This window comes from Actinoplanes sp. CA-142083 (assembly GCF_050942195.1).
Taxonomy (GTDB): domain Bacteria; phylum Actinomycetota; class Actinomycetes; order Mycobacteriales; family Micromonosporaceae; genus Actinoplanes.
In genome coordinates this window covers 2,291,308-2,406,650 of record NZ_CP192076.1, presented here as the reverse complement: position 1 = coordinate 2,406,650, position 115,343 = coordinate 2,291,308, and the positions used below count along the sequence as shown (strand labels likewise).

General features: G+C 71.1%; 94 protein-coding genes, 1 pseudogene and 1 riboswitch (2 of these 96 only partly in view). Of the genes and pseudogenes, 44 read left to right on the top strand and 51 right to left on the bottom strand.

What is annotated here, in order from left to right; all coding sequences use genetic code 11:
* Positions 1-4,620, bottom strand: partial view of a polymorphic toxin-type HINT domain-containing protein gene (locus ACQPZX_RS11380; protein ID WP_433378271.1) — the 5' portion only. The gene continues 1,554 nt to the left of window position 1, outside the view; 4,620 of the gene's 6,174 nt are visible here — the first part of the coding sequence; its start codon is at positions 4,618-4,620; its stop codon lies off the left edge, out of view.
* 232 nt (positions 4,621-4,852) lie between these two features.
* On the opposite strand from ACQPZX_RS11380, the gene ACQPZX_RS11375 reads away from it, so the two are divergent.
* From ACQPZX_RS11375 to ACQPZX_RS11360, 4 genes are all read left to right on the top strand, one after another.
* A complete protein-coding gene (locus ACQPZX_RS11375) occupies positions 4,853-5,038 on the top strand; it encodes a type II toxin-antitoxin system HicB family antitoxin (RefSeq protein WP_433378268.1) in 186 nt (61 codons plus the stop codon).
* 118 nt (positions 5,039-5,156) lie between these two features.
* Positions 5,157-5,843, top strand: a complete 687-nt coding sequence (locus ACQPZX_RS11370) for a hypothetical protein (protein WP_433378265.1) — start codon at positions 5,157-5,159, stop codon at positions 5,841-5,843.
* 57 nt (positions 5,844-5,900) lie between these two features.
* On the top strand, positions 5,901-7,886 hold the full coding sequence (locus ACQPZX_RS11365) for a histidine kinase (protein WP_433378263.1): 1,986 nt from the start codon (positions 5,901-5,903) through the stop codon (positions 7,884-7,886).
* Positions 7,883-8,527 carry a response regulator gene (locus ACQPZX_RS11360; protein WP_433378260.1) on the top strand — a complete coding sequence of 215 codons (645 nt, stop codon included), beginning with the start codon at positions 7,883-7,885 and terminating at the stop codon, positions 8,525-8,527. Before ACQPZX_RS11365 ends, ACQPZX_RS11360 begins: the two co-directional genes overlap by 4 nt.
* A gap of 3 nt (positions 8,528-8,530) precedes the next feature.
* On the opposite strand, the gene ACQPZX_RS11355 is transcribed toward ACQPZX_RS11360, so the two are convergent.
* Positions 8,531-9,289 (bottom strand): SDR family NAD(P)-dependent oxidoreductase, encoded by a 759-nt coding sequence (locus ACQPZX_RS11355; RefSeq protein ID WP_433378257.1) that lies wholly within the window; start codon positions 9,287-9,289, stop codon positions 8,531-8,533.
* 25 nt (positions 9,290-9,314) lie between these two features.
* Positions 9,315-10,283, bottom strand: a complete 969-nt coding sequence (locus ACQPZX_RS11350; RefSeq protein WP_433378254.1) for a helix-turn-helix domain-containing protein — start codon at positions 10,281-10,283, stop codon at positions 9,315-9,317.
* 121 nt (positions 10,284-10,404) lie between these two features.
* On the opposite strand from ACQPZX_RS11350, the gene ACQPZX_RS11345 reads away from it, so the two are divergent.
* From ACQPZX_RS11345 to ACQPZX_RS11325, 5 genes are read left to right on the top strand one after another with little or no spacing between them, the layout of a single operon-like run.
* The gene (locus tag ACQPZX_RS11345; RefSeq protein WP_433378251.1) at positions 10,405-11,664 is read left to right on the top strand and encodes an ABC transporter substrate-binding protein; all 1,260 of its coding nucleotides are present in this window, start codon (positions 10,405-10,407) and stop codon (positions 11,662-11,664) included.
* A complete protein-coding gene (locus ACQPZX_RS11340; protein WP_433378248.1) occupies positions 11,661-12,386 on the top strand; it encodes an ABC transporter ATP-binding protein in 726 nt (241 codons plus the stop codon). The genes ACQPZX_RS11345 and ACQPZX_RS11340 overlap by 4 nt, the downstream gene beginning before the upstream one ends.
* Positions 12,383-13,087: an ABC transporter ATP-binding protein gene (locus ACQPZX_RS11335; RefSeq protein ID WP_433378245.1), complete on the top strand. Its 705-nt coding sequence runs from the start codon at positions 12,383-12,385 to the stop codon at positions 13,085-13,087. Before ACQPZX_RS11340 ends, ACQPZX_RS11335 begins: the two co-directional genes overlap by 4 nt.
* Positions 13,084-13,929, top strand: coding sequence for a branched-chain amino acid ABC transporter permease (locus ACQPZX_RS11330; RefSeq protein WP_433378242.1), 846 nt, complete (start codon positions 13,084-13,086; stop codon positions 13,927-13,929). The genes ACQPZX_RS11335 and ACQPZX_RS11330 overlap by 4 nt, the downstream gene beginning before the upstream one ends.
* Positions 13,926-14,906 carry a branched-chain amino acid ABC transporter permease gene (locus tag ACQPZX_RS11325; RefSeq protein ID WP_433378239.1) on the top strand — a complete coding sequence of 327 codons (981 nt, stop codon included), beginning with the start codon at positions 13,926-13,928 and terminating at the stop codon, positions 14,904-14,906. The genes ACQPZX_RS11330 and ACQPZX_RS11325 overlap by 4 nt, the downstream gene beginning before the upstream one ends.
* Here the strand turns inward: ACQPZX_RS11325 and ACQPZX_RS11320 are convergent.
* Both ACQPZX_RS11320 and ACQPZX_RS11315 read right to left on the bottom strand, forming a co-directional pair.
* Positions 14,891-15,274, bottom strand: a complete 384-nt coding sequence (locus tag ACQPZX_RS11320; protein WP_433378236.1) for a VOC family protein — start codon at positions 15,272-15,274, stop codon at positions 14,891-14,893. The genes ACQPZX_RS11325 and ACQPZX_RS11320 overlap by 16 nt on opposite strands.
* 115 nt (positions 15,275-15,389) lie before the next feature.
* On the bottom strand, positions 15,390-17,504 hold the full coding sequence (locus ACQPZX_RS11315; protein ID WP_433378233.1) for an MMPL family transporter: 2,115 nt from the start codon (positions 17,502-17,504) through the stop codon (positions 15,390-15,392).
* A 134-nt stretch (positions 17,505-17,638) separates the two neighbouring features.
* Between ACQPZX_RS11315 and ACQPZX_RS11310 the strand changes: the two genes are divergently transcribed.
* The 3 genes from ACQPZX_RS11310 (at position 17,639) to ACQPZX_RS11300 (ending at position 20,742) form a co-directional block, all read left to right on the top strand.
* Positions 17,639-19,402 (top strand): histidine kinase, encoded by a 1,764-nt coding sequence (locus ACQPZX_RS11310; RefSeq protein ID WP_433378230.1) that lies wholly within the window; start codon positions 17,639-17,641, stop codon positions 19,400-19,402.
* Between the two features lie 232 nt (positions 19,403-19,634).
* Positions 19,635-20,315 (top strand): response regulator, encoded by a 681-nt coding sequence (locus ACQPZX_RS11305; RefSeq protein ID WP_433378227.1) that lies wholly within the window; start codon positions 19,635-19,637, stop codon positions 20,313-20,315.
* Between the two features lie 4 nt (positions 20,316-20,319).
* Positions 20,320-20,742: a hypothetical protein gene (locus ACQPZX_RS11300; protein WP_433378224.1), complete on the top strand. Its 423-nt coding sequence runs from the start codon at positions 20,320-20,322 to the stop codon at positions 20,740-20,742.
* Positions 20,743-20,752: 10 nt separating this feature from the next.
* Here the strand turns inward: ACQPZX_RS11300 and ACQPZX_RS11295 are convergent, their stop codons facing one another.
* Positions 20,753-23,371 (bottom strand): MGH1-like glycoside hydrolase domain-containing protein, encoded by a 2,619-nt coding sequence (locus ACQPZX_RS11295; protein WP_433378221.1) that lies wholly within the window; start codon positions 23,369-23,371, stop codon positions 20,753-20,755.
* A 70-nt stretch (positions 23,372-23,441) separates the two neighbouring features.
* On the opposite strand from ACQPZX_RS11295, the gene ACQPZX_RS11290 reads away from it, so the two are divergent.
* A complete protein-coding gene (locus tag ACQPZX_RS11290; RefSeq protein ID WP_433378218.1) occupies positions 23,442-25,349 on the top strand; it encodes an amylo-alpha-1,6-glucosidase in 1,908 nt (635 codons plus the stop codon).
* On the opposite strand, the gene ACQPZX_RS11285 is transcribed toward ACQPZX_RS11290, so the two are convergent.
* The 5 genes from ACQPZX_RS11285 to ACQPZX_RS11265 form a co-directional block, all read right to left on the bottom strand.
* On the bottom strand, positions 25,346-28,483 hold the full coding sequence (locus ACQPZX_RS11285) for an Hsp70 family protein (protein WP_433378216.1): 3,138 nt from the start codon (positions 28,481-28,483) through the stop codon (positions 25,346-25,348). The genes ACQPZX_RS11290 and ACQPZX_RS11285 overlap by 4 nt on opposite strands.
* Before the next feature lie 40 nt (positions 28,484-28,523).
* Positions 28,524-29,723: an RNA polymerase sigma factor gene (locus ACQPZX_RS11280; protein ID WP_433378210.1), complete on the bottom strand. Its 1,200-nt coding sequence runs from the start codon at positions 29,721-29,723 to the stop codon at positions 28,524-28,526.
* Between the two features lie 2 nt (positions 29,724-29,725).
* Positions 29,726-30,076 (bottom strand): YciI family protein, encoded by a 351-nt coding sequence (locus ACQPZX_RS11275; RefSeq protein ID WP_433378207.1) that lies wholly within the window; start codon positions 30,074-30,076, stop codon positions 29,726-29,728.
* Positions 30,077-30,169: 93 nt separating this feature from the next.
* Positions 30,170-30,844 carry a response regulator gene (locus ACQPZX_RS11270; RefSeq protein ID WP_433378205.1) on the bottom strand — a complete coding sequence of 225 codons (675 nt, stop codon included), beginning with the start codon at positions 30,842-30,844 and terminating at the stop codon, positions 30,170-30,172.
* Positions 30,841-32,106, bottom strand: a complete 1,266-nt coding sequence (locus ACQPZX_RS11265) for a sensor histidine kinase (RefSeq protein ID WP_433378202.1) — start codon at positions 32,104-32,106, stop codon at positions 30,841-30,843. The genes ACQPZX_RS11270 and ACQPZX_RS11265 overlap by 4 nt, the downstream gene beginning before the upstream one ends.
* A 201-nt stretch (positions 32,107-32,307) precedes the next feature.
* On the opposite strand from ACQPZX_RS11265, the gene ACQPZX_RS11260 reads away from it, so the two are divergent.
* Positions 32,308-32,757 (top strand): DUF1707 domain-containing protein, encoded by a 450-nt coding sequence (locus tag ACQPZX_RS11260; protein WP_433378199.1) that lies wholly within the window; start codon positions 32,308-32,310, stop codon positions 32,755-32,757.
* 95 nt (positions 32,758-32,852) lie between these two features.
* Positions 32,853-33,677: a metal-dependent hydrolase gene (locus ACQPZX_RS11255; RefSeq protein ID WP_433378196.1), complete on the top strand. Its 825-nt coding sequence runs from the start codon at positions 32,853-32,855 to the stop codon at positions 33,675-33,677.
* Positions 33,678-34,196: 519 nt separating this feature from the next.
* Here ACQPZX_RS11255 and ACQPZX_RS11250 read toward each other — a convergent pair.
* From ACQPZX_RS11250 to ACQPZX_RS11220, 7 genes are all read right to left on the bottom strand, one after another.
* Positions 34,197-34,952 carry an ABC transporter permease gene (locus tag ACQPZX_RS11250; RefSeq protein ID WP_433378194.1) on the bottom strand — a complete coding sequence of 252 codons (756 nt, stop codon included), beginning with the start codon at positions 34,950-34,952 and terminating at the stop codon, positions 34,197-34,199.
* On the bottom strand, positions 34,949-35,851 hold the full coding sequence (locus tag ACQPZX_RS11245; RefSeq protein WP_433378191.1) for an ABC transporter ATP-binding protein: 903 nt from the start codon (positions 35,849-35,851) through the stop codon (positions 34,949-34,951). The genes ACQPZX_RS11250 and ACQPZX_RS11245 overlap by 4 nt, the downstream gene beginning before the upstream one ends.
* Positions 35,848-37,260 carry a HAMP domain-containing sensor histidine kinase gene (locus tag ACQPZX_RS11240; protein WP_433378188.1) on the bottom strand — a complete coding sequence of 471 codons (1,413 nt, stop codon included), beginning with the start codon at positions 37,258-37,260 and terminating at the stop codon, positions 35,848-35,850. The genes ACQPZX_RS11245 and ACQPZX_RS11240 overlap by 4 nt, the downstream gene beginning before the upstream one ends.
* Positions 37,257-37,919, bottom strand: a complete 663-nt coding sequence (locus ACQPZX_RS11235; protein ID WP_433378185.1) for a response regulator transcription factor — start codon at positions 37,917-37,919, stop codon at positions 37,257-37,259. The genes ACQPZX_RS11240 and ACQPZX_RS11235 overlap by 4 nt, the downstream gene beginning before the upstream one ends.
* Before the next feature lie 67 nt (positions 37,920-37,986).
* Positions 37,987-41,757, bottom strand: coding sequence for an FxSxx-COOH system tetratricopeptide repeat protein (fxsT, locus tag ACQPZX_RS11230; RefSeq protein WP_433378182.1), 3,771 nt, complete (start codon positions 41,755-41,757; stop codon positions 37,987-37,989).
* Entirely contained in the window at positions 41,754-43,940 is a 2,187-nt protein-coding gene (locus tag ACQPZX_RS11225) for a hypothetical protein (protein ID WP_433385196.1), read from the bottom strand. Before ACQPZX_RS11225 ends, fxsT begins: the two co-directional genes overlap by 4 nt.
* 319 nt (positions 43,941-44,259) lie before the next feature.
* Positions 44,260-46,077, bottom strand: a complete 1,818-nt coding sequence (locus tag ACQPZX_RS11220; RefSeq protein WP_433378179.1) for an HEXXH motif domain-containing protein — start codon at positions 46,075-46,077, stop codon at positions 44,260-44,262.
* A gap of 472 nt (positions 46,078-46,549) precedes the next feature.
* Between ACQPZX_RS11220 and ACQPZX_RS11215 the strand changes: the two genes are divergently transcribed.
* Entirely contained in the window at positions 46,550-48,223 is a 1,674-nt protein-coding gene (locus tag ACQPZX_RS11215; RefSeq protein ID WP_433378176.1) for a bifunctional 3'-5' exonuclease/DNA polymerase, read from the top strand.
* Between the two features lie 157 nt (positions 48,224-48,380).
* Positions 48,381-51,974 carry a methionine synthase gene (gene metH, locus ACQPZX_RS11210; RefSeq protein WP_433385193.1) on the top strand — a complete coding sequence of 1,198 codons (3,594 nt, stop codon included), beginning with the start codon at positions 48,381-48,383 and terminating at the stop codon, positions 51,972-51,974.
* 21 nt (positions 51,975-51,995) lie between these two features.
* Here metH and ACQPZX_RS11205 read toward each other — a convergent pair whose 3' ends face one another.
* The 3 genes from ACQPZX_RS11205 to ACQPZX_RS11195 are packed head-to-tail and all read right to left on the bottom strand — an operon-like array spanning position 51,996 to position 54,421.
* Positions 51,996-52,520, bottom strand: a complete 525-nt coding sequence (locus ACQPZX_RS11205) for an alpha/beta hydrolase (protein WP_433378173.1) — start codon at positions 52,518-52,520, stop codon at positions 51,996-51,998.
* A 9-nt stretch (positions 52,521-52,529) separates the two neighbouring features.
* A complete protein-coding gene (gene mgrA / locus ACQPZX_RS11200; RefSeq protein ID WP_433385190.1) occupies positions 52,530-53,525 on the bottom strand; it encodes an L-glyceraldehyde 3-phosphate reductase in 996 nt (331 codons plus the stop codon).
* A 50-nt stretch (positions 53,526-53,575) separates the two neighbouring features.
* Entirely contained in the window at positions 53,576-54,421 is an 846-nt protein-coding gene (locus tag ACQPZX_RS11195) for an aldo/keto reductase (RefSeq protein WP_433378170.1), read from the bottom strand.
* Between the two features lie 78 nt (positions 54,422-54,499).
* On the opposite strand from ACQPZX_RS11195, the gene ACQPZX_RS11190 reads away from it, so the two are divergent.
* Together ACQPZX_RS11190 and ACQPZX_RS11185 are read left to right on the top strand one after the other, a co-directional pair.
* Positions 54,500-55,357, top strand: a complete 858-nt coding sequence (locus ACQPZX_RS11190) for a LysR family transcriptional regulator (RefSeq protein WP_433378167.1) — start codon at positions 54,500-54,502, stop codon at positions 55,355-55,357.
* A gap of 10 nt (positions 55,358-55,367) precedes the next feature.
* A complete protein-coding gene (locus ACQPZX_RS11185; RefSeq protein ID WP_433378164.1) occupies positions 55,368-56,234 on the top strand; it encodes an NAD(P)-dependent oxidoreductase in 867 nt (288 codons plus the stop codon).
* 1,126 nt (positions 56,235-57,360) lie between these two features.
* On the opposite strand, the gene ACQPZX_RS11180 is transcribed toward ACQPZX_RS11185, so the two are convergent.
* From ACQPZX_RS11180 to murD, 8 genes are all read right to left on the bottom strand, one after another.
* On the bottom strand, positions 57,361-58,278 hold the full coding sequence (locus ACQPZX_RS11180) for a carbohydrate ABC transporter permease (protein ID WP_433378161.1): 918 nt from the start codon (positions 58,276-58,278) through the stop codon (positions 57,361-57,363).
* A 9-nt stretch (positions 58,279-58,287) separates the two neighbouring features.
* Positions 58,288-59,193, bottom strand: coding sequence for a carbohydrate ABC transporter permease (locus tag ACQPZX_RS11175; protein WP_433378158.1), 906 nt, complete (start codon positions 59,191-59,193; stop codon positions 58,288-58,290).
* A gap of 19 nt (positions 59,194-59,212) precedes the next feature.
* Positions 59,213-60,652, bottom strand: a complete 1,440-nt coding sequence (ngcE, locus tag ACQPZX_RS11170; protein WP_433378155.1) for an N-acetylglucosamine/diacetylchitobiose ABC transporter substrate-binding protein — start codon at positions 60,650-60,652, stop codon at positions 59,213-59,215.
* A gap of 42 nt (positions 60,653-60,694) precedes the next feature.
* On the bottom strand, positions 60,695-61,591 hold the full coding sequence (locus tag ACQPZX_RS11165) for a carbohydrate ABC transporter permease (protein ID WP_433378152.1): 897 nt from the start codon (positions 61,589-61,591) through the stop codon (positions 60,695-60,697).
* Positions 61,591-62,568, bottom strand: a complete 978-nt coding sequence (locus tag ACQPZX_RS11160) for a carbohydrate ABC transporter permease (protein WP_433378149.1) — start codon at positions 62,566-62,568, stop codon at positions 61,591-61,593. Before ACQPZX_RS11160 ends, ACQPZX_RS11165 begins: the two co-directional genes overlap by 1 nt.
* Before the next feature lie 63 nt (positions 62,569-62,631).
* Positions 62,632-63,945 (bottom strand): extracellular solute-binding protein, encoded by a 1,314-nt coding sequence (locus tag ACQPZX_RS11155; RefSeq protein ID WP_433378146.1) that lies wholly within the window; start codon positions 63,943-63,945, stop codon positions 62,632-62,634.
* A 73-nt stretch (positions 63,946-64,018) separates the two neighbouring features.
* Entirely contained in the window at positions 64,019-64,972 is a 954-nt protein-coding gene (locus ACQPZX_RS11150) for a MurR/RpiR family transcriptional regulator (RefSeq protein WP_433378143.1), read from the bottom strand.
* A gap of 517 nt (positions 64,973-65,489) precedes the next feature.
* Complete coding sequence (gene murD / locus ACQPZX_RS11145; RefSeq protein ID WP_433378140.1) at positions 65,490-66,839, bottom strand: UDP-N-acetylmuramoyl-L-alanine--D-glutamate ligase; 1,350 nt, start codon at positions 66,837-66,839, stop codon at positions 65,490-65,492.
* 78 nt (positions 66,840-66,917) lie between these two features.
* Between murD and ACQPZX_RS11140 the strand changes: the two genes are divergently transcribed.
* Positions 66,918-68,201, top strand: coding sequence for a hypothetical protein (locus ACQPZX_RS11140; protein WP_433385187.1), 1,284 nt, complete (start codon positions 66,918-66,920; stop codon positions 68,199-68,201).
* Positions 68,202-68,297: 96 nt separating this feature from the next.
* Here ACQPZX_RS11140 and ACQPZX_RS11135 read toward each other — a convergent pair whose 3' ends face one another.
* Positions 68,298-70,154, bottom strand: coding sequence for a flavohemoprotein (locus ACQPZX_RS11135; protein ID WP_433378137.1), 1,857 nt, complete (start codon positions 70,152-70,154; stop codon positions 68,298-68,300).
* Between the two features lie 70 nt (positions 70,155-70,224).
* On the bottom strand, positions 70,225-71,109 hold the full coding sequence (locus ACQPZX_RS11130; protein WP_433378134.1) for an LLM class flavin-dependent oxidoreductase: 885 nt from the start codon (positions 71,107-71,109) through the stop codon (positions 70,225-70,227).
* A 32-nt stretch (positions 71,110-71,141) separates the two neighbouring features.
* On the opposite strand from ACQPZX_RS11130, the gene ACQPZX_RS11125 reads away from it, so the two are divergent.
* From ACQPZX_RS11125 to ACQPZX_RS11095, 7 genes are all read left to right on the top strand, one after another.
* Entirely contained in the window at positions 71,142-71,708 is a 567-nt protein-coding gene (locus tag ACQPZX_RS11125) for a hypothetical protein (RefSeq protein ID WP_433378131.1), read from the top strand.
* Between the two features lie 39 nt (positions 71,709-71,747).
* Positions 71,748-71,975 carry a DUF3072 domain-containing protein gene (locus tag ACQPZX_RS11120; RefSeq protein WP_433378129.1) on the top strand — a complete coding sequence of 76 codons (228 nt, stop codon included), beginning with the start codon at positions 71,748-71,750 and terminating at the stop codon, positions 71,973-71,975.
* A 200-nt stretch (positions 71,976-72,175) separates the two neighbouring features.
* The gene (locus ACQPZX_RS11115) at positions 72,176-72,931 is read left to right on the top strand and encodes a GNAT family N-acetyltransferase (protein WP_433385184.1); all 756 of its coding nucleotides are present in this window, start codon (positions 72,176-72,178) and stop codon (positions 72,929-72,931) included.
* 53 nt (positions 72,932-72,984) lie between these two features.
* A complete protein-coding gene (locus ACQPZX_RS11110) occupies positions 72,985-73,479 on the top strand; it encodes a DUF4279 domain-containing protein (RefSeq protein WP_433378126.1) in 495 nt (164 codons plus the stop codon).
* Between the two features lie 78 nt (positions 73,480-73,557).
* Positions 73,558-73,752, top strand: coding sequence for a hypothetical protein (locus tag ACQPZX_RS11105; protein ID WP_433378123.1), 195 nt, complete (start codon positions 73,558-73,560; stop codon positions 73,750-73,752).
* Between the two features lie 23 nt (positions 73,753-73,775).
* Complete coding sequence (locus tag ACQPZX_RS11100) at positions 73,776-74,570, top strand: TrmH family RNA methyltransferase (RefSeq protein WP_433378120.1); 795 nt, start codon at positions 73,776-73,778, stop codon at positions 74,568-74,570.
* A gap of 114 nt (positions 74,571-74,684) precedes the next feature.
* Positions 74,685-75,287, top strand: a complete 603-nt coding sequence (locus ACQPZX_RS11095) for a cellulose binding domain-containing protein (RefSeq protein WP_433378117.1) — start codon at positions 74,685-74,687, stop codon at positions 75,285-75,287.
* On the opposite strand, the gene ACQPZX_RS11090 is transcribed toward ACQPZX_RS11095, so the two are convergent.
* The 5 genes from ACQPZX_RS11090 to ACQPZX_RS11070 are packed head-to-tail and all read right to left on the bottom strand — an operon-like array spanning position 75,212 to position 82,277.
* Positions 75,212-77,248 (bottom strand): alpha-galactosidase, encoded by a 2,037-nt coding sequence (locus tag ACQPZX_RS11090; RefSeq protein ID WP_433378114.1) that lies wholly within the window; start codon positions 77,246-77,248, stop codon positions 75,212-75,214. The genes ACQPZX_RS11095 and ACQPZX_RS11090 overlap by 76 nt on opposite strands.
* A gap of 11 nt (positions 77,249-77,259) precedes the next feature.
* Complete coding sequence (locus ACQPZX_RS11085) at positions 77,260-78,576, bottom strand: ABC transporter substrate-binding protein (protein ID WP_433378111.1); 1,317 nt, start codon at positions 78,574-78,576, stop codon at positions 77,260-77,262.
* Positions 78,577-78,586: 10 nt separating this feature from the next.
* The gene (locus ACQPZX_RS11080) at positions 78,587-79,405 is read right to left on the bottom strand and encodes a carbohydrate ABC transporter permease (RefSeq protein WP_433378108.1); all 819 of its coding nucleotides are present in this window, start codon (positions 79,403-79,405) and stop codon (positions 78,587-78,589) included.
* Positions 79,402-80,262: a carbohydrate ABC transporter permease gene (locus ACQPZX_RS11075; RefSeq protein ID WP_433378105.1), complete on the bottom strand. Its 861-nt coding sequence runs from the start codon at positions 80,260-80,262 to the stop codon at positions 79,402-79,404. The genes ACQPZX_RS11080 and ACQPZX_RS11075 overlap by 4 nt, the downstream gene beginning before the upstream one ends.
* A complete protein-coding gene (locus ACQPZX_RS11070; RefSeq protein WP_433378102.1) occupies positions 80,259-82,277 on the bottom strand; it encodes a beta-galactosidase in 2,019 nt (672 codons plus the stop codon). Before ACQPZX_RS11070 ends, ACQPZX_RS11075 begins: the two co-directional genes overlap by 4 nt.
* Positions 82,278-82,362: 85 nt before the next feature.
* On the opposite strand from ACQPZX_RS11070, the gene ACQPZX_RS11065 reads away from it, so the two are divergent.
* The gene (locus tag ACQPZX_RS11065; RefSeq protein WP_433378099.1) at positions 82,363-83,379 is read left to right on the top strand and encodes a LacI family DNA-binding transcriptional regulator; all 1,017 of its coding nucleotides are present in this window, start codon (positions 82,363-82,365) and stop codon (positions 83,377-83,379) included.
* Here ACQPZX_RS11065 and ACQPZX_RS11060 read toward each other — a convergent pair.
* Positions 83,367-84,308 (bottom strand): EamA family transporter, encoded by a 942-nt coding sequence (locus tag ACQPZX_RS11060; protein ID WP_433378096.1) that lies wholly within the window; start codon positions 84,306-84,308, stop codon positions 83,367-83,369. The genes ACQPZX_RS11065 and ACQPZX_RS11060 overlap by 13 nt on opposite strands.
* A 78-nt stretch (positions 84,309-84,386) precedes the next feature.
* Here ACQPZX_RS11060 and ACQPZX_RS11055 point away from each other — a divergent pair, with 78 nt between their 5' ends.
* Positions 84,387-85,274, top strand: coding sequence for a LysR family transcriptional regulator (locus tag ACQPZX_RS11055; protein WP_433378093.1), 888 nt, complete (start codon positions 84,387-84,389; stop codon positions 85,272-85,274).
* A gap of 6 nt (positions 85,275-85,280) precedes the next feature.
* Here ACQPZX_RS11055 and ACQPZX_RS11050 read toward each other — a convergent pair whose 3' ends face one another.
* Complete coding sequence (locus ACQPZX_RS11050; protein ID WP_433378090.1) at positions 85,281-85,868, bottom strand: dihydrofolate reductase family protein; 588 nt, start codon at positions 85,866-85,868, stop codon at positions 85,281-85,283.
* 192 nt (positions 85,869-86,060) lie between these two features.
* Positions 86,061-86,738 (bottom strand): hypothetical protein, encoded by a 678-nt coding sequence (locus ACQPZX_RS11045; protein WP_433378088.1) that lies wholly within the window; start codon positions 86,736-86,738, stop codon positions 86,061-86,063.
* A gap of 440 nt (positions 86,739-87,178) precedes the next feature.
* Here ACQPZX_RS11045 and ACQPZX_RS11040 point away from each other — a divergent pair, with 440 nt between their 5' ends.
* Positions 87,179-87,931, top strand: coding sequence for a hypothetical protein (locus ACQPZX_RS11040; protein ID WP_433378085.1), 753 nt, complete (start codon positions 87,179-87,181; stop codon positions 87,929-87,931).
* Between the two features lie 62 nt (positions 87,932-87,993).
* On the opposite strand, the gene ACQPZX_RS11035 is transcribed toward ACQPZX_RS11040, so the two are convergent.
* Both ACQPZX_RS11035 and ACQPZX_RS11030 read right to left on the bottom strand, forming a co-directional pair.
* Positions 87,994-89,112, bottom strand: coding sequence for an SPFH domain-containing protein (locus ACQPZX_RS11035; RefSeq protein ID WP_433378083.1), 1,119 nt, complete (start codon positions 89,110-89,112; stop codon positions 87,994-87,996).
* A 9-nt stretch (positions 89,113-89,121) separates the two neighbouring features.
* Positions 89,122-89,571, bottom strand: coding sequence for an NfeD family protein (locus ACQPZX_RS11030; protein WP_433378081.1), 450 nt, complete (start codon positions 89,569-89,571; stop codon positions 89,122-89,124).
* Positions 89,572-89,670: 99 nt separating this feature from the next.
* On the opposite strand from ACQPZX_RS11030, the gene ACQPZX_RS11025 reads away from it, so the two are divergent.
* Entirely contained in the window at positions 89,671-90,975 is a 1,305-nt protein-coding gene (locus ACQPZX_RS11025) for a serine hydrolase domain-containing protein (RefSeq protein ID WP_433378078.1), read from the top strand.
* On the opposite strand, the gene ACQPZX_RS11020 is transcribed toward ACQPZX_RS11025, so the two are convergent.
* Positions 90,960-91,988: an FAD-dependent monooxygenase gene (locus tag ACQPZX_RS11020; protein ID WP_433378075.1), complete on the bottom strand. Its 1,029-nt coding sequence runs from the start codon at positions 91,986-91,988 to the stop codon at positions 90,960-90,962. The two genes, ACQPZX_RS11025 and ACQPZX_RS11020, sit on opposite strands and share 16 nt — an antisense overlap.
* 63 nt (positions 91,989-92,051) lie before the next feature.
* Here ACQPZX_RS11020 and ACQPZX_RS11015 point away from each other — a divergent pair, with 63 nt between their 5' ends.
* The 3 genes from ACQPZX_RS11015 to ACQPZX_RS11005 are packed head-to-tail and all read left to right on the top strand — an operon-like array spanning position 92,052 to position 94,694.
* Positions 92,052-93,476 (top strand): glycosyltransferase family 39 protein, encoded by a 1,425-nt coding sequence (locus ACQPZX_RS11015; protein WP_433378072.1) that lies wholly within the window; start codon positions 92,052-92,054, stop codon positions 93,474-93,476.
* A gap of 1 nt (position 93,477) precedes the next feature.
* Positions 93,478-93,828 (top strand): VOC family protein, encoded by a 351-nt coding sequence (locus tag ACQPZX_RS11010; protein ID WP_433378069.1) that lies wholly within the window; start codon positions 93,478-93,480, stop codon positions 93,826-93,828.
* The gene (locus ACQPZX_RS11005; RefSeq protein WP_433378066.1) at positions 93,825-94,694 is read left to right on the top strand and encodes a thioredoxin; all 870 of its coding nucleotides are present in this window, start codon (positions 93,825-93,827) and stop codon (positions 94,692-94,694) included. The genes ACQPZX_RS11010 and ACQPZX_RS11005 overlap by 4 nt, the downstream gene beginning before the upstream one ends.
* Before the next feature lie 63 nt (positions 94,695-94,757).
* Here ACQPZX_RS11005 and ACQPZX_RS11000 read toward each other — a convergent pair.
* Positions 94,758-95,486: pseudogene (locus tag ACQPZX_RS11000) on the bottom strand (EamA family transporter); the annotation flags it as partial.
* A 58-nt stretch (positions 95,487-95,544) separates the two neighbouring features.
* Between ACQPZX_RS11000 and ACQPZX_RS10995 the strand changes: the two are divergent.
* A complete protein-coding gene (locus ACQPZX_RS10995; RefSeq protein WP_433378063.1) occupies positions 95,545-96,990 on the top strand; it encodes a PLP-dependent aminotransferase family protein in 1,446 nt (481 codons plus the stop codon).
* On the opposite strand, the gene ACQPZX_RS10990 is transcribed toward ACQPZX_RS10995, so the two are convergent.
* Complete coding sequence (locus tag ACQPZX_RS10990) at positions 96,974-97,774, bottom strand: DUF3097 domain-containing protein (protein WP_433378060.1); 801 nt, start codon at positions 97,772-97,774, stop codon at positions 96,974-96,976. The two genes, ACQPZX_RS10995 and ACQPZX_RS10990, sit on opposite strands and share 17 nt — an antisense overlap.
* Before the next feature lie 89 nt (positions 97,775-97,863).
* Here ACQPZX_RS10990 and ACQPZX_RS10985 point away from each other — a divergent pair, with 89 nt between their 5' ends.
* Together ACQPZX_RS10985 and ACQPZX_RS10980 are read left to right on the top strand one after the other, a co-directional pair.
* Positions 97,864-98,646, top strand: a complete 783-nt coding sequence (locus ACQPZX_RS10985) for a hypothetical protein (protein WP_433378057.1) — start codon at positions 97,864-97,866, stop codon at positions 98,644-98,646.
* Complete coding sequence (locus tag ACQPZX_RS10980) at positions 98,639-99,133, top strand: NUDIX domain-containing protein (protein WP_433378054.1); 495 nt, start codon at positions 98,639-98,641, stop codon at positions 99,131-99,133. Before ACQPZX_RS10985 ends, ACQPZX_RS10980 begins: the two co-directional genes overlap by 8 nt.
* Here ACQPZX_RS10980 and ACQPZX_RS10975 read toward each other — a convergent pair.
* Positions 99,108-99,404 (bottom strand): DUF1905 domain-containing protein, encoded by a 297-nt coding sequence (locus ACQPZX_RS10975; protein ID WP_433378051.1) that lies wholly within the window; start codon positions 99,402-99,404, stop codon positions 99,108-99,110. The two genes, ACQPZX_RS10980 and ACQPZX_RS10975, sit on opposite strands and share 26 nt — an antisense overlap.
* 73 nt (positions 99,405-99,477) lie before the next feature.
* On the opposite strand from ACQPZX_RS10975, the gene ACQPZX_RS10970 reads away from it, so the two are divergent.
* Both ACQPZX_RS10970 and ACQPZX_RS10965 read left to right on the top strand, forming a co-directional pair.
* The gene (locus tag ACQPZX_RS10970) at positions 99,478-101,118 is read left to right on the top strand and encodes a PQQ-dependent sugar dehydrogenase (RefSeq protein ID WP_433378048.1); all 1,641 of its coding nucleotides are present in this window, start codon (positions 99,478-99,480) and stop codon (positions 101,116-101,118) included.
* Complete coding sequence (locus ACQPZX_RS10965) at positions 101,115-102,290, top strand: MFS transporter (RefSeq protein WP_433378045.1); 1,176 nt, start codon at positions 101,115-101,117, stop codon at positions 102,288-102,290. The genes ACQPZX_RS10970 and ACQPZX_RS10965 overlap by 4 nt, the downstream gene beginning before the upstream one ends.
* Before the next feature lie 532 nt (positions 102,291-102,822).
* On the opposite strand, the gene ACQPZX_RS10960 is transcribed toward ACQPZX_RS10965, so the two are convergent.
* A complete protein-coding gene (locus ACQPZX_RS10960; RefSeq protein WP_433378042.1) occupies positions 102,823-103,224 on the bottom strand; it encodes an NUDIX hydrolase in 402 nt (133 codons plus the stop codon).
* Between the two features lie 29 nt (positions 103,225-103,253).
* Between ACQPZX_RS10960 and ACQPZX_RS10955 the strand changes: the two genes are divergently transcribed.
* Together ACQPZX_RS10955 and ACQPZX_RS10950 are read left to right on the top strand one after the other, a co-directional pair.
* The gene (locus tag ACQPZX_RS10955) at positions 103,254-107,219 is read left to right on the top strand and encodes a trypsin-like peptidase domain-containing protein (RefSeq protein WP_433378039.1); all 3,966 of its coding nucleotides are present in this window, start codon (positions 103,254-103,256) and stop codon (positions 107,217-107,219) included.
* Positions 107,216-108,286 (top strand): FxsB family cyclophane-forming radical SAM/SPASM peptide maturase, encoded by a 1,071-nt coding sequence (locus tag ACQPZX_RS10950; RefSeq protein ID WP_433378036.1) that lies wholly within the window; start codon positions 107,216-107,218, stop codon positions 108,284-108,286. Before ACQPZX_RS10955 ends, ACQPZX_RS10950 begins: the two co-directional genes overlap by 4 nt.
* Here the strand turns inward: ACQPZX_RS10950 and ACQPZX_RS10945 are convergent.
* Positions 108,270-108,896, bottom strand: coding sequence for a L,D-transpeptidase (locus tag ACQPZX_RS10945; RefSeq protein ID WP_433378033.1), 627 nt, complete (start codon positions 108,894-108,896; stop codon positions 108,270-108,272). The genes ACQPZX_RS10950 and ACQPZX_RS10945 overlap by 17 nt on opposite strands.
* Before the next feature lie 244 nt (positions 108,897-109,140).
* Positions 109,141-109,860 carry a helix-turn-helix transcriptional regulator gene (locus tag ACQPZX_RS10940; protein ID WP_433378030.1) on the bottom strand — a complete coding sequence of 240 codons (720 nt, stop codon included), beginning with the start codon at positions 109,858-109,860 and terminating at the stop codon, positions 109,141-109,143.
* A 79-nt stretch (positions 109,861-109,939) separates the two neighbouring features.
* Here ACQPZX_RS10940 and ACQPZX_RS10935 point away from each other — a divergent pair, with 79 nt between their 5' ends.
* Positions 109,940-110,827: a Kelch repeat-containing protein gene (locus tag ACQPZX_RS10935; RefSeq protein WP_433378027.1), complete on the top strand. Its 888-nt coding sequence runs from the start codon at positions 109,940-109,942 to the stop codon at positions 110,825-110,827.
* Here the strand turns inward: ACQPZX_RS10935 and ACQPZX_RS10930 are convergent.
* The 3 genes from ACQPZX_RS10930 to ACQPZX_RS10920 all read right to left on the bottom strand — a co-directional run bounded on the left by ACQPZX_RS10930 (position 110,813) and on the right by ACQPZX_RS10920 (position 113,817).
* Entirely contained in the window at positions 110,813-111,415 is a 603-nt protein-coding gene (locus ACQPZX_RS10930) for a GNAT family N-acetyltransferase (protein ID WP_433378024.1), read from the bottom strand. The two genes, ACQPZX_RS10935 and ACQPZX_RS10930, sit on opposite strands and share 15 nt — an antisense overlap.
* 13 nt (positions 111,416-111,428) lie before the next feature.
* A riboswitch (SAM riboswitch) is annotated at positions 111,429-111,544 on the bottom strand.
* Positions 111,545-111,562: 18 nt separating this feature from the next.
* A complete protein-coding gene (glpK, locus tag ACQPZX_RS10925) occupies positions 111,563-113,056 on the bottom strand; it encodes a glycerol kinase GlpK (protein WP_433378021.1) in 1,494 nt (497 codons plus the stop codon).
* An 8-nt stretch (positions 113,057-113,064) separates the two neighbouring features.
* Positions 113,065-113,817: an IclR family transcriptional regulator gene (locus ACQPZX_RS10920; RefSeq protein WP_433378018.1), complete on the bottom strand. Its 753-nt coding sequence runs from the start codon at positions 113,815-113,817 to the stop codon at positions 113,065-113,067.
* 124 nt (positions 113,818-113,941) lie between these two features.
* Between ACQPZX_RS10920 and ACQPZX_RS10915 the strand changes: the two genes are divergently transcribed.
* Positions 113,942-114,787 (top strand): MIP/aquaporin family protein, encoded by an 846-nt coding sequence (locus ACQPZX_RS10915; protein ID WP_433378015.1) that lies wholly within the window; start codon positions 113,942-113,944, stop codon positions 114,785-114,787.
* A protein-coding gene (gene glpK / locus ACQPZX_RS10910) for a glycerol kinase GlpK (RefSeq protein ID WP_433378012.1) crosses the window boundary here: on the top strand, positions 114,780-115,343 show its start. Its footprint extends 954 nt past the window's final position; only the first 564 of its 1,518 coding nucleotides appear in the window; the start codon lies at positions 114,780-114,782; its stop codon lies off the right edge, out of view. Before ACQPZX_RS10915 ends, glpK (ACQPZX_RS10910) begins: the two co-directional genes overlap by 8 nt.

The window sequence follows — 115,343 nt, the reverse complement described above, 5'->3', positions numbered from 1 at the left end:
GCGGGCGTTCGTGTACGAGTACGTCGACACCGCCTGGTCGGTGCCCGGCTGTGCCACCGGGTCGGCCGAGGCGAACCGCCCGGTCGACGGGTCGTAGCTGCGGGCGCCCATCGCGTACCGGTCGCCCTGGCTGACGTCCTGGTAGGTGCCCGCGTACTGGATCGGGTTGGCCGGCGCGTCGTCGGCGGCCTTGGTGATCCCGCGGCTCACCCCGAACGCGTCGTAGTCGTAGCTCCACTCCGGGGCGCCGGCCGGCGAGACCACCCCGGCGATGCCGCCGAGCCAGTCTCGCAGGTAGGAGTGGGCGCCCAGCGCGTCCGCCGACGGGACGAGCAGGGCGAGCGGCTGACCGGACGGGTCGTACAGGTAGTCCCGGCCGACCGTGCCGGTGGCGTCGGTCTGCCGTTCCTGGGCGAGCAGCGCCCGGCCGGCGTTGAGGTCCCAGCTCCAGGTCTGGGTCTGGTCGCCGGAGACCGCCGCGATCCGGTTGCCGGCCGCGTCGTACGTGTAATTGGTGGTGCGGCCGTTGGCGGTGGCCGACGTCATCGTGTGGTCGAGGGCGTACGTGAACTTGTCACTGCCGGCCTGCGTCTGGTTGCCCTCGAGGTCGTACGCGAAGGACCGGCTGCTGGTCCGGCTGCCCGTGACGCTCTCGGTGATCAGTTGGTCCGCGCCGTCGTACGCGTAGCTGGTCGTGGTGTTCTCGCCCGGCGCCTTGCGGGTCATCGTCTTGCGATTGCCGACCAGGTCGTACGTGTAATCGGTCCGCTCGGCGACCGCGCCCGAGCACGCCTGCGCGCCGAAGCACTCGGCGGTGAGCCGGTTCGCGGCGTCGTAGGTGTACGCGGTCGACTCGGTGATCGTCGGCTGGCCGGGCTCGCCGGTGGTCTCGGTGATCCGGGCCGGGTTGCCGACCTTGTCGAGATCCAGGTCGAACGCGGACAGCGTGGTCTCGCCCTTGGTGGCGGCGATCCGGGTCATCCGGCCGGCCCGGTCGTAGTCGCGGTGCTCACTGATGCCGGTCGACGCCGGGTAGGTGATGCCGGTGAGGTTGTCCGCGACGTCGTACGAGAACTGGTAGCCGGCGCTCGACTCCCCCCGCGTGGCGGTCAGCGTCTTGACCCGGTTGCCCTCGTCGTAGGTGGCGCCGATGTGCGTGCCGTCCGGGTAGGTGCGCCCGGTGACCCGGTCCTCGCTGTCGTAGTCGTACTTGAACGTCTCGCCACCGCGGGTGGTCGAGGTGAGCCGGTCGGTCTCGTCGTAGGCGTAGGACTGCACGCCGACCGGATCGGCCGCGCTGGTCAGCCGGTTCTTGCCGTCATAGCCGTACGTGTAGGTGACGCCGTCCGAGCCGAGTTGCTTGCTGGTCAGCCGGCCCAGGTTGTCGTAGGCGTAGAAGACCGTGCGGGCCGGGCGGTTCGGGTCGGGGCGGCCGGGCTCGACGATGCGGGCGGTGACCTCCTCGATCAGGTTGGAGTCGGCGTCGTAGACGTACTCGCGGCGCCGGCCGAGCGGGTCGGTGCTGACCGTGGTGCGGCCGGCCCGGTCGTACTCGATGGAGGCGACCCGGCCGAGCGGGTCGGTCCGCTTGATCACCTGGCCGTCGGCGTTGTAGGTGTAGGCCAGCGACTGGCCGCCGGGCGCGTCCGGGCCGGTCACCTTGGCCAGGCGGTCCGCGTCGTCGTACGCGAACTTGGTGGTGTTGCCGTTGGCGTCGATCTGGGCCGTGGGCCGGTCGATCGCGTCGTAGGTGGCCTTGCTGACGTTGCCGAGCGGGTCGGTCACCGTCTCGGGGTTGCCGGCCCGGTCGTACGTGTACTTCGTGGTGTAGTCGTCCGGGTTCGCGCCGGAGACGTTGCCGCGCGGCTCGGTGACCGCGGCGACCCGGCCGTCGTCGTCGTACTTGGTTGTGACCACGCCACCGGTCGGGGTGGTCTGCTTGATCGGGTTGCCGGCGTCGTCGTACTCGATGCCGGCCGCGCCCGCCCCCGGCCCGGAGCTTCCGGTACGCCGGTTGGCCGCGTCGAAGCTGCTGGTCAGCGTCTCGCCGCGCTCGTTGGTCATCTCGACGACGTTGCCGTTGTTGTCGTACGAGACCGCGGTGTCCTTCTTGAACTGGTCCTTCTGCCCGGTGGGCCGGTCCAGCGCGTCGAACTTGGTGTCCACCTCGACCCGCTCGCCGTTCGAGCCGTACGGCCGGTCGGCGCGGATCAGGTTGCCGTTGTAGTCGTAGTGGAAGACCGCGGTGAACAGGTCCTTGTGCGCCGGGTCGGCGTTGCCCCGCGGCGACGTCTCGGTCGCGACCCGCCCGTTGATGTCGTACGTCCAGCTGGTGGTGTTGCCCTCGCCGTCGGTCACCGAGGCGCGCCGGCCGCCGGGCGTGTACCTGGTCGAGCTGACGTTGCCGATCGGGGACTTGGTCTCGACGCGGCGGCTGGCGTCGTCGTACGTGTAGCGGGCGGAGTTGCTCAGCGGGTCGGTGGAGACGACCACGTTGCCGAGCTCGTCGTAGACGGTCCGGAACGGCTGGGACTTGCCCGGCTGCCAGACCTCGAGGATCTGGCTCTGCGGGTCGTAGACGTACCGGGTGCGGTAGGCGTCCTTGTTGCCGCCGGACACCGTGCCGCGCGGGTCGACCACCGAGGCGAGCCGGCCGGTGCCGTCGTACGTCATCTCGGAGCGCCGGCCGGTCGGCGAGACCTCGGCCGTGCGGTCGCCGTTGGCGTCGTACTCGTACTTCGTGACCTTGCCGCGCGGGTCGGTGCGCGAGGTCAGCTGGCCCTTGGCGTCGTACTCGTACTTGTAGCCGGTGTCCTGCTTGGGGTCGCGCTGCGCGACCATCTCGTTGAACTCGTTGTACTGGTACTCCCAGGTGTTGCCCCGGCCGTCCTTGTACGCCGTGAGGTTGCTGCGGTTGTCGAACGAGTTGACCGTCGTGAAGGCGAAGGGCTCCGGCGCCGTGCGCGAGACGGGGTTGCCCTCCTCGTCGAAGCGGGTCTCCTCCTGGTTGCCCTTCGGGTCGACCACCAGGCTCTTGTTCAGCTTGCCGGTGTAGCGGTGGTTGGTCGTGTCGTTGCCGGCGTTCTGGCTGTAGAGCAGGACGTTGTTCTTGTAGCCGTCGACAATCGCGACGCCGTCCGGATCGGTGGTGCGGGCGATCTGCTGCCCGGCGTCCCAGGCGAAGGTCGTCTTGGCGCCCAGCGGGTCCAGCTGCGTCGCGACGCGACCGCCGGCGTCGTACGTGTTGCGGATCAGCTTGTGGCCGCGCGCGTCGGTGATCTCGGCGAGCCGGCCGGAGGCGTCATAGCCGTACGAGGTCACGTAGCCGCGCGGGTCCTGCACCTTGAGCAGGCGCCCGTCCTGGTAGTCGAACTGGGTCGACCGGCCGTCCGGCAGCGTGATCTTGGTGATCAGCCGCAGATCGGCCCGCGACTCGAGGCGCACCACCCGGCCGCTCGCGTCGGTGACCGTGCTGAGCAGCCCGGCCGAGGTGTAGCCGAGGGTGACGCCGAGCCCACGCGCGTTCTTGATCGACTGCAGCAGGCCGTTGGCGTCGAAACGCAGCACCCGCCGGTCCGGCGGCACGAGCTGCCAGCCCCCGTCCACCTTGGACAACTTCGCGCGTACGCCCGCCGGAGCGTCGAAACCGCCGGCGGCCGTCGCGGTGTAGACCGCCTCCGAGCCGTCCTCGGCGCGCACCCGGGCCGCGCCGTTGTCGGCGGAGATCACCCGGATGTCGTACGACGAGCTCCAGCCCGCCCCGAACATGCCGGTCGCGACGTTTCCGGACGAGTAGTAGCGGGCGTGGTCGAACGGGATGCCGTACGAGGGCATCGCGAAGTCCCGCTCCACCCGCAGATACGCGCCGGTGCCGGTGTTCACCGTGGCGCCGCGCAGCGCCTGGGCGACCACGGTCGGGCCGAGCACCGTGGCGCAGCCGCAGCCGGCCGCCTGACCCGCCGGCAACGCCGGCACGTCGTCGGTCTTCCGCGGGTGCGCCGGCGCGGACGGCGCGCTGGTCAGCTCGGTGTCGTCCGGCGCGACCTCGGTGACGGTGACCGTGTAGGTACGCGCCGGGTCGAGCACCCAGCCGTCGGCCGAGCCGAAGCTGCGGCACAGCAGGGCCGGGTCGAAGCAGCGGCTCAGGTCCTTCTTCGCCAGGACGGCCGACCGCTGCTCGGCGGCCGTCTCGGTGTCCGTGACGGTGGCGAACCAGCGAGCCCAGGAGTCCGGGTTGCCCTCGTCGACCTCGGCGTCCCAGTAGACGACGAGCGAGGTGTCGCCGAGCAGGAAGCCCGGCCGGGCGATCGGGCGGCCGGGCACCGCGGCCTGCGCCTGGGCCACCGCGGCGGCCATGGTCTTGCGCTTCGCCTTCTCGGCGGCGCTGGGTTTCGCCGGTGGGCCGGCGGCCTCCGCGGCAGGCGGGACCGGTGGCGCCGCCCGGCCGGCCGGCAGGCCGTGGTTGGCGGTGGCAGTGGCCGGTAGTGGGCTGTGCGCCGGGCCGGCGCCGGGCGTCGCGACCGGGGCCGCGGAAGCCGGCGACATCGGCGAGGCAACGAGATAGGCGGCGACTATGGCCAGGATCAGGGCATGGCAGAGCAGCCGGAATCGAGCAGACACGCGCACGAGACAATCCCCCCGTGGATGTGGCGTTTTGCAGTCCGCGGGCCACGCTGCCGCATAGACGAAGATCGAATCAACCCACCAAAGTGGGGATTGACTTTTGTCGCTGGGAGCGCTCCCAATCGAACGGGCTGGACTCCGCCTCTGGTCACACGTAAACTAGCGCCATGCCCAGCCGCATGGAGAAGGCACCGACACCTTTCGGCCGCCCGCCGCGATATGTTGCGACGTGGCCGAACAGCGCACGGTGACCGTGCCCGTCGTCGTCGAGCGCGACGAGGACGGCGTGTGGTGCGCCCACGCCCAGCTGCGCCCCGGCGTCGGTGCGCACGGCGAGGGCGCGACCGAGGAAGAGGCTCTGGATGACCTCCGCGAGGCGCTGCTGGGCCTCATCGAGGAATTCGGGGCGCCGTAAACCACGTACGGGATCCCGGAAAGGCGGGACCGGTGTCCGTGGAAACCGGGACGGCGGGCGGGACAACGTGAACGAGCGCCGGGCAAACCTGCCCCGCACGTTCGAAGGAGTCCCACCCATGAGTGAAGCTGCCGTGACCTCCGCCCCGGCGGTAGTGCCGGTTGCCACGGCCGGGCGCGGCTGGACGGTCGCCGGCGTGCTCGCCGGCGTCGTCGGGTTCGCCGCGCTCGTTCTGGAGTCGAGCCTCGCGGTCTTCAGCCAGGAAAGCGTCTACGCCGACGCCTCCAAGATGTACACCGAGTCGTACGACAACCGGTTCGTCATCGCCGCCGTGCTGCCGATGCTGGTGTTCAGCGGGCTGACGGCCGTGGTCTTCGGGGCCGGCCTGCGTCGCTGGCTGGCCGCCCAGTCGCCGGCCGGCTCGCTGCTGCCGGACCTCGCCGGCTGGGGCACTGTGCTCGTGGCCGCGCTGACCCTGGCCGGCTCGGGCCCGGTCACCGAGGTGTTCTTCCAGGTGATCCACGAGTACAACCCGGCCGATCCGGACATCGCGATGAGCCTGCAGCGGCTCATGGACACCCTGCCCTGGGTGTGGACCGGCCTGCTGCTGACCACCATCTCGGTCACCTGGGCGGCGCTGCGGCACGGGGCCGCCCCGCGCTGGCTCGGCTGGGTCAGTGCCCTGTTCAGCCTGCTCATGATCGCCGTCAACGTGCTGCCGCAGCAGTACCTGACCGGCTACCTCGGCGCGATCTGGCTGGTCGTGGCCGGGGCGGCGTTCGGCCTGCGCCGCCGACCGTCGTAGTCGTCCCGAGCCGGTCGGCTGACCGGCCACGGGCCGCTGAGCTGGCATCATGTCCCGGTGTCCGGCACTTCGAAGCACCGCACGGCGGCGACCACGGTCGTCGCCGTTGCTTTGTGCACGGCCTTCGCCGCCCTGGTGATGCTGCCGTTCTCGCGCACCGACGAGGCCTGGACCGAGTGGTTCTTCCTCAACGACGTCGTCGTGGCCGTCGTCTACGGGCTGCTCGCCGGCCTGCTGATCGCCCGCGGCGCACTTCTCGTGGGCGCGCTGGCCGCGCTGGCGGCGATCGGTGACGGCCTCGCCGCGATCGGGCAGCGCTATCCGCTGCTCGAGGTCGCGGGCGGCCCGCCGTTCGCCGAGCAGCTCACCGACGTTGTCGGCACCGCCTGGGTGCCCGGCACGCTTGCCCTGATCACCGTGGTGCCGTGGCTGGTCCGCGACGAGCCACTCCCCCGGCACGCCCGGGCCGCGGTGGCCGCCGGCGCCGCGGTCAGCGCCGCCATCACGCTGATGCGGGTCATCCGGCCGGTCAATGGCCTCATCCGGGTCGGCTCACCCGAGTGGGACGCGTTCGTCGAGAACACTCTGCCCGTACAGATGACGGTGGTGGTGTTTCTCGGTCTTGCCGCGACCGGCGATGCGGTCCGGCGATGGCGGCGGCTGCCCGAGGATCGCCGCCGCGGGCTCGGCTGGCTCGCGATCGGCTCGGCGTTGATGGCCCTGTCGTTCGTCCCGCTGGCCGTGCCGCTGCCCGTTTCGGCGCCCCTCGCGTACGCGTCGGTGACGCCGGTGTTGCACCTCGCCGCGCAGGCCTTCTTCCCGGCCGCGACGCTCGCGGTCGTGCTCCGGCAGCGGCTCTGGGGGATCGACGTCGCGGTCAGCCGCACGCTGGTCTGGTCGCTGCTCACGGCGGGATCGGTGGCCGCGTACGTGGTGATCGCGCAGGCGGTCGTGCATTTCGTGCCCCTGCCCGGCGGCGCGGCCGGCGCCATCGCCGCCGGAACCCTCGCGGTCGCGGTGTTCCCGGCCCGCACGTGGCTCCAGGATCGGGTCGATCATCTCGTACGCGGGCCGGCCGCGCGCCGGGGCGCCGCGGCGGAGCAGGTCGCCCGCCGCATCGGCACCGACGCCGCCGGCCCGGTGACCGGCGCGCTCGAAGCGGTCCGCGACGCCCTCCGTCTGCACTCGGCCGAGCTGCGCGTCGGCGATCAGACGCTCGCCACCGCGGGCACCCCGGGCGGCCCGCCGCTGGAGGTGGCGTTGAGCCTGGGAGACGGCCCGGTCGGCGTCCTGGCGGTGACCGGCGCTCCCGGCGAGCGCCTCGACGCCCGCACCTCCCGCGAGCTGGCCGCGCTGGCCGGCCCGATCGCCGCCGTGGCCCGCCTGGCCGTGCTCACCTCCGAACTGGACGCGGCCCGCCGCCGCACCACCGCGGCGCGCGTCGAGGAGCGCCGGCTGCTCCGCCGGGAGCTGCACGACCGCCTCGGCCCCACCCTGGTCGGCGTAGCGCTCACCGTCCAGGGCGCCCGCAACCTGCTGGCCGCCGACCGCCCTGAAGAAGCCGACGACCTGCTGGACCTGCTCCGCGCCGACCTCGACCGCAGCGCCGAGGACGTGCGGACGCTCTCCCGCGCGCTGCTCCCGCCGTCGCTCGAGCAGCACGGCCTCGGCACCGCGCTGGCCGAGCTGTCCACCCGGCTCGGCGACCGGGAGCTGGCCGTCGCCGCCGACATCGAGGGCGACGCCGATGACTTGCCGCCGGAGCTGGCCGCCGGCCTCTACGGCATCGCGGCGGAGGCGCTGGTGAACGCCCGCCGGCACGCGCGGGCCGAGAACTGCGCCGTGCGCCTCACGGTGACCGGCGAGTCGGTCCGCCTGGAGATCGCCGACGACGGCCAGGGCCTCGGCGACGCCGAGAGCGACATCGAGCCGGGCGTCGGCCTGCGCTCGATGCGGGAACGCGCCGCCGAGCTGGGCGGCACGGTGCAGGTGGCCGAGGCCGTCCCGCACGGCACGCTCGTGCAGGTGGTGGTGCCCCGATGAGCATCCGCGTCGTGATCGTCGACGACCATCCGATGTTCCGGATGGGCGTGCGCGCGCTGCTGTACTCGCTCGACGACATCGAACTGGTCGGTGAGGCCGCCGACCTGCCGTCGGCGCTCGAAGTCGTGCCCGCCACCAACCCCGACGTGGTGCTGATGGACCTGAACCTCGGCAACGGTTCGGGGGTGGAGGCAACGGCTGCTCTCGTACGGGATGATCCGCACCGCCGGATCCTGGTGCTCACCATGCTCGACGACGACGATTCGGTCTTCGCCGCGATGCGGGCCGGCGCCCGCGGCTATCTGTTGAAGGGCGCCTCACCGGCCGAGCTGGAGCGAGCCGTGCGCGCCATCGCCAACGGCGACACCCTCCTCTCGGCCGCGGTCGCGCACCGGGCGCTGGGCTTCCTGACCGGCGCCCGCACGGCCGGTTCGCCGTTCCCCGAGCTGACCCAGCGCGAGCTGGACGTGCTCGACCTGGTCGCGCGCGGGCTGGACAACCTCGCGGTGGCCCGGCGGCTTTCGCTGAGCGACAAGACAGTCCGCAACTACCTGTCGGCGATTCTGGCCAAGCTGCGCGTGGCCGACCGGGCGCAGGCCATCGTACGGGCGCGGGAGGCCGGCCTCGGCGGCGCGAAATAGCCGTTAGACGCTCATGCCGCCGTCCACGACCAGCGTCGTGCCGGTCATGAACGAGCTCTCCGGGCCGGCCAGGAACAGCACCGCCGCCGCTATCTCCTCCGGCGTCGCGTGCCGCCGCAGCGGGATCATCTCGTTGAAGACCTCGGCCGCCCGGTCGGCGGGCGCACCCGTGGCGGCCACTTCGATCGCGTGCTGGAAGTCGTTGTCGATCGGTCCCGGGTGAATGGTATTGACGCGAATCGATCGGTGGGCCACCTCTTTCGCCAGCGTCCGCATCAATCCCACCAGCGCGTGCTTGGCCGTCGCATAGGCGCTGATGCCCGCGTCCGACGTCAATCCCACCACGCTGGAATTGATGATGATGCGGCCGCCGTCGGGCATGGCCGCCAGGCTGTACTTGCAGGTCAGGAACGAGCCACGCACGTGCACGGCCATCACCCGGTCGAATTCGTCGTCCGGATAGGACGCCACCGGCGCGATCACGCCGGCGATGCCGGCATTCGAGAAGATCACATCCAGGCGGCCCCACCGGCTCACCGCCTCGCTCACGGCCGCTTTCACCGACGCGGGATCCGTGACATCCGTACGCGTAAAAAGCGCCACCTCATCGCCCAGCTCGCGGCGTGCGGCCGCCAGGCCGTCGGATGAGATGCCCGCCAGCGCCACGCGGCAGCCCTCATGGATGAAAGCCCGCGCGGTCGCCATGCCGACGCTGCCCTCGCCGCCGGTGATCAGAGCCACCTGGTCGTCCAACCGTCCCACGACGGCCATCTTCGATTCCGGCGGGTCAGGAGTCTTGCTCACCAGCGCACAGCGCTTGACTGAGCGCGCGGAAATCGCGGGGACTCGCGCCGTACGCGGCCCGGAACAACCGGCTGAAGTGGGCGGCGTCCGGCAGGCCCCAGCGGGCGCCGATCGCGCTGACCGGGCGGGCCGTGGCCATCAGGTCGTGCCGGCAGGCCTCGAGACGGCGGCGGCGGATCCACGCGGACACCGTGGCGCCCTCGGCCTGGAAGAGCTTGTGCAGGTATCGCGTGGAGATGTGCTGCGCGGCGGCGACCTGGTCGGGGGTCAGCCAGGCGTCTCCGAGGTGGCGGTCGATATACGTGACCGCGCCGGTGAACAGCGCCCGGTGCACGGCGCCGGGGTCGGCGGGACGGGTGTCGAGGTGGCCGGCCAGCGCGGTGGTGAGCAGGTCGAGAACGTTGGTGCCGAGGCGCTGGTTGTCGCGCACGTCGACGTCGTCGAGCACGTCGGCGGCGCGGGCCAGGAAGGAGCTGATCAGCCCGCCGAGGCCGGCCGTGCCGGAGAACCTGGTAGCGGTGATCTTGCCGACGTCGCCGGCGGAGAGGCCGAGGAGGGCACGCGGGAAGATGAGGACGAGCAGCTCGCAGGGGTCGTCGAAAGAGAACGTGTACGGCCTTGTCGTGTCGTAGACGGCGAAGTCGCCGGGGCGCAGGACCGCGTCGCGGCCGTCCTGGACGAGCACGCTGCCGCCGGCGCGCTGGAGGCCGAGCTTGAAGTAGTCGCCCTGCTCGGCGGAGATCAGCCGGCTGGTGCGCCGCACCTGGTGACTGTCGGCGTCGACCTGGTAGAGCCGCAGCGGGCCCAGGCTCGCCCCCCGCAGCTCGCCGCGGAAGGCGCCGCTGCCGGTGCGGGACGCGTCGAGCGGCACGAACGCCTCGGAGACCGCGTGCCGCCAGTAGTCGAAGCGCTCGGCCGGGGGCAGCTCCTCCGTGCTCACCACATCGATCATGATCAACCTCCGCGGGTGGCCTCCAGCTTCCTGCGGCATGCGCGCACGGTCAAGCAATGTGCGTCGGCATTCAAGACCTTGCTTGTCTGCCGCGAGTAGACCTCTGACCATGGGTAGGACAATGAGCCGGCGTACCCTCCTCGGCGCGGCGGGCCTGGCGGCCGCAGGCCTGGCCGGCGCGTGCAGCAAGGGCCTCCAGAACACGCCGTCGAGCGGCGGCAAAACCATAAAAATTGGATATGTCCTGCCAAAAACGGGTCCCTTGGCGGTCTTCGGCGAGTCCAACGACTACGTGTTGGGGGTCATCCGAAATGCGGTCAAGGGCGGAATTACGGTCGGAAGTACAAAATATACGATCGAGATCGTCGACAAGGACACCCAGTCGAGCAGCGCCCGGGCGGCCCAGGTGGCGGGCGAGCTGATCAACCAGGACCAGGTCGACATCGTGCTGGCGACCTCCACGCCGGACACCACCAACCCGGTCAGCGACCAGTGCGAGGCCGCCAAGGTCCCGTGCATCGCCACCATCTGCCCGTGGGAGATCTGGTACTACCCGCGCGGCGGCAAGGACTTCGAGTACACGTACCTGTACTTCATCGGCACCCAGGCCGAGGCGCAGGTCTTCTCGAAACTCTGGCAGCGCGTCCCCGGCGCCCCGCACACGGTCGGCGCGATGTGGCCCAACGACGTCGACGGCGACAGCTACCGCAAGTACTTCACGCCGGTCGTGAAGGACCTCGGCTGGAAGCTCGTCGACCCCGGCGCCTACCAGGACGGCACCCAGGACTTCACCCCGATGATCTCGGCCTTCAAGAGCGGCGGCGTCGACATTTTGCAGGCCGCGCCGATCCCGCCCGACTTCATCACGTTCTGGAAGCAGGCCGGGCAGAACCGCTTCGTCCCCAAGCTGGCGACGGTCGCGAAGGCGCTGCTGTTCCCCAGCGTGGTCGAGGCGCTCGGCCCGCTCGGCAACAACCTCGTGGCGCCGGCCTGGTGGCACCGCGACTACCCGTACAAGTCCTCGCTGGACGGCACCTCGGCCGCCGCCTTCGCCGACGGTTACCAGCAGCAGAGCGGCAAGCAGTGGACCCAGCCGATGGGCATGGACCACGCGGTGTTCGAGATCGCGGTGGCCGCGCTGAAGGCCTCCGGCAACCCCAAGGACAAGGCGGCGGTGGCGCACGCGATCGGGCAGCTCAAGGGCGAGGCGATCACCGGGAGGTACGACTTCACCAGCGGCCCGGTGAAGAACGTCGCGCTCGCGCCCGACCTCGTCGGCCAATGGCGGCTCAACTCCGGCAACAAATTCGACCTCGTCGTCGTCGACAACAGCGCGGCCCCGGACATCCCCATCCAGGGCGACCTGCAGTTCCTCCGATGACCGCCGCGCTCGCGGTGCACGGCGTCGGCACGCGGTTCGGGGCGCTGACCGTGCTCGACGACGTGTCCTTCGAGGTGGCCGAGGGCGAGGCGGTGGGCGTGGTCGGGCCGAACGGCGCCGGCAAGACCACGCTGCTCGACATCGTGGCCGGCGCGCAGCGCCGGGACCGCGGGCGGGTGCTGCTCGGCGGCGTCGAGGTGACCGGAATGCCGACGGCCCGCCGCTGCCGGCTCGGCCTCGCCCGGACGTTTCAGGTGCCGCGGCCCCTCGGCGACCTCACGGTCTTCGAGACCGCGTTGCTCGGTGCCGTGCGCGGCGGCGGCAAGCGCGGGAAGGCCGCCGAGCGGGAGGCGATCCGGGCGCTCGAGCTCGCCGGCCTCCTCGACGAGGGCGACCTGCGCTCGGCCGGGCTGCGACTGTTGTCGCGCAAGCGCCTCGAGCTCGCCCGGGCGCTCGCCGCCTCGCCGCGCGTCCTGCTGCTCGACGAGATCGCGGGCGGGCTCACCGACGCGGAAACGGGCGCCTTGGTGACCACGATCCGCTCGCTTTCGGCGGGCGGCGTCGCGATCGTCTGGGTGGAACACGTGATTCGGGCATTGACGCAGGTCGCTACCCGACTGGTGTGTCTCGCCGACGGCCGGGTGCTGGCGTCGGGACGGCCCGCCGAAGTCCTCGACGATCCCGCGGTGCGCCGGGCGTACTTCGGCCGGGGCGTCCTATGAGCCTGTTGGAGGTCACCTCCCTCGACGTGCTCTACGGCGATTTTCAGGCCCTTTTCGACGTCTCCCTGTCGCTGCCGGAGAATTCGTCGCTCGCCCTCGTCGGCGCCAACGGCGCGGGCAAGACCACACTGTTGCGCACGATTGCCGGGGCCATGACGCCGGCTCGCGGCCGAGTCGTGTTCGATGGCGCCGATCTCAAGAATTCCCCACCCCACCATCGCGTACGGGAAGGGATTGCGCTCGTTCCTGAGGGGCGGCGGCTCTTTCCCTCGCTGACCGCGGAAGAGAACATCCTCGTCGGGGCCGTGCGGGCTCGCCCGTCGGCGTGGCGCCTGCCGCAGATCTACGAAGTCTTCCCGCTCATCGCCCGCTGCCGGAATCGCCGTGCCGCCCTGCTTTCCGGCGGGGAACAGCAGGCGGTGGCGATCGCGCGGGCGCTCGCATCCGGGCCGCGCCTGCTGTTGCTCGACGAGATCTCGCTCGGGCTCGCGCCGGCCATTGTCGACGGTCTCTACGACACGCTGGCATCGCTGCGAGAAGCCGGAACCGCGATGATTCTGGTCGAGCAGGATCTGGATCGGGCGCTCGCCGCCTGCCCCTCGGTGGTGTGTCTCTTGGAAGGCCGGGTGGTGCTCTCCGCGCCGTCCGAGGGAATCGCCCGCGACGATGTGGTCGCCGCCTATTTCGGGACCGCCTCGTGAACGCGGCCATCCAGGGCATCCTGCTCGGCGGCGAATACGCGCTGATCGCCTGCGGGTTGTCGCTCACCTTCGGCGTCATGCGGCTGGTCAACCTCGCGCACGGTGACCTGGCCGTGTGCGGCGCCTACCTGGCGTTGGTGCTGTCGTCGGCACTCGGCGTGCCGGTGTGGTGGACGCTGCCGCTGCTGTTACCGCTCGCGTTCGGGGCCGGGGTGCTGCTGCAGCTGTCCGTGCTCGGCCGGGCGCTGCGCGGGGGCGACCTGGCGCCCGTACTCGTGACCTTCGGTCTTTCCGTGGTCATCGAGAACCTGCTGCTCGTCGGGGCCGGGGCGAACACGCGCTCGCTCGACGGCGGCAGCCTGGCGCTGGCGAGCGTGGAGCTGCCCGGCGGGATCGTGGTGTCGTGGCTGCGGGTGACGGGGCTCGTCGTCGCGCTGGTCGTGCTCGGGGTGCTGCAGGTGCTGTTGTCGTACACGTCCTGGGGTCGCAGCGTGCGAGCGACCTCCGACGACCTCGACACCGCGCGCCTGGTCGGGGTGCGCGTGCGGCCGGTCTTCGCGTCGGTGGCCGGGGTCGCGGTCGCCACCGCCGCGCTGGCCGGCGTGTTCCTCGGCGTGATCTCGGCGTTCGACCCCAACGCCGGCGGCACGCTGCTGATCTTCGCGTTCGAGGCGGTGGTGATCGGCGGGCTGGGCTCGCTGTGGGGAACGCTGGCCGGCGGGGTCGCGCTCGGGCTCACCCAGCAACTCGTCGGGGAATGGAATTCGCAGTACGCCGTCCTCGCCGTACATCTGCTGTTCCTGCTTGTTCTCGCGGTCCGCCCGCAAGGGCTGTTCCGATGACGCCGGCCATCAGCCGATGGAGCCGGACGGCCACGATCTCGTCCTCGGCGGGCGCGGCCGTGGCGGTCGTTCTCGCGGCCGTGCCCTATTTCGCCGCCCGCGCCGAGACCGCGCTCATCGACCTGTTCCTGTTCATCGCGCTCGCCAATCTGTGGAACCTGCTCGCCGGCTTCGCCGGCCTCACCTCCTTCGGGCAGCAGGCCTATCTCGGCGTCGGCGCTTACGCCCTTTACCTGTACGCCTCGGCCGGCGTGAATCCGGCCTTCGGCGTGGTGCTGGCCGCCCTCACCGCCGCCGTCGTCTCCCTGCCCGTTTCCCTGCTTGTGCTGCGGCTGACGGCCGGCTACTTCGCGGTCGCGACGTGGGTGGTGGCCGAGGTTCTCCGCCTGCTCGCCACCGTTTCGCCGCGCGTCGGCGGCAACACCGGGGTGAGCCTTCCCGGGGCCGGCGAGTATCCGCTCGTGCTATGGCAGGCCCTCACTTATTGGTGGGCATTGGGTTTGATGCTGGCGTGCGTGGCCGGGATCGCGCTGCTGATGCGCAGCCGGTTCGGCCTCGACGCGCGGGCGGTCCATTTCGAGCCGGTCGCCGCGGCCGCCGCCGGCGTCGCGGTGGGCCGGGTGCGCCGCGTCGCCTATTTCCTTTCCGCCCTCGGCACCGGCGCGGTCGGGGCGGTGCTCTTCTGCCATTCGCTGTACGTGCAGCCGGCCTCGGTCTTCGGCCCGCAGTACAGCGTCTACATGCTCTTCATGGTGCTGATCGGCGGGCTCGGAACGCTCGAGGGGCCGTTGCTGGGGGCGCTGCTGTTCTTCGGGCTGCAGCAGTTCCTGGCCGGCTACGGCCCTTGGTATCTGGTCGTTCTCGGCGCGGTGGCGATGCTGGTGACGCTGTTCGCCCCGCGCGGATTGTGGGGCGCGATCTCCGGGCGGTGGGACGTGTCGCTGCTGCCGATCGGGTATCGCTATCGCCGCTCGTGAGCCGTCAGGGACAGGGTGTTGCCATCGGGGTCGCGGAACCAGGCGATCCGCGCGCCTCCCGGTGCGGTCCAGGCGCCCCGGGCGTCCTGACCCATGTCGGGGAAGCGGACGAACTCGACGCCCCGGGCGGTGAGGGCGTCGATCGCGGCGTCCAGGTCGTCGACCTCCCAGCCGAGGACCGTGAACGGCTGGGGACGCAGCTCCGGACCCACGTTGGTGATGCGGATGGCGCCCGTGGGCGACTGGGCCACCACGGCGAAGCCATCGGCGGAGGCGATCGGAAGCCCGAGCGCCTTCTCGTAGAACTCGCGGGACCGGCCGAGGTCGGTCGACGGCACGAAGGCGACAACGCGCGCGGTAGCCAGCATGCCCTCCACGCTGCCGTGTCCACCGAGTGGTTGACAACCGCCTTCGGCAACTCGGTCGGCCCCAGCCGGCCCTCTCCACGGCCAGCCACCCGGACTCCCCCCGGCCACCCGCGAGTCAGCGGTGTTCCAGGGCGACGGCCGGGAGGCGGCGGGACAGCGGCGCCGGCAACCACCAGGCGCGACGGCCGAAGAGCTGCATCACGGCCGGCACGATCAGGCAGCGGATGACCACCGCGTCGAGCAGGACCGCGGCCGCCAGGCCCAGGCCGAACTGCCGCAGCATCCGGTCCGGGCTCAGCAGGAACGCCCCGAAGACCACCACCATGATGGCGGCCGCCGCGGTCACGACCCGGCCCGTCGTGGCCATCCCCTCGGTGATCGCCGCCGCGGGGTCCGGCCGGGAATGCCAGGACTCGTGCATGCGGGCCAGCAGGAAGACCTCGTAGTCCATCGACAGGCCGAAGACGATCGCAAAAATCATGACCGGGACGTACGCCTCGACCGGCCCCGGCTGCTCCCCCAGCAGCCCTTGCTGGAACACCACGGTGATCACGCCGAGCGCCGCGCCGACGCTGAGCAGATTGAGGACGGCGGCCTTGAGCGGGATCAGCAGCGAGCGGAAGACCAGCAGCAACAGCAGCGCGGACAGTCCGACCACGACCCCGATGAACGCGGGCAACCTCGCCGCGACCGCGTCGGCGAAGTCGACCACCGCCGCGGTGCTTCCGCCGACCAGGAAAGTCGCGCCGCCCACACCTGGCAGGACGTCCTCGCGAAGACGGGTGACGAGCTCGGTCGTCTCGGCCGACTGCGGACCCGTGGCCGGGATGACGACGAGCGTTCCGGGCCCGCCCGGGAAGGCGGCCGCCACACCGGGCGTAGCCGACAGGGCCTGCTGCGCGGTGGTAGCCGCCGAATCGGGCCCCTCGACCACGACGATCAGCGGCCCGTTGTATCCCGGCCCGAACCCCTCACTGATCAGGTCGTAGGCCTTCCGGCTGGTGGACGACGGCGGATCGGTGCTCGCATCGGCGAAGCCAAGCCGCAGATCCAGCAGCGGCGCACACAGCACCAGCAACGCGACCACCGGAAGCACCGCCGCCAGCACCGGGCGCCGCTGCACCGCGATGGACCAGCGCCGCCAGCGATCGCCTTCCGCCCGTTGGCGACGGCCAGCCGACGGCCGCGCGACCCCTTCAGCGTCGCCTTCGCGCCGGGCGTCGGGCTGCACTGCCCCTCCCTCCACGGCCAGGGCGGAGTATCGCCGCTCGAACCGCTTCCCGAACACCGCGAGCAGGGCCGGCAGCAGGGTCAACGCCGCGAGCATGGTGACCAGGACCGTGAGCGCCACCGCTACCGCGACCCCCTGCAGCGACCCGAGACCGAGCACGACCAACCCGAGCAGGGCGACGATCACCGTGCAGCCGGCGAAGAAGACCGTACGGCCGGCCGTGTCGAGCGCCCTCGCCACGGCTCGATCGCGATCCACGCCGGCGACCAGCTCGGAGCGGTATCGGGAGAACACCAGCAAGGCGTAGTCGATCCCGACGCCCAGACCGACCAGGATCATCAGTGGGGTGGTGAAGTCGGCGACGGTGGCCACGTGCGAGGCGAGCACCACCAGGCCGATCGCCGAGCCCACCGCGAACACGGCGATGATGATGGGCAGGCTCGCCGCGAGCAGGGAGCCGAACAGGAACACCAGGATGACCAGGGCCGCGAGCAACCCGATCCCCTCGGAGGCGCCGCCGCTCGACTCCTCGGCGCCGCGCACCGGATCGCCGCCCAGCTCGACCTGCAGGCCGTTGCCGCCGAACGACTGGGCGGTGTCGATGATCCGGCGCACGTCGGGGGCCGGCACATCCTGCGCTTGCGCGTCGAGCGCGACGGAGGCGTACCCGATGATCTTGTCTTGGGAAATGACAGGCTCGCCGACGCCGGCGACGTGGGGCAGGGTGCGGACCTGCGTGAGCATCGGGTCGAGGGTGGTGGGGCTCAGCGGGGTGGACGATTTGACGACGATCTGGAGGGTCGCGCCGGCGGACGCGGGATGATCGCTCTCCAGGGCCTCGAGGGCCTGCTGCGACTCGGTGCGGGGCAGCGAGAAGTCGTTGTGATATCGGGCCCCGACGACCTGCGCGGCGGCGCTCACCGCGACGAGGACGAGCACCCAGGCGGCGAGCGCCCACCATCGGCGGCGGATGGCCCAGCTTGCGATCCGTGCGAACATGCCCGGAAAGCTAGGGAGGCGGAACGCCCCGCCGTAAGCCTCCTCAGGTGGGCTTCGGGCGTCCCACCACGGTGGTACAACCACTCATACCGTGGTCTGATTCGCTCCCCGCCGATCCGCACTAACCTGGCCGCATGCCGAAGCAAAGGTGGCTTACCGACGGCGTGATCGTCACGCTGGCGCTGGGGTTGACCCTGGCGATCCTGACCGCCCGTGGCTTCGGCACGCCGGGCCCGACGGCGCGCAGCCTCGACACGCAAGGCTTCGTTCTGGCCCTTCTCACTGCCGCGCCTCTAGCTCTGCGGAGGCGAAAACCCGAGATTGCGTACGGGTTGAGCGCCGTCGCCAGCCTCCTCCTGCTCCACCTGAACTACCCCTTGGACGCTCCCGTGGCCACGGCCGTCGCGGCTTATGCGCTGGCCCAGGCTTACACCGGAGCCGCGCCTTTCCCCCGGGCCGCAGCGCTGCTCGCGGTGAACGCGTTCGTGCCCGCGGTCGCGGTGGCCTACTGGTCGATCGGCGTCCTGCCACGCTCGATCGCCACCGAGCTGCTGGCCTGGGCGGCAGTCTTCGCCGGCTTGTGGATCGCCGGCGACCGCAGCCGCTTGCGCGCATTGCGCCTGGCCGACGCCGAGGCCAATGCCCTGCGCGTGCGGGCCGAGGCCGAGAAGCGCGCCCAGCGTCTCCAGGCCGAGTCCGAGGAGCGCGCCCAGCGCCTCCAGGCCGAGTCCGAGGAGCGCGCCCAGCGCCTCCAGGCCGAGTCCGAGGAGCGCGCCCAGCGCCTCCAGGCCGAGTCCGAGGAGCGTGCCCGCCGCGCCCGGGCGGAGGCGGCCGAGCAGGCGCGCCGGGCGCTGGCCGAGGCCGAGGAGACGGCGCGTCGCGCCCTTGCCGACGCCGAGCGCGACCGCCGGCTGGCCGCCGCCGACGAGCGCACCCGCATCGCCCGCGAGCTGCACGACTCGGCCGGCCACGCGATCAACGTGATCCTGGTGCAGGCCGGCGCGGCCCGGCTGCTGCACGACCGCGACCCCGATCGCGCCAAACAGGCGCTCGGCACGATCGAGTCGGTCGCCCGCGACACGGTCACCGACATCGACCGCCTGGTGCGGGCCTTACGCGACGACCGCGAGGACGTCCCGGCCGACCCGGGCGCACTCGACGAGCTGATCGATCGCCATCGCGCGAGCGGCCTCACCATCGCCGCCGACCTGCCCGAGCGACAGACGCCGCTGCCGCGCAGCGTGGCCTGGGCGGCCTACCGCATCTTGCAAGAGGCCCTCACCAACGCGGCCCGCCACGGCGCGGGCAGCGCCGAGGTCGCCGTCCGCTTCGCCCGCCAACGCGTCGAAATCGACGTGACCAACCCAACCGTGCCCCACCCAGACCCCGCCGACAGCCGCACGGCGATCGGCCCGCCGGCCGCCGACAACCACAACGCAACCACCGCATGCGTCGCCGACAGCCACAACCCCACTCCCGCGCCCACCGCCGACAACCACAACGCCACCGCCGCACGCACCGCCGACAACCACAACGCCACCGCCGCACCCACCGCCGACAACCACAACGCCACCGCCGCACCCACCGCCGACAACCACAACGCCACCGCCGCACGCACCGCCGACAACCACAACGCCACCGCCGCACGCACCGCCGACAGCCGCAACGCCGGCGCGCTGGCCGTCGCGGGCCGTCCTGCCGGCAGCCGCGCTGTCGCTCTCCGCGCCGCCGGCGGGCGCACCTCGGCCGGTCGCGCCGCTGTTGGCCACGCCGTGGACGGACGCGTTGGGCTGGGCATCGTCGGCATGCGGGAGCGGGCCACCCTGCTCGGCGGCACGCTGACCGCGGAGCCGGCGGCCGGTTGCTTCCGCCTCTCAGCCGTCCTTCCGCACGCATGAGCGAGACGTGGGCATGGCCGAGGCGCGGGCACGAGCGGGGCCGCGCATGAGCGGGGCGCGAACATGAGGGGGCGTGAGCGGTGCGCGGGGCGTGAGCGGGGCGCGGGGCGCGGGCGTGACCGGTGCGCGGGCGTGAGCGGTGCGCGGGGCGCGGGCGTGAGCGGTGCGCGGGGCGCGGGCGTGAGCGGTGCGCGGGGCGCAAGCGGGGCGCGGACATGAGCGAGGCGCGGACATGAGTGAGGCGCTGCGGATCGTTGTTGTGGATGACGATCACCTCATGCGGGCCGGGCTCTGTGCGGTGCTGTCCACCGACGACAGCATTCAGATCGTGGGTGAGGCCGCCGATGGGAGCGCGGCTGTTGAGGTGGCTGGGCGGCTTCGGCCCGATGTGGTGCTCATGGACATTCGGATGCCGGTGCTCGACGGCATCGAGGCCACCCGGCGGATTGTTGCCTCGGCGCCTCGGGTGCGGATTCTGATTCTTACTACCTTCGAGGACGACGACTATGTGCTGGGGGCGCTTCGGGGTGGGGCGGCCGGGTTCGTGCTCAAGCGGATTCAGCCTGAGCAGTTGATCGCGGCGATCCATACAGTGGCGGCGGGCGATCAGTTGCTGGCGCCTGAGGTCACGCGCGCTGTCGTCGAGCAGGTCACCCGGTTTGCGCGGCCGGATCCGGGTGCGGCCCGGCGGCTGGCTCGGCTTACGCCGCGGGAGAGGGATGTGCTCACGCTGATCGCGCGCGGGCGCTCCAACGGTGAGATCTCCGAGGAACTGGTCGTCGAGGAGTCGACGGTCAAGACCCACGTCAAACGGATCCTCGCGAAACTCGAGCTTCGCGACCGCATCCACGCCGTCATCCTCGGCTACGAGACCGGCCTCGTCCGCCCGGGCAGGATTGGTTCTTGTGACTAGCTTCTTGTTGACGTGGAACCCGGACTCTGCGCGGTGGTCGGACGGTGAGTTCGACGCGGCGGCCGAGCGGTCGGCTGCGGGACATGCGCTGTTGAGTCGTTGGGGCGTTGGCATCCGGAAGCGGGGCATCTCGGTGGGTGACACCGCCTACCTGGTGCGGCAGCGTCACGAGCGCGGGATCGTCGCCAGCGGCCGGTTCGAGAGCGAGATCTACGAGGACGAGCGCTGGGACGGGTCCGGCCGGATCACCACCTTCGCCGACGTCCGGTTCGATGTGGTTCTGCCCCTTGCCGACCGGCTGCCTGTCGCGCTGCTGAAACACCGTCTCTCCGCGGTCGCCTGGGACCATCTGCAAGGCTCCGGCGTCATGATGCCTGAGGCAAGCGAGGCCGCACTCGCGGACCTCTGGCGGGCGCACGCGGCGTAAACGAAAGACCTCAGCGGCGCAGGGTGAGGATCAGGTCGACTACCAAGGCCGTCCAACCCGTCTGGTGCCACGCTCCCAGGCCGGCGCCGTTGTCGCCGTGGAAGTACTCGGGGAAGACGATCAGGTCCTTCCAGTCGGGGTGCTTCTGGAGGATCTCGTTGGCGCCGTAGATCGGGCGGTGGCCGTCGGCATTGGGAACGAACAGGGAGATCAGGCGCTGGGACAGGTCGTCGGCGATCGCGGCCAAGGGGATCTTTCGCTGGGAGCCGGTCGGATACTCGGCGATCAGGTCGTCGCCGAAGAAGTCCGCGTACTCGCGTAGCGCCTCGATCAGCAAGTAGTTGACCGGCATCCAGACCGGGCCGCGCCAGTTCGAGTTGCCGCCGAACAGGCCGCTTGTGCTCTCGGCCGGCTCGTAGCCGACCGTGAAATCGGAGCCGCCCAGCGAAACCGTGAACGGCTTCTCCAGGTGGGATCGGGAGAGCGTTCTGATCCCGTACGCGGAAAGGAACTCCTCGGGATCAAGCATCCGCGCGAGAATGCGCAGCAGCTGATCCTGACCCACCATCGACAGGAGGCGTTGCTGGCGGCCCTCGGCCGACAGCCGCCGGGCGCTGATCACATCGGCGTATTCGCCCTGCGTGTGGCGCAGCCACCGCAAGCGGGCGCTGAGCTCGGGCAAACGGTTGAGGGTCGCGGCCGTCAAGCGGGTGGTGGCCGCGAGCGGGAGCAGGCCGACGATCGAGCGCGCCTTCAGCGGCAGCTTGTGCCCGTCCGGCAACCGCAGCTGGTCGTAGAAGAAGCAATCCTCCTCATCCCAGAGGCCCTGGCGGTAGGCGGCCTCCGCGATGTAGGCGAAGTGCTCGAAGAACTTCGTCGCCATGTCCTCGTAGGTGCGGTCGTGCAGCGCCAGCCGGATCGCGATGTCCAGCAGGTTCAGCGCGTACATCGCCATCCAGCCGGTGCCGTCCGACTGTTCCAGCACCCCGGCGACCGGCAGCGCGGCCGAACGGTCGAACGGCCCGACGTTGTCCAGGCCCAGGAAGCCGCCCTCGAAGACGTTGTTGCCGCCGACGTCCTTGCGGTTGACCCACCAGGTGAAGTTGAGCAGCAGCTTGTGCATCACCCGGGCGAGGAAGTCGAAGTCCCGCCCGCCGTCGATCTCGAAGACGCGCAGCGCCGCCCAGGCGTGGACAGGCGGGTTCACGTCGCCGAACGCCCACTCGTACGCGGGGATCTGGCCGTTGGGGTGCATGTACCACTCGCGGAGCAGCAGGATCAGCTGCTGCTTGGCGAAGGCGGGGTCGACCCGGGAGATCGACACACAGTGGAAGGCGAGGTCCCACGCCGCGTACCAGGGGTACTCCCAGGCGTCCGGCATCGAGATGACGTCGAAGCTGTTCATGTGCCACCAGGCGTTGTTGCGCCCGTAGCGGCGGCCCGGCGGGGGCGGCGAGGAGCCGGGGTCGCCGGTCAGCCACTGCTTCACGTCGAAGTGGTAGAACTGCTTGCCCCACATCAGCCCGGCGATGCCCTGCCGGGCCACCGCGGCCTCCTCGGGCGTGGCGGCGGCGGGAATGATCTCCGCGAAGTAGGCGTCGGCCTCGGAGGACCGGGAGCCCATCACCGACTCCCAGCCGGCGCCGAGGTCGAGCGCGCCCGGCTCGTGATCATCCGCCGCGAGGCGCAGCCGCAACGTTCGCGATTCACCCGGCGCCAGCGTGAGTAGGTAGTGCAGCGCGCCCTTGGTGCCGACACCGGCCGGGTTCACCGTGGGCAGCCCGGCGATCAGGTGGTCGTTGATGCCGTCCTTGGGATACATGCTCGTGCCGGGCAGCCCCCAGAGGCGCTGGGAGTTGGTCTCGTTGTCGCAGACCAGAGCGGACGGCGACAGCTCGCCCTCCAGCACGATATGTCCGACCGTACGGTGCAGGCCGGACAGGCGGCCCGGGCGGCCGACCAGCGCCGGCTTGGGGCGGTTGGGCAGACCCCACGACCAGGTATTGCGGAACCAGAGCGTCGGCAGCACGTGCAGGGACGCCGGGGACGGGCCGCGATTGGACACTGTGATCGCGATGCACATGTCGTGAGGGGACGCCTTGGCGTAGTCGACGGTGACGGCCCAGTACCGGTCCTCGTCGAAGGCGCCGGTGTCGATCAGCTCATACTCGGACTCCTCCCGGGAGCGCTGCCCGTTGACGTGCACCAGCTCGTCGTACGGGAAAGCCTTTTGGGGGTAGTGGTAACGCCACCGCATCCACGAATGCGTGGGCGTGGAGTCCTGATACCACCAGTACTCCTTGGCGTCCTCGCCGTGGTTGCCGCCGTCCCCGCCGAGCCCGAACATCCGCTCCTTGAGGATCGGGTCCTCGCCGTTCCACAGGGCCAGCGCGAAGCAGAACGTCTGACGCTCGTCGCAGATGCCGCCCATGCCGTCGTCGTTCCACCGGTACGCTCGGGACCGCGCGTGATCGTGGGGGAAGTAGTCCCACGCCGTGCCGTGCTCGCTGTAGTCCTCACGGACCGTGCCCCACGCGCGCTCGGCCAGGTAGGGACCCCACGCGCGCCACGGCTCTTCGCCGGAGTCAGCCTGCGCCAGGCGTAAGCGCTCCGCCACGCGGCGTTCCACCCCCACAACTAGATCAAATGAACTCAACCGAGCACACTAATGATTCTGCCCGACGACTGGAGGTCATCTCGTGGCTACGGTCCGCCGCCTGGCCTTCGGCCCGCAGGTCTGCGGCAGTGTCGACGAGGGTTCCGCGCGCGAGTGGCTGGTCGCCGACGGCTGCGGCGGCTATGCGATGGGGACGGTGAACGGCCTGCGCACCCGCCGCTACCACGGTTTGTTGATAGTGGCCGGGGAAAAGACGCGCCGCCTCGCCCTCGCCGCCCTCGACCCGATCGTCACGCTGCCGTCGGGCGCCTCGGTCCGCCTCGCCACGCACGAGTGGGCGGACGGGACGATCGCCCCACACGGGCACGAACTTCTCGCCGGCTTCGAGCTGGTCGACGGCCTGCCGCGCTGGCGGTGGCGGATCGGCGACGTGGTGATCGAGCGCGAGCTCGCCATGGCGCACGGCCGTCCCTCGGTCGCCGTGGTGCACCGGCTGCTCACCGGCGGCCCGATCAGCCTCTCCCTGGACGCGCTGGTCACCTGGCGTGACATCCACGGCGAGCGCACCGCGAGCGGACCGGTCCCCGAGGTCGCCGCCGACGAGAGCGGGTGCGTGGTCGAGGGGGCGTACCGCTTGCGCGGCCCGGACTTCCGCCAGGTGGGTGCGTGGTGGCGCGGGGTGCGGCACCGCACGGAGGCGGCGCGCGGCCTGCAACCACAAGAGGATCTCTGGTACGCCGGAAGCTTCCACTCCGAGTTGCGGCAGCCCGGTGCCGTCGCGGAGGTGTCGGCGTGGGCTTCTTTGCTCGACGACCCTCCGCCGGCGGCCTCGGAGGTCGTGGGCGCGGCCCGGCTGCGCAACCGTGCGGTGGTCGCCGCCGCGCAGCCCGCCGACGACGCGCAAGCCACCCTCGCTCTGGCCGCGGACGCTTTTATCGTACGGACACAGAACGGTCCCGACGTCGTGGCGGGCTACCCGTGGTTCGGGGCGTGGTCGCGCGACACCATGCTCAGCTACGAGGGCCTGTTCCTCACCACCAACCGGTCCGCCGAGGGCAGGGAGCTGCTGACCTCGTACGCGTCGACGTTGTCCGAAGGCATGCTGGCGAACACCGCCGACACCGGGAGCGTCGAGTACAACACCGCCGACGGCACGCTCTGGTTCCTGCACGCGGTGGGCCGGCACGTCGCGATGACCGGTGATTTCGAGCTGGCCGCCGAGCTGCTGCCGCCCCTGCTCGGCGTGATCGACCACCACCTCAAGGGCACCCGGTACGGCATCGCCGCCGACCCGCTCGACGGCCTGCTCCGCCAGGGCGCCCCCGGCGAGGCGCTGACCTGGATGGACGCCCGCGTCGACGGGGTGCCGGTCACCCCGCGCATGGGCAAGCCGGTCGAGATCAACGCGCTCTGGGTCAACGGCCTGGCCACCGTGATCAAGCTGGCCTGGCAGGCGCGCACCGGCGCCGGCGCGGCCGTCCGCGCACACCCCGAGGCGCTGGCCAGTTTCGCCCGGCGTTTCCCGGCGCCCACCGGCTGGCTCTACGACGTCGTGGACGGTCCCGGCGGCAACGACGCCACGCTGCGCCCCAACCAGCTGCTGGCGTGGTCGCTGCCGTATGCGCCGCTGCGCCCCGAGCCGGCCACGCTGCAGGCGATCGGCTCGGCGCTGATGACCCCGCTGGGTTTGCGCAGCCTCGCCCCCAGCGAAGCCGGTTACCACGGCGTCCACCGAGGTGGGCAGGTAGCGCGCGACACCGCCTATCACACCGGCACGGTCTGGCCGTGGCTCATCGGGCCATTCGTCGCCTCCTGGCGCCGGCTGGGCGTCAGCGCCGACCAGACCATCTCCGACGCCGACGACCACCTCGGCGAGTACGGCCTGGGCTCGGTGTCGGAGACGGCCGACGGGGACGCCCCGCACGAGGCGACGGGGTGCCCGTTCCAGGCTTGGTCGGTCGCCGAGACTCTGCGAGCTCGCCGCCTCTAAGCGGGTGGTGCGGCCGTTCCGTCGCGCGGGACGGCGACGGCGCTGGGTGTCGTCCCGGTCGAGCGGGACGTGGTCGGACTCGACGTGGGCGTCGTCGTCCTCGTCGCGGACGGCGAGACCGAGCGCGACCGTGTCGGCCTTGTCGTAGCCGAGGTGGTGCGCCGCCTCGTGGTGGTCTCGGCGGTGGGCTCGGTCGCCGGCAAGGTCGCCGGCGACGTCGGCAGCGCGGTCGGCGACAGCTCGATCGCGGCGCTGTTGCTGCCCGGCGGCCGCAGCGCGTAGAGGGTCCCGCTCGCGCCGACCGCGAACAGTCCCGCGCCGTCGCCACTGGCCGCGACCTCGAAGCGATCGCCGGTCACGTTCTGCCAAAGCAGGCTGCCGGTGCGGGCGTCCAGCCCCACGAGCCGCCCGTCCGGGTAGGCCACGTCGACCTCGCCGCCGCGCACCACCGGGATGCCGGCCGCGCCGCCCTGCTCCGGCCGATAACGCCAGCGCACGTCCGATGTCCGGGCGTCCCACGCGCTGATCGACCCGTCCGCGCCGGCCGTGAGGACCATCCCGTCGCCGCCCGCGATCCGCGAGACCGAGACCTGGTCGGCGATCCCGTCCAGCTCCGCGCCGTCCTTGAGCTCCACACAGCGGACGGTGCCGTTGGCGATCGCCACGCACACCGCGTCACCGGCGACGACCGGACCGTCGGTGACCTTCCCGGCCTCGGCCCGCCAGAGCACGGCGCCCTGGTCGCTCACGCCGTTGAGCTTGCCGTCGCCGGAGGCGACGACGACGATGCCGTCGCTCACGACCGGCGAGGTGCCGATCTTTCCCTCGGACCAGGCACGCCAGCGTCGGTGTTTCTCCCCGATCTCGTACGCGTAGAGCACCCCGTCCCCGTCGCCCGCGTAGACCCGTTCCTCGTCCACGGCCGGCCGAGCCGCCACGTCGTGCCCGGTGTCCCGATGCCAGAGCTCGCTCCCGTAGGTGGCGTCGACCGCGATGATCCGCCCCGCGCCGGTGACCGCGTAGGCGACGCCGTTCACGATCCGGGCGTCCGCCCGAGCCCCCGGCCCCAGCTCCATCTCCCAGGACAGCGCGCCGTCGGTCCGCCGGTAGGCCCGCAACGTCCCGTCCTGCCCGCTGACCAGGATCCACTGACCACCCACGGCGGGCGGCTCGACCGCCGGCACGCCGGTGTTCACCCGCCAGAGCACCTGCGCGCCCGGCTGCGCCACCGCCGAAGTCCCGGTCGAGCCTCCGCTCCCGGCCGAGCCCTCACGGCGATCGTCACTCCAGGGCCAGGCCGCCACCGCGCTCACCGCCGTGACGGTCAGCAGCACCGCCGCGAACCCACCGATGATCGGCCACCGATAGGCCCGCCACCGAGACCGCCCACCCTCCCCCGACCCGCTCAGCGACCCGCCGTGCGGCCCGGCGTTCCCCGACCCGCCCGGATGCCCAGCGGCCCTCGACCCGCCCGGATGCCCAGCGGCCCCCGACCCGCCCGGATGCCCAGCGGCCCCCGACGCGCCCGGCGGCCCACCAGCCCTCGGCGGCAGGCCACCCGCCGCGGCCCGCAGCGGCGGCGAATAGGTGGCCGGCGAGGCAGGCGGCACCGGCGGCCCGACCTCATCCGGCGGCATCTGGAGACCTGGCGGCCGCACCGACACCGGCAGGCTGGCCACCGGCGCCGGCGGCAACCTCCCAGGCTGATCCGGCGGCACAGACCCAGGCGAGCCAGGACCGGCCGGCGACCCAGGCGTCACCGGTGGCCCGGACACCGGAACACCGGAGCCTTGCGACGCACCACGAGCCGACCCCGAGCCAGCGGGCGGCGGCGAGCCGGAGGCGACCGGTGTGACCGGGAGCTGCCACGATCCGGGCGTGACCGGGACCCGCGGCGAGCCGGGCGTGGCCTGCGCCGCCGGCGAGACGGGCGTGGCCGAGCTGCCGAGAGGCGCGGCCGCGCTGCCCAGGGGAGCGGCCGAGCCAACCGCCGGCGTGGCCGGTGCATCGTCGGGGGCTTTCCGCGGCGGCGGGAGCACGACGAACGACGATGACGCCAATGCCCCCGTGGCCGCCCCGGGACCGCTCAGGCGGGCCGCGCCCAGGGCTATGCCCAGTTCGGGCTGCTCGTCGACCACGACCGGGCGTTCGAAGGCCTTCGACACCATCAGGCCGACCAGCGGGATCCGTGATGAGCCGCCGGCCAACATCACGCAGCGCAGCGACGACGCCTCGACCTTGGCCGAGCGCAGCGCGCGCCGCATGGCCTCGACTGTCTCGTCGAGGGCGGGGGAGATCATCGCCTCGAAGTCGGAGCGGCGGATCCGTACGCGTGTGTGCAGGCGCGGCAGCGCGACCCCGATCTCCGCCTCGGTGTCGAACGACAGGCTCTCCTTGGCCTCCACGCACTCGCGCCGCAGGCGGGCCAGCGCCTCGGTCACCGCCGCGTCCTCGAGGTCGAGCCCGGCCAGCCGGTCGCCCAGCGTGGACCGCACGTGCTCGAGAACGGCCTCGTCGAAGTCGATCCCGCCGAGCTGCTCGACGCCCTGCGGCTCGCCGAGCATCTCGAAGCCGTCGGCGGTCTTGCGCAGCACCGCCGCGTCGAAGGTGCCGCCGCCCAGGTCGTACACGGCGATGATCTCGCCGACCGCGACCCGGGCCGTCCCGGCGTAACGCACCGCCGCGGCTTCCGGTTCGGTGCGCAGCGAGACGGACGGCAGGTCGGCGAGCCGCGCGGCCTCCTCCAGGCGCTCCCGCTTGTACGGTCCCCAGTTCGCCGGGTGGGTGAGCACGATCCGCGCCGGCGGCCCGCCGCGCCCGTCGGTCACCGCCGCCACGACGTGCTTCAGCAGCCGCGCGGTCAGCTCGTGCGCCGCCAGCGGCGTGTCGCCGAGCAGCACCGGCACGGGGTCACCCATCCGGCGCTTGAACTCGCGGGCCAGCCGGGTCGGCGCGGACTCGCCGCGGCGCTGGGCGGCCTCGCCGATCAGCACCTCGCCGTCGTCGCGCAGGAACACCAGCGAGGGAATCTCCGGCCCGCGTCCACCTAGGCGGACAGTCTCCAGTGCGCCGTCCACATTGACCGCGGCGGCGGTGTAGGTCGTCCCGAGATCCACCCCGAGGCCGTACTCCATTCTCCGGATGCTAGGCGGCCGGGGCGAACATGAATATCCCTCAGAGGGCTTCTCGGCGACGTCGCAGATGGTCACGCTCGGGATCGGTGCGCACCAATGCCAGCGCCGCGTCGAAGGCCACCGCGGCCTCGTCGCGGCGGCCCAACCGGGCGAGCAGCTCGGCGCGTACGGCCGGCAGCAGGTGACTGCCGCGCAGCGCCGGATCGAGGCCGTCGAGCAGGGCCAGGCCGGCCTCGGGAGCGCCCGACTCGGCCACCGCCACCGCCCGGTTGAGCCGGATCATCGGCGACGGGTCGCGGCGCTCGAGCTCGGCGTAGAGCAGGGCTATCCGTGGCCAGTCGGTGGGCGGCGGCTTGGCGTGCTCGGCGGCGATCAGCGCCTGCAAGTGGTACTCCCCCGGCATCGGGACCGCCTCGAGCAGCCCGAGCAGCGACTGCCCGCGGGCGATCTCGTCGTGCCGCCAGCGGGACCGGTCCTGGTCGGGCAGCAGCACCAGAGCGCCCTCGGTGTCGACCCGGGCATCGCGCCGGGCGTGCTGGAGCAGCATCAGCGCGAGCAGCGACAGCGTGCGCGGCTCGCCCGGCAGCAGCTCGCCGACGAGGTAGCCGAGCCGGATCGCCTCCCCGGCCAGCCGCGGCCGGATCAGCTCGGGACCGGCGGTGGCACGGTAGCCCTCGGTGAAGATGAGGTAGATCGCCTTGAGCACCACATCGAGGCGTTCCGGGAGATCCTCGGCCGACGGCTCGCGCAGCGGGATGCCGGCCACCGCCATCTTGGCCTTGGCCCGGGTCAGTCGCGCGGACATGGTCGGCTCGGACACCAGGAACAGGCGCGCGATCTCGGCCGTGCTCAGCCCGGCCACGAACCGCAGCATCAGCGCCGCCCGCGCGTCCGCCCGCAGCGCCGGATGACAGCAGGCGAAGAGCAGCCGGAGTCGCTCATCCGGAATATCGGGCTTGTCCGAAATGTCGGAGCGAGGCGGGTCAACGACGAGGAGCGGCAAGCGCCGCGCATCCGCCGACTCCCGCCGAAGGCGATCGAGCGCCCGCCGATAAGCGGTGGTCCAGAGCCAGGCGCCCGGCGAAGAGGGCACGCCCTCGGCGGGCCAGACCCGGGCCGCCGCGACGAAGGCGTCCTGCAGGCTGTCCTCGGCCACGTCGAAGCGCCGCAGCCGGGTGACGAGCAGGGCGAGCAGGCGCGACCACTCCTCGCGGTACGCCTGCTCGACCGCTTCCCGCATGCTCAGCTGTCCGTCGGCGGGTGCATGACGATCGGGCGGACCTCGACGATCGGCTCGGGCAGCTGCCGGGCGAGCTCGAGCGCCTCGTCCAGGTCGGCCGCCTCGATCACGTAGTAGCCGCCGATCTGCTCGGCGGTCTCCGCGTACGGCCCGTCGGTCACGCGCACCCGGTCGCCGTTGCGGATGGTCGTCGCCGTGGACGCCAGGGCCAGCTCCTCCCCGCCGACCAGCGCGCCCCGCTCGCGCAGCATGGCCATGAACCGGGCGTGCCGCTCGTGGTTGGCCTGCTGCTCCTGCTCGTCGCGGGACGCCCAGACCTTCTCGTCGCCGTAGATCAGCAGTAGGTACTGCATCGTGGTGCTCCCTCCCGGGCGCCGCCCTGCGCGGCGCCGGCGACAACATGACGCCGTCAGCCCATCAGAATCGACAACCGGCGGAAGAGAATTTCAGGTCAGCCAGCCGGGGCGGATCAAACCGGCCTCGTACGCGTAGACGACCAGCTGGGCGCGGTCGCGGGCGCCCAGCTTGATCATCGTGCGGCTCACGTGGGTTTTCGCCGTGGCCGGGCTGATCACCAGGCGGGCGGCGATCTCGTCGTTGGACAGGCCCTCGGCGACCAGCACCAGGACTTCCCGCTCGCGCTCGGTGAGCTGGTCGAGCTGCGCCGGCGGGGCGACCTGGCGGCTGTGCGCGGCCTTGCCGGCGAACTCGCCGATCACCCGCCGGGTCACGCTCGGCGACAGCAGGGCGTCACCGGCCGCCACGGCCCGGATCCCGCGCAGCAGCTCGACCGGCTCGGTGTCCTTGACCAGGAACCCGGACGCGCCGGTGCGCAGCGCCTCGAAGACGTACTCGTCGAGCTCGAACGTCGTCAGGATGACCACCCGCGTCTCGGCCAGCGAGGGATCGGCCGCTATCCGCTTGGTGGCCTCGAGCCCGTCCACGCCCGGCATGCGGATGTCCATGAGCACGACGTCGGGATGCGTCTGCTGGGCCTGCTTGACCGCCTCGAGCCCGTCGGACGCCTCGGCGACGACCTGGATGTCGGGCTCCGCGTTGAGCAGCGCCCGGAACCCGGCCCGCACCAGCGCCTGGTCGTCCGCCAGCAATACCGAGATCATCCGGCTCTCTCCCCCTGGAGGTCGAAATCATGCTCACCGTCGGGCGTCGGGAGCAGCACCGACACCAGGAACCCGCCCTCGACCGGTCCCGCCTCGACGCTGCCGCCGAGGCTCTGCGCCCGCTCGCGCATCCCGCCGATGCCGGTGCCCTCGGCCGAGGGCGCGTCGGAATCCACGAAGGCCCCCTCGTTGCGGATCGCGAGGTGCAGCGCTGTGGGCAGGTAGTCCACCGCCACCGACGCCGTCGCGCCCGACCCGGCGTGCTTGCGCACGTTGGTGAGCGCCTCCTGGACGATCCGGTACGCCGCGCGATCGACCTCGGGCGGCAGCGCGCGCTCGGCGCCGGTCACCTTGGTCGTGATCGGCAGGCCGGCGTCGGCGGTCAGCTCGTCGAGGCGACTCAGGCCGAGCGAGGGCTGCCGGGGCGCGGCCTCCCCCTCGGCGCGCATCACGTCGAGCACCGCGCGCACCTCGCGCAGCGCCTCGGCGCTGGCCGTCTTGATCGCGGTGAGCGCCTCGCGGGCCTGCTCGGGGCGGCTGTCCATCAGGTGCAGCCCGACACCGGCCTGCACGTTGATCAGCGAGAGGTGATGGCCGAGCACGTCGTGCAGCTCGCGGGCCATCCGGAGGCGCTCCTCGGAGGCCTGCCGGCGCTCCTGCTCCTCCTTGGCCCGGGCCCGCTCGGCCCGCACCTTCATCATCTCGGCCATGTGCTCGCCGCGGACCTTCGCCGCCCCGCCCAGGAAGATCAGCACCGCCATCCCGACCGCGAGCAGCACCAGCGACCGCAGGTCGGCGTGGGCGCCGGCGGGCAGCCCGAGCCGGTCGGCAAACACCCAAAGAGTCAGGAAGTAAGCGACATATCCGACGCAAGCCGCAGCGACAGCGGATCGGGTGCGCCCGAGACGCGCGATGTTGAACAGCGCGATCCCCGGCGCGACCGCGATGGTCCACCGCGGCGCGGAGAAGGTGGCGAATCCCAGGGAGGCGGCCGCCGCAAGAGCAAACGACAACAGCGGGAACCGCCACCGGCCCAGCAGAGCCACCGGCCCCACCAGCAACAGCGCGTAGACCCAGAAGGTCATCGGGCGGTAGATGGCCCCCTCGGAGAAGGCGTTGTTGGCCCCCACGACCTGGAAGAACCCGGCGATCACCGCGGCGCCGACCCCGACGCGCCGCTGCCGCCGGTAGTCGGCCGCCGTGAACCGGCCGGTGCGGCGATCCTGCCGCCACGGCGGTCCCCACGGGCGCTCGTCTTCCATGCGGCCGAACCTACGGCACCCGGCCACCCCGCCGCATCGGAGCACGGTCGTACGACCCCGGGCGTACGCGCTGTGCGCAAGGCGTACGAGAAAGGGGTTTAAACCACCGAAAAGCCGCAGCCGAGGATGCGACCGCGAGCCGACGCCCGCCGGGCGGCGAAAGCCGATTCTGGTATCACGACGCCCCACGAGGAGGAGCACGTGAACGAGTACACGACCAGCGGCCCGGCCCGGATGCGCACCTCCGACCAGGAACGCGAGCGGATCGCCGAGATCCTGCGCGCGGCGATGGCCGAGGGCCGCCTCACGCTCGAGGAAGGCGAGGAACGTCTCGCCGCCGCGTACGCATCGAAATTCCGCGACGAGCTCGGCCCGCTGACGGCCGATCTCCCCGACGGTGGCCGGCGTGCCCTCGCCGAGACGCCGCAGGCGCGTCTCGCGACACGCCGACACCTTCAGCGCCACGCCGGTTTCGTCGTCGTGGTCGCGCTGTTCCTGACCGGCCTGTGGGCGCTCTCGGGCGCGCACTTCTTCTGGCCGGCCATCCCGCTGCTGTTCCTGGTCATGGGCCTGGCGCGGCACGCGCGCTGGCGCCGCTACGCCGATCACTACTCGCCGCATTACCACCACGTGGCGCCCTGGAATCGGTGAACCACGACACTCCCTAGTGGACGTGTCGGTTGTTGATCACCCTCCCCCGCTCTGCCAGAGTGACCGGGTTTGCGCGGGGAGGGTGGTCAATACCGATGATGGGACCGTCGCACGCTCTTTCGGGAGCGGCAGCCTGGCTGGCCGGAAGCTGGGCGCTGGACACCTTCGCCGGCTACAGCCAGTCACCACTGGCGGTGGCCGTCGGCGCCACGGTCTGCGCGGGCGGCGCGCTCCTGCCCGATCTCGATCTCTCCGGCAAGGTCACCCGCAACCAGGGCGGCGCCACCGTGGCCCGCACGTTCGGGGTCTTCTCGCTGTTCGTGGCCGAGGTGATCGAGAAGTTCTCGCTCGGCATCTACACCGCGACGCGCCTGAGCAGGGACCCGCGCCGCAACAACGGCCACCGCACCTTCACCCACACCCTGCCGTTCGCCGCGCTGGTCGGCTGGGGCACGACCGCGCTGGCCACGCATTACGGCAAGTGGGCGGTCGTCGGCATCATCTTCTTCATGGCCGGCCTGGCCCTGCGCGGCCTGTTCGACGAGTGGGCCGAGCGCGCCGGCTGGGTGATCGTCACGCTCTGCTCGGCCGCGATCGCGTTGTTCACCGCCGCCAGGCTGCCCGGCGACCGCGGTTATCCGATGCTCGGCTTCGCGGTCGGCGTGGGCTGTTTCGTGCATCTGCTGGGCGACATCATCACGTCCGCCGGGGTGCCGATCCTCTGGCCGATACCGACGGGCCGGCGCATGTGGCGCATGGTCGGCGTGCCGAACGGCATCGCGGTCCGGGTGGGCGGCAAGACCGAGACGATCGTGTTGCGCACGGCCTTCACCGTGGTGGCGCTGCTGGCCATAGCCGCGATGTTCGCCCCCGGGCTGCTGCATCGCTTCGAATTGGACGCCTGGGCACGCGAGAGATAAAAGCAGCGTCACCACCGCGGTCGCCGGCCCGAGCTCCCGCACCCGGCGGGCGCCCTCCACCGGGTCCGCCCCGCCGCGCCGCCGCGATCGCCTGGTTGAGGCTCTTGCCGCCGGCCGTGGCCACGAGCGGTTCCGCGAAGACCACGCCGCCCGGCCGCGGCCGGCCCGGGATCCGCACGGTGAGGTCGATGGTGGCCCGCCCCACGAACACCGCGTCGATCACCTGATGCGTCCGCCAGGGCCCGAAGGCACCCGCCTTGTCGCCGAGCACGACCTGCCCCTTCGGCGCATCGGCCGGCGGCGTCGGCAGCAGGCGGGTCAGGTTGGCCGCCTCGGCGTCGGCGATCGCGGCGGCCGGCCTCGCCGTTCGCTTTTCCGTGGGCGAGGCGCCGCCGTTCAGGCGTCGCGTTGGACGAGGCGCCGCCGTCGTGCGACCCGATGGGCGCGGCGTCACCGTTCAGGCGTCACGGTGGGCGAGGCGCACAAGCTCAGGCGTACCGGTGGGCGAGGCGCACAAGTTCAGACGTCGCGGCGGGCGAAGACCGCGAAGGACGACGCGAGGACCACGGCGGCGAAGCCCGTCAGCACCGCGAGGCCCGGCCACGGCCCCAGCACCGACGGATCCCGCACGGTGGTGAGCACGCGGAGGCCGGCCATCGAGGGCCACCACTTGGCGATCCAGCGGGCGATGCCCTCGGGGAAGGCCGCCGAGAAGATCGGGACGGTCAGCATCACCACGATGACGACGGTGAGAGCGCCCGCGGTCGAGCGGATCATCGCGCCGACTGCCAGGCCGAACAGGGCGGTCACGGCCAGGTAGAGCCCGGCGCCGAGCAGGGCCCGCGGCACGCCGCTGTCGGTGAGCGACGCCGACGGCGCGCCCTGGCCGTCGATGACCACCTGGCCGACCACGAACGCGGCGAGCCCGCCCACCCAGCCGATGAGCAGCGCGACTGCGGTGACCGTGGCCGCCTTGGCCGCGAGCAGCCGCCCTCGCACCGGCACCGCGGCCAGGCTCGATCGGATGCTGTCGCTCGCGAACTCGCTGGTCACCACCAGAACGCCGAGCACCCCGACGGCGATCTGCGCGAGCAGGACGCCGGAGAGACTGGCCGCGGTCGGGTCGAGGCCGCTGCCCTTGGTCATGAACGCACGCGCCTGGCCGAGGCTGAACAGCGCGCCGATCCCGGCCATCAGCGCCACCACGACGACCGAGGCCCAGAGCACCGACCGCAACGATCGGAACTTCACCCATTCCGCACGCACGACGCTCATCGCGCACCCCCGGTGAACTCGACGCTCTCCGAGGTCATCGCCATGAAGACCGCTTCGAGCGAGGTCCGGCGCGGCGAGCGCTCGGTGAGGATGGTCCCGGTGGTCAGGGCGAGCTTGCCGACGGCGTACGCGTCAATGCCCGTCACCAGCAGAACGCCCTGCACCTGCTCGACCACCGACGCCCCGGCCCCGCGCAGCGTCTCGGCGAAGCCGGCGCTCGTGGAACGCACGAGCACCTCCGACGACTGGCCGGCCAGGAAGTCGGACAGCGAGGTGTCCGCGATCAGTTTGCCCTTGCCGATCACGACGAGGTGGTCGGCGGTCAGTTCCATCTCGCTCATCAAGTGGCTGGAGACGACGACGGTGCGGCCCTCGGCGGCGAGGTCCCGCATGAGGGTGCGCGCCCAGGCGATGCCGCTCGGGTCGAGGCCGTTGACCGGCTCGTCGAAGAGGAGGATCGGTGGATCGCCGAGCAGGGCGCCCGCGATGCCGAGCCGCTGGCTCATGCCGAGCGAATAGGTGCCGGCCGCCTTGTGCGCCACCGCGTCCAAACCGACCAGGCCGAGGACCTCGTCGACGCGTTTGCGGGGCAGGTTGTTGCTGATCGCGAGGGCGAGCAGGTGGTTGCGGCCGGAGCGGGCCGGATGCACGGCCCGCGCGTCGAGGAGGGCGCCGACCTCGCGCATGGGGACGGGCAGCTCGCGGTAGGAGCGGCCGGCCACGTGGGCGGTGCCGGCGGTGGGGCGTTGCAGGCCGAGCGTCATCAGCATCGTGGTGGTCTTGCCGGCGCCGTTGGGGCCGAGGAAGCCGGTCACCCGCCCGGGGTGGAACGTGCAGGTGAGGTCGTCGACCGCGGTGGTGTCGCGGTAGCGCTTGGTGAGTCCGCGCAGTTCAATCATGGTGCGCAGCGTGGCGCGGCGGTCTGGGCGCGGGGTCGGAGGTTCTGGGAGTCCTCCATGAGCGGCAGACAGATGCGAAATGTCGCCCCGGCCTCGCTTGCTTCCACCTCGACCCGGCCATGGTGTGCCTCCACCAGCGAGCGCACGATTGCCAGCCCGAGCCCCGCCCCTCCCCCACTCCGGGACTTTCGGGAACGTGACTCGTCGCCTCGATGGAAGCGGTCGAAGAGGCGCGGTAACTGGCCGGCAGGAATGCCGGGGCCGCTGTCGGCGATCTCGAGGACGGCTTCGTCGCTGACCCGGCCCACGCCGATGCGTACCGGGGAGGTTGGCGGCGTGTGGGCGTGGACGTTGCCGACCAGATTGACCACCACCTGACGGAGGCGGGCTTCGTCCGCGCACACCGGCGCGGGCGCTCCCGGCCCCGCGCCGTGGGGGCCGGTGATGCGCACGGGCCGGGAAGGGTCGAGAGCCCGAAGATCCGCGAGGGCGTCCGCGGCAAGCGTACGCAAATCTGTTGGTTGGAGGTCCAGAGCCGGGACCTGTTCGTCGAGGCTCGCCAGCAGCAGAAGATCTTCCACCAGCGCCGCAAGGCGCCCCGCCTCGGTGTCGATGCGCCGGAGCGTGCGGTCCACATCGGCCGGACCGCCGCCCATCAGGTGCAGTTCGGTGGAGCCCTTGATGCCGAAGAGCGGGGTGCGCAGCTCGTGGCTGACATCCGCGACGAACCGGGCACGGGCCGCGAAGGCCCGCTCGAGCTGGGCCAGCATGCCGTTGAGCGAGGTGGTGAGACGGGCTATCTCGGTGCCCGGCTTCTCTTCGGGGATCCGGTGGGTGAGGTCGCCGGCCGCGATCGCCGTCGCGGTCTGCTCGATGGTCCTCAGTGGACGCAGCCCGGCCCGCACGAGCAGCCATCCGGCGATGCCCAGCACCGGGATCAGGCCCGCTCCGGCGGCCGCACAGACCAGCTCGATGCGGACAACGGTGCTGTTCACGCCGTCGAGCGAGCCCGCCACCGCAACCGTACCGCCGGTCGGCCGCGCTGCCACGACCACCCGCCACCCGTCCGCGGTGAAGGCTTCACCGGTCCGTTTAGGGGACAAATCGGGCGGGCCTGGTGCGCCCGATGTCCGCACCGCGGCGATGACCTGGCCGTCCGCCGCGAAGTAGGTGATGGCGAGGTTGCTGACTAGGTCGAGCCCGCCCGGCTGCCGCGTGCCGCCCGGCCCCAGCATCGCCGGGTCGATGCGGGACATGAGCTGCGCCAACGGCTCCAGCTGCCGGTCGACCCGGGCCAGCAACTGCTGCCGCAGCACGCCCAGCACGATCGCGTCGCTCGCCACGATCCCGGTCACCAGCAGCGCCGCCGTGATCAGCAGCAGCCGCCCCCGCAGCGAGCGCGGCATCATCGGCGTGGCGCCCGCAGCACGTAGCCCACGCCGTGCACCGTGTGGATCAGCTTGGGGCCGGCGGTGTCGACCTTGCGCCGCAGATAGCTGACGTACGTGTCGACGATGCTGGTGTCACCCGCGAAGTCGTAGCGCCACACCTCGTCGAGGATCTGCGGCTTCGCAACGGTGTGCCCCGCGTGCCCCATCAGGCAGTGCAGCAGCCGGAACTCGGTCGGCGACAGCCGCACCTCCCGCCCGGCCCGGGTGACCGCCCGATCCAGCGGGTCGAGCACCAGGTCGGCCACCGTGATCCGCCCGTCGCTCCCGCCCGCCCGGCGCAGCACCGCGTGGATCCGCGCGATCAGCTCCGGCAGGTGGAACGGCTTGGTCACGTAGTCGTCGCCGCCCAGCGTCAGCCCGTTGACCTTGTCCTCCGGCGCGTCCCGGGCGCTGAGGAACATCACCGGCACCGGTCGCAGCCGCCGCACCACCTCGAACCCGTCCATGCCCGGCAGCATCACGTCGAGCAGCACCAGATCGGGCGGCGCCGCCCGCGCCGCGGCGAGCGCCTCGTCGCCATCGGCCGCCGCGGTGACCTCGAACCCGGCAAACCGCAGGGCGTCGGCGAGCAGCCCGCGCACCGTGTCCTCGTCGTCGACCACCAGCAGCCGGGCCATGCCCCCAAGCTAGCCACGGCGGCCCTGTGACGGCCCTGAGAATCTTCCCAGGCCGCCTGGGAGCTCTCTACAACGGCATCGGGTCGACATCGCAGTTGGCCCGCTGGCCGGCCAGCGCCGCCGCGATCGCCGGATGGTCCTTCCCGAGCACCCGCCGGTAGGCAGCGATCACCGGCCCCGGTTCCTCCCGCCGGTCGAACGCGAGGTTGAGCGCCACCGCCAGGGTCGACGGATGGTCGCCGCCCAGCACCTCCCGCGACTTGCGGAACGTATCGCCGTCCATCTGCTTCGCGGTCTCGAGGTCGCCGCGCGCCGCCAGGTCGCTGGCGAGGTTGGTGGCGCAGGTCAGGGTGAGCACGTGCCGCGGCCCGAGCCGTTCGAGCAGGCCCTGGTAGGCGGCGGCGTCGTGCTCGTACGCCGCCTCGACCTGCCCGAGCAGCCGCAGCACGATCCCGAGGTTGGTGCGGGCGTAGAGCGTGTACGGGTGATCGGGCCCGAGGGTCCGGTGGTAGTCCTGCCAGGTCCGCTCGGCCAGCTCCCGCGACTCGGCGACCTGGTCGTTCTCCCGCAGGTCGACGGCGTAGTTGAGCGAGCAGGCGATGGCTTCCGGGTTCAGCTCGCCGAACCGGCGCCGAAGCTCGTTCATGGTGTCCAGCGACAGTTTGCGGGCTTGCGTGTGATGACCGGACCGGCGCCGGGAGACGGCGAGGTTGCGGGCCGCCATCAGCGTCTGCGGGTGATCGACGCCGAGGATCTTCTGGATCCGCTCGTACAGCTTCTCCTGGAGCCGGTTCGCCTCGATGTAGTCGCCCCGTTCGCGCAGGTCGAGCGTGAGCCCGTTCTGGCTGAGCAGCGTGAGGTAGTGATCGGCGCCGAGCACCTCCACCCGCCGTCGCACGGTGTCCATGTCACGCTCCAGCGCGCCCGTGAAATCGCCGTTGAGCCGGAGTGAGACGCCCAGGCTGTGCGCGATGATCAGCGTGGTCGGCTCGTTCGGGCCGAGGACGTTGTCCGCGATCTGGTACGCCTCTTCCTGCAGTGCCAGCGCGCCCGCGAAGTCCCCCGCGGCCTGCAGATCGGCGGCCACCAGGTGCATCGCGTCGAGCGTCTCCACGTCCTCCGGCCCGTTGGCGACGCGCAGCCGAGCCAGGCAGTCCGCGTTGTAGCGTGCCGCCTCCTCGAACCGGCCGAGCTGCCGCAACACGAACCCGAGCCAGCGGGCCGCCTTGAGCAGCTGCGGGTCGTCCCGGCCGAGCATGTCGGTCCACCGCTCGACGACCTGGGTGGCCAGCTCGCGGCAGCTGTTCTGGTCGCCCCAGTAGAAGTAGAACCCGATCACGTCGAGGACCAGCTGGCGCGCCCAATCGTCCTCGCAGCCGACCATGTCGGAGGAGAGGACGTGCGGCAGCAGCGCGTGGAAGCGCGGCCATTGCTCGGTGGCGCTCGGGTTGCCCGGATTGCCGCCGGCCAGCAGCAGGTGTGCGGCGTGCTCCATCGTCACCCGCTGTTCGGAGGTGAGCTGCTCGAGGACGACGGTGCGGACCAGCCGGTGCAGCTGGACGGTTCGCGGGTTCCCGTGGTTGATCCGGGCGAGGCCGTACCGCGCGATCTCGCGCAACGCCCGGTCGAGCCGGTTGGGGTTGCGCAGCGTCGCGCCCAGCTCGGGTGAGAAGCCGACGTGTGGCGGCCCGACGAACAGCTCCCGCGAGATCGGCTCGGGTGCCATGAACGCGCAGGCCTGCAGCAGCTGCAGTGCCGCCGGATTCGTCGCGCCGAGGTGCTCGAGCGCCACCGCGGAGGCGGCGGCCACGGCGACCTCGTGCTGCGGGTCGTCCACCCGGGCCGCCATGTCCTCTCGCTTCTCGGCGAGCAGGCGCAGGTACTCGTCGACGGGCTCCTGGGTGGCCGCCCGCCACGCGCTCGCCTGCCCGATGGCCAGCGGCAGGTCGTCGAGCACGGCGGCGAGCCGGTCGGCCTCATCGTCGGTCAGATCGGGGTTGCGCTTGCGCAGCAGCGCGATGCTCTCGTCGCGGGCGAAGACCCCGATCTCCAGCGTCTGGGCCAGCCCGGTCCACCGCTCGTTGCGCGAGGTGACCAATACCTTCCCGGTCCCGCCCGTGGGCAGGTAGGGCTGGACGGTCTCCAAGGTCTCCGCGTTGTCGAAGATCAAGAGCCAATTGGCGTACGGGTGTCCCGCCTGCAACGTCTCCTGCACGGCCGCCACGGCGGTCTTCGCGTCCTGGCCGGCCGCCAGCCCGAGGCGCTCGCCCAGCTCGATCAGCGCGCGTAGAATCTGGGCCGGCTGCTCCGACGGGACGAACCACACCACATCGTAGTCGGCCATGTGGCGATATGCGTACTCGGTAGCGATTTGTGACTTTCCGACTCCGCCCATTCCGTGCAGCGCCTGCGGCAGCACCGCCGTGACCCGCTGCCGGCGCAGTTGCCGGTCCAGCATGTCGAGCAGCTCTTCGCGCCCGGTGAAGTCGCCGTTGCGCGGCGGCAGGTTGCCCCAGACCGCCACCTCGCCCTCGGGCTGGAGCAGCGCGTTGATGGCGGTCGGCGCCACGGCGGTCACGTGGCCGCGCGGCTGGACGGAGGCCGGGTGGGACGCGACCGGCATGCTCGGCGCCGGCGCCGTGGCCGGGAATGCCGCGGGCGCCGCCTCACCGAGCCGCGCGATGGCGTTCTCGATGAGGGCGGCACGCGTTGCGTACGGCCCGGACAACGCGCGCAGGATCGCCAGCTCGATCCGGGCGGACACGACCGTCTCGGAGGTGACCACCGGGGCCGGTTGCGCGTCCGGCGCCTCGATCGCGCGGAGCAGGTCGCGGGCTGAGGGGGTCCGCTCGCCGAGGTATTCGGAAACGACCTCCACGACCCGTACGGTGTCCTCGCGCGCCGCGAGCGCCAGCAGTTCCTCTCGCACTCCGGGGCGGAATGCCAGATCGCCCGCGTTGTCGATGAGCAGCGGGCTGGTCACCACCTCGGCCAGGTGGACCGGCAGCGAAGCGGGCAGCAGCGCCCCTTGCACGATGCGCAGCGCGTCCAGCTCCAGTGGCGCCGAGGCGACGTAGGTGGCCAGCTGGAACGCCGGCGCGGAGGCCTCAGCCCGGAACCGGCCGACCAGCTCGCGTGGGCTCGTCCCCACCGGCGCGGACTCGCCGGACGGCCGATGGCTGGGGCCGGGCGCGCGGTCCGGGTCGGCGATGTGCGCCACCGCATCCAGCCAGACCTCGGCCGGCCCCGCCTCGGCCGGGCCACCCAGCAGCGACGCCCACCAGCTCAGCCACCGCGGGCTCAGTTCCAGCAGCGGCACCACCACGGCCGCTTCGTGCAGCGGGTCGTCGAACGGGTTGCTCCACTCGGCCGGCTCGCGGATCTGCAGCTCCGTGTTGGGCGACATCGCGCGGGAGGCGGCCAGCTGCACCATCCGCGGCGCGAGGTAGGAGCGGTACCAGCGCTCCTGCGGGTACGGGTTGACGATCGCCACCGGGACGACGCCGCCCCAAGCCTGGAGCACCCGGTCGGCCGGCGGCTGCGCCCAGAACTCGGCCAGCCCGTCGCTGAGCACCACGACCAGCTCGCCGTCCGGCGGACCCGGCACCTCCGCCGAGCTCCGCAACGGCCCCAGCGGGTACGCGCTGACCCGCTGGAAGACCGTGTCGGCCAGTTCCCGGAACGCCCGTACCGTCGGCGTCCACACCCGCATCGACGGGCTGTCGTCCAGCACCACCGCGAGGGTCGACGCCCGTCGCCGCAGGTTGTGCAACGCCTCGGCCAGCCGCTCCCGATCGGGCAGCGCGGCCACCGGATGTGGATCGATCGGCCGGTTCACGACTCCACCCCCGCATCGGCGAGCACCCGTCGCGGGTCGTCCCAGAGCAACGCGACCCAGTGTCCGAAGTGGCCGGCGTCGTCGCCGGCGTAGGCCTCCACCCGGACCCGCTTGGTGTTCGCGGGCAGCTCGGACGGCTCGCGGGACAGCGACCGGATCCCGTCGGTGCTCTCGCCGGGCCGCGGCAACCGGCGGTCCCAGAGAACGACCGGAACACCGGCCCGGAACGCCGCGAACAGTTCCTGCCGGCCCCACGGTGAGTCGGGCGGCTCGCTGAGCACGACCACCGCGTACCGGTCGTCCGACTGGAGCTCGGCCGCCCAGGCGTTGAACGCCGCGCCGCTACGGGCGGTGGTGCCCCAGAGCACCCGCCCGGAGAACGGCTTGGCGTCGATCTGCAGCCACCTGCTCCCCCAGGCGCGGCGCACCCGCGGCTCATACATCCGGTCCCGGCTGCGCACCACCACCGTGTACGCCAGCGCCAGCGGCTCCGATCGCCCGAAGATCAGCGGCCCGGTGAACCACTGCACCGGCAGGTCGAGCAGCCCGGACGGCATCACGAACTCGATGGCCGCCGGCTCCCGCGAGCCGGTCCACAGCCGCTCGGCCTCGGCGACCAGCTCACGAGCGGCGTACTCGATGTCGGTCACGGCCACATCGGACGGCCCGACCCGGGCGGCACGGGGCCGCCACGGGCCGCCGCCCTCGTGGACGTAACCGCTGATGCGGCAGCTGCCGCGGTCGATCCCGTCGGTCATGATGTCGATCATCAGGACCGGCCCGACCGGCGGTGCGGCCGCCGTGTCGCCCAGCCTTGCCCGCAGCGCCTCACCGACGCCGGTGGCCCCGGCCCGTCGCACGGCCCAGCCGACGATCTCGGCGCCGATCGGATCGTCGCCCAGCGACCGGCCGAGGCGGGCGACGAAGACGAGCGCCGGAGGCACGCCGTCCGCGCCGGCGTTCAGCCCGGTCAGATGCTCGATCGCGGCGGCCGGGGTGGCGAGCACCTCGGGCGACGGCCGCGGCAGCTCCGGCACGGTGTCTTGCCAGACCGCGCGCACGTCCACTGCGGACGGCAGCCGCCGCAGCAGCCCCTCCAGTTCCGTCAGCTCGGGCGGAGTGAGCGCCGGCAACGCCCGCCCCCACAGCCGGATGCCCGGCCCGTCGAGCGCCGGCGTCATCCGCAGCAGGGCTCGCATGTACGCCGCGGCCGCGTTGGACGCGAACCTGTGCCAGGTATCGGTCTTGCCGGCCGCCTCCGCGTAGTCGGCGACCCCACGCACCATGAACCAGGCACGGTCCTCGGCCGACGTGCTGGCCGCTATCCCCGAGCCCTCCATCTCGATCGCGAGCATGTCCGGAAACCGCTCGGCCAGGTCGTCCCGCGCCTGTTCGTCCCGCATGAGGACGTCGCCCGAGCCCATCACGCCGTGGTGCACCCGCGGCAGCCCGTTGAGCGACGCGATGCTCGTCCGCTCGGGGTGCGGCACCGGAACGCCGCGCATGTAGAGGACATCGGTCTCGGCCGGCGGCCGGTGCTCCGGGTCGAGCCATCGCGCCCAGGGATAATTGCCGCTCAGTTCCTCGAGCTGTAACTCGCGGGCCGCCCGCAGCAGGCGCTGGGAGATCAGCCCGGCGCTCTGCCGTCCGCGCGGCTCGGACCGGCCGTGTTCCTGCCGCACATGCGTGTAGTCGACGATCCCTTCGGTCGCCACCACGATGTCGCCGAGCCGCACGTGCCGATCGGGTGTCTGCGGTCGCGGCAGCCCACCGGCTATACCCACCATGATGACGATCTGGATGCCGGGGAACGTGCGCAGCATGTTGGCGCAGTAGTACGCGGCGGACCGGGTGTTGTCCCTGGACATCATGAGCACGGCCACCCCATGCGGCCGCGCGGCGTCGGTGCTGGGCAGGGACCCGGTGCGGTAGTGATTCTGGTCCTGCGGGTCGTCGTAGCCGCCGACGTCGTCGAGCAGGCTGACCACGGCGTTCGTCTCACACGCCAGCGCGGTGAGGATGCCGATGGTCACCTCGTCCGGTGCGGCGCCCTGATCGTCGATCTGCCTGGTAGGAGACATCGGCCACGCTCCAGGATCGGTCCTGGCGCAGACCAGCATGGTGCCGAGAATCCGCTGCGCCTGAATCAACACCAGCGTCGACCCGGCTGCCGCGAATACCACAGCCAAGATCGAAACGTCGGGCCAGCGCAGGGCGGGACGATGACCGCGATAAATATATGTATAGCGAATACCCGCAAGGCTTCGCCTTGTCGCGGGCGGCGCGCGGTGCGATGGCGGGCCTCGCCACCAGGCGAAACGGCGATGGACACGCGGGCAGCCAGGGATATCGCACTGCGCGAGCACGCCACCCCGAATTACCACGCCCCGCTCCGTCCGCCGTGATCAAATTGCGGGCGTCGCCGCGCTGCGACGGAAATCAAGTATCGCCTATCCGGCCACCTGGCGTACAGGCCGGAAATACTCCGCCATTCGCATCAGATCAACGAAGAAAATCGCGAGATTCGACCGTCCGCTCGACCCATGCCGCCAGTTCCACAGGGTCGGGCTTCTCGTGCAGCTCGCGGCGCAGCGCCAGGACGATCTCGGGTCGGTCGAGAAGCAGAGATGCGCCCGGTCGGCCTTCGGTTGCTTTCCCGGCCCGCGCCAGCGCCAGGCCGAGGCCGGTCCAGGCGTCGGCCGACTCCGGGTCCCGGCGAAGCTGGTCGGCGAAGCCTTCGAGCGCGCCGAGCCCGTCGCCGCCGAACAGCGCCAGGTCGGCCTCCTCGAGGCGGGCCGCCCATGGCTCGTCCCGGACGTCCACGTAACGGTCGGCGGCGGCCAGGCGCCGCCGGGCCAGGCCCAGCCGGGCGCCCGACCAGCGCCGCATCTCGTGGTCGGGCCGTACCACGGAAGGACCGACCCGCAGGCTCCCGGTCGCCTGGGCGCGCCAGGCATCGGCCAGCGCCATCACGTCGGCGGCGGGCGGCTCGCAATGCCGGATGCGCCAGCCGGCCCGGTGGCCGTCCGCGACGAGGCCGGCGAGCCTGCGTACATCGGCGTCCAGTGGGTCGGCCTCCCAGGTGTCCAATGCGAACATCAAGCGGTCGGTGAAACGCCGCCCCGCCGCGGTCAACGCTCCGTCGGCCCGCGCCACCTCGATCGCCTCGCGGCACTGGGCCCTCGCATACGCGTACTCGAACGCGGTGAGCTTTGCCGGCAGATCGTCCGCGTCGCGCTGGTGCCGCCAGAACTCGGTGATCCCGAAGAACGCGTAGATGCCCTGGAGAAGGCCGCCCGCGGGGCGCGGATCGTCCCGCCACGGCGCGTAGAGGCGTGGGCTGCCCGGGCCGTCCGTGAGCGCGACCAGATGCATGAGACCGCCCAGGCGGATGTGGGCGAACTCGTGCGCGAGCGACACCGCCAGGGTGACCGGGTCGGGCGGCATCGAGCACATGATCGCGCCGAAAGCGTCGCCGCTCGACGCGCTGCGTGTGTCCCAGCCGACGCCGGAGGGCAGCGGCGCCAACGAGGAGACCCCGGCCGCCATCGCCTCGGCGACCGGCCGGTGCCAGTCCACGAGGATCTGCCAGGCATCGACCAGCAAACCGGTCCAGCGGGCCGCGTCGTCGGCGGAGAGCCGGGCCGGCGGAACCGGATCGGCGAGATCACGCATCGGGTCGAGGTCATCCAGCCAGATCGTGAGGCGCGGATCGTCGCCCACGCTCACCGACCGCAGCGGCCACCACCCCGGGGCCTCGTCACCCACGCCGATCCGTACGCCCCCGCGGCGCAGCCAGGTCCGGCCGCCCTCGGTGGCCACCTCGGCCGTGTCCCACGGCGGGCACCCCTCGAAGGTCGCCATCCCGAGCCGGGGAAGCATCACACGGCCGCTACGAAGGGGCACCATCGTGCGGTACGGCAGCTCCGCGGCCGCGGAGGCGGCAATGGCGACCGCGTGCAGCTGACCGAAGTCGACCCAGGCGGGAGCCTCCGAGGTCGCGCCGCCGCCGTGCCGCCGCATCGTGTAGGCCAGCCAGCTGCCGACCTGCGGGTGCATGAGGATCGTGGCCAGGGCATCGGGTGCGACCCGCTCGGCGGCCTCGAGCGCCGACCAGGCGCGCTCCAGGGACGGTAACGGACCGGATGACTTCGAATCCGCCGTTGCCGCGTCTATGAACGCTTTCAGCAGCACCAGTCGCCGGCTCGTCTCCGCGGCCAGCAGCTCCGCGATCACCTCGGGCCCACCGCCGCCGGACGCGATCTGGTCGAAGGTTTCCTCGTGCAACCGGATCCGGCTCGGCCGGGCAGCTTCGGTCACCACAGCGTTCGTGTGCTCCTCGTCGAGCAAAGGTCAGTCGGCGCGTCCGGGCGGTGATGATCCACCTAGGTTGATCCGAGTCCTCTGGACTTGTTGCGTGACCAGGTCGACAACATCCAGCAGCTCAGGGCTCTGATCGGCTCGGAGATCCCTCAGCGAGTAGCCCGTCAGATCGACCATCTCGGCCTCGATGGCCTCTCCCGGCGCTGCGGTCATGCGACTCCCCCCACTAGTCACTTGTAAACTTAACGCACCGCTGGGGGGTCCGCGCGACCGACTCGCCCTCAGTGTCCGTCGAGTCTTAACGCTTCGCCGGAAATTTGGTGATTTAAAACCCACTTAGACAGTTTGCCGCAGAATTATGGCGTCAAATTTGGGGTACCGAATCACCGGTACGGGGGATAGAGCCTCGGCCATTCGGTCGGGCGCTAGCGCCTCGGAACTTGTCATACCCCCGGCGTAGAAAGACTTCATGCTCCTTGCGGTGGTTCCCGATCCCGACGGCCGTGGTGGCCGTCTGGCGGAGCTGCCGGCCGGCGCCCCGCGCCACGTGCCCGATCTCGCCGCCGCCATCGCCGAGCGTGAGTCGTCGGACCAACCCCGGTGGGTCTGGCCCGCCACGGCCGACATCTACCCCGCTCTCCTGCGCGCCGGCGTCCGCGTCGCGCGCTGTCATGACCTCGAGCTGACCGAGGCGCTGCTGCTCGGCCACGAGGGCCGCTGGGGCGCCCCCCGCTCCCTCGCCGCCGCCCGCGCCCGCCTGCACGGCCTTCCCGTCCCCGCCGATCCGCCGCCCCGGCAGCCGGAGCCGCCGGGCTTTGCCCAGGCGGCGCTCTTCGAGACCACTTCCGCTCCGCCGTCCGCCGCCGGCTTCGATGTGGTCGAGGCCATTCGTGATGTGTACGCGGACCAGCTCGCGCGCACCGCCGCCACCGTGCAGCCGGGGCGGTTCCGGCTGCTGATCGCGGCCGAGTCGGCGGGGGCCCTGGTGGGGGCCGAGATGGGGCACGCGGGGCTGCCCTGGCGGGCCGACGTGCACGATCAGCTGCTGCGTGAGCTGCTGGGGGCGCCGCAGCCGGTGGGGCCGCCCCGGCGGCTGGCCGAGCTGACCGCCACCATCAACGAGGCGCTCGGCATGCGCGGCCTGCACCCTGATTCCCCCGCGGAGGTCGTAAGGGCTTTCGCCCGTAACGGCGTGGAGATCCCCAACACCCGTGCCTGGGTGCTCAAACGGGTTGACCATCCGGCCGTGCGGCCCCTTCTGGAATACAAAGAGCTCTACCGCATCTGGACGGCGCACGGCTGGTCCTGGTGTGACTCCTGGGTGCGCGACGGCCGCTTCCGGCCCGAGTACGTCCCGGGCGGCGTCGTCTCGGGGCGCTGGGCGACCCGCGGCGGCGGCGCGCTGCAGGTGCCCAAGGTCGTGCGCCGGGCGGTCATCGCCGATCCGGGCTGGCGCTTCGTGGTGGCCGACGCCGGTCAGCTCGAGCCGCGGGTGCTCGCGGCCGTCTCGGGTGACCGGCGGCTGGCCGCCGCGGCCGCCGAGGGTGACCTCTACGCGGCGCTGGCCACCGACTCGTTCGAGGGTGACCGGGCCAGGGCCAAGGTCGCCCTGCTCGGCGCCATGTACGGGCAGACCGGCGGCGCCGCCATCCCGGCGCTGGCCGTCCTGCGCAAGCACTATCCGGTGGCCTTCGAGTTCGTCGAGGCCGCCGCCCGCACCGGCGAGGCGGGCGGCCTGGTCCGGTCGTGGCTGGGCCGCACCTGCCCGCCGGCCGCCGCCGCGTGGCGGGACGCGGGGCTCGATCCGCCGGAGGAGGCCGGCTCGGCCGAGCTGCCGCAGGGCGGGGCCTCGGGGCGGGCCCGGGGGCGGTTCACCCGCAACTTCGTGGTGCAGGCGACCGCCGCCGAGTGGGCGCTGACGCTGCTGGCGACGCTGCGGACCGCCCTGGAGGGCAGTAAGGCCGAGCTTGTCCTGTTCGTGCACGACGAGGTGGTGGTGCATTGCCCGGAGGAGGAGGCGGCCGGCGTCGCCGAGGCGGTGAACGCGAGTGCCGTCCAGGCTGGGCGACTGCTGTTCGGCGACACCGCGGTGCGGTTCCCGCTCGATGTCTCAGTAGTTGGCGCGTACGCCGAGGCGAAGTGATATTGAGGTAAGTTTGGTGGTCCGAAGCGAGAGGCGCTGCAACGGGGTGACACCCGCCACGCTCGCTCGGTGAATTCCGACCAAGGGCGCCTCCGTTGTTACCACGGAGGTGGTCGGTATGGAGAGAAAGGCCCGTGTCGCGGAGCTGAAGCGGCTTCTGGGTGAGCGTGTCCTGGTGCTGGACGGCGCGTGGGGCACGATGCTGCAGGGCGCCAAGCTCAAGCCCGAGGACTACCGCGGTGACCTGATCAAGGCCGATCACCCGCAGGACGTCACCGGCGACCCCGACCTGCTCATCCTCACCCGCCCCGACGTGATCCTCGACGTCCACCGGCAATACCTCGCGGCCGGCGCCGACATCACCACCACCAACACGTTCACGGCCACGAGCATCGCCCAGGCGGATTACGGCCTCGAGGCGTACGTGAAGGACATGAACGTCCGCGGCGCCCAGCTCGCCCGTCAGGCGGCCGATGAGGCCGCCGAGCGCGACGGGAAGATCCGGTTCGTCGCCGGTTCGGTCGGCCCGCTGAACGTGACGCTCTCGCTCTCCCCCAAGGTCGACGACCCGGCCTTCCGCGCGGTAACGTTCGACCAGGTCAAGGCGTCCTACGCCGAGCAGATCGCGGCGCTGGCCGAGGGCGGCGTCGACCTGCTGCTGGTCGAGACGATCTTCGACACCCTCAACGCGAAGGCGGCGATCGCGGCGGCCCACGAGGTGGCGCCCGAACTGCCGCTGTGGATCTCGGTGACGATCGTCGACCTGTCCGGCCGTACGCTCTCGGGCCAGACCGTCGAGGCGTTCTGGCGCTCGATCGAGCGCGCCCACCCGCTGGTCGTCGGCGTGAACTGCTCGCTCGGCGCGACCGAGATGCGCCCGCACGTGGCCGAGCTGGCCCGGTTGTCCGACACCTTCGTCGCCGCTCACCCCAACGCCGGCCTGCCCAACGCGTTCGGCGGCTACGACGAGACCCCGGCGCAGACCTCGGCCCTGGTCGGCGAGTTCGTGGAGTCCGGCCTGGTCAACATCGTCGGCGGCTGCTGCGGGACGACACCCGCGCACATCGGACAAATCGCCACCAAAGCCGCCGGGCAGAAGCCGCGCGCGATCAACCCGCCGAAAGCAACGACCCGCTTCAGCGGCCTCGAGCCGTTCGCGATCGGCCCCGACACCGGCTTCGTCATGATCGGCGAGCGCACCAACGTCACCGGAAGCGCCCGGTTCCGCCGGCTCATCGAGGCCGACAACTACCAGGGCGCCGTCGACGTGGCGCTCGACCAGGTGCGCGGCGGCGCCAACCTGCTCGACGTGAACATGGACGCCGACCTGCTCGACAGCGAGCAGGCGATGACCACGTTCCTCAACCTCATCGCCACCGAGCCCGAGGTCGCCCGGATCCCCGTCATGATCGACAGCTCCAAGTGGAGCGTGCTCGAGGCCGGGCTCAAGTGCGTGCAGGGCAAGGGCGTGGTCAACTCGATCAGCCTGAAGGAGGGCGAGGAGGTCTTCCTCAAGCACGCCCAGCAGATCCGCAACTTCGGCGCCGGCGTGGTCGTGATGGCCTTCGACGAGCAGGGCCAGGCCGACACCCGCGACCGCAAGGTCGAGATCTGCGGCCGCGCCTACGACCTGCTGGTCGACGAGGCCGGCTTCGCGCCCGACGACATCATCTTCGACCCGAACGTGCTGGCCGTCGCGACCGGCATCAGCGAGCACAACGGGTACGCGAAGGCGTTCATCGAGGCCCTTCCGCTGATCAAGGCCCGCTGCCCGGGCGCGCGCACCAGCGGCGGCATCTCCAACCTGTCGTTCTCGTTCCGCGGCAACGACGTGGTCCGCGAGGCCATGCACTCCGCTTTCCTCTTCTACGCGGTCCAGGCCGGCCTCGACATGGGCATCGTCAACGCCGGCCAGCTCGCCGTCTACCAGGACATCCCGGCCGAGCTGCTGGAGCTGGTCGAGGACGTGCTCTTCGACCGCCGGGCCGACGCCACCGACCGCCTGGTCAGCTACGCGCAGACGGTCACCGGCAAGGGCAAGCAGCGCGAGGTCGACCTGTCGTGGCGCGAGGCGCCGGTCGCCGAGCGGCTGTCGCACGCGCTCGTGCACGGCATCGTCGACTTCATCGAGGACGACACCGAGGAGGCCCGGCAGCTCTACCCGCGGCCGCTCGAGGTCATCGAGGGCCCCCTCATGGACGGCATGAAGATCGTCGGCGACCTGTTCGGCTCCGGCAAGATGTTCCTGCCGCAGGTGGTCAAGAGCGCCCGCGTGATGAAGCGCTCGGTGGCCTACCTCGAGCCGTACATGGAGGAGGAGAAGGCGCGGGCGCTGGCCGCCGGCATCGTGCCGACCGGCCGCGGCCAGGGCAAGGTCGTGCTGGCCACGGTCAAGGGCGACGTCCACGACATCGGCAAGAACATCGTGGGCGTGGTGCTGGGCTGCAACAACTACGAGGTGATCGACCTCGGCGTGATGGTGCCGGCCGCCAAGATCCTGGACACCGCGGTGGCCGAGGGCGCCGACGTGATCGGGCTGTCCGGCCTGATCACCCCGTCTCTCGACGAGATGGTGTCGGTCGGCGCCGAGATGGAGCGGCGCGGCCTCAAGCTGCCGCTGCTGATCGGCGGCGCGACCACGTCCAAGCAGCACACGGCGGTGCGGATCGCTCCCGCGTACGGCGCCTCCACGGTCCACGTGCTCGACGCCTCCCGGGTCGTCGGCGTGGTCGCCGACCTGCTCGACCCCGACCGCGCCGAGAAGCTGGACGTCACCAACCGGGCCGACCAGGAGCGGCTGCGCGAGCAGCACGCGAACCGGCACGCCCAGCCGCTGCTCACTGTCGAGCAGGCGCGGGCCAACCGCGAGGTGGTCGACTTCAGCGACCTGCCCACTCCCGCATTCACCGGCGTACGGGTGGTGGAGCCGTCCATCGCCGAGCTGCGGGAGCTGGTCGACTGGACGTTCCTGTTCCTCGCCTGGGAGCTCAAGGGCAAGTTCCCGCAGATCCTCGAGCAGCCGGTGGCCCGCGAGTTGTGGGACGACGCCAACACCCTGCTCGACAAGATCATCGCCGAGGGCTCCTTCCAGGCCCGGGGACTGTACGGGTTCTGGGGCGCGCACTCCGAGGGCGACGACATCGTGCTCGACAATGGCGCGAAGTTCCCGATGCTGCGCCAGCAGACCGAGAAGCCGGCCGGGCGGGCCAACCGCTCGCTCGCCGATTACATCGCCCCCGCCGGCGATCACCTGGGCGGCTTCGCGGTGGCCATCCACGGCGCACAGGAGCTGGCCGAGCGGTACGAGGCGGAGAACGACGACTACCGGGCGATCATGGTGAAGGCGCTGGCCGACCGGCTGGCCGAGGCGTTCGCGGAGTACCTGCACCTCAAGGCCCGCCGCGAGTGGTTCGAGCCGGAGGCGCAGCCCGCCCTGGAAGACCTGCACGCCGAGCGGTTCCGTGGCATCCGGCCGGCGCTGGGCTATCCCGCGAGCCCCGACCACAGCGAGAAGAAGGACCTCTTCGAGCTTCTCGGCACCGACACGATCGGCGTGGGACTGACGGAGTCGTACGCGATGACGCCCGCCGCGGCCGTGAGCGGCCTGATCTTCGCGCACCCCGGCTCGCGCTATTTCACCGTCGGCCGGCTCGGCAAGGACCAGGTCGCCGACTACGCGGCCCGGCGCGGCATGCCGCTCGACGAGGTCGAGCGCTGGCTGCGCCCCAACCTGGCCTACGAGACCGAGTGACGCCCGCGCTGCTGGACCGGCTCAGCCGATGAGGCGGTCCAGCAGCGGGAACTCGTCGTAGTCCTGGTTGTAGTCGCCGAAGTGGCCGTCGTTGCGGACGATCTGGGTGCCGCCGAGGCGGTCGAACATGGTCCGCCCCTGGTCGGCGTCGCAGCCGTACGGGTCCTTGGCGGAGTTGATGAAGTAGATCTCCCGCACGTTCGACCGGATCGCGTCCCAGTCATAGCTCTCCTGGAGAACCGGCTCCTCCGACTCGTTCGGCCGCGTGCAGTAGCCGGCGACCAGGTACGCCCGGTCGACCTTCACGTGCTCGAGCAGGGCGAGCAGCAGCGCCGCGCCGCCCGAGTGCCCCACCACCACGGTGTGCTCGCCGAACTCATGAGCCGCGAGCACACCCGGCAGGAACGCGGCAATCGGCTCGACGTTCAGGCCCGGGTAATGCGGCACCTCGACGTCGTATCCACGCTTCCGCAGCCGTTCCGCCAGCCACGGATACCACGCGACCTCTGGATTGCCCCCGGTGCCATGGAAGATGATCGCTTTCATCCGCGGACTTTAACCCGCGTCGCTCGATCGGGCCCACAGGTTGATGCCGGACTCGGTGGCGTACTTGTCGATCTCGGCCAGCTCGTCGGCCGAGAAGGACGCGTTGTTCAGCGAGGCCACGTTGTTCTCCAGCTGGGCCACGCTGCTCGCGCCCAGGACGACCGAGGTCATCCGGGGGTCGCGGATGGACCAGGCGATCGCCATCTGGGCCAGGGACTGGCCGCGACGGGCGGCGATGTCGTTGAGGGCGCGGATCTTGTCGAGGTTGCCCGAGGACAGCAGGTCGGTGGAGAGCGACTTGTCCTCGCTGGCCCGCGACCCTTCCGGCACACCCTGCAGGTAGCGGTCGGTCAGCATGCCCTGCGCCAGCGGCGAGAAGCCGATGCAGCCCGCGCCGACCTCCTCCAGCACGTCGAGGAGCCCGTCGTCCTCGATCCAGCGGTTCAGCATCGAGTACGACGGCTGGTGGATCAGCAGCGGCGTCCCGAGGTCGCGCAGGATCGCGGCCGCCTCGGCCGTCTTGGCCGGAGAGTACGAAGAAATCCCGACATAGAGCGCCTTGCCGGCCTTAACCGCCGAGGCCAGCGCGCCCATGGTCTCCTCGAGCGGGGTGTCCGGGTCGAGGCGGTGCGAGTAGAAGATGTCGACGTACTCGAGGCCCATCCGCTTGAGCGACTGGTCGAGCGAGGCGGTCACGTACTTCCGCGAACCCCACTCGCCGTAGGGCCCGGGCCACATGTCGTACCCGGCCTTGGTTGAAATGACCAGCTCATCGCGATATTGAGCGAAATCTGAGGCCAGGTGCCGGCCGAAGTTGGTCTCGGCCGAGCCGTACGGCGGGCCGTAGTTGTTGGCCAGGTCGAAGTGGGTGATGCCGAGGTCGAAGGCGCGCCGCAGAATGGCCCGCTGCGTCTCGAACGGCTTGTCGTCGCCGAAGTTGTGCCAGAGCCCCAGCGAGACCTCGGGCAGCTTGAGCCCGCTGCGGCCGGTGCGCCGGTACTCCATCGACGAGTAACGGTCCGGGGAAGCGTCGTAGACAGACACGGGTGGAGTCCTCAGGGAAGTAGGGCGAGATCTTCGGCCGAAAGCGACAATTCCACAGAAGCGGCCGAATCGGTGATCGAAGACGGACGCGAGGCGCCCGGGATGGGGATGACCACCGGCGACTTGGCGAGGTGCCAGGCGAGGCAGACCTGCTGCGGGCTGACGCCGTGCCGCTCGGCCACGGTCACGAAGCCGCCGCCCAGGTCACCGGCCCGCCGGATGCCACCCAACGGCGACCACGGCAGGAAGGCGATCCCCAGCTCGTCGCAGAGCGCGAGCTCTGGCGCCGAGGAGAGGAACGACGGGGAGAACTGGTTCTGCACCGAGACCAGCCGGCCGCCGAGGATCTGCTGCGCCTCGAGGATCTGCGCGGGGTTGGCGTTGGAGACGCCCGCCAGCCGGATCTTGCCGGCGTCGAGCAGGTCGCGGATCGCGCCGATCGAGTCGGCCCACGGCACGTGCGGGTCGGGGCGGTGGTACTGGTACAGCCCGATCGCCTCGACGCCGAGCCGCTTCAACGACGCCTCGCACGCCTCGAAGATGTGCGTCGGTGACCCGTCGACGGTCCAGCTGCCGTCGCCGGGGCGCAGGTGGCCGGCCTTGGTGGCGACCAGCACCGACGAGGTGTCGCCGCCGTACGAGGCGAGAGCCCGCGCGATGAGCGTCTCGTTGTGGCCGACCTCGTCGGCGTGGATGTGGTACGCGTCGGCGGTGTCGATCAGCGTGATGCCGGCCTCCAGGGCGGCGTGCACGGTGCGGACGGAACGGTCCTCGTCCGGCCGCCCCTCGATCGACATCGGCATGCCGCCGAGCCCTATCGCGCTGACCTGGAGATCGCCGATTCGTCGAGTCTGCATGACCAAAGACTGGTCCACCGACCCGCTCAGCGTCCAACAGAAGAAACCGCTCGGATTCAGCACCTAGACTTCTGAATCGTGGAGCTTCGCCATCTCGAGTACTTCGTCGCGGTCGCCGAGGAGCGGCATTTCACCCGGGCCGCCGAGCGGATGCGGGTGGCCCAGTCGGGCCTGTCCGCCTCGATCCGGGCCCTGGAGAAGGACCTGGACGCCGACCTGTTCGTGCGCAACACCCGCCGGGTCGAGCTGACCGACGCGGGCCGGGCGCTGCTCACCGAGGCGCACCGCACGCTGGCCAGCGCGTCGGCGGCGCGGGACGCGGTGGCGGCGGTGCGCGGGCTGCTGCGCGGCAGCCTGACGGTCGGCTCGGAGCACTGCCTCGGCGTGGTCGACCTGCCGCCGGTCCTGGCGTCGTTCCGCCGGGCGCATCCGGGGGTGGAGATCCGGCTGCGCTACGCGGGTTCCGGCCAGATCGTCGAACAGATCCGGCAGGGCCGGCTCAATGTCGGTTTTGTCGCGCTTCCCGGTCCGGCGCCCGAGGGCGTACGCCTGATGCCCCTCGCCACCGAGGACATGATGTTGCTCACCCACCCGGGCCACCCACTCGCCGATCTTGATGTGGTCGACGTCGAGGAGCTCAGGGACGAGGACTTCGTCGACTTCAGCGCCGACTGGGGCGCCCGCCGCGTCAACGACCTGGCGCTGGCCGACCGGCGGATCAGCGTCGAGGTCAACGATGTGCACACGCTGCTCGACTTCGTGCAGCAAGGGCTCGGGGTGGCGCTGGTGCCGGCGCCGGTGACCCGCAAGCCGCAGGCGAAGGGCCTGCACGCGGCGACGCTCAAGACCCAGCAGGCGTCCTGGCAGGTCTCCGTCGCCCTGCCGGCGACACCGCCGGGGCCGGCAACCGAGGCGCTGCTGAAGATGGCGTTGTAAAAAGGGCGGTATGAGTGAAGGACTGAACGTTGCCGTCCTCGGCGCCGGGATCATGGGCGCCGCGATGGCGAAGAACATCGCGAAGGCCGGCCACGCCGTCACCGTGTGGAACCGCTCGCCGGAGAAGGCCGAGGCGACCGGCCTGCCCACCGCCGCCACTGCCGCCGAGGCCGTCCGCCACGCCGACGTCGTGCTGACCATGCTCTTCGACGGCGAGACCGTGCGCGAGGTCATCGAGCAGGCGGCCGGCTCGCTGCGCCCCGGCACATACTGGATCCAGTCGACCACCTCGTCGCCCGCCGACGTCGCGAAGCTGGCCGCCACGGCCGCCGAGCGCGGCGTGATCTTCTTCGACGCGCCGGTGCTGGGCACCCGCCAGCCGGCCGAGGCCGGGCAGCTCAGCGTGCTGGCCGCCGGCCCCGAGGACTACCGCGCCGCGGTGCAGCCGATCTTCGACGCGGTCGGCGCCCGCACGGTCTGGACCGGCACGGACGCCGCCGACGCGAGCGCGACCAAGCTCAAGCTGGTGGCGAACAGCTGGGTGCTGGCCGTGACACACGGCGCGGCCGAGACGCTGGCGCTGGCCAAGGGCCTGGGCGTGGCGCCCGACGCGTTCTTCCAGCTGATCGCGGGCGGTCCGCTGGACATGGGCTACCTGCACGCCAAGTCCCAGCTGATCATCGAGGACCGGCTCACGCCGGCCAGCTTCGCGGTGGGCACAGCCGAGAAGGACGCCCGGCTGATCGTCGAGGCAGGGCAAGACCATGGCGTACGCCTGGACGTGGCAGCCGCCGGCGCCGAGCGCTTCCGCCGCGCGGGCGAGCAGGGCCACTCCGACTCCGACATGGCGGCCTCGTACTTCGCCAGCTGGGACTAGGACGATGTGTCCCGCCGGGCGACCTCGTTGATCAGCCGCCGGGTCACCGCGGGCGCGAGCAGCGCCTCCCCCGCGGCGGTCACGTCCCGGGCCGCCGGTCGGCCACCTCGCCGACGCCGAGCGGGCCCTGCGTCCGGCCTGACCGCTGCCGCGGCGCGCTTCGTGAGCCGCGACGCCGGGCGGCAAGCCGGCGTCTGCCTGGTCGCGGCCAACGCGGCGCGATGGTGGTTGGGCCGCGTTTGCCATGCCCGGTGCTGCCCGGTTGCGGCGGGTGCGGCCGGTCGCGGTGGCGTGGTGGTTGGGCAGGTTCGCCATGCCCGGTGCTGCCCGGTTGCGGCGAGTGCGGCCGGTCGCGGTGGCGTGGTTGGGCAGGTTCGCCATGCCCGGTGCTGCCCGGTTGCGGCGAGTGCGGCCGGTCGCGGTGGCGTCGTGGTTGGGCAGGTTCGCCATGCCCGGTGCTGCCCGGTCGCGGCGAGTGCGGCCGGTCGCGCATGGCGGGTGGCACCGTCGGATCCCGTCAGGTGGCGACTCTTCTCGGTTGGCGGGACGCCATCCCGGATGCTGGCGACCGGTCCCGATGGGTGGCGGCTTGGGCCACATCGCGGGACGACGACCTGGCCCGCACCGGAAATATCCGTTTATTTCTGGTCGTGGCTGACGGCGGGCAATCGAGGATGATGAGTTGCTGTTCGCGCCGAACGGCACGCTATCAAGATTGTGAGGCGCGCGGTCGCGAGCAGGCGAGACATGCGCGAGCGCGCGGGGCGAGCACGCGGGGCAAGCGCGGGCGCGGGGCAAGCGCGGGCGCGAGGCAAGCGCGGGCGCGAGGCAAGCGCGGGCGCGAGGCAAGCGCCGGGGCGCGAGACGACGCCAGCACGCGAGACGACACTCTCGCTTGGGGCGGCGGGCTCATTGCGGCAGACGGGGCGACGGCTCGATGGGCGGGGCGCGGGGCCGGGGGGTGGTGGCGTGCCACGCAGGCCAGCCCGGCGGCCGCGCGCGGAGGGTGACCCATCGCCTGCTTGGCGGGCTCGGCGGGGGCTCTGCGTTGGCCCGTATCAAATGGGGATGCGCAACCAAAGCGGCGACAGGGACCAAGGTCGGTCCCTGTCGCCGTGGGAAAGGGCTACTTGACGGCGCCTGCGGTCAGGCCTGCCTGGATCTGGCGCTGGAAGATCGCGTAGACGACGATCATCGGGAGGATCGAGAGGACCAGGGCGGCGAAGAGCGTGGACCACTGGGCGTGGTAGCCGGCCGAGACGCTGATCTGGGCTATGCCCTGGGTCAGCAGCATCTTTTGCTCGGCGCCGGGGCCGCTGATGACCACTACCGGGAGCAGGTACTGGTTCCACTGGCCGACGATGTTGAAGATGGTGATGCTGACCAGGCCGGAGCGGGCCATCGGCATCATGATCTGGAAGAACTTGCGGGTGTGGGAGGCGCCGTCGACCGTGGCCGCTTCCTCGATCTCGTAGGGCAGCGTCTTGAAGAACGCGGCCAGGAAGAAGACCGTGAACGGCAGCGAGTAGGCGATGTAGACCAGCACCAGGCCGGTGTAGGTGCCCAGCAGGCCCATGTTCTTGAGGATGTAGAACAGCGGGCCCAGCGCCATGAAGGTCGGGAAGGCCAGGCCGGAGACGAACAGGTAGTAGATGAACCTGTTGCCGAAGAAGCGGTAGCGGGCCAGCACGTACGCGGCCATCGAGCCGAGCACCATGGTGCCGGCCGTGCTCAGGATGACCACCAGGACGCTGTTGAAGAAGTAGCGCCCGATGTGCGCCTCGTTCCACGCGTCCACGTACGTCTGGAAGGAGAAGCTCTGCGGCAGCGCGAACGGCTTGCCCAGGAAGATCTCGGTGTTGCTCTTGAAGGACGCGAGCAGCACCCAGATCAGCGGGCCGGCGGTGACCAGCGCCCACAGGACCAGGCCGATGTGGGCCAGGCCGGTGAAGGCGTTGACGTCGCGTTTGGTGCTGGGCTTGACGCCGGCGCTCTTCGCCTTGGGGGCGGGGACGACGTCGGGAGCTTGGGTGACGTTGGCCATCGCTGAACCTCAGGCTTCGACGGACTCGCGGCGGGTGACCCTCAGGGTCAGCGCGGCGAAGGTCAGGGTCAGGAAGAACAACACGACGCCGAGCGCGGAGGCGTAACCGACCTGCGAGAACTCGAAGGTGTTGCGATAGATCATGAGGCTCAGCACCGAGGAGGCGCCGTTGGGGCCGCCGCGGTCGACCGTCATGATGTTGACGAGGGCGAACGCGTCGAACGCCGCGATGCCCAGGTAGACCCAGGCGACCTGGATCGTCCCCCACAGCAGCGGGATCGTGATCCGGAAGAACAGCGTGATGCGGGAGGCGCCGTCCAGCGCGGCGGCCTCGTAGATCTCCTGGGAGATCGAGCCCATGCCGGCCGAGAACAGCACCACGTAGAAGCCGATCGCCTGCCAGATCAGCACGACCAGGATGCAGGTCATGGCCCAGCGCTCGTCGGCGAGGAAGAGCCAGGGGCTCCACGACTCCGGGAACAGGCCGTTGATCATGCCGCTCTTGTCGGGGCCGAAGACCCGCTGGAAGATCACCGCGATGATCGCGAGGGCGAGCAGCTGCGGGAAGAAGAAGATGATCCGGTAGACCTTCGAGCCGCGCACGCCCCGGGTCTGGCCGCCCTTGTGGGTGCCGCCGACGTTGAGCAGGAACGCGAAGACCAGCGCGACGGCGATCGTGATGATCGGCAGGAAGATCAGCAGGAACAGGTTGTGGCGCAACGACTGCCAGAACAGATCGTCGTTCCAGAGCTTCTGGAAGTTCTCGAAGCCGATGTACTTGATCGGGCCGAAGCCCGACCAGCTGGTCATCGAGAGCTGGAAACTCTGGATGTACGCCGCGACCACGAAGGTGCAGTAGAGCGCCACCGGCACGACAAGGAAGCCGATGATGAAGGGATACTTGCCGTGCCGCATGGCGCCTACCTCTTAAAACTCAGCTACGGGTGAACTTGGTGACCGAGGAGTCCTTGGCGACCTTCTGGGACGCCGTCTCCATCCGGTCGCAGAACTTTTGGGCGTCGCCACCCTTGAACATGAGGTCGTTGACGGCCGCGCGCGACTCGTCGTCGAGCTTCTTGTACCAGGTGTCGAACAGGTAACCCATGAACACGTCCTTGCCGGCCTTGCCGAGCACGTCGTTCGCACTGGTCAGACCGGGCGAGATGGTCTGGCCGTCGGCCGCGCCCGCCACCACCGTAAGCGACTTGGTGAGCTTGGTGAAGCCCAGCGCCGCCTCCTTGGAGAGCATCGCGCGGATGTACTCCTTGCCGCCCTGCGGGTTGGCGCCCTTGGCCGCCGCGAAGTAGATCTCGCCGGCCGCCGCGTTGATGGCGGTCGCCGGGAGCTTGTCCGAGGCGGTCACGCTCGGGTACGCCTGCACGGCGTACTCGAAGGTGGGCGGGGTGTCCTTGGCCTGCTCGTTCTCGAGCCAGGAGCCACAGGGGTAGAACGCCAGCTTGTCCTGGTTCTGCTGGAGCTGGACCTCGGTGTGCTTGAGGCCGAGGAAGGTCTTGTTGATGTACTTGTTGCCGATCTCGCCCCAGGCCTGCGCGGCCTGCTTGATCGGGTCGGCCGTCCACGCGCCCGGCTTCAGGTTGTCGATGTCCTTGAGCGCCTGCTCGGTGCCGATCTTGGCGGCGCTGGTGAGCAGGGCGCGGACCATGTAGTACGACGCGTTGGCGCCCGCGTAGCCGAACGGCGTGACGCCGGCCGCCTTGATCTGGTCGCACAGGGCCGTGAACTCGGCCCAGGTGGTCGGGTTCTTCCAGCCCTTCGAGTCGAAGAGCTTCTTGTTGAACCAGAGGCCGAAGACGGTGAACGAGTAGTTCATCGCGAACGGCTTGCCGTCGTACGAGCCCTGCTCGACGGCGCCCGGCACCAGCGTCTCGGCGACGGTCTTGCCGGACACGTCCCAGGACGGCGCCGCGAACAGGTCGGTCAGGTCGGCGGCCTGGCCGGCCTTGACGATCGCGCCGAAGTCCATGAGGTTCGAGCCCGAGTTGTTGATCATGTCCGGCGGGTTGCCGGCGTTGATCCGGGGCTGCACGACGGTCGAGATCTGCTCGGTCGTCGAGTACTTGATCTTGGCGTCCGGCCACTTCTTGTTGAACAGCGGGGTGTCCACATCGGTGGCGTACGCGGTGCCCAGGCCACCGTTGAAGATGATGATCTCGACGCCCGCCTTGGGGTCGATGCCCAGCGGGTTCTCGGCCGACTTGGTGCCGGTCGCCTGGTCCTGCGTCTTGTCGTCGTCACCGCCGCCGACACACGCGCTCAGCATGCCCACCGCGGGGGTGGCCATCAGACCGACGGCGGCCGCGCGGCGCAGAAGCGTACGGCGGTCGACCTCGGCCTTGGCGAATATCTCAGTCACAGCATCTCCTCAGTGCTTGTGCTCATCTGTGGGGGAACCCGATCAGCCCTTGACGGCACCGGCGGTGAGACCGGTGGCGATGTTGCGTTGGATGATCAGGAAGAAAATCACCACCGGGATCGAGGTGATGATCGCACCGGCCATGAGGGGACCCCAGGCGGTACCGCGAGTTGTCTGGTTCTGCAGCAGCCAGGCCATCAGGTTCTGCTTGGCCGGGCTGTTGAGCGTGTTGATGATGATGAATTCGTTCCAGGCCTGGATGAACCCGTAGACGCTGGTCGCCACCAGGCCGGGGCCGGTCAGCGGCAGGATGATGCGCCAGAACACCTGCCCACGCGTGCAGCCGTCGATCAGAGCCGCCTCGTCGAGCTCGCGGGGGATCCCGGAAATGAAGCCACGCAGTGTCCACACGGTATAGGGCAAGATCAGGACCAAGTAGGTGATACTCACACCGATCAGACTGTTGGTCAAGTTAGCGCTCTGCAGCATGAGGAACAGCGGGATCAGCAGCGCGAGCAGCGGCACGAGCTGCACGCCGAGGACCACCAGGATGATCGCCTTACGGCCGTAGAAGTTGAACCGGGCGATCGCGAGCGAGGCCAGGAAGCCGACCACCAGCGCGCCGGCCACCGCCAGCAGCGTGACGATCAGGCCGTTGAGCATGTTCTGCAGGAACAGGGGCGCCTTGAACGCCGACACGAAGTTGTCGAAGGTCGGATCCTTCGGCACGAAGGTCGGCGTCAGCGCCAGCACCTCGTTGGCCGGCTTGAAGGCGGTGTTGAGCACCCAGTAGACCGGGAACAGCATGAGCAGCGAGAAGATCACGCCGGTGGTGTTGGCGAGGATCGTGCCGCTCCGGCTGCGGCCGACGGTGACCACGCCGTCGTCGGTCCGCTTGCGACGGCGCACCGCGGGAGCGCCCGGAGTCGTGGCGACCATCAGTCCACCTCCCCGATCTTGAACATCTGCCGGATGTAGAACGCCATCACGCCGAGCATCAACAGCACGGTGATCACCGAGATCGCCGAGCCGAGGCTGTAGCGGGACTGGCCGAACGCCTGCGTGTACGAGTAGGTCGCCAGCGTCTGGAACTGCGGCTCCGGGTGGCCGTCGCGCAGCGCCCAGTTCTGGGTGAACAGCCCGAAGTCCCAGATCACCGAGAGCGTCGTGACGATCGTCAGCAGCGGCTTGAGGATCGGCAACGTGATGCTGCGCAGGGTCTGCCAGGACGACGCGCCGTCCACCGTGGCCGCCTCGATGAGCTCCTTCGGCACCTGCGTGAGCCCGGCGTTCAGGGTGATCGCGAGGAACGGGATGCCGGCCCAGACCACCAGCGTGGTGATGACCGACCAGCCCTGCCACGGGTTCACGAACCAGCTGTGGTTCTGGTAGTCCACGCCGGGCAGCAGGTCGATCAGGTAGTTGAGGACGCCGAAGTCGGAGTCGGTGATCCAGCGGAAGGCCTGCGCCGCGACCAGCTGCGGCATGGCCCAGACGAACATCATCGCGACGATCATGAGCAGCCGTACGCCGCGGGCGACCCGCCGCATCAGCAGCGCGATCCCGAGTCCGATGACGACCGAGATGGTCACGGTGACGACCGTGAAGGCGACGGTGCGGCCGACCACGGTCCAGAAGACCGAGTCGGTGAGGACCTTGGTGTAGTTGTCGAAGCCGACCCACGGTGGCGTGCGTCCGCTGAGCAGCTCGCGCAGCCGCATGTTCTGGAAGGACAGCACGATCATCCGCACCAGCGGATAACCGAGCAGCCCGGCGAGCAGCAGCAGGGTGGGGATGGAGAGCAGCCAGGGCAGGCCGGCGATCTGACGGCGGCGCTTCCGGGTCGCGCGGCCTGGGGCACGGTGCGGTGTGGACCCGCCCGTCCGGCGGGTCGTCGGGGTCTCGACGACGGACATCAACGTTCCTTTTCAGGCGGTTCGCCGCCCGCCCTTTTCACCAGGGCGGGCGGCTCCGGAAATTCAGCTTTCGTTGAGCGTCGTGTTGATCTGGTCGTCGGCCCACTTGGCGCCGTCGGCCACGGACTTCTTGCCGGTCAGGATGTCGGTGAGCATCGTCTGGAGGATGTTGCCCTTCTCGACGTCCGCCCACTTCTCGGCGCTCGGGGTGAACCAGCTGCTCTTCGCGGCGAGAGCGGCCGGCGCGATGGTCGGGTTGTCAGTGGCGGCCTTGTCCAGCAGCGCGGTCGCGTTCGGCAGCGCGTTGGCCTTGATCAGCCCGGTCATCGACGTGCTGTCGGTGAAGTACTTGATCCACTGCGCGGCCAGCTCCTTGTTCTGGCTCTTGGCCGCGACGCCGAGGTTGGAACCGCCGAGGAAGGACGGGACGTCGGGCATCGGCGCGGCGGCCAGCTTGCCCTTGACCTTGGTGTCGACCAGCGGGGAGTTCGGGTCGTTCGGGTCCTTCTTCACCTGCTCCGCGGCGCCCTGCTCCCAGGCGTTGCCGTAGAACATGCCGGACTGGCCCTGGGCGAAGATGCCGGCCTGGTCGTTCTCGTTCTTGGTGGGGTCGGCCTTCGAGTACTTCTTGACCATGTCGACCCACTTCTGCAGGCCGGTGATCGAGGCCGGCTGCGAGAGCTGGCCGGCCCACTTGTCGCCGTCCTGCTTGGCGATCTCGCCGCCGGACGCCTTCACCCAGGACATCGCCGCGTACCAGTACTGGCCCGGCATGTACATGGCGCCGAACTTGGCGTCCGACTTCTGTGCGGCCTGCAGCTTGTCGGCGTCGGCCAGGAACTCGTCGTACGTCTTGGGGGCGTCGGCGATGCCGGCCTTCTTGAACAGGTCGGTGCGGTAGATCAGCACCCGGGCGCCCGCGTAGTAGGGCACGCAGTAGGTCTGGCCCTCGAAGTCACAGGCGCCCTTGAGGCCCTGCAGCCAGGTGCCGGAGTTCTCGTAGTCGGCCGGGTTGATCGCGGCGAACGCCTGCGAGAACACGTACTTCGGGAACTCGGTGTTGCCGAGCTCGATCACGTCCGGCACGTCCGACCCGGCGAGCGTCGCGTCCAGCTTGGTGAGGTGGTTGGCCCACTGCTGGTACTCGACGTTGACCTGAGCGCCGGTCGCGTCGGTGAACCGCTTGGACGCGTCGTCGACCACGCCCTTCCAGGCGCTCTGCGCGTCGACCATCAGCCAGACCTTGATGGTCTTGCCCTTGCCGTCGACCGGGCCGGAAGCGGACGTCGTGGGGGAGTCATCGTCGTTGGAGCCGCAGGCGGCGGCGCCGAGCAGCGTAGCGGCGAGGGCCGCGGCTGCCACGATCTTGCGCTTCACGCTTCCTCCATATATGAGAAATAGGGATTTTCATTTCCGCTTTTGGGCGGTGGTGGGGTGGTTGGACGGGTATTCATGACGAATGCCCGTCCTTGGCGGCCTTGTGGCCGTGGACGGCTTGAGCGGTTACTTGAAAGGCCGCATGCGAACGTTCGTGGGTCCGCTGTGCGACCGCGACATAGAGCAGATCGAGGACGACCAGCTGGGGGTGCCGGGCGGAGAGCGCATCCGGCCGGAAGGTCGTCGCCTGGGTGGCGGTGAGCAGGACGATGTCGGCCAGCTCCGCCAGCGGCGACTTGGGGAAGCTGGTCAGGGCGATCGTGGTCGCACCCCGGCTGCTGGCCTCGGCCAGCAGCTCGATGGTCTCGCCGGTCTCACCCGAGTGCGAGATGCCGAGCGCGACGTCGCCGGGCCGGGACAGAGCGGCGCTCGCCAGGCCGTTGTGCACGTCGGTCCAGGCCCACACCGGCACGCCGATGCGGTGCAGGCTGAACTGCATCTCCTCGCCGACCAGCGCGCTCCCGCTGGCGCCGAAGATGTTGACCCGGGGCGCCACCGCGATCGCCACCGCGGCCCGCTCCACCTCGGCGAGATCGAGCAGCGCGGCGGTGTCGTGCATCGCCCGGGTGTCGGCCGCCATGATCTGGCCGAGGACCCGCGCGAGCGGGTCGCTGGGCTGGATCTCGCGGCCGATGTCGACCGTCCAGCCGGCGCTTCTCGCACGGCCCGTCTCGGCCGCGATCCCGAGTCGCAGATCGGCGTATCCGTCGAAGCCGAGCGCGCGGCAGAACCGGGTGACGGTTGCCGGTGAGGTGCCGCTGCGCTCGGCGAGCTCGACGATGGTGGCGCGGGAAGCCGCCGCCGGGTCGGTGAGCACCTGCTCGGCCACTCGCCGGAGCGCGCCGGTGAATTCCGGCAGCAGCGAGCGGACCCGCAGGAGCACCCCGTCCGACGGCTGGCCCTGATCGGCGACCAGGGAGTCGACGACCGCGGTCGGCGCGGCGCCGTCCATCTCTGGCTCGCTCATTGGCCACCCTTTCAGGAAGGACTGTTTACTGTCGCGGTAAAAGTTCTTACTAAATGGGTGTCTGTGTCAAGGCCGTGGGCGAAGTTTTCAAACCGTTACCTGACCTGCGGCGATGAGCGCGCGCTACGGCGAGAGCGCTTGACGGTCATCAATCCGGAAATGTTCTTTACGGCGTGACCGCAGTCACATGGGCGGTTTCAACCCGCTTTGTCCTAGGCATTTCGTCGGATGCCTCACCGACGTTCGGCCCACAAAGACTCGCCCGTTCGACCGATCTCCCGAACGCTTCGTAACAACGACGAAGCAAGATCAAAACTTTTACCGTACGGCGTGGGAGCGTTCCCGCCGATTTGCCCCGAACCCGCGTCCGCGGGCCGCCGGGTGCATCCTTGCGCTGGTCACCCGGCCGCCGGGCCATGCCGCCGGCGCCTTGGCGGCGCCGTCGGCGTGTCGTCGCGGCCTACGGCTCTGACCGCGCGAGCCACTCACTCAGCGTGGCGGCGGCCCCGGGAAAGGCTCAGGCCGACTCGCGGATCGCCTCGACGAACGCCTCGGAGCGGTGCTCGAAGTTGCGGTATCTGCCATAGCTCGGCGCGCCCGGCGACAGCAGCACGACCCCGCCCTCCGGCGTGATCTCGCGGGAGAGGCGCACGGCGGTCTCGAGATCTTCGGCGATCTCCGTCCGGATGCCCGGCAGCCCCTTGACGGCCTCGATGATGCGCGGGCCCGAATCGGGGATGCCGATCACGGTGAGTTCGCGGCCGGTGAGGAATTCACGTAGCGGTGCGTAGTCGAGCCCGCGGTCGGTGCCGCCGACGAGCACGGTGAGCGGGCGGCTCGCGTACGCGTCGATCGCATGCATCGTGGCGTAGGGGCTCGTCGAAAGCGTGTCGTCGACGAAGGTCAGGCCGGACGGGTCCTCGATCTCGGCCAGCCGGTGCGGCAGCCCCTCGAACGACTCGACCGCCGCCTGGAGCTCGTCCTTCATGCCCGGGACGTCGACACCCATGCCGTCCAGCACGGCCAGCGCCACGCACAGGTTGCGCCCGTTGTGCGCGCCCTTGAGGTGCAGCGCCTCCCGGTGGAACAGCGGCTCGTCGGAGCACATGATCCACTCGTCCTCGACCCGGAAGCGCGAGTCGTCGGCGCCGGCCGGGATCGGCGGGAAGCCGTTGAGGTCGCACAGGCCCCGGATCTCGTCGCGCAGCCGCAGGTCGGCGCCGTTCACCACGATCATCTCGGGCCCGTGCCGCAGCAGGTTGAGCTTGTCGCGGTAGTACTCCTTCTCGCCGCCGTGCGCGTCGAGGTGCTCGGGGAACAGCGACGTCACCACGGCGACGCTCGGCGAGTCCATCAGGTCGGCGCACTGGTAGCTGGACAGCTCCAGCACGTACTGCGCCGCCTTGGGCAGGTCGAGCAGCGGCACGCCGATGTTGCCGCCGAAGACGTTGGGCCGCCCGACCGCGGACAGCAGGTGGCTGACAAGGCTCGACGTGGTGCTCTTGCCCTTGCTGCCGGTGACCCCGATCGTGCGCGCTGCGTGATCGGCCATCCAGAGGGCGCTACCCCCGGTCACGGTCACGCCGCGCTCGCGCAGCTCCTTCATCCACGGGTGGGTCTGCGGCACGCCGGGCGAGCGCACGACCACGTCGGCGGTGACGAGAGCCGGAAACGCGTGATCTCCCCCGGCGAGGGGCGCCAGCGCGGACAGCTCACCCTCCCAGGGGATGGAGAGGAAGTTGGCGCTGTCATCGACCGCGATCAGACGCGACGGCTTGTGCTCCGCGATCGCGGTGACGGCGGCGCGGCCCTCCCGCCCGGTGCCCCAGACCGCTACCGACCGGCCGCTCAGGTCTGCCAGACGCACGTCGCATCCTCCTAGTCGAGTCGCACTAGTATTGCCGGTCGGCCACACGACAGGAGTCTCCGGGTGCAGTTCGACGTCATGCGCTTCCCCTCGTACGCGTTCGACGAGCGGACGGGGGTCGCCACGTTCGACTATGTGCTCGACGGTCCCTCGCCTCTGTCGTTCACCGAGACGATCACCTTCCCGGTCTCCGACCGTCCCGTGCCAGCCGCCTTCCACCGCGTACTCGATCTGCTTCACGTCGTCGCGGGCGTGAGCTACTACAAGGTCGGCGCCCCGGCGCGCGTCGTCGCGCCTACCGCCGTGCCGCAGGCCGCCGCCGATTACTTCACCGCCATCTACACCCACGGCATGGCCGAGTACGCCTACCGCAACCAGCTCCCCCACGTGCTCGAGCAGACCGTCGAGGTGCCGGGCGTGTCCGCGGAGGCGGCACCGGTCGACAACTCGCAGGGCCGCCCGCTCTCGGCGGTCGGCGGCGGCAAGGACTCGATCGTCACGCTCGAGATCCTGCGCGCGGCCGGCCTCGACCCGGTCCCGTTCTCGGTGAACCCCAACCCGGTCATCAAGGCGGTCAACGAGGCCTCCGGCCCGCCCGCCCTGGCCGCCCGCCGGCAGCTCGACCCGCGGCTCTTCGAGCTCAACAAGGCCGGCGCACTCAACGGCCACATCCCGGTCACGGCGATCAACTCGCTGATCGCCATCGCCACCGCCGCCTGGCACGGGCTCGGCCCGGTGGTGATGTCCAACGAGCGCTCGGCCAGCGACCCCAACCTGATTTGGAACGGCCACGAGATCAACCACCAGTGGTCGAAGGGCGTGGTGGCCGAGGGCCTGCTGCGGGCGGCGGTCATCGCGCACAGCGGGCTGACGGAGCCGTACTTCTCGCTGCTCAGGTCGTTGTCGGAACTGCACATCGCCCAGCTGTTCGCCCGGCACGACGCCTACGACGACGTGGTGACCAGCTGCAACAAGGCGTTCAAGCTGCACGACCCGACCGCGCGGTGGTGCGGCGACTGTCCGAAGTGCCGCTTCGTCTACCTGGCGATGGCGCCCGCCATGCCGCGCGAGCGCCTCAACCACATCTTCGGCCACGACCTGTTCGGCGACGTCGCGCAGGTGCCGGGCTTCCTCGAGCTGCTCGGCATCGACGCGCACAAGCCGTTCGAGTGCGTCGGCGAGGTCGAGGAGTCGCTGGTGGCCCTGTCCATGCTGACCGACGACGCGCCGGTGCTGGTCGCCCTGCGCGCCGCGGTGCCGCCGTCGGCGTGGGCCGAGGCCTCCCGCGAGGCGGTCCTCACCCCCGCCGGCGAGACGTTCATCCCCGAGACCTACGCGAAAGTCCTCAACGCCGCCCTCTGAGCGCTCGTTCCGGCGCGCCTCCTCCCCCGCGGCGCGCGTCCTCCACCCCGGCGCGCCTCCTCCCGCCCGGCGCGCCACCTACCGCCCGGCGCGCCTTTACTCGGGCGCGTCGTGGTGGATCTGGTCGGGGGTGACGCCGAGCAGGCGCAGGGCGGCGCTCGTGGCGGCCAGCATCAACGGCGGACCGGCCAGGTAGACCTCGTGCCGTGACCACTCCCCGTAGGCCGCGACCGCGTCGGTGACCAGGCCGGACGCGTACGGCCCGGGGTCGCCCTCGGAGACCACCGGCACCACCGTGGCCCGCTTCGCCGAGCGGGCGATCTCGGCGATCTCCTCGATGTCGTAGAGCTCGGTCAGATCGCGTACGCCCCAGAACAGCACCGCCGACCGCCCGTCGCCGGTGTCCGCGAGCTCGGTCAGGAGGGCCTTGAGCGGGGCCACCCCGGTGTCCCCGGCGATCATCAGCAGGTTGCGGTCGGGGCGGTCGGGCAGCCCCATCTCGCCCTCGGCCCGGCTGATGCGTACCTCGTCCCCGACCCGGGTGTGGTGCACGAGGGTCCCGCTCACGCCGGTCTCGGTCTTGGCCCGCACGTGCAGCTCGACCAGGTCGTCCCGGCGTGGCGCCCCGGCCAGCGAATACGGCCGCCACACGCCGGGCACGCGGTCGACCTCGATGCGGGCGTACTGGCCGGGCCGGAACGGCATCGGCAGGTAGGGCCGGAGCTTCACGACGGCCAGATCGGGGCGGCGCAGCTCGTGCGAGACGACCTGCGCGGTCCAGACCGGCGGCTCGTAGCCGGCGGTGGCCTCGCCGTGCAGGATCCACTCGTAGAGGTGCTGCCAGGTCGAGCGCCAGGCCAGCTCGAACTCCTGACGCCACTCCCCCACGCCGGAGCCGGCCCGGATCGCCTCGGCGAGCGCCGCGCCGGCGAACTGGAGCTGAGCGGGCTCGACACCGCAGGCGGCGAGGGCGGCGCCGAGGCGGGAGCTGCCGCCGACCAGCACCGGAGGCTGGTCGAGGTGGTCGACGAGCCAGGTGAGGCCCTCGGCCAGCCGCTCGGTCTGGGTCGCGGCGTTGCCGGGCAGGGCCTCGAACAGGGCGGGGCTGGCCTTGAGCAGTGCCTCCCGCAGCCGGGTGGCCACGGCCGCGGCGCCGCCGGCGAAGCCGAGGCTCTCGCCCAGCAGCCGCTGGGTCTGGCGCAGCAGCGCGTCGTCGGCCGGGTCCATGCCGTCCACGGACGACGCGCGCCCGGGCGCGGCGACCAGCGGCGGCGTGATGCCCTCGATGCGGGGCAGGCGCGCGCCGGTGGCGTCGAAGCTGCCCGGCTCCCCCGAGGCCCAGCGCGGCCGCCCAAGCCCCGTCGTCTCGGCCCGCGGAGGCTCGCCCTTCACCGGCGGCTCGCCCTGTCCCGCCCGGCGTGTCATCGGCTCACGTGTCATCGGCTCACGCGTCATCGGCTCGCGCCGCGACGGCTCATGCGGAGAAGGCTCGCGCAAAGACCGCTCGCGCGGAGACGGCTCGCGCTGGGACGGCTCGGGGCGCACCGGGGTCAGGCCGGCGAAGCGGTTGCGGCTCAGCTGCCCGGCCCGCTCCTCCACCTCGTACTCGTCATCGGTTGTGCCTTGCTCTTGGGGCCGCAGGCCCTGATCAAAAAACGCCGCCGCCGCTTCCATTTCGGAAATGTCGGTTTCATCCGTCGGGGTGACCGCCCAACCCGGCCGTACCGTCGTCCGTCCCGCCTCGAGGTCGGGCAGCTCCGGCGCCGCCGGCAAAGCTTCGTGCGTCTCCCCCGAGGTAAGCGCGGCCAGCCCTTCACCCGAGGACAGCGCCGCCGCCGTGTCCGCCGCCCCGGCGGCCACCGCATCCGGCGCGGCCTGGCGCAACCGAATGGCCCGGAGCAGCGCCAGCAGGTGCTGGTCCGCACCCGAACCCGAGCTCGATCCGGACGACACAGCCACACCCCCGCTTCAGCGGATCACGCGAACAGTACAACCGTACTGCCGCGCCGGGCCCATCGTCCTCCTACCCACCCAGGAGCGGATCAAGCGCCGCCATCGCCGCGCGCGCCTGCGCGTTCGGGTTGTCCCCGATCGGCCGCAGCACCACCGTCGAGGCCCCGGCGTCGCGCAGCGCCGCGACCTGGCCCGGGATCCCCACGGCCGGCCCGAACAGCCCGAACACCTCCTCCGGCGCCACGCCCAGCCACTCGGCCTGCCCGGCGACGACCTCGCGCACCGCCGCCGCGGCCCGCTCCCGGTCGTCGTCCACGTGCAGGAACGCGAACACGATCAGCTCGTGCCCGGGCCGGTCACCGGCCGCGCGGCCGCGCCCGATGTGCTCGAGCGCCGCCACCACCTCGGCCGGCCCGGCGCCCTCGGCCAGGATCGTCCCGTCCGCGACCCGCCCCGACAGCTCCAGCGATCTCGGCCGCACCACCCCGGTGACGATCGGCGGCGCCTCGGCCGGCGGGTGCACCAGGCGCAGCCCGTCGACGGTCACCTCCCGCCCGTGCAGCACCACCTCGTCGCCGTCGAGCAGCCCGCGCGCCGCCACGATCGTCTCCTCGAGCAGCGCCAGCTTGCGCGGCGTCTCGGCGCCCACCTTGCGCATCCATTCCGGCACGCCGTGGCCGACGCCCGCCACCAGCCGCCCCGGATGCACCCGCGCCAGGTTGCCCACCTCCATGGCGAGCAGCGCCGGATTGCGCAGCGCGACCGGCGCGATCCCGAGCCCGACCCGCAGCCGCTCGGTGGCCGCCAGCGCCAGCGCCGCCGAGCTGATCGACCCGGTCCACCCGAGGTCCTCGACGACCCACAGATCGTCCGCACCCATCGCTTCGAGCTCGGCGGCGAACCCGGTCAACTCCTCGGGCGCCCGCCCCCGGTCGAACATGAAACCTATGCGCACGAAGCCACCTTAGCGATCTATACGATCCGCCGATGGCTCTCACCGTCGCCGGTCTCACCGGCTACGTCGACCGTGACCTCGACGCCGACCTGGCGCGCTGGTTCGCCGACGAACCCCCGATCTCGCTGCCCGCCGACACCCGCCCCGTCGAGCCCTTCCTCGAGCGGCTCCCCGCCGACGCCGCCCGCGCGCTGGCCGCCTTCGACCAGCGCGTCCGCTCCGGCAAAATGCCGCAATTCATCGACGTGTACGACTGGTCGTACGCCTTCGCGTTCGGTGAGAACGAGTGCGGCATCGTCGATTCCGACTACGAGACCCAGGTGCCGGAGGAGGACGTCTTCGCGATCGCCGCCGACGGCTCCGCCAACCTGCACGTGGTGCTCGCCGACGGCCGAGTCGCGCACTGGTTCCACGAGGAGGAGGTGCTCGAGGGCGACACCCGTTACGACACCCTCGACGTCTTCCTCTGGTCGATCGTCCGCTACCAGGCCGTCCGCGCCGGCCGCCTCACCCTCGCCGAGATCGAGGCCGACTTCCGGGCCCTCGACCAGCCCGGCGCCGTCCATCCTGAGCTGGGCCTGCTGCGCTACCTGAAGTAGCCGACGCATGAATCCACCCCACCGTGGGTAGTGGCACAGATGTTCGACGACGGTGAGGAGGACGTGATGGCTGACGTCACGACGGGCAACCCCGTGAAGGACCCCGACGACTGGACGACCGGCGACGAACCGGCGACCGGCGCCCAGGAGTCGTACCTGCACACGCTGGCCACCGAGGCCGGCGAGCAGGCTCCCGAGGGCCTGACCAAGGCCGAGGCCTCCCGCAAGATCGACGACTTGCAGGAGCGGACCGGCCGCGGCCAATGATCTGTTGACAGCCCCGAGAGCTTTTTGACAAGCTCTCGGGGCACTCCCACGCGGCGGGCGCGGGATTTCGGTATGAGGGAATGAAGCCTGTGATCCGGGTTGGCCGAGCGGCCGCCTGACGCCTAGGGCATTCGGCGGTCCGACGTTTCTTTCGTCCTTGATCGTCCCTTTCTCATTCCCAAGAGGTAATCACCTTGTCCGTGGATGCCCGCATCCAGCAGTCCGTCGTGTCCAACCTTTCCGGCCGTCCCGCGCCGATCCATTCGGGCCCGTTCGTCCTGGGCATCGATCCCGGCACCGACAACCCCGGAATCAACTACGCCACCCCGGTTCCCGGCGCCCCCATTTCGGCCGCCGACGTCGCCGCGATGGTGACCGCTTTCCAGGAACAAAACCGAAAACCGCGTCTCGAGTACGTCGTGAGCACCGCCCCTGATCTGGAGACTCTCCTCCTGGAGGCGGGTTTCACCGTCGAGGAGCGCCACGAATACCTGATCTGCACCCCCGAGACGCTCACCATCCCGCCCACTCCCGAGGGTTTCACCCTTCGGGTGCCCACCACCGACGAGGACCGCGCCGCCATGATCGCCGCCCAGCACCTGGGTTTCGCGGGCGTGGCCGAGGCTTCGCCGGACGAGGTCACCCGCATGTCCCGCCTGCAGTCCCGGGGCGGCATAGCGGTCATGGCCGTGGACACCGCAACCGGCCAGTGCGCCGGCGGCGGCCAGGCGGTCCCGCCCAGCAACGGCACCAGCGAGGTGGCCGGCATCGCCGTCCCCGTCGCCTACCGCCGCCGAGGCTTGGCCGCCGCCTTCACCGCCGACATCACCGCCCGCCTGTTCGCCGCCGACACGGAGATCGCCTGGCTCGAGGCATCCGGCCCCGACTCCTGGCGCATCTACGAGAAGGTCGGCTACCGCCCGACCGGCAAACGCCTCTACATCTCCCACCCCTGACCACCCCGGGCTGCCCGACCACATCGGGCAGCCCGGCCCGTACTGTCAGCGCCGTGAGCGTCCCCGGCGAGTGCCTTCAGCGTGCCTATCTCTATCTGGAGCGGAATTACGATTCCGAGCCGCCCTACAGCGACGACGCTCTGGACCAGATGTTCTTCGAGCCCGCCGAGGTCACCGCCCGGGTCGGCCTCGCCCCTACCACCGCCTGGCGCCGCGGGGATCCCGCCCCGCGCCACGACCGGCCGCCGCGCCGCTTCAGTAGCTGGTCCTATGAGTTGCCGGAAAGCTCCACTCGGGACACCGAGGAGGTGGTCACCGCCCTCCTGGACGCCATCGAGCCGCACGCCGCCGGGATCGCGGTCGCGCGCGCCGAACTGGGTCTGCGCGCGGGCGTCATGGTGGTCATCTGGCTGGCCGGCGGCCGAGACCGCGGCGACGAGGTCTCCTTCACGACGCCGGCGCTCAGTTTCCGTGAGCGGACGGTCCAGCGCCTGGCGGCAATGGGGTTATCGCTGGACCACGATCTGTACGTCGAGGTCCCGGAGTGAGCACCCCGAGGCGGAGTGTGGTGAGTTCGGTGGTCATCGGGGAGTCACAGCGCCGGGGGCGGCGATAGGCTGACGGGCATGTCTGACGTTGAGGACGAGCAGCAGCAGGACGAACAGCCCGAGGAGTTTCTCAACCGGGCGGCCCGGCGGGCGGCCAAGCACAAGAAGCACGCACACGGCGTGGCGGCCGCGCAGACCGCCGAGCAGCAGCACGGGCGCGGGACGGTCTCGGCCAAGCGGCAGCAGTTCGGCAACCGCCGCACGGGCGGCTGAGGCACGCCCGTCACAATGGCGGGATGGTTGTTCTTCAGGTGGACGGCGCGGACGATCCGCGGATCGGTGACTATCGTGCGCTGACCGACCTGGAGCTGCGGATTCGGTGGGAGCCGCCCAACGGGCTGTTCATCGCCGAGGGTGAGCTGGTCATCCGGCGTGCGCTGCGCGCCGGGTACCGGCTTCGGTCGGTGCTCGTGGACGAGAAGCGGGTCGACCAGTTCGAGGATCTGCCCGACGAGGCGCAGATCTACGCGGCCACGCCCGAGGTCCTCGAGTCGATCACCGGGTTCCACGTGCACCGCGGGGTGCTGGCCTCGTTCCACCGGCGGGAGCTGCCGTCGCTGGAGGCTCTGCTCGCGGGGGCGACCAGGCTGGCGGTGCTCGAAGGGCTCAACACGCACACCAACCTGGGCGCGCTCTTCCGGTCGGCAGCGGCCCTCGGGATCGACGCCGTGGTGCTGTCGCCGAACTGCGCGGATCCGCTCTACCGGCGCGCGGTGCGGGTGAGCATGGGCGAGGTCTTCGCGATCCCGTACGTGAAGGTCGAGGACTGGCCCGCGGCGCTCAAGACGATCTCGGCGTCCGGATTCCGGCTGCTGGCGCTGACGCCGGGCGCGGATTCCGTCTCACTGCAGGAGCTGAGCGCCGAGGACCGGGCGCGGCCGGCGCTGATGCTCGGGGCCGAGGGGCCGGGGCTGACGCGTACGGCGTTGGCGGCCAGCGATGTGCGGGTCGGCATTCCGATGCGCAACGGGGTCGACTCGCTGAACGTCGCCACGGCGGCGGCGATCGCTTTCTGGGAACTCTGCCGCTGAATTCTTTTCGCGACCGAAATTCGGGCTTTCCCGCATGACAATCGATCGATACCCTTATCGCCGGGTTGCGAGCTTTCACCGGGATGAGGGCAAATGCACGAAAAATCCGGCAATATGCGTGTTCTGCCGTGGATCCCCACCATCGTCGGCGTCCTCGCGCTTATCGGATTTACCGCCGTCACGATCATCCGGCTCACTCCGGGGCATTCACAGCCGCAGACCCTGCCCCCGCCGGAGCCGCCGTTCACCCTCCCGGGGACGACCTCCGGCCCGCAGGCCCCGGTGAGTCTTGTCCCGACTCCCCCTTCACCCGCCTCGACGAAACCGTCCACGCAGACCAGCCGGACCATTCCCGCGGTGATCAGGCCCACGCCGGAGCAGACGGAGAAACCCGAGCAACCGGCCGTGACCGGCGAGTACAGCGTCCTCAACTCCTACGACGACAGCTTCATCGGCCAGGTGCTGGTCATCAATCGCACGAGCGAGCCCCAGGACTGGGTCGTCACGCTGACCTATCCGGGAAACCTGCGAACCTCCTGGCTCGAGTCGCTCCCGCAGCCGACGCTGAGCCGGCGCGGACACACCTTCACCTGGACCTCCTCGGTGCCGCTCGCGGCCGGCGCGAGCGGCCGGTTGCGCTTTCACTTCGACCGGGCCGACGGGTCGGACACACCGGACTCCTGCTCGGTGAACGGGTCGCCCTGCGCGGTCAACTGAACGATCTCGCTGACCGGCTCGCCCCGGAACGGCAGGTCGACCGGCAGCCCCGCCGCCATCAGCGCGGCTCCGGAAAACAATCTGCCCGATTTATCCGCATAGGAGCCGCCGGGATCCAGCCCGCGTAGCCGAAGCGGAGCATTGTCCGCACCCGACACCCGCCAGGCGAAGACCACGGTCCGCCCGCCCAGGTTGTACTGCCACGCCGACAGCCCGGCATCGGCGGGCCGGAGCCGATGAAGGCTCCCATGCTGCACGACGTCCCGGAACTCCCGGTACTCGCCGATGAGGGCGATCGCCAGGTCCAGCTCGGACGGCGTCCACCGCGAAAGATCGCCGCCGATCCCCAGCACCCCGGCCATCGCCACGTGGAAGCGGAAGGGCAACGGCACCCGCCGTCCGGTGATCGGGTTCGGGCTGTCGGTCACCCAGGCGACCATGCTCCCCGGCGCGTACGTCTGGGTGTATCCGCTCTGGATCTTGATCCGGTCCAAGGCGTCGGTGTTGTCGCTGGTCCAGGCCTGATCGGTACGCGCGAGCATCCCCAGGTCGACCCGGCCGCCGCCACCCGCGCAGGCCTCGATCCGCAGCCCCGGGTGCCGTGCGCGCAGCCGGTCGATCACCTCGTAGACGCCGATCGCGTGCCCGACCCACGATTCCGGCCGGGCCTCGGTGAACGGCCGGTTGAAGTCCCACTTGAGGAACGCCAGTCCCGCGGACCGCACCAACTCATCAAGCCACGCCAGCGCCCATTCCCGTACGTCATCGCGGGTGAAATCAAGCACCAACTGGTGACGAAGCGAGGTGGCCGGCCCGCGATGCAACACCCAGTCGGGGTGCTCGCGGAAGAGGTCACTGTCCGGATTGACCATCTCGGGCTCGACCCACAGCCCGAACTCCATTCCCAGTGACCGCACGTGATCGGCGAGCGGCCGCAACCCCGATGGGAAGCGCGACGGGTTCGGATGCCAGTCGCCCAGCCCGGCCCGGTCGCTGGTGCGCGCCCCGAACCAGCCGTCGTCCACCACGAACAGCTCGACCCCGAGCTTGGCCGCGATCTCCGCCAGCCCGCACTGGCCCTCCTCGGTCACGTCGAAGGCGGTGGCCTCCCACGAGTTGTAGAGCACCGGCCGGGTCTCGCCGGCGTGCGGCCGCACATACCGATTTTGATATTCGTGCCAGGCGCGGCTCGCCCCGCCGAATCCGTCCGCCGCATACAGCCCGGCGAAGACCGGACTGACCAGTTCCTCCCCCTCGTCCAGGCGCGTGCCCGCCGCGGCATGACCGGCAGCCCCGAGCAACGAGCAACGCCCGGCATCCGTACGGGTGACAGTGATGCGCCACGATCCGCTGAAGGCCAGCGCCGCCGACCAGACCGGGCCGCTCTGTTCGGTGGCCGTGCCGTCGTCGAGCATCACCCAGGGATTGGACGCGTGGCTGGTCACGCCGCGCCGCGAGACCAGGGTTGTCTCGGCCACCGGCAGCGGCGTGCGGCGCAGCGTCCCCTCCCGGGCCCAGCCCCCGGTGACGTGGCTGAGCCGGTAGTCCTCGAGTTGCGGCAGGCACCAGACCGCCGCCGCGTGGTCGGTGAAGGCGGCCGGGCCGTGGACGACGGACCAGCGCTCGATGACGTCGGTGCCCGGCCGCACCCGGTAGTGCAGGTCGACCGGGCCCAACCGGATGATCAGCGTGTCGTCGTGGATCTCGTGTCCCTCGACCGCGAGCGGCGACGAGAAGGCCGGCGGCACGAACCCGCTGGTGGGAAAGTCGGACGCGCCATCGATCGGACCCTCGAACGTGTCCCCGAACGGCGACCGCCAGGACGGCAGGGCCGCGGCGTCAGCCAGGGAGAGCCGGTCACCCCAGTGCAGGGCCATGACCGACCCCTCCAGGCGGAGGGCGTACGTCGTGCGAGCGGTGTGCAGGACAACGGTCGAGCCGTCCGATTCGATGTGCGCCACCAAGACTCCGTCTACTCCTTCACCGGGATGGACTGCGACTTCAGCGTCTGGATCGTGCTGGCTTGCGCGTCCTGCAGCGCCTTGATCAGCGTCTCCTGCCCGGAGACCGCCGCCTTGAAGCCGTCGGAGGCGTCCGCGTACGTCTGGGTCATCGTCGGCCCCCAGGTGAAGTCTGCCTTGACCTGCCCGGACGCGGTCGCGAACTCGTCATAGATCTTCTGGCCGCCGTAGAACTCGACGCCCTGCGACAGCGCTGGGAGGGTGGCGCCGGCCTTGGTCGCCGGGTACAGCTGCGCGACCTTGTTGAGCTCGGTGAGCGCCTCGTTCGAGGTGTTCAGCCAAAGAGCGAACTTCGCCGCCTCGTACGGGTGCTTGGAGCCCTTGAACACGGCGGTCGAGGAGCCGCCCCAGTTGCCGGCGATCTTCTCGCCCGCGGTCCACTGCGGCATCGGCGCGACCGCCCACTTGCCGGCCGTCTTGGGCGCGCCGGTCGCGATCGAGTTGGCGCCCCAGACCGCGGACACCCAGGTCCAGGCCTTGCTCTCGTTGTAGGCGTTGTTCCACTCGTCGGTCCACGGCGGCACCGCCGAGACGAGCTTCTTGTCGATCAGGCCCTGCCAGTAGTTGGCGACCTTGGTGGTGGGCTCGTCGGTGAGGCTGACGGTCCAGTTCGTGCCGTCGTTGGCGAACCAGTGGCCGCCCGCTTGCCAGGCCAGGCCCGCGAACTGGTTGATGTCGCTGTTGGAGAAGTTGGTGATGTAGCCGCCGGCCGCCTTCACCTTGGCCGCCGCGTCCGCGTACTCCTGCCAGGTTGTCGGCACCGGGATGTGGTTCTTCTCGAAGAGGTCCTTGCGGTAGAACATCGCCATCGGGCCGGCGTCCTGCGGCACCGCGTACACGTGGCCCTGCTCGCCGAAGCTGACCTGGTTCCACGTCCAGTCGACGAACTGGCCCTGGGCGCCGGTCACCTCGGAGCAGCCGGCCAGGTCGGTGAGCCCGTCCTGCACCCGGAAGCTGGGCAGCGCGTCGTACTCGATCTGGCCGAGGTCGGGCGCGTTGCCGGCCTTGAGCTGGTTGAAGAAGTTCTGATACGTGCCGCCGTTGCCGTTGGGGCCGGTCTGCACTTTGACCTGGATGTTCGGGTTGGCCTTGTTCCAGATGTCGACGACCTTCTGGATGTCGGGCACCCACGAGGTGAAGGTCAGCGTGACCGGGCCGCTCGAGGGCGCGCAGCTCGCGGCGCCTGCTGTCGCGTCTTCAGTTTCACCGGACGAACACGCGGTTATCGAGAGAGCCGACAAGAGCAGGACGGCAAGGGTGCGTCGCATTTCAACTCCTTCATTTAATGGATCCAGCGCCCAGGCCGCTACGCCAGAACCGCTGGAGGGAAAGGAAAGCGATGATCATCGGCGCCAGCGACAGGAAGGCGCCGACCAGAACCAGCCCCCGCAGTTCCGGCCGCTGGTCGACCTGCGAGTTCCAGGTGTAGAGACCGAGCGTGACCGGGAAGAGCTTCTGGTTGCCGAGCATGATCAGCGGCAGCAGGAAGTTGTTCCAGACCGCCACGAAATGGAAGAGGAAAATCGTCACGAAGGCCGGGGCCATGAGGCGTACGGAAAGGGTGAAGAACGTGCGCACCTCGCCGGAGCCATCGATTCTCGCGGCCTCGACGATCTCGTCCGGAACGGACGAGGCGGCGTAGATCCGCGCCAGGTATACGCCGAACGGGTTGACCAGGCTGGGCAGGAAAACGGCCCAGAAGGTGTTGGCCGCGTGTGCCTTGCTGAACAGCAGGAACAGCGGCAGGGCGAGCGCGGTGGCCGGCACGAGCACACCGCCGAGCACGACGTTGAACAGCATTTCCCGGCCGCGGAACTGGTATTTCGCGAGCGCGTAGCCGCACATCCCGGCGAGCAGCGTGCCGAGCGCCGCGGCGCCGACCGTGTAGCCGATGCTGTTCACCAGCCAGCGAAGAAAAATGCCGTCCTGATAGGTGAACACCGCACGGATATTCGAGCCGAGCTGGAAGTTCTCGAACCAGAGGCCGACGCCGCGCCCGCCGGATTTGGTGGCGCCGACGAAAAGCCACCACAACGGGGTGAGGAAATACACGGTGCAGACCGCCATGACCAGCATGGCGACGGCGCGGCGGGTCATCGGACCCCCCTACGCTGGGTGAACTTGAGAAACGAGAACGACAGGACGAACGTGGCGAGCGCGAGCACCACCGAGAACGCGGCGGCCAGGTGGAAGTTCGGCACCGACGAGGTGGCGTAAACGGTCATGTTCGGCGTGTAGGTGCTGGTCACCGCCGAGCTGAACGAGCGGAAGACCTGCGGCTCGGCGAGCAGTTGCAGCGTGCCGATGATCGAGAACACGGTGGTCAGCACGATCGCCGGCATGACCATGGGGATCTTGATCGACCACGCCGTCCGGAACTGGCCGGCGCCGTCGATCTTGGCGGCCTCGTAGATCTCCGGCGGGATCGCGAGCAGCGCCGAGTAGATGATCAGCATGTTGTAGCCGACATAGACCCAGGTCACGACGTTGGCGATCGACCAGAGCACGAGGTCGGCGCTGAGGAAGTCGACGTTCGCGGTGACCGCGGTGAACGGCGACAGGTTCGGCGAGTAGAGGTAGCCCCACATGATCGCCGCGACCACGCCCGGCACCGCGTAGGGCAGGAAGAACGCGAGCCGGAAGAACCGCTTGCCGCGGACCAGGCCAGAGTCGAGGATCAGGGCCAGCACCAGCGCGAGCCCGAGCATGACCGGCACCTGCACTACCCCGAACAGCAGCACCCGCTCGACCGAGTGCCAGAACGGCGAGTCGCTGAAGACCCGGCGGTATTGCGCGAGACCGCCGAAGACCTCGGTCGCCGGGCCGAAGGTTCCGGTGCGCTCGACCTTGTAGAGCGACTGCACGATCGCGTACCCGATCGGGATCAGGTAGAAGAGCGCGAACAAGGCCGCGAACGGCGTGACGAAAAAGGCGATGGCGGCGCGGTGCTTCACGGCCGTCGGCCTTTCTCTTCGATGACGCGTACGCCTCCGGGCGTCACCTTCAAGCGGCCACTCACTTGTTCGCCGCTGATGAGGTCGGTCCCCTGCGCGGCGAGCTCGATCGAGCGAGCGCCATGGTTGATCGCGAAGACGTACGATTTATCGTTTTTATGGCGACGAATGACCTCTACCTCGCCGTCGTTCTCGGGGCCGGTCGGCTCCACACCGGCCTGGTGGGCGGCCGCGCGCAGGACGTCGCGCAGCCCGATCGGGTCCAGGGCCGTGGCGACATACCAGGCATGTCCGGCGCCGAATTGGTTGCTGGTGATCGCCGGAACGCCGGGTAGTGGGCCGTCGGCGTACGCGGCATGGGTCTTGGCGGTTGTAGTGCGGAGCCGCTCGGACCAGAGGCTCGCCGTCCCGCCGTTGTCGAGGGCGATGGTCGTACCCGGCTTGAGCGGGAAGAACTCCTCGGCACTGACGCCGAGGACCTCGCGGAACGCGCCCGGGTAGCCGCCGAGCCGGATGCGGTCGTCCTGGTCGGCGATGCCGCTGAAGAACGTGACGAGCACGGTGCCGCCTTTTTGAACATATTTCGTGATGCGCGCGGCCTGCTGGTCCGTCACCAGATAGAGGCCGGGCACGATCACGAAGCGATACCGGTCGAGGTCACCGTCCGGGCTGACCACGTCGGCGGTCACGCCCAGTTCGCGCAGCCCCCGATACGCCGCGTGCACCTGATCGAGATAGCTGACGGCGGTGGACGGCCGCCCCTCCTGTTCGGCCGCCCACCACGACTCCCAGCCGAACAGCACCGCGGTGTCGGCCTCGACTGCGGCGCCGGCCACGTCGGCCAGCTTCCGCAGAGTTCCGGAGAGCTCGAGGACCTCGCGCCACTGCTCGCTGTCGGTGCCCGCGTGCGGCAGCAGCGCCGAGTGGAACTTCTCGCTGCCCTGCGCCGAGGCCCGCCACTGGAAGAAGCAGATCGTGTCGGCGCCGCGGGCCACGTGGGTGAGCGTGTTGCGCAGCATCTCGCCGGGGCGCTTGGCCAGGTTGTGCGGCTGCCAGTTGACCGCGCCGGTGGACTGCTCCATGAGGATCCACGGCTTGCCGCCGGCCAGGCCGCGGGTGAGGTCGGCGGCGAAGCTGAGCTCGGCGGCGGGATCCCCCAGCCGATGGTCGAGGTAATGATCGTTGGCGATCACGTCCATCCGCGGGGCCCAGCGCCAGTAGTCGAGGTCGCGGATGTGCGCGGTGACCATGAAGTTCGTGGTGACCGGGATCGTGCTGTGCTTCCTGATCACCTCGTGCTCGGCCTCGTAGTGGGCGAGCACCTCGTCCGACGAGAAGCGGTGGAAGTCGAGCATCTGGGTGGGGTTGCGCAGGGAGAGCGCCTGCCGCGGCGGGAGGATCTCGTTCCAGTCGCCGTAGCGCTGACTCCAGAAGGCGGTGCCCCAGGCCTGGTTGAGCCGGTCGAGCGTCCGGTACCGGTTGATCAGCCAGCTCCGGAAGGCGTGGGCCGAGACGTCGCAGTAGCACAGCGCGTTGTGGCAGCCCAGCTCGTTGGAGACGTGCCAGAGGGCGACCGCGGGGTGCGCGCCGTAGCGCTGGGCCACCTGCTCGACCAGGTCGAGCGCGTGCCGCCGGAAGAGCGGGGAGCTCGGGCAGAACGCCTGCCGGCCGCCCGGGTAGCGGCGGGTGCCGTCGGCCGCCATCGGCAGGATCTCCGGGTGCCGAGTGACCAGCCACGGCGGCGGCGAGGCGGTCGCGGTGCCCAGGTTGATCCGGATGCCGTTCTCGTGCAGGAGCTCGACGATCCGGTCGAGGCGCTTGAAGTCGTACTCGCCCGGGTGGGTCTCGAGATCCGACCAGCCGAAGATGTTGATCGCGACGAGGCCGATGCCCGCGGCCCGCATGAGCGCGACGTCCTCGGCCCACACCTCGGCCGGCCACTGCTCCGGGTTGTAGTCGCAGCCCAGCGTGATCAAGGTCGCCTCCCTGTGCACGTGCACACAATTCCCCGACATCCACTGCCGAGGTCTGATGTGTGAACGTGCACACACTAGGATTGGCGCTGACCAGCGTCAAGAGGGAGAAAGTTAGAGTTCAGCCGTGAGTTCGCGTACTGGGAAAAGGGCCACCGTGCACGACATCGCGGCCGCCGCCGGGGTCTCGCGCGGCACGGTGAGCCGCGTGCTCAACGGCGGCTACGTCTCGTCGTCGGCCCGCGCCGCGATCGAGCGGGCCATCCGCGAGGTCGGCTACGTGCCCAACACGGCCGCCCGCAACCTGGTCATGCAGCGGTCCCAGGCGATCGGCTTCATCGTGCTCGAGCCGCACGAGCTGTTCCTCGAGGACCCCAACATCGGCGGCATCATGCTGGGCGCCAACGCGACCCTGTCCGCCGCCGACTACCAGATGGTCAACCTCGTCGTCGATTCCGAACGCGACACCGCCCGCATCACCCGCTACCTCAGCGGCGGCTTCGTCGACGGCGCCATCATCGTCTCCGCGCGCAGCCACGACCCGATCATCCAGGTCGTCGGCGGCCTGGCCCTGCCGTCCGCCTTCGTCGGCCACCCGCGCGACCTGCACCCCGAGATCCCGTACATCGGCATCGACAACCTGGCCTCCGCCGAGGAGATCACCCGCCGCCTGGTCGACACCGGCCGCCGCCGCGTCGGCATGATCGCCGCCGCCGTGGACCGCGATTCCGGCGCCGACCGCCTGACCGGCTTCCGCCGCGCCCTGGGCGACATGTTCGACGAGACCCTGGTCGCCGAGGTCCCCCTCTACGACTTCGCCTGCGGCGCCAAGGGCATGCGTACGCTGCTGGAACGCGACCCGGCCATCGACGGCGTCTTCGCCGCCTCGGACGCCATCGCGGCCGGCGCCATGGAGGCCCTGCGCGAGGCCGGCCGCACCGTCCCCGGCGACGTGGGCCTGGTCGGCTTCGACGACAGCTCCTGGGCCCTGCGCACCCGCCCCCACCTGTCCACAGTGCACCAGCCGGCCGGCGACATCGGAGAACACGCCGCCGACCTCGTGCTGCGCCAGGTCAGAGGCGAGGAGATCACTCAGCGCGGCCTGCTGCTCCCCTCGCCCATCGTCTGGCGTCACTCGGCCTGACGCGGCGCCACCTTCACAGCGTCTTTGAGAGCCTGCGGGGTGAGCTGACCGGCGACCAGGGCGGCCAACGCGAGGGCGAAGCCTGCCACCTGGGGCATCGTCAGGGTCTGGCCGAGTACGACGACACCTGCCACGGCGGCCACCAGCGGGGACAGCAGTCCGAGCAGGGCCGTCGCCGTCACCGGGAGCACTCGCAGGCCGGCGAACCACAGCGTGTACGCCAGCAGCCCGCCGATCAGGCCCAGCCACACGTAGCCGCCCACGGCCTGGGCGTCGATGTGGTCGGGGATGCCCTCGATGAGCGACACCGGGATCAGCAGGACCAGCCCGCCCGCCGTCAGCAGCCAACCGGCGAAGGCCATCGGGCGCACGCCCTCGGGGCGGCCCCACCGCTTGGTCAAGGTCACGCCCAGCCCCATGGCCGCCGCGCCGGCCAGTCCCGCCGCGATGCCGGTGACGTCCAGTGCGGCGTTCGGCCCGAGAACGACCAGGCCGACGCCGGCCACGCCGACCAGGCCCCAGCCCAGGCGCCAACCCGACAGCCGCTCACCGAGGATCACGACCGCCAGGAACGCGACGATGATCGGCTGGGTCGCGCCGAGCGTCGCGGCCACGCCGCCCGGAAGCCGCTCGGCCGCGAGGAACAGCAGCGGGAAGAACGCCCCGATGTTGAGCGCACCCAGGACCAGGGCGCGGAACCACCAGATCCCGTGCGGCAGCTGCCGGGTGATCGCCAGCGCGAGCAGGCCGGCCGGCAGCGCGCGCATCAGGCCCGCGAACAGCGGATGTCCCGCCGGCAGCAGCTCGGTGGTGACGACGTAGGTGGTGCCCCAGACGGCGGGGGCGAACGCGGTGATGGCAGTGGTGGCGACCCGCCCGCCAGCGGCGGGGGTCGGTGCCTTGGTCGAGGGAGAAGCCGTGATGGTCATGCCTTCAGCGTCGGCCTCTCCGATCGATGAGTCCAACACATACTTTTCAACACAGCGATCTCATATCAAGATAGATGCGTGGAACTGCAGCAGATGCGCTACGTCCTGGCCGTCGCGGCCACCGGCAACTTCACCCGCGCCGCCAAGCAATGCCTGGTCGTGCAGTCGGCGTTGAGCCATCAGATCGCCGCGCTCGAGCGCGAGCTGGGCGCCAAGCTCTTTGCCCGCACCAGCCGCCGGGTGGCCCTCACCCCCGCCGGCGAGGCTTTCCTGCCCGCGGCCCGGGCCTGCCTGGAGGCCGCCGACCGGGCCGCCGCCGACGCCGCAGCCGCCACCGGCGAGATCCGCGGCCGCCTGACCATCGGCATCATCCCCACCGTGACCGGCATCGACCTGCCGGCGGCCCTGCACGCTTTCCTGAGCGCCCACCCGCTCGTGCGGATCGCCCTACGTTCGGCGGGCAGCGACGACCTGGCCGCCGGCATCCGCGCCGGCGAGGTCGACGTGGCCGTCCTGGGCCTCCCCGAGTCCGTCAAACCGCGCGGCGTCCGCTACCGGGTCTTGAACCACGACCACCACGTGGCCGTCCTCGCCACCGGCCACCACCTGGCCGGCCTGCCCCGCGTCGACCTGGCCACCCTCGCCCCCGAGCCCTTCGCCGACTTCCCGGCAGGCACCCCCGGCCGCGCCCAGAGCGACCTCGCCTTCGCGGCCGCCGCCCTGACCCGCGACGTGGCTTTCGAGGCCATGTCCACCGACCTGATGATCGGCCTGATCCGCCAATCCCTGGCCGTGGCCCTGCTCCCGTCCCGCTTCGTGGCCGGCATGGACGACCTGGTCACGATCCCCGTGACCAACGGCCCCGCCCGAGTCGAATACCTGGCCTGGAACGACTTCAACCCGACCCCAGCCGCTACCGCCTTCCTGGAAGCCGTCGGCCACCCCGCCTCTGAGCCAGACGCCTGATAAGCCTCAGTCCACCCGGTAGGTCAGGTGGGTGGCGTGGCCCGAGGGCCGGACGTGGATCTGCCTCAGAGCGCGGGGTGCGGCGCCGGCGAAGAGCGGGACGCCGTCGCCCAGCAGGACCGGGGACAGGTGCAGGCGCAGCTCGTCGACCAGGCCGGCCTCGATCGCGCGGCGGATCGTCTCGCCGCCGCCCATGATGACGACGTCTCGGTCCTCGCCCACGGCGATGCCCTTGGCGACCGCGCTCGCGATGCCGTCGACGACGAAGGTCACCCGGTCGGCGAGGCGCACCTTGTCGGGCGGGTTGCGGGTCACGACCAGGACCGGTGGCTGGGCGGCCAGGTCGGCGCCGTAGCCCATCTCGTCGTTCCACCCGTCGGGCGCGTCGACGATGTCGAACAACCGCCGGCCCATGATGACCACGCCCGTGGCGGCGACCGACTCCTCGAGGACGGCCCGGTCGATCGCGTCGGGCTGGAGCGCCCACGTGTGCAGGCCCTCACCGCCGCGCCCGAGACCCATGTCGGGCGAGGCCTCCGGCCCGGTGACGAACCCGTCCAGCGACACCGAGATGTCGGCGACCACCTTGGCCATGACCGCTCCTTCCCGCGGCGGCGCCCTTCGCGCGCCACTCTCCGGAGCATGCCACCCGGGTACGACACTCGCGCCCCGACCGAAGCGCCAACCTGCCTTCGCCGACCGAGACAGCCGCCCAACGCCGGGGACAGCGCAGCCAGGCCGGCGACGCCGGTGGCGGGGCGGGGGCAGCGCGGAGCAGGGCGGCGGTCAGGCCCGGGGGATCAAGCGAGCGCCCGTCCAAGCGAGGCCCGTGCCGGCCGCCAGCAGCAACAGCGCTCCGACCGTAGGCAGCGGTTGGCGAGCGTATGAGCCGGCGCCCATCGCCGCGGCGGCGAGCATGAGGAGGATGCCGTCGGCCGGGTTGACCAGGCGGGAGCGGAAGACCGCCCAGCCCAGCACCAGCCACCCGGCGCCGCTCACCGCCGCTGCCACCGTGGCGGCCACCTCCAGCTGGTCCGACGTCAAAGGGGCGCCCTCGGCCGGGACCCCAGGGGGCAAAGCCGTCAGCGGCAGGGTGAGCATCGTGCCGGCTACGCCGGTCAGGAGGCCGAGGATGGCGGCGCGGCGGGTTCGGGTGGCGGTCAGCAGGGCCGTGAGGGCGATCATGGCGATGGTGGACAGCCAGTCGGCGGTCAGGGCCACGGCCAGCGGGCCGGGTGGGGTGTCTATGCCGAGGGTCAGCCAGCCGTCCAGGACCGCGGCGGCGGGAAGGGACCAGAGGGCCAGCCTCGCGTAGCGGCGGACGGACCAGATCCAGACCGCTTCCCGTACGGGAAGGAGGTGATCCTGGTCCGCCGAGCCGGCGGCCGGGCGGGCGCCGCCGACCCACGCCGGAGAGACCCGCAGCGGCCTCCCGCTCGCCGTGTGGTGATGGCTGCTGCTCATGGCTCCGCCTCGCCTGGGCTCAAGCCGAGCGGCCCGGGGGCAACCGGTCGGGATCCTGCGCCAGAGCATTCCAAATGGCCGGTGGCTCCGCAGGCGTTTCCCGGAAAGTCGCACAGGGCCTGAGTCCGATTTGTCCGCTCGTCACCGTGAGTGATGCGAGGACGGTGACTCGGCGCTGCCGGGTCGGTGGGGACGACGCCGGAAGGGTGAACTGGGTCGACCGATTTCGAATTTCTTTTGGAAGGGCGCGAGCTGCGGAAACACCGCCCACAGAGGGCGATTTGACCGGGGTGGCGGCAATCCGCTTTGAACCCCGTCGCGGGTCGGGTCCGTACTGGGGGCCGACCGACCACATCGACGTCCACGAACGAGGAGTGATGATGAGATCGCGCGCGTACCGAAGGAACCAGAGCCCCAACCGGCGGAAGGTCATAGGCGCCGTGATCGTCGGGGGCGTTCTGGCGGCGGCCGGACTGGCCAGTGTTCAGCTCGCGAACGCCAGCACCACCCCGAAGGCCGCCGATGTGATCTCGGTCGAGGGACAGCAGTTCGACGTGTCGCAGTGCAAGGCGCTGGAGATCGCCGGTGGCGACGTGATCTGCGACGGCGAGAAGCTCGCGCCGCAGCAGGAGCAGGGCGCCGACGACGCCGCTCTCGCCTCGGCCCAGGCGCTCGAGCTGGCGTGTGACACCTTCGCGGCCGACGCGGCCGCGGCCGAGGGCCAGCAGGGCGCCGAGGAGCAGGGCGCCGCTCAGGAGGGCGAGAAGGGCGCCGCGGCGGCCAAGGCCAAGAACAAGAAGCTGGCCACGAAGTGGGCCAAGGCCATGAAGGCAGCCGAGGACGAGCAGGCCGCCGAGGGCGAACAGGCCGGCCAGGGCGAGCAGGCCGGCGAAGGCGAGCAGGCCGGCCAGGGCGAGGAAGCCGGTGCGGGCGAGGAAGCCGGCGCGGGCGAGGAAGCCGGCGCGGGCGAGCAGGGCGCAGCGGACCAGAACGCGGCTGCCGCCGCGGCCGTGGCCTCGGCCCAGAAGGCGCTGCTCACGACCTGTCTGGCGCTGGCCGACGCCAAGGCCGCCGCGGGCATCGCCGGCGGCGACCAGGGCGCGGGCGAGGAGGGTGGCGCCGACCAGAGCGCCGAGCCCAGCGCGGCCCCCAGTGAGGAGCCGAGCGCGGCCACCAAGAAGGCCAAGAAGTAGGAAGTAGGAAACAGAGAACGGCCGGCCCGAAGACCCCGGGCCGGCCGTTTCGTTTCAGCGGGTCAGGCGCGTTCCTGCTGGGCCACGCCGTTGTAGTCGGCCCCGCCGAGGGCGGCCGACGGCGGGATCGGCTCGGGCGCCGGCAGTGCGGCCGTACGATCGGGATCTGCGGAAACCTGGGCCTCCGCCACCCGGACCTGCTCATCCACCTGGGCCGCGGCATCCGCGGCCGCTTGCGCCGCGGCCTCGGCCTCGCGCTCGACGGACGCCGCGTCCACCTGCGAGGACGGCACGTCGCCGGCCATGTTGGCCAGCCCGCCGAGAGCGCCACCGAGACCTTCGAGGGCCTTGGTCAGCTCGGTCGGGACGATCCACACCTTGTTGGCCGAGCCGTTCGCGATCTGCGGCAGCGCCTGGAGGTACTGGTAGGCCAGCACCTTCTGCGACGGGTTCGCCTGGTGGATCGCGTCGAACACCGTGCGGATCGCCTTGGCCTGGCCCTCGGCCTGCAGGATGCGGGACTGCCGGTCACCGTCGGCGCGCAGCACCGCGGCCTGCTTCTCACCCTCGGCCGTCAGGATCTGGGCCTGCTTGTGGCCCTCGGCGTTGAGGATGGTGGCACGACGCTCCCGCTCGGCCCGCATCTGCTTTTCCATCGAGTCGCGGATCGAAGGCGGCGGCTCGATCGCCTTGATCTCCACCCGGGTCACCTTGATGCCCCAGCGGCCGGTGGTCTCGTCGAGCACCGTGGAGAGGTGGCGGTTGATCTCCTCGCGGCTGGTCAGCGCGCGCTCCAGGTCGAGGGAGCCGATCACGTTACGCAGCGTCGTGACCGTGAGCTGCTCGATGGCCTGCAGGAAGTTGGAGATCTCGTAGGTGGCCCGCACCGGGTCGACCACCTTGAAGTAGAGGACCGTGTCGATCGACACGACCAGGTTGTCGGAGGTGATCACGGGCTGCGGCGGGAAGGAGACCACCTGCTCGCGCATGTCCACCTTGCTGCGCACCGCGTCGACGAACGGGACCAGCACGTTCAGTCCCGGGGTCAGGGTGCGCTTGTACTTGCCCAGGCGCTCCACCACGTCCATCCGCTGCTGCGGAACGATGCGGATGGACCGGAGCAGCGTGACGATGGCGAACACCACGATCACGACTACCAGTACGCCGATCACTGCTTCCATGGCGCCTCTCTATATGTTGGGCAGATCGTCGCGCCACACGATGGCCGTGGCGCCGTCGACCTTGACGACCCGGACACGTTCGCCCGGGAGGTATTTCTCGGTGCCGTCGAAGGAGCGGGCCTGCCAGATCTCGCCCTCGAGCTTGATCATGCCGTGGCCGCCGTCGACTTCCTCGATCACTTCGCCGTGCCGGCCCTCCATCGCCTCGATGCCGAACGGCGTGTCGCCGCTCTCGAGGGCGGACTTGGCGTGGCGCAGAATGATCGGGCGTAGCGCTCCGACGGACAGCCCGGAGAACAGGGCGAACACGATGACCTGGACGAGGAGAGGGGCCCCGAGCGCGGCGGCACCGGCCGCGGCGAGGGCGCCCACCGCGAAGAAGATGATCAGGAGGGTGGCCGTGAAAGCCTCGGCGATCGCCAACGCGATGCCGAGCACGATCCAGAGAACCGCTTCCACACCTCGATCGTGACACGCTCGCGCACGCTCCGCGATGCCGCATCTCCGTCGCGTGCCGAGCAGTTAATCAGAACAGTCATCATGTCGAGAGGGTCTACCGTGTCGCTGCTGCCGGAGACGGCCCGCCGGGTCGACGAGATCGCCGCCCGGGCGCAGGCCGACGGGCGTACGCCGTCGCTGGCGCTCGCCATCGTGCGCGACCGCGCCGTGCTGCACTTCGCGGGGGTCGGCGCGCACCCGGTGCCGGACGCGAAGACGCAGTACCGCATCGGGTCGATCACCAAGACGCTGACCGCCACGATGGTCATGCAGATGCGCGACGAGGGCTTCTTCGCCCTCGACGACCTGCTCTACCGCCATCTGCCGGGCACGCCGATCGGCGGGGTGACGCTGCGCCAGCTGCTCGGGCACGTCTCGGGCCTGCAGCGTGAACCGGATGGCCCGTGGTGGGAGCGCAACACCGGCGGCGACGTCGACAAGCTCCTGGCGGATCTCGGGTACGACAAGCTGTCCGGCCCGCCGTTCCGGCGCTACCGCTACTCGAACCTGGCGTACGGCCTGCTCGGCGCGGTGCTGCAGCGGGTCACCGGGGAGTCGTGGGCGAACCTGGTCGGCAAGCGGGTGCTCGATCCGCTCGGGATGAAGCGCACGACGTACTCGCCGATGGAGCCGTTCGCCCGGGGTTATGTCGTGCACGCCCTCGACGGCAGCCTGCACGAGGAGCCGCGCTTCGACTCGGGCGCGATGGCACCCGCCGGCCAGCTCTGGTCGACGGTCACCGACATGGCGAAGTGGGCCGCGTTCCTGACCGACCCGGCGCCGACCGTCCTCCCCCGCGAGACCGTCGACGAGATGTGCGCGCCCGTCGTGATCAGCGACCTCGAGTCGTGGACCGGCGGTTACGGCCTCGGCCTGCAGCTGTTCCGCTCGGGCGAGCGCGTCTTCGTCGGCCACGGCGGCTCGATGCCGGGCTACATCGCCCAGCTGACCGTGCATCGCCGTACGCGGCTGGGCGTGATCGCGTTCGCCAATTCCTATGGGCTGACAAACACCCATATCCGAGATGTGGCCCTTACGGCGTTAAATGCGGCTTTGGACGGCGAGCCGGAGACGCCGCAGCCGTGGCAGCCGACCGCGCAGCCGACCGGCGAGGCCGCCGAGCTGACCGGCCGCTGGTGGTGGATGGGCCGCGAGTACGAGATCAGCGCGGCCGGCGACGCGGCGGAGATGACCGGCCCGAACCATTGGTCCCGGTTCAGCCGCGAGGCCCCCGACCGCTGGCGAGGCACGGCCGGCGAGAACGAGGGCGAGGTGCTGCAAGTCCTCCGGGACGCCGACGGCAAGGCGGCGAAGCTCGACATCGCCAGCTTCGTCTTCAGCCGGAACCCCTACGACCTCGCCTGACCACCGCTCATCCGCGCGCTCGCCGCGACCATCTCCTCGGTCCGCGGCCGCCGCACCGCCTCGTAGGCGGCGAACGCCTCCGCCGGCTCGGCATGCGCGGCCAGCGCCGATGCGAGCTCGACCGCGTCCTCGAGCGCCATCGACGCCCCCTGCGCCGCCGCCGGCGAGGCCGCGTGGGCCGCGTCCCCCACCAGCACCATCCGCTCGCCGTGCCACCGCGGCGTGCTCGGAATGTCGTAGGAGTTCCCGCCGACGACCTCCTCGTCCCGGGTCGCCCTGATGATCGCCGCGGCCGGCGTCGCGTCGTCCCCCGCGGCCGCGAGCGCCATCTCGCGCCAATCCGTGGCCGCCGGCTGCGCTTCGCCGCGAATCCGCGTGAACCACCACGTCCGCCCGTCCCCCGGCACCGTGAACCCGAAGAACGCCCGGCTCCCGAACACCATCCGGTAGGCCTCCGGCTCGCCGTCACCCGGGTTTCCGTCGGCGTAGCCGTAGACGACCCGCTCGCCCGTGTACCGGGGCGCCGGCCCGTCCGGGTCGATCAGCCGCCGGGTGACCGAGTGCACCCCGTCGGCCCCCACCAGCACATCGCCCGACGCCCGCTCACCGTCGGCGAACCGCACCTCGACGCCGCCGTCCACGGCCGCGTCCACCAGGCGCTTGCCGTGCACGACCGGAACTCCCCGCTCGCGCGCCACCTCCTGCAGGGCCCGGTAGAGCGCGGCCCGGGTCAGCGTCCGCGCGATCCCCTCGATCGGCCGGTTGCCCAGCTGCCGGCCGCCCGCGTCCTCGACGCTGACCGCCGTCGCCGGGTAGGACGCCTCGATCACCGCACGCGCGGCCCCGATCGTCTCGAGCGCTGCCATCCCGTTGGCCATCACGGTCAGGAACGCCCCCGCGTCGTCCCCGCCGGCGGCATGCGCCTCGTAGACCACCGCGTCGATCCCGGCCCGCCGCAGCGCCAGCGCCGTAGCCGTCCCGCCGACCCCGCCGCCCGCGATCAGAACCTTCATGCCCCCCAGCAGACCACGCGAACGCCCTACCATGTGCCCATGCCGCCACCGTCACCCAGCACAGTGGATAGATCCCGACTGGTCTGGCCGATCGCCGCCGCGGTGACCGCGCTGCTGGTCGGGACGGCCGGCGGCTACGACTACCACCGCGACGAGCTGTACTTCCGGATGCTCGGGCAGCACCCGCAGTGGGGATACGTCGACGAGCCGCCGTTCACGCCGCTGCTGGGCCGGCTCGCCATCGAGATCTTCGGCGACAACGTGTGGGCCATGCGCATCCCGGCGGCGATCCTGCTCGGGCTGTCGGCGCTGGTGGCGGCGGCCATCGCCCGCGAGGTCGGCGGCCGGGCGGTCGCACAGGGGCTCGCCGCGGCGGGCGCGCTGGGCGCGGTGCCGCTCTCCGCCGCGCACGTCGCGTCGACCGCGAACGCCGATCTGCTGGTCTGGCTCGGGGTCATCTACTTCGTGGTGCGCGCGCTGCTGCGCGAGTCGGGGCCGGCGTGGTTGTGGGCGGGGCTGGTCACCGGGCTCGGGCTCTACAACAAGCTGCTGGTCGTGTTGCTGCTGCTGTGCCTGGGAGTGTCGCTGCTGCTGGTGGGGCCGCGGAAGGTCCTGTTGTCGCCGTGGCTGTGGGCGGGCGTGGGAGTGGCGCTGGTGGTCGGGCTGCCCAACCTGATCTACCAGGTGGTCAACGACTTCCCGCAGTCGAAGATGGCGCAGGCCCTGTCCGAGAACAAGGGACAGGAGTCGCGAGCCCAGCTGCTGCCGCTTCAGTTCGCGCTGCTCGCGGTGCCACCGATCTGGATCGCCGGCATCGTCACCCTGGTCCGCGATCCGCGGCTGCGACGGATTCGCGCGCTGGCCGTCGCGTACCCGATCATGCTCTTGCTGGTCTTTGTGATCGCCGGCCAGCCCTACTACACGATGGGGCTGCTCTACGGGCTCTACGCGATCGGCGTCGTGCCGACCGAGCGCTGGGTGCGCGGCCATCGCGTGCGGCAGGTGGTGCTCGGGGCCGCGGTCGTGCTGCTCACCGCCTTCGGCGTGGTGACGGCGCTGCCGCTGGTGCCGGCCAGGACCTTCGCCGGGCTCAACGGAACGATCGCCGATCAGGTCGGCTGGAAGGAGTACGTGCGGCAGGTCGCCGACGTCTACGCCACGCTCCCGGCCGAGGACAAGCAGCGGGCGGTGCTGTTCACCGGCAACTATGGCGAGGCGGGCGCGCTCGACCGCTACGGCCAGGGGCTGCCGCAGGTCTACAGCGGACAGAACGAGCTGCACCACTACGGCCCGCCGCCCGACGACAAGACCGTGGCGCTCGTCGTCTTCCAGGCTCCGCCCACCCTGCTCGGCGGAAACTGCGAGGCCCGCGCCGCCCTGCACAACAGCGAGGGCGTCGACAACGAGGAGCTCGAGGCCAAGGTGTACGTGTGCCGCCTGGCCGAGCCGTGGAGCACGTTGTGGCCGCGGTTGCAGCACTATGACTGACATGACCTTCGCCAGCGTCGCGCCGATCCTGCCCGTACGCGATCTCGACGCCGCCATCGACCGCTACCGCCGCCTGGGTTTCGCCGTCCGCGCCTACGCCGGCCCGCAGCGATACGCCTTCGCCGACCGGGACAACGTCTCCCTGCACCTGGCCGAGGACGATCACGGCCACGGACACTCGCACACGTCGGTCTACCTCTACGTCTCGGACGCCGACGCGGTGCGCCGCGAGTGGGCCGGCGTCGAGGGCCATCTCTCCGAGGTGGAGGACACGCCGTGGAAGATGCGCGAGTTCGCGTACGCCGACCCGGACGGCATCGTGTTCCGAGTCGGCCACCACTTGGCGCCATGAATCTGGACGGCGCGACCGCGTGGATCGGTGAACCGCCGCAGACCGACGGCCGCGTCGTGCTGGTCAACTTCTGGACGCTCACCTGCATCAACTGGATCCGGCAGGCGCCCTGGGTCCGGGCCTGGCGGCACGCCTACCGCGACGACGGGCTGGTCGTGGTCGGCGTGCACACGCCCGAGTTCTCGTTCGAGCACGATCCCGCGCTGGTCCGGCACGCCCTGGCCGAGCGACGCATCGACTACCCCGTCGCCATCGACAATGGCGCCGCGATCTGGACAGCTTTCGACAACCAGTTCTGGCCCGCCCTCTACTTCGCCGACCGCGACGGCGTGATCCGCGACTTCCAGATCGGCGAGGGATCGTACGAGGAGTCCGAGCGCGCCCTGCAGCGGCTGCTCGGGATCGGCCGCCCCCTGACGACCACCGTCGAAGGGCACGGGGTCGAGGCGGCGGCCGACTGGGAGCATCTGCGCACGCCCGAGATCTATCTGGGCGGCGGCGCCGATCCGGGCGGCCGCGCCTACCTGCATTTCAACCAATGGGGTACGGCCGGCGAATGGCGGCCCGATCCCGAGAAGATCGTGCTCGCCGGGCCGGAGGGCAGCATCGCCTGCCATTTCCACGCCCGGGACGTGCACCTCGTGGTCTCACCGGGCGCCGGCGGACCCGTTGCCTTCCAGGTTTTCCTCGACGGGGAGGCGCCCGGCCGACATCGCGGGACCGACATCGACGAGGACGGCCGCGGCACGCTCCGGGACGGGCGGCTGCACCACCTGATCCGGCAGCGCGGGCCGGTCCGCGAGCTCACCGTCGAGGTCGCCTTCCTGGGCGCCGGCGTCGAGGCGTACGCGTTCACGTTTGGATAGCCCGAGCGCCACCCCGGCCGCCACGACCGCGACGCCCAGCCAAACGAGCAATGAGGGCAGCGGCCCGCCGAGCGCCACCCCGGTCGCCGCGGCCGAGATCGGCGCGACCCCGGTGAGCAGTCCCGCGCGGGCCGCGCCGACCCGCTGGACGCAGGCGTACCAGAGCACGAACGCCAGCGCGGTCACCCCGACCGCGAGATAGGCGCCGGCCAGCAGGTCCGCGGTGTTCAGCCGCAGCACCGCGCCCGGGCCCTCCCAGATCACGCCGGTCACCGCGAACACGATCGCCGCCATCCAGGTCGAGTGCACCGAGACGCCCAGCGGCCCGTGGCGCTTCAGCACCGGCACCGCGAGCAGCGTGAAGCCGGCCTCGCAGGCGAACGTCACCACCGCCCACAGCAGCCCGATCCCGTCGGCCCGCCCGAACCCCTGCACCAGGGCCGCCCCGGCAGTCACCACCGCCGCCGCGAGGACCAGGCGGGCCGCGGGCGCGTGCCCCTCGAGCAGCGGGCCGAGCACCGCGAGCAGCACCGGCACGCAGGCCACCGCGACGCCGAGGACGGCAGGCTCGGCGTGCCCGGCGCCGAAGACCAGGGCCAGGTTGAAGACGAACATGCCGGTCACCACGACGCCGGCGAGCCAGAGCCATTCGGCGCCGCGCGGGCGGACCAGGCGGCGGGCGACCAGCGTGAGCAGCAGCGAGGCCACGGCGTAGCGCAGCGCCTGGACGGTGAGCACGGGAGTGTCGGCGAGCACGCCGGAGACAGCGACGCTGCCGCCGACGAAGACCATGCCGGCGGCGCCGGCCAGGAGCGGTAAGGCTTTCACGCCACGTATGCTTCCGGCGGGTATGGTCCGGTTGAAGGGCCAATCCGGGTGCTCAAAAGGAGGACCAATTTCCGACTTCCTCCAGCTGCGTGCCGACGACGCGCCGGCCAAAGGGCTCACCGCTTGGCTCACCGCAGGCCTTCGGGACGCCATTGCCGCGCGCCGGCTCGCCTCGGGCACCCGCCTGCCGGCCACGCGGGTGCTCGCGGCCGATCTCAAGATCTCGCGCGGAGTGGTGGTCGAGGCTTATCAGCGCCTGATCGACGAGGGCTTGGCCACGGGTCGCACTGGCTCCGGCACCGTCATTTCCGGCATTTCCGATAAATCGGGTATCTCATCGGATCGCCGGACCGCTTTGAGCCGCCTCCAGCTTCCGCTCCCGCCCACCGAAGGCATCGACCTCTCGCCCGGTGTGCCCGATCTGTCGGCGTTCCCCCGCGCGCAATGGCTGCGGGCCGAGAAGGCCGTCCTCGACGAGATCACCAGCGAGGACCTCGGCTACGGCGACCCCGGCGGCACCCCCAAGCTGCGCGAGGAGCTGATCGGCTGGCTGCGGCGCACCCGAGGGGTCCGGGCCGAGGCCGACGACATCATCGTGGTGAGCGGCGTGGCGCAGGCCCTGGCGCTGCTGGCGCGGACACTGCGGGCGAGCGGCGTGACCGCCGCCGCCGTCGAGGATCCCGGATCGCGCGGGGCCCGGGATCAAATGACCCATTGGGGCGTACGGCCGGAGCCCGTCCCCGTCGACGAGGAGGGCATCCAAGTCGACCGGATCACCCAGGAAGTGGCCGTCCTGACCCCGGCGCACCAGTTCCCGACCGGGGTCGTGCTGAGCCCCGCCCGCCGCCGCGCCCTGCTCGAGTGGGGCGGCCTGATCGTCGAGGACGACTACGACGCCGAGCACCGCTACGACCGGGCGCCCGTCGCGGCCCTGCAAGGTTCGGCGCCCGAGCGCGTCGCGTACGCCGGCAGTGTCTCCAAATCCCTCGCGCCCGGCATGCGCCTCGGCTGGATGATCGCCCCCCGCCGGCTGCAGCCGGCCCTGCTCGAGGCGAAGCACGACACCGACCTGGGCAACCCCGCGCTCCCCCAGCTCGTGCTGGCCCGCCTGCTCGCGACCGGCGACTACGAACGGCACCTGCGGATGGTCCGCGCCCGTCAGCGCCGCCGCCGGGACGCCCTGCTCGCGGGGCTGCGCCAGCACCTGCCGCAGGCGCGGGTAACCGGGGTCGCGGCCGGCCTGCATCTGCTGATCCTGCTGCCACCGGGCACGTCCGATGTCGCCGTCGCCGAGCGAGCGGCTGCCAACGGCGTACGGGTGCAACCGCTCTCTTGGCACCGCATGGAACCCGGACCGCCGGGCCTTGTTCTCGGCTATGCGGCGAATCCGCCGGATCGGCTCGCCGAGGCCGCGCAGCGCCTCGGCTCTACGTGGGAGCAGCGCCTCGGCTCTACGTGGGAACCGTGACGAAATCGATCAGCCGCTCCATCGAGTTGATCAGCGGCGTCTCGACGTCCTTGTAGCTGCTCACCTCGCGCAGGATGCGGCGCCACATGTCGGCCGGCTCGCGCACGCCGAACGCCTCGCAAACGCCCTCCTTCCAGTTGCGCCCCGGCGGGATGACCGGCCATTTCTTGATGCCGACCCGTTCGGGGCGCACCGCCTGCCAGATGTCGACGTAAGGGTGACCCGTGATCAACACGTTCGGGTCCTTGACCGCGGCGACGATCCGGCTCTCCTTGGAGCCCGGAACGAGGTGATCGACCAGCACGCCGAGGCGGCGGTCTCGACTCGGCCGGAAGGCCTGCACCGCGGCATGAAGATCGTCGATGCCGTCCAGCGGCTCCACCACCACGCCCTCGATCCGCAGGTCGTCGCCCCAGATCCGCTCGACCAGCGCGGCGTCGTGGATGCCCTCGACCCAGATCCGGCTGGCCTTGGCGACCTGCGCCTTCACGCCATCGACCGCGATCGAGCCGGAGGCGGTGATCCTGCGCTGGTTTCTTGCTTCGACAACCGGGCGCCTCAGGGTGACCGGCTCACCGTCCAGCAGGAACGCCGCCGGCGTCAGCGGGAAGTTGCGCCGCTTGCCGAACCTGTCCTCCAGCACCACCGCGCCGAGCTCGAAACCCACGACCGCGCCGCAGAACCCGGAGTCGGCGTCCTCCACCACCAGATCGGGCTCGGCGTCCACCTCGGGGACCACCTTCTGGCGGCGCCGCTGACCCTTGAGCACGTCCTCCCCATACATGCAAGGCACCGTAACCCGTGCGTTGGGACACGCCCTTTCTGACGCTCCGGCCGAGACAACCTTCCCGATGGGCACGTACCCTTGCTCGCATGTCCCCCGCTGCAGATGCGGCCACCCGCACCGCGCGGCGCTCGACCCGGTTCGTGGCCTGGGTACGCGCCTGGCGCGCGGGCTTGGTGCCGTTCGACGAGCTGGCCGGTGAGATCGCCGCCGACGAGGAGCACCTCGTCGCCGACGCGCCCGGCACGTGGACCGACGTGCCCCTCCCGCAGGGCCTGCCCGTCTTCGCCAAGGTCCACCCCGACGACATCCGCCTGGTGCTGCCGGCCCCCGGCGACCCCCGCGGCCTGCCCGGCCCCGGCGAGCTGACCGGCGCCGCCATGCTGGTCGGCGAGGCCGTGATGACTCCGGGCTTCGGCATCGTCCCCGAGGTCCGGCGGCACACGTCCGGCTCGGGCGTCGAGTTCGAGACCGTGCTCTGGCGGTTCTTCCCGGTGGCCGACTACAAGCCGGTCTTCCAGATGGGCCCGGCCGAGGCCGAGGCCGAGCTGACCGCCGCGCTCGGCGAGGCCACCGCCCAGCTCACCAAGCTCGACGTGGCCCAGTGGAAACCCGAGCTGGCCGGCGCCCTGCAGGCGCTGCGCCGGCCGGAGAGCACGGCCACGCTGCCGCCCGGCTTCGACCCGCGCGCCCGGCGGCTGTTCGCCCGGGCCGGCGTGCTCGACCAGGTGCTCGCGCTCGCCGAGACCAACGCACCCGGCGGCGCGATCAACGGGTACGAGGCGCAGCAGCGCGACGCCGCGCTGCGGCCGCTCATGTCGGCCTGCCGCCAGGCGCTCGTGGCGGCCTGCAACTCGCCGCTGCATGCCTGACAAATTCGCCCACTGCACCTTCTGCGGCGCGCGGTTCACGCCCGGCCAGCGGTGGCCGCGGCGCTGCGCGGCCTGCGGCGAGACCAGCTATCAAAATCCGAAACCGGTCGCGGTCGCGGTCCAGCCCGTCGGCACGGGCCTCCTGGTGGTACGCCGGGGCATCCCGCCCGCCCGTGACCGGCTGGCCCTGCCCGGCGGTTACATCGACGTGGGTGAGACGTGGCAGTCGGCCGCCGCCCGGGAGCTGTTCGAGGAGGTCGGCATCAAAACCGACCCGGCATCCGTACGCCATTTCGACACGGTCAGCGCGCCCGACGGCACCCTGCTCGTCTTCGCCCTGTTCCCGGATGCCGTCTCCGTCCCGCCCTCGGCGCCGAACGAGGAAACCCTCGGCTGGGAGATCCTCTACAGCCCCACCGAGCTCGGTTTCAGCATCCACACCGCGGTCGCGAACCGCTTCTTCACGCCAGCTCGACCGTCACTCTGACGACGTCGCCCGGCTCGATCGACTGCGCCTTGCGCACGGCCTTCTTGACCGGCAGCACGTAGACGCCCAGCTTGCCGTCCGGGAAGATCGACGTGCGCCACGTGGTCAGCCCCACGGTCGCCTTGACCTTCACCGAGCCGAAGCCGCGCTGCTGCCCGGCGGTCAGTTCCCGAATCGTGTCCGACGCGTCGACCGGCAGGCTCACGAACGTCCAGCTGTCGTCGCGGCGGGCCTCCCAGACCCACAGCTCGGCCTCGAAATCCACCAGCACGCCGTCCAGAATCGCACCTGGTGATCGCGGTTACTAGAGTCCTCTGCTGTCAGGCGACTCGGAGGAGGACCCCATGGCCCGACGCACGCTGCTGATCGCGGCCACGGCGGTGGTCGTCGCGGCCGTCGGTGTGACCGTCGCTTTGGTCGCCGGCCGCACCTCCGGCAGTGTCGCGACCACGCCCAGCGTGCCGGGCAATCCCCGGGTCAGCGACCTCACCTGCAAGACCGTCAACTTCGCCTGGGACGCCGCCACCGACGACAAGAAGGTGGCCTTCTACGACGTCTACCACGACGGGCAGCTGATGAAGTCGGTGACGGCCCTGTCGGCCGGCCTGACCGTCGCGCCCGGGGCGAGCTGGGGCCTCTACGTCAACGCCCGCGACGCCGACGGCAACGTCTCGCAGGCCAGCACCACCGTGCCGATCACGGTGCCGCAGTGCACCGCCGACACCAAGGCGCCCACCGCGCCGACCGGGCTAACCGGCAGCGCCGCGGGCACGTCGGTGACGCTGAGGTGGAAGGCAGCCAAGGACAACATCGGCGTCAAGACCTACGACGTCTACCGGGGCGCCGAGAAGGCCGGCTCGGTCGTCGGCACCACCTTCACCGACAGCGGCCTCAAACCCAACACCGCTTTCTCGTACGAGGTGGTCGCCGTCGACGCCCAGGGCAACGCCTCCCCGCGCAGCCGGGCCGCGACGTTCACCACCGGCGCCGCCTGCACCAACGCCGTCTGCGAGGTCACCCCGGTCACCACCGAGACCGACCTGCCGTGGGGCCTGACCACCCTGCCCGACGGCAGCATCCTGTACGCCCGCCGCGACGCCCACGACCTGATCAAGCTCAACCCCGCGACCGGCGCGAAGACGAACGTCGGCGCCGTGCCGAACGTGCAGAGCACCGACGGCGAGGGCGGCCTCACCGGCCTGGCCATCGCGCCCACCTTCGCCGCCGACCACTGGCTCTACCTGATGCACACCTCGCCAACCGACAACCGGATCGTCCGGATCCAGCTGGCCGGCGACAAGCTCCGGCCCGAAACCGAGCAGGTCCTGGTCACCGGCATCCTGCGCAACAAGTTCCACGACGGCGGCCGGCTGCGCTTCGGCCCCGACGGCAAGCTGTACGCCGCCACCGGCGACGCCCAGAACGGTGACAACGCCCAGAACAAGAAGAACCTCAACGGCAAGGTGCTGCGGCTCAACCCCGACGGCTCGGTCCCCGCCGACAACCCGTTCGGCAACTACGTCTGGAGCTACGGCCACCGCAACCCGCAGGGCCTCGCCTTCGACTCCCAGGGCCGGCTGTGGGAGCAGGAGTTCGGCAACGCCATCATGGACGAGACCAACCTGATCACCCGGGGCGGCAACTACGGCTGGCCCAAGTGCGAGGGCACCAGCGGCGACTGCGGGCGCTACATCGCGCCCAAGGCCACCTACCCCACCGCCTCCGGTTCCTGCTCCGGCGTCGCCATCGTCCGCGACGTCGTCTACCTCGCCTGCCAGCGCGGCGCCCGGATGTACCGCGCCCCCATCACCGGCGACGGGCTGGGCCCGGCGCAGCAGTACTTCACCGGCACCTACGGCCGCCTGCGCACCATCGAGCCCGCCCCCGACGGCGGCCTCTGGCTGACCACCACGACGGCCGGCGACAAGGACAGCACCCCGAACAACAGCAACGAGAAGATCCTCCACGTGGCGCTGGGCGGGTGAGCCTCCTCCGGCATCCCGCGCTCCGCCGGATCCTCCCCGGCCTGCTGGTCTCCGCCCTCGGAGACGGCATGAGCCTGGTCGCCGTGGCCTGGCTGGCCGTCTCGATCGCCCCGCCCGCCGGCGCCGGCGTCTGGGTGGGCCTGTCGGTGGCCGCCTACGCCCTCCCCGCGACCCTCGGCGCGGCCCTCCTGGCCCGTCCGATGCGCTCGTTGCGTGCCTCTCGCCTGGTGGCGGCCGACGCGTGGCTGCGCGCGCTCACCCTGGGCGCGGCGGCGTTTCTCGCGGTGATCGGTGGTCTTTCCCCCATCACGTACGTCGTATTGCTCGCCCTTTCCTCGTTGCTGCACGCCTGGGGCAACGCCGGCGCCTACACCCTGATCGCCGAGCTGCTCCCGCCCGACCAGCGGTTGGCCGGCAACGCCCTGCTGTCCACGTTCACGCAGGCCGCGATCGTCGTCGGGCCTGCCCTGGCCGGCGTGCTGGCCGCCCTCTTCGGTCCCGGCTGGGTGATCGGGATCGACGCTTTGAGCTTCGCCTTCCTGGCCCTGTCGTGCCGCTGGATCCCGGCCGGCCCACCCCCTCCCCCTCCTACGACCGGTGGCTGGCGCGCGATCGCCGACCGCCCGCAGCTTCTGGGCCTGATCGCTGTGACCGGCGCTTTCTTCTTCCTCTACGGCCCGGTGGAGGTGGCGCTGCCGGTCCACATCGCCCAGGACCTCTCCGGTTCGGCTCGCCTGCTGGGCCTTTACTGGACCGTCTTCGGGGTCGGCGCCACCATCGGGGCCGTCAGCGCTTCGCTCCTGCGCAACCGTCCACCCTGGCTGGTCGTGGTCGGCATCATCATCGGGTGGGGCGCATCCCTGCTGCCCCTGGGCCTGACCGACGCGATCCTGCCCGGGCTGGTCGGCCTCGCGGTGGGCGGCTTGATCTACGGGCCGTTCAACGCGATCGCGACGTCGTTGTTTCAGCTGGCTACGCCGCCCGAGGTCCTGAGCCGGGTCCTGGCCACGCGGGCCGCCTTGACGATCCCCGCCACGTCCCTGGGCACCTTGCTGGGCGGTCCGCTGGTCACGGCGATCGGCGCCCGGCCTACGTTGCTGGCTTCGGCGCTGTTGACGATCGCCCTGGGTGTGGCGGTCGCCTTCGCCGTAGCCATCCGCCGACCCGCCTGAGCGTCCACCTCCCGCCGGCGTTGCGTCGCGCCGTTGCGCTCGTCGGTACTCAGGCTGAGCGAGCCCATGGCCCCGGCCCATGCGTGGTCACGGCAGCGTGCGGCCGCTCCCGGTCACCGGCGCTCACCCCAGGCGAGCCATGGCCGCGGTCCGTGCATGGCCACCGCAGCATGCGGCCCCTCACCGTCACCGGCACTCACCCCAGGCGAGCCATGGCCGCGGTCAGTACGTGGTCACGGCAGGGTGCGGCCCGTTCCGGTCGTCAGTGGCCATCCGCTTCCGGCGCTCCGGCCCGCCGCGGCGTGGCGGATCTTGAAGACTTCGCGTTAGGTCCGGACGGGGATTCATCATCCTTGGTTGGCCTCGTTCAACTGATGACCGATTTACACGGATATTTCCGGTGGAGGCGCGCTCGCCGTCTCGCGAAATGGGCGGGGCGTCCAGTGGGCGGGAGGCGCGGGCAGGATGTGGGAGTTGGTCCCGCGGGTCGGGACGTGGCGCCGCACCTTGGGATCCAGACGGTGCGCGGGGCTCAGATGTGGCCGGCGGTGGCCAGGTTGGCGATCAGCAGTTGGATCGCGGGGGCGCAGCGGGTTGAATCCGCCGGCGTGAACCAGGCGATCTCGCCTATCTCGGCGGCGGGGACCGGTGTGCCCGCGAAGGTGCCGCCCGTGAAGCAGACCAGGTGCACCGACGTGCCGGGTGGACGGTTGTGGGCAGGGGCCACAATCTCCGTGTAGAGGGTGAGATCGGCAGGGTTCAGGACGAGCCCGACCTCCTCGCGCACCTCGCGGGCGGCGGCCTCGGCGTAGGTCTCGCCGGGCTCGGGCTTGCCGCCGGGCAGGTAGAAAGCGTCGGTGTAGTGGGGGCGCACGACCAGGACCCGCCGGTCCCGGACGCAGACCCACGCCGTCGCGATGATCGTGCTCGTCACCGGACGAGCCTAAGTGTCGCGGCTAGCATGTGGACTTTCGGGGAGGGAGGCCAGTGACGGGACCGGTATCGGATCCGTGGACGCTGGCCGTGCACGGCCGGGAGCGGGACGGGGAGCGGGGGTTCGAGCCGTTCGGGACGGCCGTGGCGATCTCGCCTAGGCGGGCGCTGACGTGTGCGCACGTAATCTCTAACAAAAAAGACATTTGGGTTTCGTTTCCGCGGGTGACCAAGCTGTGGAAGGTGCGGCAGCGGGTCGAGCGGGTCGAGTACGACCCGGACGAGCCGGGGATCGCCGATGTCGCCGTGCTGCACTTCGCTGAGGATCTGCCGGCGGCGGTGGAGCCGGCGCGGCTGCGGGCGCCGGAGCCGGAGGCGCTGCTGGGGCTGCGGTGGTGGGCGTTCGGCTTCCCGGCGAGCAGCCTGCCGCACGGCAACGAGGCGCAGGGCGTGGTGGGCGCGCGGCTGGCACATGGCTGGGTGCGGCTGGACACGGACTCGCCGTACCCGGTGGAGCAAGGGTTCAGCGGGGGCGGGCTGTGGGTTCCGGACTACGGCGTGGTGGGCATCGTGGGGCGGGCGCGGATCACCGGCGAGCGGCGTGGTGACGCGCAGGCGCTGACGATCGCGCAGGCCGACGTGTTCCTGCCGGGGGAAAAGCTGCGCGTGCTGGTCGACTGGACCGCGGTGGACGCGGGGCCGGTGGCGATGTCGTCGTGGGGCTGGGAGCTGGCGGCCGATCGGGAGGCGGGCCGGCACTGGGTGCCGCGCGGGCGCGGGGTGACGACCGAGGCGGAGCGCGGCTACCGGTTCCGGGGGCGGACGGCGGCGCTGCGCGAGATCGTGGCCTGGCTGGAAAGAAAAGCCCCGGACCGGCGGGTGCTGGTGGTGACCGGGTCCCCGGGGGTGGGCAAGTCGGCGGTGCTGGGCCGCATCGTGACGACCGCCGACGCGAAGCTGCGGGCGCGGCTGCCGGCCGACGACGTGGCGGTGCGGGCCTCGCTGGGGTCGGTGGCGTGCGCGGTGCACGCCAAGGGCAAGACCGCGCTCGAGGTGGCCAAGGAGATCGCCACCGCGGCGTCGATACCGCTGCCGAATGAGCCCGAGGAGCTCGCGGTCGCCGTGCGCGACCAGTTGAGCTCCGGAAACAAAAGGTTCAACGTCGTGATCGACGCCCTCGACGAGGCGGACACCGCCGACGAGGCCCGGCTGATCCTGAGCAAGGTCGTGCTGCCGCTGGTGCAGACGTGCGCGGACCGGGGCGCGCAGGTGGTGCTCGGGACGCGGCGCAACGACTCGCGCGGCAGTCTGCTGGCGGGGCTGTCCGGCGAGACCAAGATCATCGACCTCGACGAGGGACGCTACTCGGAGCTGGGCGACCTGCAGGCGTACGCGTCGGCGACCCTGCGCCTGATCGGCGACGAGCGCCCCGGAAACCCGTACGAGAACGAAGCGATAGCGAACCCGGTGGCACGTCGCATCGCCGAGCTCGCCGAAGGGAATTTCCTGGTCGCGGGCCTGGAGGCGCGCCGGCGCGGGATGTACGACGCGACCGCGACCGGCCCGGGCAGCGTGACCCTGACGCCCTCGGTCGACGCCGCGCTGGACGCGTTCCTCGCCCGGCTCTCGCCGGTGGGCGGCATGCCGGCCCGTGAGGTGCTGACCGCGCTCGCCTACGCGGAGGCGCCGGGCTGGACCACCGCGCTGTGGAAGGTCGCCGCGGAGGCGCTCGGCGGCCGGATAGCCGAGCCGGCGCTGGACCGCTTCGCCCGCTCAGCCGCCGCGAACTTCCTGGTGGAGACGTCGCAGGAGGGGCACGAGTCGGTGTTCCGCCTGTTCCACCAGGCGCTCAACGACGCCCTGCTGCGCCCCCGCGGCCAGGGCGGCGCCCGCGCCGACGAGCGCGCCCTCGCCGGAGCTTTCCTGGATCTGGGCCGCGAGCACGGCTGGTCCGCGGCGCCGCCCTATCTGCTGCGTTCGCTCGCGGGGCACGCGGGCCGGGCCGGGATGATCGACGACGTGCTCGCCGACGACGACTTCCTGTTGCACGCCGATCTGCTGCGGCTCATTCCGGCCGCGGCCGACGCGACCCGGGAACGGGAGCGGGCGCACCTGCTGCGGCTCACCCCGCAGGCGGTCACGGCGCCGGCGCCGGAGCGGGCCGCGCTGCTCAACGTCGTGCAGGCGCTCCAGTTGCTGCCGCCGACCATCGCCCACCCGGGGATGCCGTACCGGGCGCGCTGGGCGCACACCGCGCCGCGCGTCGAGCACGCCGCGCTGGAGGGGCACACCGACTGGGTCAACAGCGTGTGCGCGGTGAAGGGGCTGCTGGCCTCGGCCGGCGACGACGCGACGATCCGGCTGTGGAACCCGTTGACCGGACACGAGCAGGCGGTGCTGACCGGGCACGCCGGGCCGGTGAACAGCGTCTGTGCGGTGCGCGGCATGCTCGCCTCGGGCGGCAACGACGGCACGGTACGCCTGTGGAACCCGGCCACCGGCCGCCAGCAGAAGCTGCTCCGCGCGCACACCGGCCCGGTCACCGCCGTCTGTGCGGTCAAGGGCCTGCTCGCGTCGGCCGGCGGCAACGTGGTGCGGATCTGGGACCCGGGCACGGGCCACGAGATCGCGGTGCTGACCGGCCACACCGACTGGGTGAAGGCGGTCTGCGCGGTCAAGCTGCGCGGCCGCGAGCTGGTGGTGACCGCGAGCAAGGACCTGACCGTACGGCTGTGGGACCCGGAGACCGGCGCGCAGGAGACGATCCTCGAGGAGGACGCCGCCTGGATGACCACGCTGCGGTCGGTCACCATCGACGGCCGGTCGCTGCTGGCGGCGTCCACGATCGACGGCACCGTGCGGCTGTGGGACCCGGCGACCGGCCAGGAACAGGCGGTGCTGCGGGGGCACACCGGCGCGGTCAACTCCATCTGTTCGATCCGGGAAAAACTGGCAACAGCTTCCAACGACACCACCGTACGGATCTGGGATCCGCACACCGGCCGGCAGGAGGCGATCCTCGAGGGCCACGCCGACTGGGTGAGCAGCGTCTGCGCCGTGGACGGCATGCTCGCCTCGGCCGGCGGCGACCGCACCGTGCGGCTGTGGGACCCGGCGACCGGCCACCGGCACGCGGACGCCGAGGCGCACGGCGAGCACGTGCGGGCGGTCTGCCCGGCCGGCGACGGCCTGCTCGCGTCGGCCGGCGAGGACGGCACCGTGCGGCTGTGGGATCTCGCCGACGGATCCCTGCGGGACCAGCTGCGCGGCCACCACGCCGGCGGGGTCAACGCGATCGGCACGGTCCCGGTGCGCGGGCAGGCCCGGCTCGCCTCGGCCGGCGACGACGGCACCGTCCGGTTGTGGGAGGCGGCGACCGGACGCTCGCTGATCGTGCTGCGCGGCCACACCGACCGGGTGCGCGCGGTCGCGGCGGTCGTGACCAACGGGCGGGTGCTGCTCGCCTCCGGCGGCGACGACCAGACCGTACGGCTGTGGGACCCCGCCACCGGCCACCAGCAGAGCGTCCTCAAGGGCCACAACGGCACGGTCAACGCGGTGAGCGCGATCAACGTGGCCGGCCGGGTGATGATCGCCTCGGGCGGCGACGACCGGACCGTGCGCCTCTGGGACCTCGCCCCCGGCCGCCGCCCGCGCGTGCTCGCCGGCCACGCCGGCCCGGTCACCGCGGTCTGCGCGATCAACGGCCTGCTCGCGACGGCCGGCGACGAGACCGTGCGCCTGTGGAACCCGGAGTCCGGCCTGCTGGAGGCCGTCCTCGAGGGGCACACCGGCCCGGTGACCAGCCTCGCCGCGGTCGACGGCATGCTCGCCTCGGCCGGCGCCGACGGCACGGTCCGCCTCTGGGACACGCGCACCGCCCGCGCCACCACCATCCCCATCCATTTCCCGGTCGGCTCCTGCGCGGCGGTCGGCGGCGGCCTCGCCGTCGGGGTCACGGCCGGCCTTCTGGTGCTGGAGATCGCCGCGGCGTGACGACGTTCAACGAGTTCGTGGTCAAGGTGCACAGCCGGTGCAACCTGGCCTGCGACTACTGCTACGTCTACGAGTCGCCCGATCAGTCGTGGCGCGAGCAGCCCCGGGTGATGACCGAGGAGACGTTCGCGGACGTGTGCCGCCGGATCGCCGCGCATCGCGACGGGCCGGTCAGCCTGATCTTCCACGGCGGGGAGCCGCTGCTGGCGGGCGCGGCCCGGATCGAGCGCTTCGCCGCCCTCGCCCGGGAGATCATCGGGCCGGTGCTGCTGCGCCTGCAGACGAACGGGACGCTGGTCACCGCGGGCTTCGCCGCGGCGTGTGCGAGGCAGGGCATCCGGGTCGCCGTCAGCTTGGACGGTGGTCGCGCCGCCAACGACAAACACCGGGGGCAAAGCTATTCACGCGTACGGAATGGGATAGCTCTTCTGAACGCGGAGCGTGACGTCTTCGCGGGTTTGTTGTGCGTGGTGGACACGTCGAACGACCCGGTGGAGACCTATGCGGCGCTGCTCGCGCACGAACCGCCGAGCGTGGACTTCCTGCTGCCGCACGCGAACTGGGTGACGCCGCCGCCGCGACCCGGAAGCTATGGGGACTGGCTGGTGGCGGTGTTCGAGCGCTGGTACCGCGCGCCGGTGCGGGAGACGCGGGTCCGGCTCTTCGACGACATCGTGACGCTGGTGCTGGGCGGAAGCGTGACCTCGGAGACGGTGGGGCTGGCGCCGGTGCGGGTGGCGGTCTTCGAGACGGACGGGTCGCTGGAGCAGGTGGACGCGCTGAAGACGGCCTATCCGGGGGCGGCCTCGCTGCCGGTCAAGGATCTCGAAGCCGCGCTGCGGGAGCCGGGAGTCGTGGCGCGGCAGATCGGGGTGGCCGCGCTCGCGCCGGAATGCCTGCGGTGCCCGGTGCGGGACGTGTGCGGCGGCGGCAACTACGTGCACCGCTACCATCCGGCGCGCGGCTTCCGGGCGCCCTCGGTCTACTGCGACGACCTGCTGAAACTCGTCACGCACATCACGGCGGCGGTGCGGGCGGACGTGGCGCGCCTCAGTTCAGCACGATGACCGGCGTGCCGGCGCCGATGTGGTCCAGCAAAGTCTGCTGGGCGGCGGCGGGCAGGCGGACGCAGCCGTTGGAGATGCTGCGGCCGAAGGCGGACTTGCGGTACCACGCGTGGATGCCGGTGTGCGCGTCGCGGAGGCCGGGCGCGACGGCGTCCCGGTCGTCGGGGACCGCGCCGAGGACCAGGGCGTCCTTGCCCGCGTAGACGGCGCCGTGAGTGCCGGTCCGGCCGAGCACGAAGGTGCGTCCCAACGGGGTGGGCGTCCGGGTGCTGCCGACCGCGACGGTCCAGCTCCCCCGCCGTACGCCATCGCGCAGCCACGTCAGCTCGTGCGTGCCTCGCCGCACGACCAGTTGGTCGCGCAGAGGCCGCGAATGCCACCCGCTCGCCGGCAGCCAGCCGACGCGCCGGTTGATCGACGGCAGGAGCACGGCCACCCAGCCGGGGCGGCGCTCGACAATCGGCACGGTGATCTCGACGCCGCGGATGCTTGGCGGGAGGAACGCTCGTGGCTTGCCGCCCGGCGCGTCGTAGAGCGGCAGCTTCTTGGGCGCGTGGAGCCCTTCGGTGATCGCGGCTTGCCCTTCGTCGGCCGGAAACCCCTTAGGCACGTGGCGATACGTAATGACCGGCAGCGTTTTGTCCGGTTTTATCGCGACTTTTAATGGCTTTTCCTGCGGCGGCGCTGGCGCTGGCTTCGTTATGGCTGGCGCCGTCGGCTCCGGCGCGGTCGCCCTGCTCAGGCCCGCGATCACGCAGAAGGACAGCACCAGCGCGCACACCGGTGCCGTCCGTCGGGTGCGGACCAGGCTCACCCGCACACCTTAGGCACCGACCGGGTGATTTCGTGGCTTTTCAGCCCTCCCGCATCAGAGCCACCGCCGCCGCCCGGCTGTGCACCTGGAGGCGGTCGAAGGCGTTCTCCAGGTGCTTGCGGACGGTCGAATCGGCCAGGCCCAGCCGGCTGGCGATCTGCCCGTTGGTGTATCCGGCCGCCACCAGCCCCAACAGTTGCCGCTGACGGCCGGTGAGGCCGGCCGTGGAGTCCGGGGTCCCGCGCAGCCGGTGCAGGTGCGGGCGCAGCAGGGTGAGCAGCGCCCGGTCGCGCTCGCCGAAATCAGCTCCGGGGCCGCGGAAGAGGACCAGCCGCACGGTACGCCGGGCCGGGCTGGGCAGGCAGAGCATGATCTCCCGCTCGACGCCGTTGGGGCGCAGGTAGTCGGCGTACATGCCGGTCTTCTTCAGCTCGCGCAGCGTGTAGAAGTCGGAGAACGTGGTCACCCGGCTCAGGTCGCCCGTGTGGTCGGGATAGCTGCACGGCAAGCAAGCCGCGTAATGCTCCCAGAACGCGGTGTCGTCGGACTCGCCGTCCTGCGGGAGGTCCTGCCCCCACGGCCGGGTGCGGCGGTCGCTGTCGAGCTGGAAGAACGCGATCGCGTCGCAGGGGATCAGGGCCTTCAGGCCGTGCAGCACCGACCACGGCTCCGCGCCGGGGCTCGGGGCCGGGTCGTCCGGGTCGGCGACGCGGAGCATGGTGCGCACGTCGCGATCACTGAGCGTCATCCGCTGTGCCACGGCCTCACGGTAGACACTGCCCGCTCGTACGACGAACGTCGTATGGCCGGGCGAACGGTCCGGCCCGCACGCTTCCGGCATGGCTGGATTGTGGATACCGGGTCCGCCGCTCAACGTGGCGCGCGGCGGGCTGATCAATGCGACTTTCAAGACGGCGTACGCGATCGGGGGTTTCACCACCGGTTTCGGCGAGGAGCTGGACGCGGTGGAGCGGCTCGACCGTGACCGCGGGCGGTGGGCGCGGGTGACACCGATGCCGACCGCGCGGGGCAACCCGGCGGCCGCGGCGGCCGGCGAGCGGATCTACGTGTTCGGCGGCTTCATCGGCGACAAGCCGGCCGACGTCGTCGAGGTCCTCGACCCCACGGCGGGCGCCTGGCAGGTCCGGCGCCCGCTGCCCGGCGGCGGGCGCGGCGGCGCGGCGGCGGCCGCCGTCGGCGAGCGGATCTACCTGGTCGGCGGCTTCGACGCGGACGACATCGCCACCGGCGCGACCGAGGCCTACGACGCGATCGCCGACGTGTGGCACAGCGTGCGGCCGATGCCCACCCGGCGCGGGCTGCTCAAGCTCGCCGTGGTGGGCGGCCAGATCTACGCGATCGGCGGCCGCGACGACAACGCGGCCTCGCTGCCGGCAGTCGAGCGGTACGACCCGGCGACCGACACCTGGCACGCGGCGGCGCCGATGAGCACCGGCCGCGGCAACCCGGGGATCGCCGTGGCCGGCGGGCGGATCTACGCGGTCGGCGGCCAGGGCGCGGGCGTCGCGCTGCGGACCACCGAGCGGTACGACCCGGCGGCCGACCGCTGGGAGACGTTGTCGCCGCTGCTGGCCGTGGGCCGCAGCTCGCTCTCGGCCGACCACGTCGTCATCGGCGGCCGGGACCTGCTGATCGCCTTCGGCGGCTTCGAGATCGTCGGCGGCACCCCCGTGGCGAGCGCCCGGGTGGAGTCACTGGCGCTGTGAAACGCGCAGGGCCGGCCACTCGGCGGCCACGATCGAGAAGATCGCGGAGTCGCGGAGCCGGCCGGCCTCGCCCGGCGCCCACGAGCGCGACCAGCTGCGCAGCACACCCTCGAAGCGGGCGCCGGCCCGCTCGATCGCGGCCCGGGACCGGGCGTTGCGGGCGTCGGTCTTGAGGTCGACGCGCGAGACGTGCCACTGCTCGAAGGCGTGGGCGAACATCAGGTGCTTCGCCTCGCGGTTCACCCCGCTCCCCTGCGCGGAGGCGGCGAGCCAGGTGAAGCCGACCTCGACGGCGAACAGCTCGTCGCGATCCGGCCACAGGCGAGGGTCCCAGTAGGCCGTCGCGCCCACCGCCCTTTCGCCAACAATCTGCGCATACGGCATCAGCGTGCCGGCCGCGGCCCGGGCCAGCTGCGCGTCGATGTAGTCGCCGACCTCACCGGCGCGGGGCACCCAGGTGAACCCGTACGAGCCGCGATCCTCCTCCGCGGCCGCGGCGAGGCCGGCCGCGTGCCGATGCTCCAGCGGCTCCAGCCGGACGAGCGATCCTTCGAGGACGGGCGCGGCAAGGCCGGCGGGGAAGGGCATGGCGAGACTCCGTTTCGCGCGACTTGCCCGCCGCACCGCGCGACGGGCCCGGTCCTCACCCGGGGCACCCCGCCCGCGCAGGGGGGTTGCCGGCCAGCAAGCCGGGGCTCAGTGCTGGCGCTCATGACCTGGCGTGGATCTTACGCGCTACGAGGGTCTCGTCCAGTCGAAGGTCCGCTTGACCGCCCGCTGCCAGTTCCCGTACTCCGCCGAGCGGATCTCCGGGTCCATCGTGGGCAGCCATTGGGCGGCCCGGTGCCAGTTCTGGCGCAGCCCCTCCAGGTCGGGCCAGTAGTCGACGGCCAGCCCGGCCGCGTACGCCGCCCCCAGCGAGACCGTCTCGGCGGCGAGCGGCCGCACCACCGGCACGTCCAGCACGTCGGCGAGGAACTGCATGAGCAGGTTGTCGGCCGTCATCCCGCCGTCCACCCGCAGGGTCGTGAGATCCAGGCCGGAGTCGGCGTTCATCGCGTCGACGACCTCGCGGGTCTGCCAGGCGGTGGCCTCCAGCACGGCCCGCGCCAGGTGGCCCTTGGTGATGTACGACGTCAAGCCGACGATCACCCCGCGCGCCTCGCTGCGCCAGTACGGGGCGTACAGGCCGGAGAAGGCCGGGACGATGTAACAGCCGCCGTTGTCGGCGACCGTGCGGGCCAGCGTCTCGATCTCGGGGGCGCTGGCGATGAGCTCGAGCTGGTCGCGGAACCACTGCACGAGCGAGCCGGTGATCGCGATCGAGCCTTCGAGCGCGTACGCGGCCGGTCCGCCGGCGATCTGGTACGCGACGGTGCTGAGCAGCCCGTGCGTCGAGCGCACCAGCTCGCCGCCGGTGTTCAGCAGCAGGAAGCTCCCGGTCCCGTACGTGCATTTGGCCTCGCCCGGCGTGAAGCACGTCTGCCCGAAGAGCGCGGCCTGCTGGTCGCCGAGCGCGGCCCCGATCCGTACGCCGGGAAACGCCGCCACCGCGGTGCCGAACACGCCGATCGAAGGCCGCACCTCGGGCAGCATGGCCCGCGGGATGCCGAAGAAGGCGAGGGCCGCCGGCGACCAGTCGAGGGTGTGCACGTCGAGCAGCATGGTCCGGCTGGCGTTGGTCACGTCGGTGACGTGCAGGCCGCCGGTGAGCTTCCAGATCAGCCAGGTCTCCATCGTGCCGAAGAGGATCTCGCCGCGTTCGGCGCGCTCGCGCAGCTGCGGCTGGTGGTCGAGCATCCAGCGCACGCGCGGGCCGGAGAAGTAGGTCGTGATCGGCAGCCCGGAGTTGTGCTCGACGACGGGAGCGCCGGGGTTGTCCTTGAGCAGGCGTACGAGGTCGTCGGTCCGGGTGTCCTGCCAGACGATCGCGTGGCCGACCGGCATGCCCGTGTCGCGGTCCCACAGCAGGGTGGTCTCGCGCTGGTTGGCGATGCCGACCGCCGCCACCTGCTCCTCGGTGATGCCGGCCCGGCGCAGCGCCTCGGGGGCGAGCCGCTCCAGGTTGCGCCAGATCTCGGCGGCGTCGTGCTCGACCCAGCCGGGCTTGGGGTAGTACTGCTTGTGCTCCTGCTGGGCCACCGACACGAGCCGGCCGCGACGGTCGAACACGATGCACCGGGTCGAGGTGGTGCCCTGGTCGATGGCGACGACGTAGCGCTCGGTCATGATGCCCCCTAGAGGATCAGCTCCCGTGAGATGGCGCGGGCCGCGTCGCGGACGTAGCCGACGAGGTGCTGGTGCGGGCGGTAGTGGCTGTTGCAGATCCGTTCGACCAGGCCGCTGATGCCGATGGCGCCGACGACGAGCCCGCCGTACCCGCGGATCGGCGCGGCCACGGAAGCGATACCGGGGGTCATCTCCTCGGCCTCGAGGCTCCAGCCGATGTCGCGCACCTGCTGGAGCTCGGCCGCGAGGGCCGCGGGCGTGCGGATGGTGCGGCGGGTGAAGCGGTCGAGCTCCGTCGCGGGCACGGCGCCGGCCGCCCGGTACGCGAGGAGCACCTTGCCGAGCGCGGTGGCGTGCATCGGCAGCAGGGCGCCGACGTCGAGGGTCTGGAACGTGTCGTCCGGGCGGAACACGTGGTGGATGACCTGCACCTGTCCGTCGAGGACCGTGCCGATCCGTACGGCCTCGCCGCTGCGCGCCGCGAGCGGGTCGGCCCAGTTGATCGCGTGGGAGCGCAGCTCGTTGACGTCGAGGTGGCTGGTGGCCAGCCGGACCAGGCCGGACCCGAGGCCGTAGCGGCCGGAGGCGCGGTCCTGCTCGACGAATCCGACATGCTGCAGGGTGCGCAGTATGCCGTGAGTGGTGCCCTTGGCGAGATCCAGCGAGCGGGCGATCTCGCCCAGCGCCAAGCGCCCCGAGCCGCCCGCGAGCAGGCGCAGCACCGCGGCGGCCCGCTCGATGGACTGCACTGTTCCGGGCACGTTTCCGACTCTATGTCAGGGCGTGAACGCCGACGGTCGTCGAAATTCGACAATGCCGAACGCCCGTCATTGCCCGTGTCCTGCCCGCTACCTAGCGTCCAGGGGCATCGAGCAAGGAGGGCACATGGCAGAACGTCTGAAGATCCCGGGCTTGCTGGGCGAACTGATCGCCGAGTTCGCCGGGACCATGATCCTCATCCTCTTCGGCGTGGGCGTCGTCGCCCAGGTGGTCGCGGGCGGCTTCGGCGACCACGACAGCATCGCCTGGGCCTGGGGCCTGGGCGTCGTACTCGGCGTGTACGTGGCCGCCCGGACCAGCGGCGCGCACCTCAACCCGGCCGTCACCGTCGCGCTCGCGGTCTTCAAGGGCTTCGAGTGGCGCAAAGTGGTCCCCTACTCCCTCGCGCAGTTCCTCGGGGCGTTCGTCGCCGCCCTGACGGTTCGCTGGGTCTACAGCGACGTGTTGCACGCGAAGGACCCGTTCCTGACGATCAAGACGCAGGGCGTGTTCTCGACCCTGCCCGGCAACGGCGCGCTGCCGGTCTCGCATTGGACCGCGTTCCTCGACCAGATCGTCGGCACGGCCATCCTGCTGTTCCTGATCCTGGCCATCACCGACGAGCTGAACACCGCCCCCGGCGCGAACCTGGCACCCTTCATCATCGGCCTGATCGTGGTCGGGATCGGCATGGCGTGGGGCACCAACGCGGGGTACGCGATCAACCCCGCTCGTGACTTCGGACCGCGACTCGCCAGCTTCCTCACCGGCTACGGCGGTGCATTCCGCGATCAGACCGGGTATCTCTATTTCTGGATCCCGATCGTCGCACCGATCATCGGCGGCGTGATCGGCGCCGGCCTGTACCAGGTCGCCATCGCGCGGTTCCTGCCGGGCGCCGGCGTGCCGCAAGAGCCGGGCCGGGTTCCCACCCCGCCCGGAGACGAGAAACTGGAGGCAACCCGTGGCTGACTTCGTCGGCGCAGTCGACCAGGGCACGACCAGCACCCGCTTCATGATCTTCGATCACAGCGGCAACGAGGTGGCCCGCCACCAGCTCGAGCACGAGCAGATCCTGCCGCAGGCCGGATGGGTGGAGCACAACCCGGTCGAGATCCTCGACCGGACGACCACCGTCATCCGCACCGCCATGCAGAACGCGAACCTGCAGGCCACCGACCTGGCCGCGCTCGGCGTCACCAACCAGCGCGAGACCGCGGTGGTCTGGGACCGGCGGTCCGGCCGGCCGTACTACAACGCGATCGTCTGGCAGGACACGCGTACCGACCGGATCGCGTCCGCCCTCGACCGCGACGGCCGCGGCGACGTGATCCGCCGCAAGGCCGGCCTGCCCCCGGCCACGTACTTCTCCGGCGGCAAGATCCAGTGGATCCTCGAGAACGTCGACGGCGTCCGCGAGGCGGCCGAGCGCGGCGACGCCATCTTCGGCAACACCGACAGCTGGCTGCTGTGGAACATGACCGGCGGAGTCGACGGCGGCAACCACATCACCGACGTCACCAACGCC

Coding starts and splice junctions, on each gene's coding strand:
- ACQPZX_RS11370 (WP_433378265.1), top strand. CDS start 5,157: ATGAGTGAAGCTGCCGTGACCTCCGCCCCGGCGGTAGTGCCGGTTGCC.
- ACQPZX_RS11360 (WP_433378260.1), top strand. CDS start 7,883: ATGAGCATCCGCGTCGTGATCGTCGACGACCATCCGATGTTCCGGATG.
- ACQPZX_RS11350 (WP_433378254.1), bottom strand. CDS start 10,283: ATGATCGATGTGGTGAGCACGGAGGAGCTGCCCCCGGCCGAGCGCTTC.
- ACQPZX_RS11345 (WP_433378251.1), top strand. CDS start 10,405: ATGAGCCGGCGTACCCTCCTCGGCGCGGCGGGCCTGGCGGCCGCAGGC.
- ACQPZX_RS11340 (WP_433378248.1), top strand. CDS start 11,661: ATGACCGCCGCGCTCGCGGTGCACGGCGTCGGCACGCGGTTCGGGGCG.
- ACQPZX_RS11335 (WP_433378245.1), top strand. CDS start 12,383: ATGAGCCTGTTGGAGGTCACCTCCCTCGACGTGCTCTACGGCGATTTT.
- ACQPZX_RS11325 (WP_433378239.1), top strand. CDS start 13,926: ATGACGCCGGCCATCAGCCGATGGAGCCGGACGGCCACGATCTCGTCC.
- ACQPZX_RS11320 (WP_433378236.1), bottom strand. CDS start 15,274: ATGCTGGCTACCGCGCGCGTTGTCGCCTTCGTGCCGTCGACCGACCTC.
- ACQPZX_RS11315 (WP_433378233.1), bottom strand. CDS start 17,504: ATGTTCGCACGGATCGCAAGCTGGGCCATCCGCCGCCGATGGTGGGCG.
- ACQPZX_RS11310 (WP_433378230.1), top strand. CDS start 17,639: ATGCCGAAGCAAAGGTGGCTTACCGACGGCGTGATCGTCACGCTGGCG.
- ACQPZX_RS11305 (WP_433378227.1), top strand. CDS start 19,635: ATGAGTGAGGCGCTGCGGATCGTTGTTGTGGATGACGATCACCTCATG.
- ACQPZX_RS11285 (WP_433378216.1), bottom strand. CDS start 28,483: ATGGAGTACGGCCTCGGGGTGGATCTCGGGACGACCTACACCGCCGCC.
- ACQPZX_RS11280 (WP_433378210.1), bottom strand. CDS start 29,723: ATGCGGGAAGCGGTCGAGCAGGCGTACCGCGAGGAGTGGTCGCGCCTG.
- ACQPZX_RS11275 (WP_433378207.1), bottom strand. CDS start 30,076: ATGCAGTACCTACTGCTGATCTACGGCGACGAGAAGGTCTGGGCGTCC.
- ACQPZX_RS11270 (WP_433378205.1), bottom strand. CDS start 30,844: ATGATCTCGGTATTGCTGGCGGACGACCAGGCGCTGGTGCGGGCCGGG.
- ACQPZX_RS11265 (WP_433378202.1), bottom strand. CDS start 32,106: ATGGAAGACGAGCGCCCGTGGGGACCGCCGTGGCGGCAGGATCGCCGC.
- ACQPZX_RS11255 (WP_433378196.1), top strand. CDS start 32,853: ATGATGGGACCGTCGCACGCTCTTTCGGGAGCGGCAGCCTGGCTGGCC.
- ACQPZX_RS11250 (WP_433378194.1), bottom strand. CDS start 34,952: ATGAGCGTCGTGCGTGCGGAATGGGTGAAGTTCCGATCGTTGCGGTCG.
- ACQPZX_RS11245 (WP_433378191.1), bottom strand. CDS start 35,851: ATGATTGAACTGCGCGGACTCACCAAGCGCTACCGCGACACCACCGCG.
- ACQPZX_RS11240 (WP_433378188.1), bottom strand. CDS start 37,260: ATGATGCCGCGCTCGCTGCGGGGGCGGCTGCTGCTGATCACGGCGGCG.
- ACQPZX_RS11235 (WP_433378185.1), bottom strand. CDS start 37,919: ATGGCCCGGCTGCTGGTGGTCGACGACGAGGACACGGTGCGCGGGCTG.
- ACQPZX_RS11215 (WP_433378176.1), top strand. CDS start 46,550: ATGCTCCTTGCGGTGGTTCCCGATCCCGACGGCCGTGGTGGCCGTCTG.
- ACQPZX_RS11205 (WP_433378173.1), bottom strand. CDS start 52,520: ATGAAAGCGATCATCTTCCATGGCACCGGGGGCAATCCAGAGGTCGCG.
- mgrA (WP_433385190.1), bottom strand. CDS start 53,525: ATGGAGTACCGGCGCACCGGCCGCAGCGGGCTCAAGCTGCCCGAGGTC.
- ACQPZX_RS11195 (WP_433378170.1), bottom strand. CDS start 54,421: ATGCAGACTCGACGAATCGGCGATCTCCAGGTCAGCGCGATAGGGCTC.
- ACQPZX_RS11185 (WP_433378164.1), top strand. CDS start 55,368: ATGAGTGAAGGACTGAACGTTGCCGTCCTCGGCGCCGGGATCATGGGC.
- ACQPZX_RS11180 (WP_433378161.1), bottom strand. CDS start 58,278: ATGGCCAACGTCACCCAAGCTCCCGACGTCGTCCCCGCCCCCAAGGCG.
- ACQPZX_RS11175 (WP_433378158.1), bottom strand. CDS start 59,193: ATGCGGCACGGCAAGTATCCCTTCATCATCGGCTTCCTTGTCGTGCCG.
- ACQPZX_RS11165 (WP_433378152.1), bottom strand. CDS start 61,591: ATGGTCGCCACGACTCCGGGCGCTCCCGCGGTGCGCCGTCGCAAGCGG.
- ACQPZX_RS11160 (WP_433378149.1), bottom strand. CDS start 62,568: ATGTCCGTCGTCGAGACCCCGACGACCCGCCGGACGGGCGGGTCCACA.
- ACQPZX_RS11150 (WP_433378143.1), bottom strand. CDS start 64,972: ATGAGCGAGCCAGAGATGGACGGCGCCGCGCCGACCGCGGTCGTCGAC.
- ACQPZX_RS11140 (WP_433385187.1), top strand. CDS start 66,918: ATGCGCTTCCCCTCGTACGCGTTCGACGAGCGGACGGGGGTCGCCACG.
- ACQPZX_RS11125 (WP_433378131.1), top strand. CDS start 71,142: ATGGCTCTCACCGTCGCCGGTCTCACCGGCTACGTCGACCGTGACCTC.
- ACQPZX_RS11120 (WP_433378129.1), top strand. CDS start 71,748: ATGTTCGACGACGGTGAGGAGGACGTGATGGCTGACGTCACGACGGGC.
- ACQPZX_RS11105 (WP_433378123.1), top strand. CDS start 73,558: ATGTCTGACGTTGAGGACGAGCAGCAGCAGGACGAACAGCCCGAGGAG.
- ACQPZX_RS11100 (WP_433378120.1), top strand. CDS start 73,776: ATGGTTGTTCTTCAGGTGGACGGCGCGGACGATCCGCGGATCGGTGAC.
- ACQPZX_RS11095 (WP_433378117.1), top strand. CDS start 74,685: ATGCGTGTTCTGCCGTGGATCCCCACCATCGTCGGCGTCCTCGCGCTT.
- ACQPZX_RS11085 (WP_433378111.1), bottom strand. CDS start 78,576: ATGCGACGCACCCTTGCCGTCCTGCTCTTGTCGGCTCTCTCGATAACC.
- ACQPZX_RS11080 (WP_433378108.1), bottom strand. CDS start 79,405: ATGACCCGCCGCGCCGTCGCCATGCTGGTCATGGCGGTCTGCACCGTG.
- ACQPZX_RS11070 (WP_433378102.1), bottom strand. CDS start 82,277: ATGTCGGGGAATTGTGTGCACGTGCACAGGGAGGCGACCTTGATCACG.
- ACQPZX_RS11060 (WP_433378096.1), bottom strand. CDS start 84,308: ATGACCATCACGGCTTCTCCCTCGACCAAGGCACCGACCCCCGCCGCT.
- ACQPZX_RS11050 (WP_433378090.1), bottom strand. CDS start 85,868: ATGGCCAAGGTGGTCGCCGACATCTCGGTGTCGCTGGACGGGTTCGTC.
- ACQPZX_RS11045 (WP_433378088.1), bottom strand. CDS start 86,738: ATGAGCAGCAGCCATCACCACACGGCGAGCGGGAGGCCGCTGCGGGTC.
- ACQPZX_RS11035 (WP_433378083.1), bottom strand. CDS start 89,112: ATGGAAGCAGTGATCGGCGTACTGGTAGTCGTGATCGTGGTGTTCGCC.
- ACQPZX_RS11020 (WP_433378075.1), bottom strand. CDS start 91,988: ATGAAGGTTCTGATCGCGGGCGGCGGGGTCGGCGGGACGGCTACGGCG.
- ACQPZX_RS11010 (WP_433378069.1), top strand. CDS start 93,478: ATGACCTTCGCCAGCGTCGCGCCGATCCTGCCCGTACGCGATCTCGAC.
- ACQPZX_RS11005 (WP_433378066.1), top strand. CDS start 93,825: ATGAATCTGGACGGCGCGACCGCGTGGATCGGTGAACCGCCGCAGACC.
- ACQPZX_RS10995 (WP_433378063.1), top strand. CDS start 95,545: ATGGTCCGGTTGAAGGGCCAATCCGGGTGCTCAAAAGGAGGACCAATT.
- ACQPZX_RS10990 (WP_433378060.1), bottom strand. CDS start 97,774: ATGTATGGGGAGGACGTGCTCAAGGGTCAGCGGCGCCGCCAGAAGGTG.
- ACQPZX_RS10985 (WP_433378057.1), top strand. CDS start 97,864: ATGTCCCCCGCTGCAGATGCGGCCACCCGCACCGCGCGGCGCTCGACC.
- ACQPZX_RS10980 (WP_433378054.1), top strand. CDS start 98,639: ATGCCTGACAAATTCGCCCACTGCACCTTCTGCGGCGCGCGGTTCACG.
- ACQPZX_RS10970 (WP_433378048.1), top strand. CDS start 99,478: ATGGCCCGACGCACGCTGCTGATCGCGGCCACGGCGGTGGTCGTCGCG.
- ACQPZX_RS10935 (WP_433378027.1), top strand. CDS start 109,940: ATGGCTGGATTGTGGATACCGGGTCCGCCGCTCAACGTGGCGCGCGGC.
- ACQPZX_RS10930 (WP_433378024.1), bottom strand. CDS start 111,415: ATGCCCTTCCCCGCCGGCCTTGCCGCGCCCGTCCTCGAAGGATCGCTC.
- glpK (WP_433378021.1), bottom strand. CDS start 113,056: ATGACCGAGCGCTACGTCGTCGCCATCGACCAGGGCACCACCTCGACC.
- ACQPZX_RS10915 (WP_433378015.1), top strand. CDS start 113,942: ATGGCAGAACGTCTGAAGATCCCGGGCTTGCTGGGCGAACTGATCGCC.